This window comes from Nitratireductor sp. J20-h4, assembly GCF_056780505.1.
In genome coordinates, this window is sequence record NZ_CM165557.1 from 898,172 (window position 1) to 1,008,660 (window position 110,489).

General features: G+C 66.2%; 114 protein-coding genes and 1 pseudogene (1 of these 115 cut by a window edge). 74 read left to right on the forward strand and 41 right to left on the reverse strand.

Going from position 1 to position 110,489, the window contains the following annotated elements; all coding sequences use genetic code 11:
• The 3 genes in view from ACT2B0_RS04320 to betI are tightly spaced (each overlapping or abutting the next) and all read right to left on the reverse strand, a layout consistent with a single transcriptional unit that may run on beyond the window.
• A protein-coding gene (locus tag ACT2B0_RS04320) for a pyridoxal-phosphate dependent enzyme (RefSeq protein WP_473461846.1) crosses the window boundary here: on the reverse strand, positions 1-202 show its beginning. It extends 800 nt beyond the left edge of the window; only the first 202 of its 1,002 coding nucleotides appear in the window; it begins with the start codon at positions 200-202; its stop codon lies beyond the left edge, outside the window.
• Positions 202-1,728 (reverse strand): choline-sulfatase, encoded by a 1,527-nt coding sequence (gene betC / locus ACT2B0_RS04325; protein ID WP_473461847.1) that lies wholly within the window; start codon positions 1,726-1,728, stop codon positions 202-204. The genes ACT2B0_RS04320 and betC overlap by 1 nt, the downstream gene beginning before the upstream one ends.
• On the reverse strand, positions 1,725-2,318 hold the full coding sequence (gene betI / locus ACT2B0_RS04330; RefSeq protein ID WP_473461849.1) for a transcriptional regulator BetI: 594 nt from the start codon (positions 2,316-2,318) through the stop codon (positions 1,725-1,727). The genes betC and betI overlap by 4 nt, the downstream gene beginning before the upstream one ends.
• A 173-nt stretch (positions 2,319-2,491) precedes the next feature.
• On the opposite strand from betI, the gene ACT2B0_RS04335 reads away from it, so the two are divergent.
• The 4 genes from ACT2B0_RS04335 to ACT2B0_RS04350 all read left to right on the forward strand — a co-directional run bounded on the left by ACT2B0_RS04335 (position 2,492) and on the right by ACT2B0_RS04350 (position 5,841).
• Positions 2,492-3,658 (forward strand): acetyl-CoA acetyltransferase, encoded by a 1,167-nt coding sequence (locus ACT2B0_RS04335; RefSeq protein ID WP_473461852.1) that lies wholly within the window; start codon positions 2,492-2,494, stop codon positions 3,656-3,658.
• Complete coding sequence (locus ACT2B0_RS04340) at positions 3,655-4,401, forward strand: SDR family NAD(P)-dependent oxidoreductase (protein ID WP_473461856.1); 747 nt, start codon at positions 3,655-3,657, stop codon at positions 4,399-4,401. Before ACT2B0_RS04335 ends, ACT2B0_RS04340 begins: the two co-directional genes overlap by 4 nt.
• Positions 4,402-4,443: 42 nt before the next feature.
• Positions 4,444-4,899, forward strand: a complete 456-nt coding sequence (locus ACT2B0_RS04345) for a hypothetical protein (RefSeq protein ID WP_473461858.1) — start codon at positions 4,444-4,446, stop codon at positions 4,897-4,899.
• 165 nt (positions 4,900-5,064) lie between these two features.
• Positions 5,065-5,841, forward strand: coding sequence for a type III pantothenate kinase (locus ACT2B0_RS04350; RefSeq protein WP_473461861.1), 777 nt, complete (start codon positions 5,065-5,067; stop codon positions 5,839-5,841).
• Here ACT2B0_RS04350 and ACT2B0_RS04355 read toward each other — a convergent pair.
• A complete protein-coding gene (locus ACT2B0_RS04355; protein ID WP_473461863.1) occupies positions 5,811-6,557 on the reverse strand; it encodes a DUF3750 domain-containing protein in 747 nt (248 codons plus the stop codon). The two genes, ACT2B0_RS04350 and ACT2B0_RS04355, sit on opposite strands and share 31 nt — an antisense overlap.
• 77 nt (positions 6,558-6,634) lie before the next feature.
• On the opposite strand from ACT2B0_RS04355, the gene ACT2B0_RS04360 reads away from it, so the two are divergent.
• Positions 6,635-7,639 (forward strand): asparaginase, encoded by a 1,005-nt coding sequence (locus tag ACT2B0_RS04360; protein ID WP_473461866.1) that lies wholly within the window; start codon positions 6,635-6,637, stop codon positions 7,637-7,639.
• Positions 7,640-7,660: 21 nt separating this feature from the next.
• On the opposite strand, the gene ACT2B0_RS04365 is transcribed toward ACT2B0_RS04360, so the two are convergent.
• The 5 genes from ACT2B0_RS04365 to ACT2B0_RS04385 form a co-directional block, all read right to left on the reverse strand.
• Positions 7,661-9,031: a TIGR03808 family TAT-translocated repetitive protein gene (locus ACT2B0_RS04365; protein WP_348289863.1), complete on the reverse strand. Its 1,371-nt coding sequence runs from the start codon at positions 9,029-9,031 to the stop codon at positions 7,661-7,663.
• Positions 9,032-9,130: 99 nt separating this feature from the next.
• Complete coding sequence (locus ACT2B0_RS04370; RefSeq protein ID WP_348289860.1) at positions 9,131-9,511, reverse strand: type II toxin-antitoxin system death-on-curing family toxin; 381 nt, start codon at positions 9,509-9,511, stop codon at positions 9,131-9,133.
• Positions 9,508-9,738 carry an AbrB/MazE/SpoVT family DNA-binding domain-containing protein gene (locus ACT2B0_RS04375; RefSeq protein WP_156715445.1) on the reverse strand — a complete coding sequence of 77 codons (231 nt, stop codon included), beginning with the start codon at positions 9,736-9,738 and terminating at the stop codon, positions 9,508-9,510. The genes ACT2B0_RS04370 and ACT2B0_RS04375 overlap by 4 nt, the downstream gene beginning before the upstream one ends.
• Before the next feature lie 78 nt (positions 9,739-9,816).
• Positions 9,817-11,940 carry a methylmalonyl-CoA mutase gene (gene scpA, locus ACT2B0_RS04380; RefSeq protein WP_473461868.1) on the reverse strand — a complete coding sequence of 708 codons (2,124 nt, stop codon included), beginning with the start codon at positions 11,938-11,940 and terminating at the stop codon, positions 9,817-9,819.
• Positions 11,937-13,376, reverse strand: a complete 1,440-nt coding sequence (locus ACT2B0_RS04385) for a methylmalonyl-CoA mutase family protein (protein WP_473461871.1) — start codon at positions 13,374-13,376, stop codon at positions 11,937-11,939. Before ACT2B0_RS04385 ends, scpA begins: the two co-directional genes overlap by 4 nt.
• Positions 13,377-13,718: 342 nt before the next feature.
• On the opposite strand from ACT2B0_RS04385, the gene ACT2B0_RS04390 reads away from it, so the two are divergent.
• A complete protein-coding gene (locus ACT2B0_RS04390) occupies positions 13,719-15,308 on the forward strand; it encodes a helicase HerA-like C-terminal domain-containing protein (protein WP_348289851.1) in 1,590 nt (529 codons plus the stop codon).
• 18 nt (positions 15,309-15,326) lie between these two features.
• Here the strand turns inward: ACT2B0_RS04390 and ACT2B0_RS04395 are convergent, their stop codons facing one another.
• Both ACT2B0_RS04395 and ACT2B0_RS04400 read right to left on the reverse strand, forming a co-directional pair.
• On the reverse strand, positions 15,327-16,061 hold the full coding sequence (locus tag ACT2B0_RS04395) for a L,D-transpeptidase (protein ID WP_473461873.1): 735 nt from the start codon (positions 16,059-16,061) through the stop codon (positions 15,327-15,329).
• Between the two features lie 167 nt (positions 16,062-16,228).
• Positions 16,229-16,891, reverse strand: coding sequence for a haloacid dehalogenase type II (locus ACT2B0_RS04400; protein WP_473461876.1), 663 nt, complete (start codon positions 16,889-16,891; stop codon positions 16,229-16,231).
• A gap of 174 nt (positions 16,892-17,065) precedes the next feature.
• Here ACT2B0_RS04400 and ACT2B0_RS04405 point away from each other — a divergent pair, with 174 nt between their 5' ends.
• The 4 genes from ACT2B0_RS04405 to ACT2B0_RS04420 all read left to right on the forward strand — a co-directional run bounded on the left by ACT2B0_RS04405 (position 17,066) and on the right by ACT2B0_RS04420 (position 20,237).
• Positions 17,066-17,941 (forward strand): branched-chain amino acid aminotransferase, encoded by an 876-nt coding sequence (locus tag ACT2B0_RS04405; RefSeq protein ID WP_473461878.1) that lies wholly within the window; start codon positions 17,066-17,068, stop codon positions 17,939-17,941.
• A gap of 105 nt (positions 17,942-18,046) precedes the next feature.
• On the forward strand, positions 18,047-18,649 hold the full coding sequence (locus tag ACT2B0_RS04410; protein ID WP_473461879.1) for a superoxide dismutase: 603 nt from the start codon (positions 18,047-18,049) through the stop codon (positions 18,647-18,649).
• A gap of 194 nt (positions 18,650-18,843) precedes the next feature.
• Complete coding sequence (locus tag ACT2B0_RS04415) at positions 18,844-19,281, forward strand: c-type cytochrome (RefSeq protein ID WP_473461882.1); 438 nt, start codon at positions 18,844-18,846, stop codon at positions 19,279-19,281.
• A 14-nt stretch (positions 19,282-19,295) separates the two neighbouring features.
• A complete protein-coding gene (locus tag ACT2B0_RS04420) occupies positions 19,296-20,237 on the forward strand; it encodes a cytochrome c (RefSeq protein WP_473461885.1) in 942 nt (313 codons plus the stop codon).
• Between the two features lie 110 nt (positions 20,238-20,347).
• On the opposite strand, the gene ACT2B0_RS04425 is transcribed toward ACT2B0_RS04420, so the two are convergent.
• On the reverse strand, positions 20,348-20,668 hold the full coding sequence (locus tag ACT2B0_RS04425) for a hypothetical protein (protein ID WP_348289831.1): 321 nt from the start codon (positions 20,666-20,668) through the stop codon (positions 20,348-20,350).
• 114 nt (positions 20,669-20,782) lie between these two features.
• Positions 20,783-22,897 (reverse strand): S9 family peptidase, encoded by a 2,115-nt coding sequence (locus ACT2B0_RS04430; protein ID WP_473461887.1) that lies wholly within the window; start codon positions 22,895-22,897, stop codon positions 20,783-20,785.
• Positions 22,898-23,031: 134 nt separating this feature from the next.
• On the opposite strand from ACT2B0_RS04430, the gene ACT2B0_RS04435 reads away from it, so the two are divergent.
• The 11 genes from ACT2B0_RS04435 to ACT2B0_RS04485 all read left to right on the forward strand — a co-directional run bounded on the left by ACT2B0_RS04435 (position 23,032) and on the right by ACT2B0_RS04485 (position 32,233).
• Positions 23,032-23,400, forward strand: coding sequence for an SH3 domain-containing protein (locus ACT2B0_RS04435; RefSeq protein WP_473461889.1), 369 nt, complete (start codon positions 23,032-23,034; stop codon positions 23,398-23,400).
• Between the two features lie 318 nt (positions 23,401-23,718).
• Positions 23,719-26,064 (forward strand): putative monovalent cation/H+ antiporter subunit A, encoded by a 2,346-nt coding sequence (locus ACT2B0_RS04440; protein WP_473461894.1) that lies wholly within the window; start codon positions 23,719-23,721, stop codon positions 26,062-26,064.
• 1 nt (position 26,065) lies between these two features.
• A complete protein-coding gene (locus tag ACT2B0_RS04445) occupies positions 26,066-26,485 on the forward strand; it encodes a Na+/H+ antiporter subunit B (protein WP_106571068.1) in 420 nt (139 codons plus the stop codon).
• A complete protein-coding gene (locus ACT2B0_RS04450) occupies positions 26,485-26,862 on the forward strand; it encodes a Na+/H+ antiporter subunit C (RefSeq protein ID WP_348289819.1) in 378 nt (125 codons plus the stop codon). Before ACT2B0_RS04445 ends, ACT2B0_RS04450 begins: the two co-directional genes overlap by 1 nt.
• A 5-nt stretch (positions 26,863-26,867) precedes the next feature.
• Positions 26,868-28,439, forward strand: a complete 1,572-nt coding sequence (locus ACT2B0_RS04455) for a Na+/H+ antiporter subunit D (protein WP_473461896.1) — start codon at positions 26,868-26,870, stop codon at positions 28,437-28,439.
• Positions 28,436-28,909 carry a Na+/H+ antiporter subunit E gene (locus ACT2B0_RS04460; protein WP_106571065.1) on the forward strand — a complete coding sequence of 158 codons (474 nt, stop codon included), beginning with the start codon at positions 28,436-28,438 and terminating at the stop codon, positions 28,907-28,909. Before ACT2B0_RS04455 ends, ACT2B0_RS04460 begins: the two co-directional genes overlap by 4 nt.
• On the forward strand, positions 28,906-29,232 hold the full coding sequence (locus tag ACT2B0_RS04465; RefSeq protein WP_348289813.1) for a cation:proton antiporter: 327 nt from the start codon (positions 28,906-28,908) through the stop codon (positions 29,230-29,232). Before ACT2B0_RS04460 ends, ACT2B0_RS04465 begins: the two co-directional genes overlap by 4 nt.
• Positions 29,229-29,588 (forward strand): monovalent cation/H(+) antiporter subunit G, encoded by a 360-nt coding sequence (gene mnhG, locus ACT2B0_RS04470; protein WP_348289810.1) that lies wholly within the window; start codon positions 29,229-29,231, stop codon positions 29,586-29,588. Before ACT2B0_RS04465 ends, mnhG begins: the two co-directional genes overlap by 4 nt.
• 416 nt (positions 29,589-30,004) lie before the next feature.
• Positions 30,005-30,427, forward strand: coding sequence for a Ros/MucR family transcriptional regulator (locus ACT2B0_RS04475; RefSeq protein WP_348289807.1), 423 nt, complete (start codon positions 30,005-30,007; stop codon positions 30,425-30,427).
• A 560-nt stretch (positions 30,428-30,987) separates the two neighbouring features.
• Positions 30,988-31,413: a helix-turn-helix domain-containing protein gene (locus tag ACT2B0_RS04480; RefSeq protein ID WP_348289804.1), complete on the forward strand. Its 426-nt coding sequence runs from the start codon at positions 30,988-30,990 to the stop codon at positions 31,411-31,413.
• A gap of 1 nt (position 31,414) precedes the next feature.
• Positions 31,415-32,233, forward strand: a complete 819-nt coding sequence (locus ACT2B0_RS04485) for a DUF6456 domain-containing protein (RefSeq protein ID WP_473461900.1) — start codon at positions 31,415-31,417, stop codon at positions 32,231-32,233.
• A 73-nt stretch (positions 32,234-32,306) separates the two neighbouring features.
• Here the strand turns inward: ACT2B0_RS04485 and ACT2B0_RS04490 are convergent, their stop codons facing one another.
• Positions 32,307-32,735 carry a SufE family protein gene (locus tag ACT2B0_RS04490; RefSeq protein WP_348289798.1) on the reverse strand — a complete coding sequence of 143 codons (429 nt, stop codon included), beginning with the start codon at positions 32,733-32,735 and terminating at the stop codon, positions 32,307-32,309.
• A 76-nt stretch (positions 32,736-32,811) separates the two neighbouring features.
• Positions 32,812-33,123 carry a DUF5330 domain-containing protein gene (locus ACT2B0_RS04495; protein WP_348289795.1) on the reverse strand — a complete coding sequence of 104 codons (312 nt, stop codon included), beginning with the start codon at positions 33,121-33,123 and terminating at the stop codon, positions 32,812-32,814.
• A 527-nt stretch (positions 33,124-33,650) separates the two neighbouring features.
• Here ACT2B0_RS04495 and ACT2B0_RS04500 point away from each other — a divergent pair.
• The 3 genes from ACT2B0_RS04500 (at position 33,651) to ACT2B0_RS04510 (ending at position 36,645) form a co-directional block, all read left to right on the forward strand.
• Positions 33,651-35,372, forward strand: coding sequence for a sensor histidine kinase (locus ACT2B0_RS04500; protein WP_473461903.1), 1,722 nt, complete (start codon positions 33,651-33,653; stop codon positions 35,370-35,372).
• Positions 35,347-36,141, forward strand: a complete 795-nt coding sequence (locus ACT2B0_RS04505; protein ID WP_473461905.1) for a peptidoglycan-binding domain-containing protein — start codon at positions 35,347-35,349, stop codon at positions 36,139-36,141. Before ACT2B0_RS04500 ends, ACT2B0_RS04505 begins: the two co-directional genes overlap by 26 nt.
• A gap of 159 nt (positions 36,142-36,300) precedes the next feature.
• Positions 36,301-36,645, forward strand: coding sequence for a DUF1491 family protein (locus tag ACT2B0_RS04510; RefSeq protein ID WP_348289786.1), 345 nt, complete (start codon positions 36,301-36,303; stop codon positions 36,643-36,645).
• Here ACT2B0_RS04510 and ACT2B0_RS04515 read toward each other — a convergent pair.
• The 5 genes from ACT2B0_RS04515 to ACT2B0_RS04535 form a co-directional block, all read right to left on the reverse strand.
• Entirely contained in the window at positions 36,635-37,594 is a 960-nt protein-coding gene (locus ACT2B0_RS04515; RefSeq protein WP_473461908.1) for a hypothetical protein, read from the reverse strand. The genes ACT2B0_RS04510 and ACT2B0_RS04515 overlap by 11 nt on opposite strands.
• Before the next feature lie 448 nt (positions 37,595-38,042).
• Positions 38,043-38,756 (reverse strand): DUF1013 domain-containing protein, encoded by a 714-nt coding sequence (locus ACT2B0_RS04520; protein ID WP_473461910.1) that lies wholly within the window; start codon positions 38,754-38,756, stop codon positions 38,043-38,045.
• A 170-nt stretch (positions 38,757-38,926) separates the two neighbouring features.
• Entirely contained in the window at positions 38,927-39,469 is a 543-nt protein-coding gene (locus tag ACT2B0_RS04525; RefSeq protein ID WP_473461913.1) for a DUF1254 domain-containing protein, read from the reverse strand.
• On the reverse strand, positions 39,462-40,043 hold the full coding sequence (locus ACT2B0_RS04530) for a DUF1214 domain-containing protein (protein ID WP_473461915.1): 582 nt from the start codon (positions 40,041-40,043) through the stop codon (positions 39,462-39,464). Before ACT2B0_RS04530 ends, ACT2B0_RS04525 begins: the two co-directional genes overlap by 8 nt.
• A gap of 82 nt (positions 40,044-40,125) precedes the next feature.
• Complete coding sequence (locus tag ACT2B0_RS04535) at positions 40,126-42,276, reverse strand: transglycosylase domain-containing protein (RefSeq protein ID WP_473461918.1); 2,151 nt, start codon at positions 42,274-42,276, stop codon at positions 40,126-40,128.
• A 338-nt stretch (positions 42,277-42,614) separates the two neighbouring features.
• Between ACT2B0_RS04535 and ACT2B0_RS04540 the strand changes: the two are divergent.
• The 40 genes and pseudogenes from ACT2B0_RS04540 to ACT2B0_RS04735 form a co-directional block, all read left to right on the forward strand.
• Positions 42,615-43,115, forward strand: a pseudogene (locus tag ACT2B0_RS04540) (transposase); the annotation flags it as partial.
• Positions 43,112-43,324: a hypothetical protein gene (locus tag ACT2B0_RS04545; protein ID WP_348289764.1), complete on the forward strand. Its 213-nt coding sequence runs from the start codon at positions 43,112-43,114 to the stop codon at positions 43,322-43,324. The pseudogene ACT2B0_RS04540 and the gene ACT2B0_RS04545, both read left to right, overlap by 4 nt.
• 208 nt (positions 43,325-43,532) lie before the next feature.
• Entirely contained in the window at positions 43,533-44,051 is a 519-nt protein-coding gene (locus ACT2B0_RS04550) for an MltR family transcriptional regulator (protein ID WP_348289761.1), read from the forward strand.
• 396 nt (positions 44,052-44,447) lie between these two features.
• Complete coding sequence (locus tag ACT2B0_RS04555) at positions 44,448-44,942, forward strand: hypothetical protein (RefSeq protein ID WP_348289758.1); 495 nt, start codon at positions 44,448-44,450, stop codon at positions 44,940-44,942.
• Positions 44,943-44,967: 25 nt separating this feature from the next.
• Complete coding sequence (locus tag ACT2B0_RS04560; RefSeq protein WP_343041041.1) at positions 44,968-46,185, forward strand: DNA-packaging protein; 1,218 nt, start codon at positions 44,968-44,970, stop codon at positions 46,183-46,185.
• 13 nt (positions 46,186-46,198) lie between these two features.
• Entirely contained in the window at positions 46,199-47,371 is a 1,173-nt protein-coding gene (locus tag ACT2B0_RS04565; protein WP_156715520.1) for a phage portal protein, read from the forward strand.
• A gap of 35 nt (positions 47,372-47,406) precedes the next feature.
• Positions 47,407-48,012: a hypothetical protein gene (locus ACT2B0_RS04570; RefSeq protein WP_473461925.1), complete on the forward strand. Its 606-nt coding sequence runs from the start codon at positions 47,407-47,409 to the stop codon at positions 48,010-48,012.
• Positions 48,009-48,383: a hypothetical protein gene (locus ACT2B0_RS04575; RefSeq protein ID WP_473461927.1), complete on the forward strand. Its 375-nt coding sequence runs from the start codon at positions 48,009-48,011 to the stop codon at positions 48,381-48,383. Before ACT2B0_RS04570 ends, ACT2B0_RS04575 begins: the two co-directional genes overlap by 4 nt.
• Before the next feature lie 144 nt (positions 48,384-48,527).
• Positions 48,528-48,893 carry a hypothetical protein gene (locus tag ACT2B0_RS04580; RefSeq protein ID WP_473461930.1) on the forward strand — a complete coding sequence of 122 codons (366 nt, stop codon included), beginning with the start codon at positions 48,528-48,530 and terminating at the stop codon, positions 48,891-48,893.
• A 257-nt stretch (positions 48,894-49,150) separates the two neighbouring features.
• The gene (locus tag ACT2B0_RS04585) at positions 49,151-49,333 is read left to right on the forward strand and encodes a hypothetical protein (RefSeq protein WP_348289744.1); all 183 of its coding nucleotides are present in this window, start codon (positions 49,151-49,153) and stop codon (positions 49,331-49,333) included.
• 113 nt (positions 49,334-49,446) lie between these two features.
• A complete protein-coding gene (locus ACT2B0_RS04590; RefSeq protein WP_473461933.1) occupies positions 49,447-49,797 on the forward strand; it encodes a DUF6107 family protein in 351 nt (116 codons plus the stop codon).
• On the forward strand, positions 49,787-50,377 hold the full coding sequence (locus ACT2B0_RS04595; protein ID WP_473461935.1) for an HK97 family phage prohead protease: 591 nt from the start codon (positions 49,787-49,789) through the stop codon (positions 50,375-50,377). Before ACT2B0_RS04590 ends, ACT2B0_RS04595 begins: the two co-directional genes overlap by 11 nt.
• On the forward strand, positions 50,374-51,633 hold the full coding sequence (locus tag ACT2B0_RS04600; RefSeq protein WP_473461937.1) for a phage major capsid protein: 1,260 nt from the start codon (positions 50,374-50,376) through the stop codon (positions 51,631-51,633). The genes ACT2B0_RS04595 and ACT2B0_RS04600 overlap by 4 nt, the downstream gene beginning before the upstream one ends.
• Before the next feature lie 105 nt (positions 51,634-51,738).
• Entirely contained in the window at positions 51,739-52,311 is a 573-nt protein-coding gene (locus tag ACT2B0_RS04605; RefSeq protein WP_348289733.1) for a head-tail connector protein, read from the forward strand.
• On the forward strand, positions 52,308-52,643 hold the full coding sequence (locus tag ACT2B0_RS04610) for a phage head closure protein (RefSeq protein ID WP_473461939.1): 336 nt from the start codon (positions 52,308-52,310) through the stop codon (positions 52,641-52,643). Before ACT2B0_RS04605 ends, ACT2B0_RS04610 begins: the two co-directional genes overlap by 4 nt.
• The gene (locus ACT2B0_RS04615) at positions 52,640-52,834 is read left to right on the forward strand and encodes a hypothetical protein (protein ID WP_348289727.1); all 195 of its coding nucleotides are present in this window, start codon (positions 52,640-52,642) and stop codon (positions 52,832-52,834) included. The genes ACT2B0_RS04610 and ACT2B0_RS04615 overlap by 4 nt, the downstream gene beginning before the upstream one ends.
• Positions 52,815-53,225 carry a DUF3168 domain-containing protein gene (locus ACT2B0_RS04620; RefSeq protein ID WP_348289724.1) on the forward strand — a complete coding sequence of 137 codons (411 nt, stop codon included), beginning with the start codon at positions 52,815-52,817 and terminating at the stop codon, positions 53,223-53,225. Before ACT2B0_RS04615 ends, ACT2B0_RS04620 begins: the two co-directional genes overlap by 20 nt.
• Positions 53,226-53,274: 49 nt before the next feature.
• Positions 53,275-53,688: a phage major tail protein, TP901-1 family gene (locus ACT2B0_RS04625; RefSeq protein ID WP_473461941.1), complete on the forward strand. Its 414-nt coding sequence runs from the start codon at positions 53,275-53,277 to the stop codon at positions 53,686-53,688.
• On the forward strand, positions 53,685-54,047 hold the full coding sequence (locus ACT2B0_RS04630; protein WP_473465781.1) for a gene transfer agent family protein: 363 nt from the start codon (positions 53,685-53,687) through the stop codon (positions 54,045-54,047). The genes ACT2B0_RS04625 and ACT2B0_RS04630 overlap by 4 nt, the downstream gene beginning before the upstream one ends.
• A 23-nt stretch (positions 54,048-54,070) precedes the next feature.
• Complete coding sequence (locus ACT2B0_RS04635) at positions 54,071-54,271, forward strand: rcc01693 family protein (RefSeq protein ID WP_473465783.1); 201 nt, start codon at positions 54,071-54,073, stop codon at positions 54,269-54,271.
• Positions 54,264-54,839: a phage tail tape measure protein gene (locus ACT2B0_RS04640; RefSeq protein ID WP_473461943.1), complete on the forward strand. Its 576-nt coding sequence runs from the start codon at positions 54,264-54,266 to the stop codon at positions 54,837-54,839. Before ACT2B0_RS04635 ends, ACT2B0_RS04640 begins: the two co-directional genes overlap by 8 nt.
• Before the next feature lie 36 nt (positions 54,840-54,875).
• Complete coding sequence (locus ACT2B0_RS04645; RefSeq protein ID WP_473461946.1) at positions 54,876-55,526, forward strand: phage distal tail protein, Rcc01695 family; 651 nt, start codon at positions 54,876-54,878, stop codon at positions 55,524-55,526.
• Positions 55,523-56,413: a DUF2163 domain-containing protein gene (locus ACT2B0_RS04650; protein WP_348289706.1), complete on the forward strand. Its 891-nt coding sequence runs from the start codon at positions 55,523-55,525 to the stop codon at positions 56,411-56,413. Before ACT2B0_RS04645 ends, ACT2B0_RS04650 begins: the two co-directional genes overlap by 4 nt.
• Complete coding sequence (locus tag ACT2B0_RS04655; RefSeq protein WP_473461948.1) at positions 56,410-56,865, forward strand: NlpC/P60 family protein; 456 nt, start codon at positions 56,410-56,412, stop codon at positions 56,863-56,865. The genes ACT2B0_RS04650 and ACT2B0_RS04655 overlap by 4 nt, the downstream gene beginning before the upstream one ends.
• Positions 56,866-56,874: 9 nt before the next feature.
• The gene (locus ACT2B0_RS04660; protein ID WP_473461951.1) at positions 56,875-60,780 is read left to right on the forward strand and encodes a baseplate multidomain protein megatron; all 3,906 of its coding nucleotides are present in this window, start codon (positions 56,875-56,877) and stop codon (positions 60,778-60,780) included.
• A gap of 59 nt (positions 60,781-60,839) precedes the next feature.
• Positions 60,840-61,046, forward strand: coding sequence for a hypothetical protein (locus ACT2B0_RS04665; RefSeq protein ID WP_473461954.1), 207 nt, complete (start codon positions 60,840-60,842; stop codon positions 61,044-61,046).
• Positions 61,047-61,181: 135 nt separating this feature from the next.
• Entirely contained in the window at positions 61,182-61,478 is a 297-nt protein-coding gene (locus ACT2B0_RS04670) for a hypothetical protein (protein ID WP_348289694.1), read from the forward strand.
• A 78-nt stretch (positions 61,479-61,556) separates the two neighbouring features.
• Positions 61,557-62,222 (forward strand): response regulator transcription factor, encoded by a 666-nt coding sequence (locus tag ACT2B0_RS04675; protein WP_348289691.1) that lies wholly within the window; start codon positions 61,557-61,559, stop codon positions 62,220-62,222.
• A 43-nt stretch (positions 62,223-62,265) separates the two neighbouring features.
• Complete coding sequence (locus ACT2B0_RS04680; RefSeq protein WP_473461956.1) at positions 62,266-63,633, forward strand: ATP-binding protein; 1,368 nt, start codon at positions 62,266-62,268, stop codon at positions 63,631-63,633.
• A gap of 113 nt (positions 63,634-63,746) precedes the next feature.
• Positions 63,747-64,154: a hypothetical protein gene (locus tag ACT2B0_RS04685; protein ID WP_473461957.1), complete on the forward strand. Its 408-nt coding sequence runs from the start codon at positions 63,747-63,749 to the stop codon at positions 64,152-64,154.
• Positions 64,155-64,239: 85 nt separating this feature from the next.
• Positions 64,240-65,367, forward strand: coding sequence for a c-type cytochrome biogenesis protein CcmI (ccmI, locus tag ACT2B0_RS04690; RefSeq protein ID WP_473465785.1), 1,128 nt, complete (start codon positions 64,240-64,242; stop codon positions 65,365-65,367).
• Between the two features lie 2 nt (positions 65,368-65,369).
• Positions 65,370-65,810, forward strand: a complete 441-nt coding sequence (gene ccmE / locus ACT2B0_RS04695) for a cytochrome c maturation protein CcmE (RefSeq protein ID WP_348289682.1) — start codon at positions 65,370-65,372, stop codon at positions 65,808-65,810.
• 7 nt (positions 65,811-65,817) lie between these two features.
• On the forward strand, positions 65,818-67,800 hold the full coding sequence (locus tag ACT2B0_RS04700; protein ID WP_473465787.1) for a heme lyase CcmF/NrfE family subunit: 1,983 nt from the start codon (positions 65,818-65,820) through the stop codon (positions 67,798-67,800).
• A complete protein-coding gene (locus ACT2B0_RS04705; RefSeq protein ID WP_348289676.1) occupies positions 67,797-68,276 on the forward strand; it encodes a cytochrome c-type biogenesis protein in 480 nt (159 codons plus the stop codon). Before ACT2B0_RS04700 ends, ACT2B0_RS04705 begins: the two co-directional genes overlap by 4 nt.
• A 37-nt stretch (positions 68,277-68,313) precedes the next feature.
• The gene (locus ACT2B0_RS04710; RefSeq protein WP_473461961.1) at positions 68,314-69,549 is read left to right on the forward strand and encodes a bifunctional alpha/beta hydrolase/OsmC family protein; all 1,236 of its coding nucleotides are present in this window, start codon (positions 68,314-68,316) and stop codon (positions 69,547-69,549) included.
• Positions 69,550-69,704: 155 nt separating this feature from the next.
• Positions 69,705-71,234, forward strand: coding sequence for a Do family serine endopeptidase (locus ACT2B0_RS04715; protein WP_348289671.1), 1,530 nt, complete (start codon positions 69,705-69,707; stop codon positions 71,232-71,234).
• Positions 71,235-71,357: 123 nt separating this feature from the next.
• Positions 71,358-72,032 (forward strand): response regulator transcription factor, encoded by a 675-nt coding sequence (locus tag ACT2B0_RS04720; protein WP_348289668.1) that lies wholly within the window; start codon positions 71,358-71,360, stop codon positions 72,030-72,032.
• Entirely contained in the window at positions 72,032-73,468 is a 1,437-nt protein-coding gene (locus tag ACT2B0_RS04725) for a sensor histidine kinase (RefSeq protein ID WP_473461964.1), read from the forward strand. Before ACT2B0_RS04720 ends, ACT2B0_RS04725 begins: the two co-directional genes overlap by 1 nt.
• Positions 73,465-76,434 carry a bifunctional [glutamine synthetase] adenylyltransferase/[glutamine synthetase]-adenylyl-L-tyrosine phosphorylase gene (locus ACT2B0_RS04730; protein WP_473461967.1) on the forward strand — a complete coding sequence of 990 codons (2,970 nt, stop codon included), beginning with the start codon at positions 73,465-73,467 and terminating at the stop codon, positions 76,432-76,434. Before ACT2B0_RS04725 ends, ACT2B0_RS04730 begins: the two co-directional genes overlap by 4 nt.
• A gap of 61 nt (positions 76,435-76,495) precedes the next feature.
• Positions 76,496-76,963: an EF-hand domain-containing protein gene (locus ACT2B0_RS04735; RefSeq protein WP_473461969.1), complete on the forward strand. Its 468-nt coding sequence runs from the start codon at positions 76,496-76,498 to the stop codon at positions 76,961-76,963.
• Between the two features lie 68 nt (positions 76,964-77,031).
• On the opposite strand, the gene ACT2B0_RS04740 is transcribed toward ACT2B0_RS04735, so the two are convergent.
• A complete protein-coding gene (locus ACT2B0_RS04740) occupies positions 77,032-79,356 on the reverse strand; it encodes a PAS domain-containing sensor histidine kinase (protein WP_348289658.1) in 2,325 nt (774 codons plus the stop codon).
• Positions 79,357-79,505: 149 nt separating this feature from the next.
• A complete protein-coding gene (gene pepN, locus ACT2B0_RS04745) occupies positions 79,506-82,154 on the reverse strand; it encodes an aminopeptidase N (protein ID WP_473461971.1) in 2,649 nt (882 codons plus the stop codon).
• 161 nt (positions 82,155-82,315) lie between these two features.
• On the opposite strand from pepN, the gene ACT2B0_RS04750 reads away from it, so the two are divergent.
• Positions 82,316-84,625, forward strand: a complete 2,310-nt coding sequence (locus ACT2B0_RS04750) for a xanthine dehydrogenase family protein molybdopterin-binding subunit (protein ID WP_473461973.1) — start codon at positions 82,316-82,318, stop codon at positions 84,623-84,625.
• Complete coding sequence (locus ACT2B0_RS04755; RefSeq protein WP_348289650.1) at positions 84,622-85,572, forward strand: DMT family transporter; 951 nt, start codon at positions 84,622-84,624, stop codon at positions 85,570-85,572. The genes ACT2B0_RS04750 and ACT2B0_RS04755 overlap by 4 nt, the downstream gene beginning before the upstream one ends.
• Before the next feature lie 5 nt (positions 85,573-85,577).
• On the opposite strand, the gene ACT2B0_RS04760 is transcribed toward ACT2B0_RS04755, so the two are convergent.
• On the reverse strand, positions 85,578-86,402 hold the full coding sequence (locus ACT2B0_RS04760; RefSeq protein ID WP_473461977.1) for a helix-turn-helix domain-containing protein: 825 nt from the start codon (positions 86,400-86,402) through the stop codon (positions 85,578-85,580).
• Positions 86,403-86,550: 148 nt separating this feature from the next.
• On the opposite strand from ACT2B0_RS04760, the gene ACT2B0_RS04765 reads away from it, so the two are divergent.
• On the forward strand, positions 86,551-86,949 hold the full coding sequence (locus tag ACT2B0_RS04765; RefSeq protein ID WP_473461979.1) for a hypothetical protein: 399 nt from the start codon (positions 86,551-86,553) through the stop codon (positions 86,947-86,949).
• Positions 86,950-86,990: 41 nt separating this feature from the next.
• On the forward strand, positions 86,991-87,422 hold the full coding sequence (locus ACT2B0_RS04770; protein WP_473461982.1) for a PaaI family thioesterase: 432 nt from the start codon (positions 86,991-86,993) through the stop codon (positions 87,420-87,422).
• A 15-nt stretch (positions 87,423-87,437) separates the two neighbouring features.
• Here the strand turns inward: ACT2B0_RS04770 and ACT2B0_RS04775 are convergent, their stop codons facing one another.
• The 3 genes from ACT2B0_RS04775 to ACT2B0_RS04785 all read right to left on the reverse strand — a co-directional run bounded on the left by ACT2B0_RS04775 (position 87,438) and on the right by ACT2B0_RS04785 (position 89,464).
• Entirely contained in the window at positions 87,438-87,905 is a 468-nt protein-coding gene (locus ACT2B0_RS04775) for an MAPEG family protein (protein WP_473461983.1), read from the reverse strand.
• A gap of 41 nt (positions 87,906-87,946) precedes the next feature.
• Positions 87,947-88,801, reverse strand: coding sequence for a uracil-DNA glycosylase (locus ACT2B0_RS04780; RefSeq protein WP_473461985.1), 855 nt, complete (start codon positions 88,799-88,801; stop codon positions 87,947-87,949).
• A gap of 69 nt (positions 88,802-88,870) precedes the next feature.
• Positions 88,871-89,464: a hypothetical protein gene (locus ACT2B0_RS04785; protein WP_473461987.1), complete on the reverse strand. Its 594-nt coding sequence runs from the start codon at positions 89,462-89,464 to the stop codon at positions 88,871-88,873.
• Positions 89,465-89,719: 255 nt separating this feature from the next.
• On the opposite strand from ACT2B0_RS04785, the gene ACT2B0_RS04790 reads away from it, so the two are divergent.
• Positions 89,720-91,402 carry an electron transfer flavoprotein-ubiquinone oxidoreductase gene (locus ACT2B0_RS04790; RefSeq protein ID WP_473461988.1) on the forward strand — a complete coding sequence of 561 codons (1,683 nt, stop codon included), beginning with the start codon at positions 89,720-89,722 and terminating at the stop codon, positions 91,400-91,402.
• 24 nt (positions 91,403-91,426) lie between these two features.
• On the opposite strand, the gene ACT2B0_RS04795 is transcribed toward ACT2B0_RS04790, so the two are convergent.
• From ACT2B0_RS04795 to ACT2B0_RS04815, 5 genes are all read right to left on the reverse strand, one after another.
• Positions 91,427-92,470 carry an endonuclease/exonuclease/phosphatase family protein gene (locus ACT2B0_RS04795; protein ID WP_481658454.1) on the reverse strand — a complete coding sequence of 348 codons (1,044 nt, stop codon included), beginning with the start codon at positions 92,468-92,470 and terminating at the stop codon, positions 91,427-91,429.
• Between the two features lie 48 nt (positions 92,471-92,518).
• Positions 92,519-94,021: an AMP nucleosidase gene (locus ACT2B0_RS04800; RefSeq protein WP_348289082.1), complete on the reverse strand. Its 1,503-nt coding sequence runs from the start codon at positions 94,019-94,021 to the stop codon at positions 92,519-92,521.
• Between the two features lie 59 nt (positions 94,022-94,080).
• On the reverse strand, positions 94,081-94,278 hold the full coding sequence (locus ACT2B0_RS04805; protein WP_348289079.1) for a hypothetical protein: 198 nt from the start codon (positions 94,276-94,278) through the stop codon (positions 94,081-94,083).
• A gap of 49 nt (positions 94,279-94,327) precedes the next feature.
• Positions 94,328-94,495 carry a hypothetical protein gene (locus tag ACT2B0_RS04810; RefSeq protein WP_164749965.1) on the reverse strand — a complete coding sequence of 56 codons (168 nt, stop codon included), beginning with the start codon at positions 94,493-94,495 and terminating at the stop codon, positions 94,328-94,330.
• 232 nt (positions 94,496-94,727) lie between these two features.
• On the reverse strand, positions 94,728-95,072 hold the full coding sequence (locus ACT2B0_RS04815; RefSeq protein WP_473461994.1) for a DUF2147 domain-containing protein: 345 nt from the start codon (positions 95,070-95,072) through the stop codon (positions 94,728-94,730).
• A gap of 398 nt (positions 95,073-95,470) precedes the next feature.
• Here ACT2B0_RS04815 and ACT2B0_RS04820 point away from each other — a divergent pair, with 398 nt between their 5' ends.
• Positions 95,471-95,737 (forward strand): SEL1-like repeat protein, encoded by a 267-nt coding sequence (locus tag ACT2B0_RS04820; RefSeq protein WP_348289072.1) that lies wholly within the window; start codon positions 95,471-95,473, stop codon positions 95,735-95,737.
• Positions 95,738-95,854: 117 nt separating this feature from the next.
• On the opposite strand, the gene sugE is transcribed toward ACT2B0_RS04820, so the two are convergent.
• Entirely contained in the window at positions 95,855-96,175 is a 321-nt protein-coding gene (sugE, locus tag ACT2B0_RS04825) for a quaternary ammonium compound efflux SMR transporter SugE (protein WP_473461996.1), read from the reverse strand.
• 43 nt (positions 96,176-96,218) lie between these two features.
• The gene (locus ACT2B0_RS04830; RefSeq protein WP_473461999.1) at positions 96,219-98,174 is read right to left on the reverse strand and encodes an ATP-binding protein; all 1,956 of its coding nucleotides are present in this window, start codon (positions 98,172-98,174) and stop codon (positions 96,219-96,221) included.
• 159 nt (positions 98,175-98,333) lie between these two features.
• Between ACT2B0_RS04830 and ACT2B0_RS04835 the strand changes: the two genes are divergently transcribed.
• On the forward strand, positions 98,334-98,930 hold the full coding sequence (locus tag ACT2B0_RS04835) for a DUF922 domain-containing Zn-dependent protease (RefSeq protein ID WP_348289066.1): 597 nt from the start codon (positions 98,334-98,336) through the stop codon (positions 98,928-98,930).
• Between the two features lie 205 nt (positions 98,931-99,135).
• Positions 99,136-100,194 (forward strand): calcium:cation antiporter, encoded by a 1,059-nt coding sequence (locus tag ACT2B0_RS04840; RefSeq protein ID WP_473465790.1) that lies wholly within the window; start codon positions 99,136-99,138, stop codon positions 100,192-100,194.
• Positions 100,195-100,290: 96 nt separating this feature from the next.
• On the opposite strand, the gene ACT2B0_RS04845 is transcribed toward ACT2B0_RS04840, so the two are convergent.
• Genes ACT2B0_RS04845 through ACT2B0_RS04855 form a run of 3 tightly spaced genes read right to left on the reverse strand, consistent with a single transcriptional unit; the run spans position 100,291 to position 102,388 of the window.
• Complete coding sequence (locus tag ACT2B0_RS04845; protein ID WP_348289060.1) at positions 100,291-101,181, reverse strand: HNH endonuclease; 891 nt, start codon at positions 101,179-101,181, stop codon at positions 100,291-100,293.
• A gap of 54 nt (positions 101,182-101,235) precedes the next feature.
• Positions 101,236-101,697, reverse strand: a complete 462-nt coding sequence (locus ACT2B0_RS04850) for a DUF2019 domain-containing protein (RefSeq protein WP_348289057.1) — start codon at positions 101,695-101,697, stop codon at positions 101,236-101,238.
• A complete protein-coding gene (locus ACT2B0_RS04855) occupies positions 101,678-102,388 on the reverse strand; it encodes a hypothetical protein (RefSeq protein WP_348289054.1) in 711 nt (236 codons plus the stop codon). Before ACT2B0_RS04855 ends, ACT2B0_RS04850 begins: the two co-directional genes overlap by 20 nt.
• Positions 102,389-102,745: 357 nt before the next feature.
• Between ACT2B0_RS04855 and ACT2B0_RS04860 the strand changes: the two genes are divergently transcribed.
• Positions 102,746-103,210 carry a P-loop nucleotide/nucleoside kinase family protein gene (locus tag ACT2B0_RS04860; RefSeq protein WP_473465791.1) on the forward strand — a complete coding sequence of 155 codons (465 nt, stop codon included), beginning with the start codon at positions 102,746-102,748 and terminating at the stop codon, positions 103,208-103,210.
• A gap of 44 nt (positions 103,211-103,254) precedes the next feature.
• Here the strand turns inward: ACT2B0_RS04860 and ACT2B0_RS04865 are convergent, their stop codons facing one another.
• Both ACT2B0_RS04865 and ACT2B0_RS04870 read right to left on the reverse strand, forming a co-directional pair.
• The gene (locus tag ACT2B0_RS04865; protein WP_473462003.1) at positions 103,255-103,608 is read right to left on the reverse strand and encodes a DUF2200 domain-containing protein; all 354 of its coding nucleotides are present in this window, start codon (positions 103,606-103,608) and stop codon (positions 103,255-103,257) included.
• 103 nt (positions 103,609-103,711) lie between these two features.
• Positions 103,712-104,383, reverse strand: coding sequence for a spermidine synthase (locus tag ACT2B0_RS04870; protein WP_473462005.1), 672 nt, complete (start codon positions 104,381-104,383; stop codon positions 103,712-103,714).
• A 269-nt stretch (positions 104,384-104,652) separates the two neighbouring features.
• Here ACT2B0_RS04870 and ACT2B0_RS04875 point away from each other — a divergent pair, with 269 nt between their 5' ends.
• Complete coding sequence (locus ACT2B0_RS04875; protein WP_473462007.1) at positions 104,653-105,906, forward strand: MFS transporter; 1,254 nt, start codon at positions 104,653-104,655, stop codon at positions 105,904-105,906.
• Between the two features lie 250 nt (positions 105,907-106,156).
• On the opposite strand, the gene ACT2B0_RS04880 is transcribed toward ACT2B0_RS04875, so the two are convergent.
• From ACT2B0_RS04880 to ACT2B0_RS04890, 3 genes are all read right to left on the reverse strand, one after another.
• Entirely contained in the window at positions 106,157-107,707 is a 1,551-nt protein-coding gene (locus ACT2B0_RS04880; protein WP_473462021.1) for an SIR2 family protein, read from the reverse strand.
• Between the two features lie 180 nt (positions 107,708-107,887).
• Positions 107,888-109,495, reverse strand: coding sequence for a carboxyl transferase domain-containing protein (locus ACT2B0_RS04885; RefSeq protein WP_481658455.1), 1,608 nt, complete (start codon positions 109,493-109,495; stop codon positions 107,888-107,890).
• Between the two features lie 128 nt (positions 109,496-109,623).
• The gene (locus ACT2B0_RS04890) at positions 109,624-110,343 is read right to left on the reverse strand and encodes a flavodoxin family protein (RefSeq protein WP_348289028.1); all 720 of its coding nucleotides are present in this window, start codon (positions 110,341-110,343) and stop codon (positions 109,624-109,626) included.
• Positions 110,344-110,489: the final 146 nt, after the last annotated feature.

The following is a 110,489-nucleotide window of genomic DNA, read 5'->3' on the forward strand; positions in this document are numbered from 1 at the left end:
GCCGTGTCAGCCGCCAATAGGCGCCGCGCACCTTGAAGGAGCCTGCCCATTGCAGCGATTCCGGCTTGACGAAGACGCGCGCAGCACCGCTTTCCTTGGCCAGAAAGGCCGATTCCAGCAACGGCGTCACCTGCGTCGCCTGCCGGGTGAGCGCGTAGGCGCGACGAAGATGATCGAGATTGGGGATTTGCGGGGCCGTCATCATTCGCCTCTTGGAAAGCGTTTTTCGTCTTCCAGCACGTTCAGGTCCATGTGGTTGCGCATGTAGCGCTCCGAGGCCTGGCGCAGCGGCTGGAAATCCCACGGGTAATAGGCGCCGTTGCGCAGCGCTGGATAGACCACCCAGCGCCGGGCCTGGCTTTCGCGCACCGCCGCGTCGAAATGGTCCATGTCCCAGCGCGCTCGCACCATGTCCATGAAGCGCGCGACCGTCTCGGCATGGCCGGGCCGTTCGGCAAGATTGACGGTCTCAAGCGGATCTGCGTCGAGGTCGAAGAGCTGCGGCGGGTCGAGTTCGCAATGGACGAACTTGAAGCGGCCCTGGCGAATCGCGACCAGCGGCGCATGGGAACCCTCGGCCGCGTATTCCATCAGCACCGGCGCGCTCCGCGTTCCGCCGGCAAGAAGCGGCGCCAGCGACTGGCCGTCGGTCCATTTCACGATGGCGTTCATGTCGACGCCGGCGAGTTCGCACAGGCTGGGCAGGATGTCGAGATTGGAGACCGGAGCCGCGATGAGCCCCGCTTCGATGCCTGGGCCGGCGATCATCAAGGGCACGCGCGCCGACCCCTCGAAGAACGACATCTTGAACCACAGTCCGCGCTCGCCGAGCATGTCGCCGTGGTCGGAGCAGAACACGATCACGGTGTCGTCGAGCATGCGCGTGCGCGCAAGCGTGTCGATCAGTTCGCCGACCTTGTCGTCGAGGTAGGAAATATTGGCGAAATAGCCGCGCCGCGCGCGGCGTACATGGTCGGGCCGGATGTCGAAGGCGGCGTAGTCGCTGGCGTGGTAGAGCCGCCTCGAATGCGGGTCCTGATCTTCTTCGGCGATGCGGGCGACCGTCGGCTCCAGCGCCGGGCAGTCCTCGTAAAGATCCCAGTAGCGCCGGCGCGCGACATAGGGATCGTGCGGATGGGTGAAGGAGACGGTCAGGCACCAGGGACGCCGATCTTCGTCCTGGGAGGCGCGGGCATGGTCGTAGAGCCGCTGCACGGAGTGGAAGCAGACCTCGTCGTCATATTCCATCTGGTTGGAAATCTCGGCCACGCCCGCGCCGGTGACCGAGCCCAGATTGTGATACCACCAGTCGATGCGTTCGCCGGGTTTGCGATAGTCCGGCGTCCAGCCGAAATCGGCCGGATAGATGTCGGTCGTCAGCCGTTCCTCGAAGCCGTGAAGCTGGTCCGGACCGACGAAATGCATCTTGCCCGACAGGCAGGTGTGATAGCCGGCGGCGCGCAGATGGTGGGCGTAGGTGGGGATCGAGGAGGCGAATTCGGCGGCGTTGTCGTAGACCCCGGTGCGCGAGGGCAATTGTCCGCTCATGAAGGCGGCCCGGCCTGGGGCGCACAGCGGTGAGGCGGTGTAGCTATTGCGAAAGCGGGCCGAGCGCGCGGCCAGCGCCTTGAGATGCGGGGCATGCAGAAAGTCGGCCGGGCCGTCGGGAAACAGCGTCCCGTTGAGCTGGTCGACCATGATGATCAAAATGTTGGGGCGCGCCGTCATGACGTCCTCGCTTCCGCCGCGAGCATGGTTTCGACATAGTCCTCCACCAGTGCGACCGCGCTTCCGGGGTCGGGCGGCCCGTCCTTGAGCGCGCGGCGGATGTAAAGCCCGTCGATCAGCGCGGCGATGCCTTCGGCGACCCGCTCCGCGCGCAGGGCAGGCATCAAAGGCCGCAAGCCGCTCATCAGGTTGGAATGAAGCCGGCGGGCATAGACCCTCAACAGCCGCCGCATGGCCGGCGAGCGCTGCGCCTCGACGTAGAACGCCAGCCAGGCGGCAACGGTCTCGGGCCGGAACTGGGTCGACGAAAAACTGACCGTCACCATCGCCGAAACCCGCGCCCGCGGCAGGGCCGCGGCCCGCAGCGCGGCGCACCCGTCGCGGCCGAGCTCCGACAGGAGGTGGCGCATGGTGGCTTCGAGGAGATCGTCCTTGGCGCCGAAATAATGATGGGCGAGCGCGGAGGAAACGCCGGCGATGCCGGCGATTTCCGCCATGGTGACATCGAGCGAGCCGCGCGCGCCGATCGCCGCTATCGCGGCCTCGATCAACGCCTTGCGCCGCACCGGCTCCATTCCGACTTTCGGCATGGTCGTCTCCCTTGAGAGCTGTATATTTTTAATTGACTGGTCAATCAATAAAAAATCCGCCCGGCTGTGCGGAGCGGACTTTACTGCGCGGCAAAATACGTTCAGACTTGAACAATCAATTGCCGCGCACGGCATTTCCGCTACAGTGCGCGATCGTCAAATTGGAGGCTCGCATGACCGCATCGATCGTCGGATGGGCGCATTCGCCCTTTGGCAAACTGGAAGACGAAACGCTGGAAGGGTTGATCACCAAGGTGGCGGCCGAGGCGATCGAGCATGCCGGTATCGGCCCCGAGGATGTCGACGAGATCGTGCTCGGCCATTTCAACGCCGGCTTTTCCCCGCAGGATTTCACCGCCAGCCTGGTGCTTCAGGCCGACGACCGGCTGCGTTTCAAGCCGGCGACCCGGGTCGAGAACGCCTGTGCGACCGGCTCGGCCGCCGTGCGTCAGGGCCTGCGCGCCATCGACGCCAAGGCGGCGCGCATCGTTTTGGTGGTCGGCGCCGAGCAGATGACCAAGACGCCCGGCCCGGAGATCGGCAAGAACCTTCTAAAGGCCTCCTACCTGCCCGAGGACGGCGACACGCCGGCTGGTTTTGCCGGCGTGTTCGGCAAGATCGCCAGCGCCTATTTCCAGCGCTACGGCGACCAGTCCGACGCGCTCGCCATGATCGCGGCCAAGAACCACAAGAACGGCGTCGACAATCCCTACGCCCAGATGCGCAAGGATTTCGGCTACGAATTCTGCCGCACCGAGAGCGAGAAGAACCCGTATGTGGCCGGACCGCTGAAGCGGACCGACTGCTCGCTGGTCTCGGACGGCGCGGCCGCGATCGTGCTCGCCGAGACCCAGACCGCGCTGTCGATGCGCCGGGCGGTCGCCTTCCGCGCCAACGAGCACGTGCAGGATTTTCTGCCGATGTCGAAACGCGACATCCTCGCCTTCGAGGGCTGCAAGGAAGGCTGGAGCCGGGCGCTGGCCAGGTCGCGGCTGACGCTCGACGATTTGTCCTTCGTGGAAACGCATGACTGCTTCACCATCGCCGAGTTGATCGAATACGAGGCGATGGGGCTCGCCAAGCCGGGCGAGGGCGCGCGGATCGCGCTCGACGGCGTGACCGCCAAGGACGGCCGGCTGCCGGTCAACCCGTCCGGCGGGCTGAAGGCCAAGGGGCATCCGATCGGCGCGACCGGCGTGTCGATGCACGCGCTGACCGCTATGCAGCTTACCGGCGAGGCCGGCGGCATCCAGGTTCCAGACGCCCGTATCGGCGGCATCTTCAATATGGGCGGCGCGGCGGTCGCCAATTACGTGTCGATCCTCGAACGGATCAAATGAGGCACGCGGCGGTCGTCACCGGCGGCGCCTCCGGCATCGGCCTGGCGGTTGCCGGGCGGCTGCTGGAGGACGGCTGGCCGGTCGCGATCGTCGACGCCAGCCGCGACGCGCTCGCCGATGCCGAGGACGCGCTCGCCGACGAGGGCGCGCTGTTCCTGGAAGCCGACATCACCGACGAGGACGAGGTCGCGGGTGCCTTCGGCGTCGTCGTCGAGCGCCTCGGTCCGATCGGCGGTCTGGTCAATTCGGCCGGCATCGCCCGCGACATCCCGGCGCTCGAGACGAGCGCGGAACTGATGCGTCACGTTCTCGACGTCAATCTCGTCGGTTCCTTCATCTGCTGCAAGGCAGCCGTCGAACGCCGCTCCGAGACGCTGGCGATCGTCAATATCGCCTCGGTGTCGGGCCTGCGCGCCAATGCGGGCCGGGTCGCCTACGGCGCGTCGAAGGCCGGGGTGAAGATGATGTCGGAGGTCATGGCGGTCGAACTCGGCGGCCAGGGGATCCGCGTCAACTGCGTCGCGCCGGGCCCGATCGACACGCCGATGGTCGCGCGGCTGCACGAGGACCGCCAGCGCGCCGGCTGGCTGGCGCGTGTGCCGGAAGGCCGCTACGGCGAGGCCGACGAGGTGGCCGCCGCAATCGCCTTCCTGCTTTCGCCGGAGGCAAGCTACATCACCGGCCAGACGCTCGCCGTGGATGGCGGTTTTCTCGCCGCTGGCCTGTTGCCATTGCAAGGCTGATCTCTGCCAATCGGGCCTGTGTCATCAACGGAGATCATCGATATGAACAGACTGGTCACGGCCTTCTTGATCGGCTTCGCCGCGATTGGAACCGCAAACGCCGCCGAGGACGAGGCCGTCGCGCTCGCCCAGGCGTTCTGCGGCCTGGCCGAGCTCGACCAGGGCATGGGACGCATGTATCTCCTGTCGTCCGGTCTGACCGAAAAGGTAACCGCCGCTCTGGTCGCCGGCGCGCAGGGCGAAACCGCGTTCGGCGCGGGCGTGCCCTGGGCGAGCGGCGACGCCGCCGCGAACATCTGTACCGCAGGGGCGGTCGCTACCGAGGGCGGCGTCACGCTCGTCGACGTCATCTATGGCCAAGGCGATGCCGGCTGGACGGACCAACTCGTGCTGGTTGCGGGCGAGGGCGGCGCGCTCGTCGTCGACGACATTCGCTACGGCAAGCCCGGCGAAGCCGCGACGCTCGGCGAAGCCGCATCGGCTCTCCTGACCGATTAGGCCGAAATCCCAGCAACGCGACACTATTTTCGGGAAAGATCATGCTTTAACAGAATGACGGGCCATGGCGCCGGGTCGATCAGATGACGCCGTGGTCCCGATCAGATGTCCGGGCGCCGTTTGAGGGGAAAGCGGCGCCGGGCGGCGAGGCGAGGGAACGACCACATGCTGCTTGCGATCGAGCAGGGCAACACCAACAGCCTGTTTGCCGTGCATGACGGCGAAACCTGGATCGCCCAATGGCGTTCCGCCACCGAACCCAACCGGACCGCGGACGAGTACGCGGTCTGGCTGCACCAATTGCTGTCCATGAGCGGGCTTGATCTGGGCCTGCTCGACGCCTGCATCATCTCCAGCGTGGTGCCGCAATCGATCTTCAACCTGCGCAATCTGTCGCGCCGCTATCTGGGCGCCGAGCCGCTGGTGATCGGCGAGAACGCCGAGCTCGGCATTCCGATCCGCGTCGCCAAGCCGGCCGAGGTCGGCGCCGACCGGGTGGTCAACGCGCTCGGCGCCCACATCGCCTATCCCGGGCCGCTGATCGTGGTCGATAGCGGCACGGCGACGACTATCGACGTGGTGGCGGCCGATGGCGGCTTCGAGGGCGGCGCGATCGCGCCCGGCATTCACCTGTCGGTCGAGGCGCTGCACTCGGCCGCCGCCAAGCTGCCGCGGGTCGCGCTGAAGAAGCCGCAACGCGTGATCGGCAACGACACCGTCAGCGCCATGCAATCGGGCGTGTTCTGGGGTTATATCGGCCTGATCGAGGGCATGATCGCGCGCATCCAGGCCGAGCGCGGCGAGCACATGACGGTGGTTGCGACCGGCGGTATCGCGGCGCTGTTTTACGACGCCACCGCCGCCATTCACCATTTCGATCCCGACGTCACCATTCGCGGACTTCTGGAAATCTATCGGCGCAACAAGTCCAGCCGGCCATAGGCCGGGATTTTCAGGGCCGGCCGCGCGATATCGACGCCCGCGACCAGGCCGAGAAGGTGGAGTTCGAAACCGTGGCGGCGACCGATTGCCAGGCCGAAGAGCCCGCCGAGCGTGACATGCAGGTCGCGACGGTCCGGCGACAGGCTGACCGAGGCGAGGCCCGGCGCGTAGTCGCGCCCGACCGCGTTGGCGGGAAGCGCGACGTCGAGCCGCGGCACCTGGCGCAGCACATGGGCCACGAAGCTGTTGGAGTTCGGCCCCGGCCAGATCCGGTAGTCGCCGCGGCCGGCGAAGGGATAGGCCGCTATCGCCGCCTCCACGACCGGCAGCAGGGATGCCGCCGCCTCGCCGGTGATCGCCTGCACGATCCGCGGCGGGTTCGAATACCAGTAGCCGTCGGCGACGAAACCGTTGCGGCGCACGGGCAGGCCCCAGCCGACCTTGTCGTAGCGGTCGTAGTGTCGCTGGCCCGGCCTTTTCAGCACGATCCAGCTATGGGCCGAAAACGCCCCCTTGAAGCCGCCGGTGCGCGCGGCGAGCACGTAGATCGCGGCGTCGCTGCTTTCCGGGGCCGGCAGGAGGCCGCTGCTGCTCCAGTCCGCCGAACGCCAGGATGCCGGCCGGTCGACGAGCGACCACCACAAGGCGGTCACAACCGTCGGCGGGGCGAACAGCATCACGACGCTCAAAACAACCGGCCTGAGGAATGCGCCCATGGATTTTCCTTTGCCTCGGCGAGTGTGAAAGCATAGGTCGATAGGGACAAGCAGGGCAGTGAATTTCCGGTGAGGCGATGACAAATCCCGTTCTGGTCGAAGTGATGCGCGGTGCGCTGGTGGAAAGCCGCCATCGCGGGGCGGTGGCGGTGATCGATGCCGACGGGCGCACGATGTTCGAGATCGGCGATGTCGACCGGCCGGTTTTTCCGCGCTCGGCGATCAAGGCGATCCAGGCCCTGCCGCTGGTCGAAAGCGGCGCCGCCGACGCCTGCGGTTTCGACGACCGCGACCTGGCGCTTGCCTGTGCCTCCCATTCCGGCGAGGCCGCCCACGCCGAACGCGCCGCCGCGATGCTGGCCAGGGCCGGCCTCGATGCGGACGCGCTCGAATGCGGCAGCCATTGGCCGCTCGGCGAACAGGCCACGCTCGACCTTGCCCGCGCCGGCCAGACGCCGAGCGCGCTGCACAACAACTGCTCCGGCAAACATGCCGGCTTCCTGTGCGTTTGCTGCCACGGCGGCACCGCGCATCGCGGCTATTCGGGCTACGACCATCCCATGCAGCGGGAGCTGCGTGCGGTGATGGAGCAGGTCACCGGCGCCGTGCACGACCGCGCCAATGCCGCCGTCGACGGCTGTTCGATCCCCACGCACGCCGTGCCGCTGCGCGCACTGGCGTTTGGCTTTGCGCGCATGGCGACCGGCGCGGGACTGGCGCCGCAGCGTGCTGAGGCCGCAAAGCGGCTGCTCGGCGCCTGCATGGCAGAGCCGTTTTTCATGTCGGGCAGCGCGCGGATGGACGAAAGGCTGATGGCGGCCGCGGCGGGCCGGATCTTTTGCAAGACCGGCGCCGAAGGGGTCTATTGCGCCGCCATTCCCGAGCTCGGCCTCGGCGTCGCGCTGAAATGCGACGACGGCGCGACCCGCGCCTCCGAAACCATGCTGGCCGCGATCCTGGCGAAACTGCTTGCCGCCGGCGACCCGCTGGCGGCCACCTTGCGCGATATGGCCCGCCCGCCGGTCGTCAGCCGACGCGGCATCAGGGTCGGCGAAATCCGGGCGACCGAGGCGCTTGGCTGAGGCTGCCGCGACGACACGGCCTCAACTCGCGTGATTGCGCTCGACGGTGAGGTGGGCAAAGCCGGCATTGCCGACCCGCGCCAGATCCTTGGTCACGGCTTCGGCCCAGCGATGGCCGCGGATGGCGCCGTTGCGCGCACCGGAGATGATATTGTCGGAAATCACCGCCGCGCCGGCGCCCTCGACCACGGAGACGGCAATACCGGTGCCGGCGTCGCGGATGACGTTGCCGCTCGCCGTGACGTTGCGCAGATAAGGTCCCCAGCCGAGATGGAGGCCGAACAGCGGCGCGTTTTCCACCACGTTGCCGGTGACGGCGGTGTCGGCCTCGGCGGTGATGCCGACCCCGAAACCGGGTGAATCGGCCGGATAGGGGCCGGTCTGCGACAGGTTGCGCACCAGATTGGCCGCGCAGACGGCCAGACGACCGCCCTCGTTGAAATTGACGATCGAGATGCCGTTGGCCGCGCCGTCGACGATATTCGACGAAATCGCCGCGCCCTCGAAGGCGAATTCGGAATAGATCGCGGTTTCGCCCGAACGCAGGCAGCTATTGCCGGTGATCTGGATGTTGTTGCCGCCATTGGCCCGGATGGCGGAAAAGGCGCAGTCGGCGATCCGGTTGCCGGATACCATGACGCCGCCCGCGCGATAGACGTTGATGCCGTTGCCGAACGGCCCGGTGCCGCCATTGCGCGCCGCGATGCGCTCGACGCGGTTGCCCGACACGATGGTGGCGTCCTCGCCCGCCTGCCAGCGATGCACCAGAATGCCGCCATTGCCGCAATCGGCGACCGTGTTGCCGGTGATCGCGAGGCCGCCGGCCTGGACACTGTAGATCCCGGCGTCGGCGGCGCCCGAGATCTGGCTGCGCTCGATGCGGCCGGCGACGTTTTCCAGCGCCAGCGCGTGCTTGCCGCTGCCCAGAATGCTGCAATTGTCGATGACGAGATGGCGCGCGCCGCGCACCGTCACGAGACCGTCGACATGATCGCCCAGCCAGCGATTGGCGCCGTCGATCAGCAGGCCGGAGATTTCCAGATGGTCGGCCGCCTCGGCCAGGAACAGATGGCCGTTGCCGCCGTAAAGGATGCGCGAGGCGCCCGGCACGCCGGTCAGGCGCAGCTTGCGCGGCAGGACCAGGTTGGAAACCACGTAGTCGCCGGGCGGCAGATAGACCGGCGCGTCGCGCTCGGCCGCCTTGTCGAGCACCCGGGCAAAGGCCTCGCTCTGGTCGTCGTAAAGCCCGGGCTGTACGCCGAGTTCGCTCGCGTCGAGCGTGCCGCGGATCGAGGCCGTCTCAATACCGGACAGGGCAGCGCCCTGCGCGGCGCCGGCGGCGAGCCCGCCGGCGCCGGCCAGCCCGGCCAGGAACGCGCGTCTGTTCAGCATTGGCACAGCTCCAAGGTTCGTCACCCTGGCGGAGCAAGTGCCATGCCAGCCCGATGCGGCGCGGGCGCTGGCGGTGCCTGGCGGTGACGGGTGGACGCTTCAGGTTTGTTCGGTGTGGTCGCGCATGAACGCCGCGGCGCCGGCCTCGTCGATCTCGCCGGCGGCAACCATAAGGACAAATTGGGTCAGGCTGGCGTCGTCGGTCTCCAGGCTCCAGCCATTGAAGACGAGGAAAAGGTCGGTCGCGGCCAGCGCCGCTCGTTTATTTCCGTCCACAAACGGACGGTTCTTCACAATGCCGAAGAGGTACGCTGCTGCCAGGTCGAATATGTCCGGTTCGCCATAGATTGCCTTCTGGGGCGGTCTCGCCAAAGCGGATTCGAGCATTCCGACATCGCGAATGCCTGGCGCTCCGCCGTGCAAGCGAAGCTGTTCAGCATGCATGGCCTCAACGAATTCCCGCGTGTGGAATTCCGTCATTTCGCGAGCGCGCGGTACGTGACCTCGTATTTTCGCATGCGTTCACGCGCGATCTTCATCTTGCGCTCGAACTCGTCGGCCGAATCCTCGACGCGTCGCATGCGTAGCTCGTCCCCTTCCTTGAAGACGACAACACTATCCCCAGCCTTGAGATTGAGGCTTTTCAAAAGTTCTTTCGGCAGGATCACGCCTTCGGAATTGCCGATCTTGCGGATGACGGTGTTCATGGTCGCGGCCTTGCCGTTGCAACGCTCATTATAACAGCGCGAGGCATGTGTTGCAACGCGCGTTGAAACGAGGTTGCGTTACCGCGCCAGAAGCGTGTCGATGAGGTCCTCGGCGGCTTCGGGGATCACCGTGCCGGGCGGGAAGATCGCCGTCGCGCCGGCCTTCAACACGGCGTCGAAATCGTCCGGCGGGATGACGCCGCCGGCGACGATCATGATGTCGTCGCGGCCGAGCCTGGCGAGCGCCTGCGACAGTTCCGGCACCAGCGTGAGGTGGCCGGCTGCCAGCGAGGAGGCGCCGACGATCTGCACGTCGTGCTCGGCGGCCAGCTTGGCGATCTCCTCGGGGGTCTGGAACATCGCGCCGACGATGACATCGAACCCCAGGTCGGCGAACGCGGTCGCGATCACCTTCTGGCCGCGATCATGGCCGTCCTGTCCCATCTTGGCGACCAGCAGGCGCGGCGCCGCGCCGGTCTTTTCGCGGAAGGCCTCGACCTTCTCGTGAACCCGCTCCACCACCGGGTCCTCGCCGATCTCCTTGCGGTAGACGCCGCTGATCGTCTGGATGGTGGCCACGTGCCGGCCGAACACTTTTTCGAGCGCCAGCGAGATCTCGCCGACCGTGGCCTTGGCGCGGGCGGCCTTGACGGCGAAGTCGAGCAGGTTGCCGCCAGCGCGCGCGGCGTCGGTGAGGGCGGTGAGCGCGCTTTCCACCGCGGCCACGTCGCGGGTGCCCTTGAGTTCCTGCAATTTGGCAAGCTGGCGGGCGCGGACCTGGGCGTTGTCGACCTTCAGCACGTCGACTTCCATGTCTTCGGCCGGTTTGAAGGCGTTCACGCCGATCAGCGCCTGGCGGCCGGAATCGATCCGTGCCTGGGTGCGGGCCGCGGCTTCCTCGATGCGCATTTTCGGCACGCCCTTTTCGATCGCCGCCGCCATGCCGCCGAGGCTTTCGACCTCCTCGATATGGGTGAGCGCGCGCGCCACCAGATCGTGCGTCAACCGTTCCACGAAAGCCGAGCCGCCCCAGGGGTCGATGATGCGGGTGGTGCCGGACTCTGCCTGCAGGATGATCTGCGTGTTGCGGGCAATACGCGCGGAATGGTCGGTCGGCAGCGCCAGCGCCTCGTCGAAGGCGTTGGTGTGCAGCGACTGCGTGCCGCCCTGCGTGGCCGCCATCGCCTCGATCATGGTGCGCACGATGTTGTTGTAGGGATCCTGGGCAGTCAGCGACCAGCCGGAGGTCTGGGTATGGGCGCGCAGCGCCAGCGATTTCTGGTTGTTCGGCGCAAAATTCTTCTGCACCAGGCTCGCCCATAACAGTCTGCCGGCGCGCTGCTTGGCGACCTCCATGAAGAAATTCATGCCGGCGTTCCAGAAGAAGGACAGCCGCGGGGCGAATTTGTCGATGTCGAGGCCGGCCGCCACGCCTGCGCGGGCATACTCGATGCCGTCGGCGATCGTATAGGCGAGCTCCAGGTCGACCGTCGCGCCGGCTTCCTGGATGTGATAGCCTGAAATCGAGATCGAGTTGAATTTCGGCATCCGCTGCGCGGTGTAGGAAAAAATGTCCGAAATGATCCGCATCGAGGGTTTGGGCGGATAGATATAGGTGTTGCGGACCATGAACTCCTTGAGGATGTCGTTCTGAATGGTCCCGGCCAGGTCCTTTTCGGCCACGCCCTGTTCCTCGGCCGCGACGATGTAGAGCGCCATGATCGGCAAGACGGCGCCGTTCATGGTCATCGACACCGTCATCTCATCGAGCGGGATGCCGTCGAAGAGCTGGCGCATGTCGAGGATCGAATCGATCGCAACGCCGGCCATGCCGACATCGCCGGCCACCCGCGGGTGGTCGCTGTCATAACCGCGATGGGTCGCAAGGTCGAAGGCGATCGAAAGCCCCTTCTGGCCGCTGGCGAGGTTGCGCCGGTAAAACGCGTTCGATTCCTCGGCCGTGGAAAACCCGGCATATTGGCGGATCGTCCAGGGCCGCTGGACATACATGGTCGGATAGGGGCCGCGGACGAAGGGCGGGGCGCCGGGAAACGTGTCGAGATGGGCGAGGCCGGCGAGATCGTTCTCGCCGTAAAAGGTCTTGATGGCGATCCCTTCCGGCGTTTCGCGCACCGCCGCGCCGTCCGGCGCGGCAAGGCTCGCCGGCTTCTGCCAGCCGATCGTCGAAAAATCCGGGATCATGCGTCTTCTCCGACCTGCTCGTCGAGGCGCTGCGGCGAAAGCCTCTCGCAAAACGTCGTCCCGTCCGTTGGCGCGGGGCGGCTTTCGGCGGCAAGCGTGGCGACCGGGCGCTCCTCGGCGAGCGGATAGAGCGTGGTGCCGACGATCGCGCGCCGGCCCTCGCGCAGCGCCGCCCGGCGCTTTGCCGCGGCCGTCTTCACCCTGGCCTGGAAGGCCCCGGCAGCGAGGCTCTTGAGCGCGCCGCCTTCCTGCTCGATCTGCTGGAACTCCGCCCAGGCCGCTTCGCACAGCGCTTCGGTCAGGTGGGCGATGCCGCCCGAGCCGGCCGAGGGATCGGCGACGAAACCGATGCCGGCCTCCTGGGCGAGCACGAGCTGGGTGTTGCGCGCCGCCCGGCGCGCGAAACCGTCGGGCAGGCCATGGGTGAGCGTGTGCGGCAGCACCGAAATCGAATCCGCCCCGCCGGCGGCGGCGGCGAAGACGGCGATCGTGGCGCGCAGGATGTTGGTTTCGGGGTCGCGCGCCGTCATCATCCGCCACGACGTCTCGGCGTGGATGGAGGCCGGCGACGGCTCGATGCCGCAGACCTCCTGCGCGCGCTGCCACAGGCGGCGCAGTGCGCGCATCTTGGCGATGGTCGCGAACTGGTCCTGGTCGGCCGCGACGGCGAAGCCGACATGCGGCGCGGCGTAGATCAGAGGCTGGCGCGCCTTTTCGAACATGCGCAGATGCGACACGGCCGAGGCGAGCATAATGCCCAGTTCCTGCGCGGCGCTGGCGCCGCCATTGTGGCTGACGCGACCGTCGGCTTCCAGGAGCACGCCCGGCAGGCCGAGCGCAAAGAAATGGGCCAGCGATTGCGGCATCGACGCCTCGAGCGCCTCGATCGACATGCGCAGGCGCCCGGTGCCGGCGAAGATCGCGGCCGGATCGATCCCGAAGGACAGATGCAGACGCGTCGGGTCGGCGCGCTTGGCTGTCAGCGAGGCGACCAGCCAGTCGATCGAGGAGCGGCTCATCGGATGGGTGTCGATCCGCAGCGCAAGCCGGCTGAGCGGCACCCCGTCGAGCGCCTTTTCGAAGGCCGCGTCAGTACACGGCAGACCGTAACCATAGGCGTTGGGCGCCCCCTCGAACACGATCGCCAGCCCGGTCGCTCCGCTTTCCACATCCGCCATCGCCTGGCGGTTGGCGCGCACCGGGTCAGGGTCGTCGACACGCTGGACGACACGCCAGGGCGCGGCGGGGTCGACACGCGAGATCGGCTGGGGGCGGGGCGAGCGCGGGTACAGCGGATCGACGCGGATGCCATCATCGGTAAAGGAGACCAATGTTTCGTCGAAATCGGCGCCCTTGAGCGCCTTTTCGGCGATCACTCTCCATCCGGCGGCGTCGATGTCGGCAAACGTCATTCCGCTGATTAGTTTATGCTCCATGGCGTTCCGGCTCGATCCTTCCGTTCTCCTCCCGACAGACTAAAGGCCCCGGACTTGGCCGGCAATGACGCCGATCGCCTCGCGCGAATATTGGCGCGCCTGCAAGGCGGGTGCTCCCTCCTTCGGCTCACGTCATGTCAGTGCCGGCGCCGCGGTTCGGTCTGCCAGCGCTTTCCGATACAGTCGGTCGAGCCGGCGGGCAACCGGGATTTTGGCAAAAGTGCGAACGGCCGTTCTTGCGGCGTGGCGCGCGGCGGCGTTGTCGGCCGGCGCCGGGCTGTTTATAGGAAGACAAAGCGGCCGGCGCCCGGGCCCGTCGCGGGATTGCCGGAGACAAGACGCATGGCGCAGGACGACAGCCTTTTCATAGGGGCCAGCCGAAAGCCCGACGACAGCTATCAGGCGGCCGAGCGGCTGTTGCTGAAATACGCCAATCGTCACGGTCTGGTTACCGGCGCGACGGGTACCGGCAAGACGGTGACCTTGCAGATCCTGGCCGAAGCGTTTTCCAATGCCGGCGTTCCGGTGTTCTGCGCCGACGTCAAGGGCGACCTGTCGGGCATTGCCGCGATGGGGGAGGCAAAGGATTTCCTGAGCAAGCGCGCCGAAACGATCAGGCTCGATCCGTATGAGTTCCAGGAGTTCCCGGTGATTTTCTGGGATCTGTTCGGCGAGAAGGGTCATCCCATCCGCGCCACCGTGTCGGAGATGGGACCGCTGTTGCTGTCGCGCCTGATGAACCTGACCGATGCGCAGGAAGGCGTGATCAACATCGCCTTCCGTATCGCCGACGAGGAAGGCCTGCTGCTGCTCGACATGAAGGATCTGCAGGCAATGCTGGTCAATATCGCCGAGCGGGCTGACGAGATCAGCAAGGTCTACGGCAATGTCAGCAAGGCCTCGGTCGGGGCCATCCAGCGCTCGCTGCTGGTCCTCGAACAGCAGGGGGGCGCGCATTTCTTCGGCGAGCCGGCCTTGCGCATCGAGGATCTGATGCGCACGACCCGCGACGGGCGTGGCGCCATCAGCGTTCTGGCCGCCGACCGGCTGATGATGAATCCCCGCCTTTATGCGACCTTCCTGCTGTGGCTGTTGTCGGAACTGTTCGAGGTGCTGCCCGAGATCGGCGATCCCGACCGGCCGCGCCTGGTGTTCTTTTTCGACGAGGCGCATCTTCTGTTCGACGAGGCGCCGAAAATCCTGCTCGACCGGGTCGAGCAGGTGGTGCGGCTCATCCGCTCGAAAGGTGTCGGCGTCTATTTCGTGACGCAGAATCCGCTCGACGTGCCCGAGACGGTGCTGTCGCAGCTCGGCAATCGCATCCAGCACGCCCTGCGCGCCTATACGCCCCGGGAGCAGAAGGCGGTCAAGACGGCGGCCGAGACCTTCCGGCCCAACCCCGATTTCGACTGCGCCACCGCGATCACCCAGCTTGGCGTCGGCGAGGCCCTGGTCTCCACGCTGGAGGCCAAGGGGGTGCCGTCGATGGTGCAGCGCACGCTGATCCGTCCGCCTGCGTCGAGGCTGGGGCCGATCTCCGAAGCGGAACGCGAGAAAATCAGCGCGATCAGCCCTGTCGCCGGCCAGTACGATACGCCGGTCGACCGTGAATCGGCCTTTGAGATTTTGCAGAAACGGGCCGCCGAAGCCGCCCAGGCCGAGGAGGAGGCGACGCGCCGCGAAGAGGAGGAGGACGGCCGCGAGGCCAAGCGCACGCGCTGGACCCTGCCGGATTTCGGCGAAGGCGACGCCGACCGGCGCACGCGCACGACCACGCGCAAAACCACGCGGCGTGCACCCACGCGCCGCCGCAGCTCCAATCGTCAAAGCGTGACCGAAGCCGCCATCAAGTCGGTGGCGCGTTCGGTCGGCACGTCGCTCGGCCGCGCCCTGGTGCGCGGCATTCTGGGCAGTCTCAAACGGGGGCGCTGAGGCTTTGGCGGTAACCGGTCAGGAAACCGCCGCCGAAACGCCCGACGTGACCAGGATCGGCGTGCGGTTGGGCACGCGGTCGTAAAGGTCCATCACGTCCTGGTTGAGCATGCGCACGCAGCCAGACGAAACCGACTTGCCGATCGTCCACCATTCCGGCGAGCCGTGGACCCGGTAAAGCGTGTCGACGCCGTCCTGGAAGATGTAAAGCGCGCGCGCGCCGAGCGGGTTCATCAGCCCCGGCTCCATGCCGCCATTGCGGACGCTGTATTTTTCCAGTTCCGGCTTGCGCGCGATCATCTCGTCCGGCGGGGTCCATGTCGGCCATTTGCGCTTCCACTGGATGACGGCGCGGCCCGACCACTCGAAGCCCGCGCGGCCAAGACCGACGCCGTAGCGCAGCGCCTGGCCGTTCTCGCGCACCAGATAAAGGAAGTGAGCCGAGGTATCGACCACAACGGTGCCGGGGCGCTCGCCTGTCGGATCGGGAACCAGCCGGCGCAGATAACGGCGGTCCATCTTGTCGATCGGCACCGCGGGCACGTCGAAGCCGCCATCGGCTACCGGCGCGTACATGGTGGCGTAATTGCCGAAGGCCGAGCCCGGTCCGGCATCGTCCTTCGGCTTGTCTGCCGGGGGAATGCCGCTCGTGGTCGTGCACGACGCCAATGCCAGCGACGCCGCGCCGGCCGCCGCGCCGGAAAGAAGCGAGCGCCGTGTTATGGACGCGGACTTTTGGTATGGGCCGGACATGCTACCTCGCAAAGAAAGCCACTAGAAACGATTCAACGTCCGGCACGCCGAACATTTCCTCCCGCCGGGCCGATATGCCTGATCGAATGCGGCCGTGGGGTGAAAAAACAAAGGCAGCCTTGTGGCGACGGTTCGACTGTTGCGTCTTTGCAACAGGCGGCGAGGGGTCAACGGGTCTCCACCAGCCCGTTCAACGACGGCAGGATCAGCGCCGGCGGATAGTCGCGATATTCGTCCGGCTGGCCGGCGCGATTGATCCACACGGTGCGGAAGCCGAACTTGGTGGCGCCGGCGATGTCCCACCGGTTGGAGGATTGGAACGAGACGGCTTGCGGGTAGAGCCGCCAGGCGGTGGTCGCCATGTCGTAAACGGCCGGATCGGTCTTGAAGCGCGCGACGTCGTCGACGGAGAAAATGTCGTCCAGAACCAGGTCGAGCGCGGCGGATTTCACCGCCGCCTCCAGCATGGCGCGCGATCCGTTCGACAGGATCGCCACTCTAGCCCCGTCGGCCTTGAGCGCCTTCAGGACCGCCGGCACTTCCGGGTAGCAATCCAGGTGCCAGTAGGCGTCGAGCAGGTCCTGGCGCAGCGCACTGTCGGCCGAGGGCACGCGCTCGAAGGCATGGTCGAGTGCTTGTTCGGTCAGTTGCCAGAAATCGACGAAGGCGCCCATCATGGTGCGGACCCAGGAATATTCGAGCTGTTTTGCGCGCCAGATTTCCGACAGCAACCGACCGTCCGGCCCGATCGCCTCGGCATGGCGGCGCACAGCGGCGTGGACGTCGAACAGCGTTCCGTAGGCGTCGAAGATGAAGGCGGAATGGCGCATTGTGGTCGGGTCCCGGTTGGAAAGACTTGATCCGATGGTCCGTATCGGGTCAAGGGTGGTTGGCGCAATCACACTGTCGACACAGGCAATTGACGCCGCGCCATGAACCACTATCCAATTGACGCCGCGCCATGAACCACTATCCATAGGTCAGCAACAAAGGACGTTCCAATCATGGCAGTTGATACGACCGCGCAGTCGCTGACCTTGACCTATCTCGACGGTGACTGGCACGAAGGCAATATCCCCATCATCGGTCCGCGCAGCCATGCCATGTGGCTCGGCACGACCGTGTTTGACGGCGCGCGCTGGTTCGAGGGCGTGGCGCCGGATCTCGACAGGCATTGCGAGCGGATCAACGCCTCGGCGATCGCGCTCGGGCTGAAACCGACAGTCTCGCCGGAGGAGATTTTTGGCCTGACGATGGACGGGCTGAAAAAATTCGACGGCAACACCGCCGTCTATATCCGGCCGATGTACTGGGCCGAGCACGGCGGTTATATGGGCGTTCCGGCCGAACCCGACTCGACCCGCTTCTGCCTGTGCCTGTACGAGGCGCCGATGATCTCGCCGTCCGGCTTTTCGGTGACGGTGTCGCCGTTCCGCCGCCCGACCCTGGAGACGATGCCGACAAACGCCAAGGCCGGGTGCCTTTACCCCAATAATGGCCGCGCCATCCTCGAGGCCAAGTCGCGCGGTTTCGACAACGCGCTGGTGCTCGACATGCTGGGCAATGTCGCTGAAACCGGCACGTCGAACATTTTTCTCGTCAAGGATGGCGAGGTGTTCACGCCGATCGCCAACGGGACCTTCCTGTCCGGCATCACCCGCGCGCGCGCCATCGCGCTGCTCGACGCCGCCGGGCTGCGGGTGAACGAAAAGACGCTGAGCGTCGGCGATTTCCTCGATGCCGATGAAATTTTTTCCACCGGCAACCATTCCAAGGTGGTGCCCGTTATCCAGATCGAGGACCGGCGCCTGCAACCCGGCCCGGTCGCCGAACGCGTGCGCGCACTCTACTGGGAGTGGGCGCATTCGATAACCGTCTAGGGGCCGCCCCCGACGATACAAGGTTGGGCCGGGCCCGTTGCGCAAGCCGGGCGGGAGGCTTAACTGAACGTATCAACCCGTTCGTGTTTAAGAAGGAGATTGACGATGGCTTTTGAATTGCCGGACCTGCCCTATGATTATGAGGCGCTGCAGCCCTATATGTCGCGCGAGACGCTCGAATATCACCACGACAAGCATCACAAGGCCTATGTCGACAACGGCAACAAGCTGGCCGCCGAGGCCGGCATGGACGGGCTGTCGCTGGAGGAAATCGTCAAGCAGTCGCACGGCAAGAACCCGGGCCTGTTCAACAATGCCGGCCAGCACTACAACCACATCCATTTCTGGAAATGGATGAAGGGCGGCGGCGGCGGCAAGAGCCTGCCGGGCAAGCTGCAGGCGGCCGTCGACAGCGATCTGGGCGGTTACGACAAGTTCCGCGCCGATTTCATCAATGCCGGCACCACCCAGTTCGGTTCGGGCTGGGCCTGGCTTGCGATGAAGAACGGCAAGCTGGAAATCATGAAGACGCCGAACGGCGAAAACCCGCTGGTGCACGGCGCGGTGCCGATCCTTGGCGTCGACGTGTGGGAACACTCCTATTACATCGACTACCGCAACGCGCGGCCGAAATATCTCGAAGCCTTCGTCGATAATCTCATCAACTGGGATTATGTGCTCGAATGCTACGAAAAGGCGGCTGGCTGAACAGGCCGACGCAGACGCATTTGTCTCGCATGCAACGGATCCCGGTTCAGGCCGGGGTCCGTTTTTGTTGACAGTCTGTCGACAGGTGCAATGCTCGCTTTCACACAAGCGTGATGACGCGTGAACCGTTTCTCGGCCATTATCACGCTGTAACGCCTTTGATTTCTTCCCCTGAACACCCTGGAGGATGGTTGATGAAGAGAGTGTTTTTGGCAGGCGCGTTGCTTGCGGTGACGGCGTCGCTGTCGTTCGCCGGCGCCGTCGAGGATCGCCAGGCGGTGATGAAGTCGATGGGCAAGGCGCTCGGACCCCTGGCGGCGATCGCCAAGGGTGAAAACGCCTTCGACGCCGGCGTGGTCGAGCAAAACCTGACGGCCCTGAACGAGGCCGCCCAGAAACTCGATGTCGCCGTCCTGTTTCCCGAAGGCAGCACGGCGGGCGAAACCGCTGCCCTGCCGGCGATCTGGGAGAACATGGCCGATTTCCAGGAGCGCGCCGACAAGCTGAAGGCCGACGTCGCCGACGTGGCGTCGTCCATGCCCGCCGACCAGGCCGGCGTGCAGGCCGCGCTCGGCAGGATCGGCCAGAATTGCGGCGGCTGCCACGAAAACTACCGCATGAAGAAGAACTGACCAGGCCGATCCGCTTGTCAAAATCCACCCTCGGCAGGCTCGCCCTTGTCCTCGTCGTGCTCGGCGTGGCGGGCGGGCTTGTCCTTTTTTACCTGTCGGGACCAAACCGGCTGCCGCGGGAAGCCGTCGCGGCGCTGCCCGAGGGCGACGCCGCGCGCGGCGAGCGCATGTTCTGGGCCGCCGGCTGCACGTCCTGTCACGCGCGGCCGGGGGCAAAGGGCGATGCGATCCTGGAACTGGCCGGCGGGCTGGAACTCAAAACACCGTTCGGCACGTTCGTCGCGCCGAACATCTCGACCCACGAACAAGACGGTATCGGCGGCTGGTCGGCAGGCGACTTCGCCAACGCCATGCTGCGCGGCGTGGCGCCCGACGGAAGCCATTATTACCCGGCCTTTCCCTATGCCTCCTATGCACGCATGCGCCCGGCCGACATCGTCGACCTCTATGCCTTCATGCGCACGCTGCCGGCTGTGGCGGGTGTAGCACTGGGCCACAAGCTCGCATTTCCCTTCACCATCCGTCGCGGGCTGGGGCTCTGGAAACAGCTTTATCTCGACCCGGAACCGGTGATCGCGCTTGGTCCCGACGCCGACGAAAAGACGCGTGCGGGGCGCTATCTCGTCGAGGGGCCGGGCCATTGCAGCGAATGCCATACGCCGCGCGGCTTCACCGGCGGCTTGAAGACGGAGGCATGGCTGGCCGGCGCCGTCGCGGCCGAGGGCGACGGCATCGTGCCCAACATCACGCCCGGCGAGGGCGGCCTGTCGTGGTCGGCGGGCGATATCGCCTATTATCTGGAATCTGGCTTCACGCCCGATTTCGACACTGTCGGCGGGGCCATGGTCGCGGTCCAGAAGAACATGGCGCGGCTGCCGGCCGAGGACCGCGAGGCGATCGCGGCCTATCTCAAGGCGGTGCCGCCGCGCCCGAACGGTTATCCCGTCCGTAACTGAACGCCCGGCCGCGCGACAAACCCGCGCCGCGCGGGATCATCGCCCCAGGCCACCCTGCGGTGGTGCGAAGCGCGGATATGGACGAATTGCGGAGGCGTGCGGCGGGCATTCTATCGTGGCTTGCAATAGGCCGACTTCTCGCCCGCGCTGTGGTCGGAGCGGATGGCGTAAAGCCACGCCTCGCAACGCGCCTTGCTGGCAAAGCAACCCGCCTCGAAGATCATCTGGTCGCGGAACATGCCCTTTTGGCCGATGCCGCGAAAACTGCCGAAATAGGGATCATCGGGATGCTGACTGCATATGTTGGGCATCTCGCGCGGCCGCTCGCCGGGCCGCTCGACGATCTCTCCGGCAAAAACCGGAAGCGCGAGGGCCGACAAAAGCAGGGAACCGGCCAGACAGAATAGTGCGGTAGGCGCGTTGCGGGTCATGGAGAGCTCCTTCGCAAACGTTTGCTATGCCCCTTCCTGCAAAACAGAGCCTATTTGCGTCTGCGGTGCAACTGCCGCGCCTGGAGCCGTTGCTCTCAAGAAGACCGATTCATCTCAAGTTGAACGACCGTCGGCAAGGCCGACCACTTTCAGCGCGAAGGCGTAGGCAAAGGCGATCTCCTCCAGCCGCGAGAACCGCCCGGACGCCCCGGCGTGGCCGGCGTCCATGTTGATGCGCAACAGCACCGGATTGTCTCCGGCCTTGCGCTCGCGCAGGCGCGCCACCCATTTCGCCGGTTCCCAATAGGTCACGCGCGGATCGGTGAGCCCGGCCAGCGCCAGGATCGGCGGATAGGTCTTGGCCTCGACATTGTCGTAGGGCGAGTAGGCGGCGATCGTGCGGTAGTCGTCGGCCGATGTGATCGGGTTGCCCCATTCCGGCCATTCGGGCGGGGTCAGCGGCAGCGTGTCGTCAAGCATGGTCTCCAAAACGTCGACGAACGGCACCTCGGCGATGATGCCGCCGAACAGCTCCGGCGCCATGTTGGTGACCGCGCCCATCAGCATGCCGCCGGCCGAGCCGCCCTGCGCGACGATGCGGCCCGGCGCGGTATAGTTTTCGGCGGTGAGATAGCGCGCCGCGGCGACGAAATCCTCGAACGTGTTGGTCTTCCGGTCGCGCTTGCCGTCCTCGTACCAGGCATAACCCTTGTCCTTGCCGCCGCGCACATGGGCGATCGCATAGACGAAGCCGCGGTCGACCAGCGACAGGCAGTTGGTGTTGAAGGAGGCCGGGATCGCGATCCCGTAGGAGCCATAGCCGTAGAGCAGGCAGGGCGCGCTGCCGTCGAGCGGCGTGTCGCGGCGATAAAGCAGCGAGACGGGCACCAGCGTGCCGTCATGCGAGGGCGCCATCAGCCGCCGTGTCACGTAATCGTCCGGGTTGTGGCCGGACGGGACTTCCTGGGTCTTACGCAGCACCCGTTCGCGCGTGCGCATATTGTAGTCGAAGACCTGCGAGGGCGTGGTCATCGACGAATAGGCGAACCGGATCGTGTCGGTGTCGTATTCGAGCGATCCGACGAGACCGAGCGAATAGGCTTCCTCCTCGAACGCCACCACATGCTCCTCGCCGCTTTCGCGTTCGTGCACGACCAGCCGCGGCAGGCCGTCCTTGCGCTCCAGCCGCACGAGGAAATCGCGGAACGCCATGATCGACAGGATCAGCCGGCCCGGCTCGTGTGCGACGAGTTCCCGCCAATTGGCCTGCGAGGGATCGGAGACCGGCGCCGTCATCACCTTGAAGTCCTTGGCGCCGCCAATATTGGTGAGCACGAAGAAGATGTCGCCGCCTTCCTCGAGATCGTACTGCACGCCGGTTTCGCGGGGACGCACGCATTTTGGCGCGGCCGTTGGATCGGCCGCCGGCAGGACATGATATTCCGATGTCTCGTGGTCGTGGATGGCGACGAACACCCAGTCCTGGGCGCGCGTGCCGCCGACATTCATGAAGAAGCCCGGATCGGTTTCCTCATAGATGAGACGGTCGCTCGCCGTATCGGTTCCCAGGCGGTGGAAAAGCACTTTCGACGGGCGGTGGTTCTCGTCGAGCCGGGTGTAAAAAAAACCGTCATTGCCGGCCGCCCAGACACCGCTGCCGCCGGTATCGGCGACCCGGTCGTCAAGATCGGCGCCCGTTTCGAGGTCGCGCACTTTGAGATCGTAGAATTCCGACCCCTTGTCGTCATAGCCCCACAGCAGCCGGGCATGGTCGGGCGAATGGTCGGCGCTGCCGAGGCGGAAATAGGGTTTGCCCCCCGCCTCGGCGTCGCCGTCGAGCAGCATGTCGTGTGCCCCGCCGTCGCGCGGCGTGCGAAAGAAGCGCGGCTGCTGGCCGCCGGTCCTGAAGGACGTGCCGTAGGCATAGGGGCCGTCCGGCATTGGAACCGAGGAATCGTCCTCCTTGATCCGGCCGCGCATCTCCGCAAACAGCGTCTTCTGCAGCGCTTCCGTGTCGCCCATCATCGCTGCCTGATAGGCGTTCTCGGTGTCCAGATGGGCGCGGATGTCGGCCGCCAGCGCCGACGGGTCGCGAAAGACCTGCTGCCAGTTCTGCGCCCGCAGCCAGGCATAATCGTCGACGCGGGTAATGCCGTGATGGCTGGTTTCGACGGGGCGTCGTTCGGCCGTCGGAGCCGGAATATCCGGAAATTTTTCGGTTTTCGCCATGGAACCTTCTCGAAACGCGGAGTGGGTGGGCGTGTCTTGAACACGACATGAACGGGCCGATCAGCCGGTATTCAACCCAGCTATGGCATTCCCGCCCGGTAATCAAATGAACACACAGCAAACCGGAGGGAATGATGATAACGCGCAAATGCCTTGCCGCCGCCCTTGTCGCGACGACCGTGCTCGGCGCCCAGGCCGTCGAAGCCGGAGCCTCGGCCTTTTACGGCTGGCAGGTCGCCAACGTACCGTGGGGCGACACGCTCAACGTGCGCAAATATCCGGCCAGCCATTCCCAGAAACAGGCGGCCTATCCAAACGGCACGCCGTTGCAGATGACCGGGCGCTGCACCAAGGGGCTTTCGCTCGACGCCATCGCCGGCCTGTCGGCCTGGCAGCAATCGCAGGCGGTGCGCTATCGCTGGTGCGAGGTCTGGCATGACCCCAAACAGACCGGCGACTGGACGGTCGGCTGGGTCTACGGGCGCTATATCAGCCCCTATTGAAGCCGACGGTCGCGGTTTTGCGCGCACCAGGGGACGCCGGCGCCAATTTTTGCGTTGCGCCCGCGGCCCTGGCGGCATTGCCGCTCATGCGCCCGTTCGCCGTGCGTGGCCCGGGGTTTTCCACAGCCCGCTGTCCCGGTTTTGAACCGTGGCGGGCGTTCGCATCGTTTTTGCGCCGTTCGCAAGCTGGCGCCGGAATTTCCCGTGCGCGAGGCGCGGCGAGGCGCCGCATTCGCTTGCCCGGCGAGGGGGGAGCCGCTATGTCACGACACAATAGCATCACCGGCGCGGCGGCTCGCGCGAAAACAGGACTTTTGAATGGCGAGCGGATCGCAATCGCTGACCTTCTTCGCGCTAGTCTTGCCGTTTCTTGCCGCGTTGGCCGCGCCGTTCCTGACACGGGTGTTGAAACACAACGCCGCCTGGGTGCTGGCGATCGCGCCAGCCTTCATCTTTGTCCATTTCGCCGGGCTGCTCGACACGATCGGCGACGGGGCCACCGTGTCGGGTGGCTACTCCTGGATCCCCAGCCTCGACATTCGCTTTTCCTGGTTCCTTGACGGCCTGTCGCTGACCTTCGCCCTGCTGATCTCGGGCATCGGCACGCTGATCGTGCTGTATTCGGGCGGTTATCTGAAGGGCCATCCCCAGCTCGGCCGGTTCTTTTCCTTCATCCTCCTGTTCATGGGCGCGATGCAGGGGCTGGTCGTGTCCGACTCGTTCCTCACCCTGTTCGTGTTCTGGGAACTGACCTCGATCACCTCCTTCCTGCTGATCGGCTTCGATCACAGGCGCGAGGCCTCGCGCCGGGCCGCCATCCAGGCGCTGGTGGTGACCGGGCTCGGCGGGCTGTCGCTTCTGGCCGGCCTGCTGGTGGTGTGGATCGCGACCGGCGAAACCGAGCTTTCCGGACTGCTGGCCGCCGGCGACACGATGCGCCACAGCGCCTTGTATCTGGTGGCGCTGGTGCTGGTTCTGGGCGGCGCGTTTACCAAATCGGCGCAGTTTCCGTTTCATTTCTGGCTGCCCAACGCGATGGAGGCGCCGACCCCGGTGTCGGCCTATCTCCATTCCGCGACCATGGTGAAGGCCGGCGTCTATCTCGTCATGCGGCTCAACCCGGCCTTCGGCGGCACGGATGCCTGGGAAACCGTGCTGCCGGTGTTCGGCGGCACGACGCTGATCGTCGGCACGCTGCTGGCGATCCGCCAGACCGACCTGAAGCTGATGCTCGCCTACACGACGGTTGCCTCGCTCGGCATACTGGTCATGCTGACCGGGCTCGGTTCCGACAAGGCCGTCGAGGGCGCGGTGCTCTATCTTGTCGCTCACTCCCTGTTCAAGGGCACGCTGTTCATGGTTGCCGGTGCGATCGACCATGAAAGCGGCACCCGCGACATCACCAAGCTGGGCGGCCTGCGCCGCGCGATGCCGATCACCTTCGCAGCCGCGCTTCTGGCCGCGCTGTCGATGGGCGGGCTGCCGCCCTTTTTCGGCTTCCTGGCCAAGGAGGAGATCTACGCCGCATTGCAGTTCCAGGACGGCTGGCACGGCCTGTTCACGCTGGTCGCCATTTTCGGCAACGCGCTGATGCTGGTGATCGGGTTCGCGGTGGCGCTGAAGCCGTTCCTGGGCCCGCGCGTGGCGACGCCGAAAGAGGCCCATGAAGGGCCGCCCCTGCTATGGCTCGGGCCGCTGACGCTGGCACTCGTCGGGCTGGTCTCGGCGCTGTTATCCGAAAGCGCGCACCATTTCGTGTCGAGCCCGATGGCGAGCGCGGTGGCGGGCAATGACATCGCGGTCCACATTTCCGTCATCCCCTATATCAGCGTGCCGCTGGCGCTTTCGGTGCTGACCGTCATTTTGGGCATCGTCATCTACTGGTTCCTCGACCGGGCACGCGCGGCGATGGCGGCGCTGCTCGCCGCGATCGGCTGGGGACCGGACCGCGGGTTCGACCAGGTAATCCGCGGTCTGCTGCGGATGTCGTTCGCCGTGACGCGGATCATCCAGAGCGGCCGGATGGAAGTCTACATGACCGTTACCTTCATCGCGATCGCGCTGGCCCTGTGGGCGCCGATGACTGTGTTCGGCGAGTTGCCGGCAATGCCCGAGATGCCGAACCTGCCGTTTTACGAATGGACGGTGATCGCGATCGCCGTCATCGGCCTCGGCGCGGTGGTCTACGCGCGGGACCGGCTGACGGCGATCGTGTCGCTCGGCATCCAGGGCTTCGCGGTGGCGCTCTTGTTCATGCTTTTGGGCGCGCCCGATCTGTCGTTTACGCAATTCATGGTCGAAACACTGTCGGTCGTCATCCTTGCCCTGGCGATGACGCGACTGCGCCTGCATCCAAGCGACCATCGGCCGACCAACGAAAAACTGGTCGACATCGCCGTGGCGGGGGCGTGCGGCGCCGGCTTCGGGTTGCTGATCCTGAAGGTGACCCAGATGCCGTTCGACGACAGCCTGTCGGCGTTCTTCAAGACCTATTCCTATGTGATCGCGCACGGGCGCAATGTGGTGAACGTCATCCTGGTCGATTTCCGCGGCCTCGACACGCTCGGCGAAATCGCCGTCGTCATGATCGCCGGTCTGGCGATCCTGGCCCTGATCCGCGTGCGGGTGCCCAAACCGGCCGCCGGCGGCAAGCAAGGCGGCTGACATGAGAACCGTCATCTTCCGCACCAGCGCGCCTTATCTGACCAGCCTGATGGTGCTGTTTTCGGTGTTCGTGCTGCTGCGCGGCCACAACGAGCCCGGCGGCGGCTTCATCGGCGGCCTGATCGCCGCCTCCGCCTTTGCCATTTACGGTATCGCATGCGGGGTGTCGCCGGTGCGCAGGGCGCTTTATTTCCACCCGATGGCGCTCTCCGGTTTCGGCCTGTTCCTGGCGGCGCTGTCGGGCTTCGCGTCGCTGTTTTTCGGGGTGCCGTTCCTGACCGGCCTGTGGACGTCGCCCGAAATCCTGGGTGTGACCGTCGATCTGTCGACGGTGCTATTCTTCGATATCGGGGTCTATTTCGTCGTCGTCGGCTCGGTCACCTCGATCGCGCTTGCGCTCGAAGAACGGGAGCGGCTGTGATGGAAACCGCGTTGTCGGGGCTGGTCGGGCTGTTTTATGCCGTTGCGATCTATTTGATGCTGTCCAAGCACACGATCCGGATGATCCTGGGCATCGTGATCCTGGGCAACGCCGTCAACATGACCATCTTCGCCGCCGGGCGGGTGTTGCGCGAGGTGCCGCCGATCATCCCGGCCGGCTTCGACACGCCGCCCGAATCGGTCGCCAACCCGCTGCCGCAGGCGCTCGTCCTGACGGCGATCGTGATTTCGTTTTCGTTTTTCGCCTTCCTGTTGGTTCTGGCCTATCGCGCCTACCAGGAACTCGGCACCGACGACACCGATGAGATGCGCGTGGCCGAACCCGATGGCGAGGCTCCGCCGCCGATGGGATACTGACCGAGATGGCCGTAAGCAGCGAAAACACCGTCGATCTCGGCGCGGCGATGGTGACCGCGCCGACGGCGCTCGCCGACTGGGTGGTGATCCTGCCGGTCGCGCTGCCGATCCTGGGTGGCGCGATCCTGCTGATGGTGCGCCATCAGGTCCGCCTCCACGCCTGGATGGCGGTCGTCGTGGCGGTCGCGACCCTGGCCGCGACGACCGCACTGCTTGGCCGGGTCATCGCCGAGGGCGCGCTGGTGATGACGATGGGGCGCTGGCTGCCGCCTTTCGGCATCAGTTTCAACGCCGACGCGCTTGGCGCGACCTTCGCGCTCACCGCCACCTTCGTCACGCTCCTGGGGGCGCTGTTTGCGATCCGCGACATCGACGCGACCGGCCGCCGCTACGGTTTCTACCCGTTCCTGCTGTTGATGCTGGCCGGCGTCAACGGGTCCTTTCTGACCGGCGATCTGTTCAATCTCTATGTCTGGTTCGAGGTCTTCGTCATCTCGTCGTTCGGACTTCTGGTGCTCGGCTCCGAACAGCGCCAGATCGACGGCGCGAGCAAATACGCCGTGCTCAATCTCGTCGCAACGACCGTGTTTCTGATCGCCACCGGCGCGCTCTACGGCACGCTCGGCACGCTAAACATGGCCGATATCGCCAACAAGATCGGGGCCGTGCGCGAGACAGGCCCGCTGATGACGATCGCCACCTTGCTGTTGTTGGCCTTCGGCATGAAGGCGGCCGCCTTTCCGCTCAATTTCTGGCTGCCGGCCTCCTATCATACGCCGCGCATCGTCACCTCGGCGCTGTTCGGCGGCCTTTTGACCAAGGTCGGCATCTATGCGTTGCTGCGCTCGATGATGGTGCTGTTCCCGCTCGAGCGGGTGGTCTTGTCGGAGCTGATCGCCTGGGTTGCCGGCGCGACGATGGTGCTGGGTATCATGGGGGCGCTGGCGCAGTCGGATCTACGCCGCATCGTCGGTTTCGTCGTGGTGTCGGGCATCGGTGTGATGCTGGCCGGCCTGGCGCTCGGCAGTCCGCTCGGACTTGCCGGCACGGTGCTCTACGCGGTCCATTCCATCCTGATCATGACGGCGCTCTATCTTCTGGTCGGCCTGATGTACGAGGCCGGCGGCAGCTATTCGCTGCACGATATCGCCGGTCTTTACCGGGCGCATCCGTTGTTGGCGGCGATCGCGTTCGCGCTGGTGCTGGCGGCGGCGGGCCTGCCGCCTTTGTCGGGCCTGTGGCCCAAGGTCGTGCTGGTGAAGGCATCGCTGGATGCGGGCATGTGGTGGCTTGCGATCGCCATCCTGGTGAGCGGGATCCTGACGACGATCGCGCTCGCACGGGTGTTTGCGCTGGCCTTCTGGCGCGACCGGCCGGACGCAGGCCAGGCGGCCGGCGACGGCACGGCGGCGCAACTCGGCGGCGGATATGCCATATTGGCTGGATTGCTGGTGCCGGCACTATGGATCGGCGTTTATCCCGAGCCGGTCTTACAACTCGCGCAACTCGCCGCGGCCGGGTTGACCGACCCGTCCGCCTATCTGGAGGCCGTCTTTCCGCTGGGACCCGGCTCATGATCCTCTATCTGAACCATATCCTGCTTGCCCTGGCCTGGATGGCGATCACCGGCTCGGCCAGTTTTTCGAATTTCCTGCTCGGCTTCGCGTTCGGGGCGGCGGCGCTCTATCTCATCCGCGAGCAGGTCGGATCGCTGGGCTATTTCGCGCGCGCGCGCCGCGTCGTCGCGCTCGCACTCCTGTTCGCCTACGAACTCGTCCTGTCGGCCTGGCGCGTTGCGGTCCTGGTGCTGCAGCCCAGGATGGACCTGAAGCCCGGCATCTTCGCCTATCCGCTCAAGGTCGACCGCGATTTCGAGATCACGCTTTTGGCCAATCTGATCACGCTGACGCCGGGAACGCTGTCGGTCGACGTATCGGAGGACCGCCGTTTTCTTTATGTGCACGCGATCGATTGTTCCGATCCGGACCAGACCCGGTTCGACATCGCTACCGGTTTCGAGCGCAAAATCCTGGAGGCGTTCCGGTGAGTGGCGGCGAATCTTTTCTGGCTCTGGCCGAGAACGTCGCGCTTGGCCTGCTGAGCCTGTCCTTTCTGGTCACGGTGTTTCGCGTGATGCGCGGCCCGACGCTGCCCGACCGCATCATCGCGCTCGACATGCTGGTGTCGGTGGCGATCGGCTTCATCGCCGTGATCGGCATCAAGACCGGCATCACGCTTTATGTCGATGTGGCGATCGCGCTTGGCCTTGTCGGCTTCCTGGCCACCGTCGCCTTCGCGCGTTTCGTAATGAGCCGCCGTGCCGGCGAGGAGGGCGAGACGCCACCGCCAAGGAGCGAGGCAAAGCCATGATGGCCGAATTCTACAATTACCTGGTGGGCGTTCTGATCGTGATCGGTGCGGCCTTCGCGCTGGTCGCGGCGATCGGGCTGGTGCGCCTGCCTGATTTCTACAGTCGCACGCACGCCGCGTCGAAAGCCGGTACGCTGGGTGCCTGCGTGGTTCTGATCGCGCTCAGCATCTATACCGATGATGCGTCGGTGACCACGCGCGCGCTCGCCGGGGTGGTGTTCTTCCTTCTGACCGCACCGATCTCGGCTCACCTTCTGGCCAGGGCCGCCTATATTGCCGGTTACAAGCTGTGGCATGGGTCCGTGCACGACGACATGGCGCGGCAGGACAAGACCGCGCCCGCCACTATCGACTGACGCAGGCGCCCGGCCCGAACGTTTACGGTCGCGACGGGAGGACGTTTCAGACAAGCGGCGACGCCACAGCTTTGCGCCACAGTTCTGTGTCGATCACGGCTTCGTATCCGCTGCTGGCGCTATGTCGATCCCGACGAAATCCCGTTATGGTCCGCAAACTCTACTTTGAAACTGCTATGCGTCGTAAAAAGCGCGTAAAAGTTGCAAATGATAAATTAAGGATATGAAATTTAAGGAGTGCGTTCGATGTATTTCTTCCAAAATAGTCCGAGCTTTTCCTTGAATTATATGGAGAAGAGGTTATTTACGGTGTGAGTGCAACGTCATTAGTCGTGACGTTCGCGCGCAGTTGGTGAGCGGCGCCGAAGAACGCTGCGTGACCGCCGAGTATCTTGAAAACGGGGCATTAGACAATTATGGAAACTTCCGAGACGGCCGTGGCAAACAACGACAACCTGATCGAACTGACGGCTGACGTGGTTGCCGCCTATGTCAGCAACAATCCGGTACCGGCGGCCGAATTGCCAAACCTGATCGCCGACATTCACGCTGCCCTGGGGCGCGTCGGCGTTGCGATGGAGGTCGCGCCGGCGGAAAAGCCGAAGCCTGCGGTCAATCCGAAAAAGTCGATCCACGACGACTACATCATCTGTCTCGAGGACGGCAAGAAGTTCAAATCGCTCAAGCGCCATCTGATGACGCATTACGGCCTGACGCCCGACCAGTACCGCGAGAAATGGGGTCTGGATGCGACCTATCCGATGGTTGCGCCGAGCTACGCTGCGGCACGCTCCGCGCTTGCCAAGAAGATGGGACTTGGCCGCAAGAGCAAGAGCTGAGTTCGCGTTCGGTCCCACGAACCATCGTGCGGCGCCTTCGGGCGCCGTTTTCGTTTGCGCCCGCGCCGGGCGCGGCAGCCGGTCCCAACAAATCGTGGGCCTGCTTCAGCGCGATATGCCGGTTGAGATCGTAGCTCCAGTGGCGCCTCTCGCCCCTGAGTCTTTCGCGCTCGATCAGCCGCTTGAGCCGTAGACGCAGCAGGCGTTTGTGCGCCGGCGGCGCCGCCACGGCGGCTTCCAGATCGATACCGCAGGCGGCAAACAACGCGACGCGGTTGGCGGCCATACGCGCCTGCTCGGCTTTCCTGCCGCCGAAGGCCCGTGCCTCTTCGAACATGCGTTGCATACGAATCTCCCGTCCCGACATGCGTTGGAAGTCTTGCCGGCCCGGAGAGGGTGGGGAGAAAATCGCCAGAAATGTTCAGGCATTGCGAAAAAAAATCAAAGAAAATCAATTTTTTAACGGGATTCTACCCTGGCGTGTGTTTCCTGTTTGTTCACAGGTTGTCGGTGGGTCGATATAAGAAGATATTCCTATTTCAAAAAGGGAAACATGTCTCGTGATCGCCAACCGTGCCTTTGACGCAGCCCCTGAAGCGGACCGCTCGGGCCAAGCCCGGCCCGGCCGACCGGCCCGCGGGCAACATCACTCCTCCAAAGACCCGATTGAGCGCAAGATCGAGATCTGCGAATGCATGATCGACATCGCGGCGGCGATTTTCGCGGTCAGCAGCAAGGAACTGCGCCGCCCCGGTCGCACCGCGCTGGCGGTGGCGCGCGTGCGTCAGATTTCGATGTATGTCGCCCATGTCGTCATGGGCCTGTCGATGAGCGAGGTCGGTCGCGGGTTCGGACGCGACCGCACCACGGTCCTTCACGCCTGCCATCTGATCGAGGACATGCGCGACGACGAGGAATTTGACGCCATCGTGGCCATGGCCGAGCGCGTTGCCCGGGCGGCGCTGCGCTATCGGGACGGTGCCTGAGATGGCCGACGACACGCGAAAGCCCGTATTGCGCATCCTGCGCTTCCTGGCCTGCAACACCGCACGCCTGGAGGATTGCGCGAAGGAGGGCCGCAAGAGGCTGACCGGCGCGACACGGGGAACGATCAGTGTCGAGACCAAGGCGCTTGAGGCCGGGTTGCGGGCCGGGCTGGCGCGCGAATGCGACGGTTTTCTGGGACTGACCGCTGCGGGCCGGGCAAGTCTGGCGCGGATGCAAGCACCGCCCGATCCGTTCCGCGCCCAGCATGGCCAAACCATCGAGACCGAGATCGACGTCGACGGCGCGCCGCACAGGGTCAGCCGCAATCTGGCCGAATCGCCCCTGTCGCAACTGGCCCGACGCCGCGCGCGCGACGGCACCGCCTTCTTGAGCGAGGCCGAGTTCGAAGCCGGCGAGCGCTTGCGTTCGGACTATGACAGGGCGCGACTGACACCGCGCATCAGCGCCAACTGGGATGCCGCCATTGCCTCACGCCGCCGCGGCGAGAGCGGCGGTCTTGCCGAACTGACCGAAGCCGCGCTGGCGGCGCGCCAACGCGTCGAGGCGGCCATGGACGCCGTCGGTCCGGAACTCTCCGGGATCCTGATCGACGTCTGCTGTTTTCTGAAAGGGATAGGACAGGTCGAAGCGGAGCGGCAATGGCCGGCGCGTTCGGCAAAAATCGTGCTCAAGACGGCGCTGGCGGCCCTGGCCCGTCACTATAGGCCGGGCTCTTCGCAGGGCCGACGACGTCGCAGTCATCATTGGGGCGCGCGGGACTTCCGGCCGTCCCTGCGCTCGCCTACTCCTGGAAAATGACAGCCGAACCAGGAGCCGGCCCTTGATAACCGGGGGCGCCGGTCGCACCGGGGCCGGCACGGCGGGGGCGGGGTCAGGCCTGTTCGCGCAACGCGGTTTCGGCGTCCTTGCGCATCCGCAAGACCATGGCGCGCAGGCCGTTGGCCCGCTGCGGCGTCAGGTGTTCGTCGAGCCCGAGCTGCCGCAGCACCGGTTCTGCGTCAGTCGCGGCGATCTCGCTGGCCTTCCTGCCCGAATAGAGCGCCAGCATGATCGCCACCAGTCCGCGGACGATATGGGCGTCCGAATCGCCGGTGAATCGCATGACGGGGTCGTCACCCGGTTCGCGGGCCGTCGTCAGCCAGACCTGGCTGACGCAGCCGCGCACCTTGTTGTCGTCGGTCTTGTGCGCGTCGGGGAAGGGCGGCAGGTCGCGACCGAGATCGATCACATAGCGGTAGCGGTCCTCCCAGTCGTCGAGGAAGGAGAAGTCGTCGAGTATGGTTTGCAGGTCGGATGTCATGGTTCGTGCAGCCTTTGCCCCCGCATATAGGGGCTCGCGCCGCGTCCGTCACTCGGTGATTGCCGGTTATGCCGAATCAGTTCGCCGTCGGAACGGTTCCCGTGGTCAACTCGGGGTCGGCCTGCCCGAACTGATCGTCCAGCAACTCGTAGGCGATGCGCGCGCTCTCGCGCGCCCGCACGCCGATCGTCTGGACGGCCGCGCGGCCGGTCTCGCACACGTCGGGCTGGCGCTCGCACATCGACGACACGTCGCTGATGGCGGCGCGCGCGGCAAACACCGCCTCGAGCGGATCGACCGTGGCGTCGGGATCGGCGCCCTCCGGCGAGATCGGCAGCAGAAGCAGGACAAGCGAAAACCAGAATGCCGTCTTGATCAGGAAACCCATTATTTCTTCCCTATCGACAAAGCCGGGCTTTGCATCTGCGTGGCCAGGCTTTTCCCTTCACGCGTCGTCATGCCACAAGCCCGCGAAAGGACGCTTGCCGCAAATGCAGGCTTTTTTGTCGAATTTGATGCAAATGCGCGCAAACGGGTTTTTATGAGAATTTGCCGCGTTTCCCACCGGTTTCGGAAAGGTAATGTTAGCAACCCAAGGCACTGATTTTCATAGTTTTCCCTGGAGCGTTCCAGAGATGGAGGCCACAGCGGAGGCAAAAGCCGGCCCGGCGGCGCGCATACCAAGCGTTTACCATCCGCCGATGTTCTGCCGGCCGCGCCCCGTTAAGATCGGAATTTTGGGGAAGCGTCGCCCGGTGACCGCCGGCCCTTATTCATTCCTTAAAGGGTGAATGAGAGGTTCGGGGAAAACGGCGATCCGCTAGGCGGACAAGTGGCGAGTACGTGTTTTTGGGTAGCGTCCATAAGAATATTGGAGGATGGCAGAACCGGCTTTCGCAGGCGTGCGGAGGACTGGTGCATCCAGGCGTGGCCGAGCCCGGCGAGCGCGCGCGTCAGCGCCGCTTGCTGGCGGCGTCGCTGACCGGCCCGTTTCTGGCCGCAGCCGCCTTCGCCCAGGTCCTGACGGTTCCGCTCGGCGTTTCGGCGGCACTTGCCGCGATCTGTCTCGTGTTCGTGGTGGGATGGTCCGCCGCCGTGATCGTGGCGCAGACGGGCTCGCGGCGCATCGCCGGGCCGCTTGCTCTGGGGGCGGCGGTGCTTGCCTGCGCCGTGATCCTTTATTTCGCCGGCGGAATCGCGTCGCCGCTGTTTCTGGCCTGGCTGCCTCTGATCGTGGAAACCGAAAATGTCGGGCGCGACCGCCGCTTCCTGCTGGCCGGAGCAATCGCGGCCGGCACGGCGGTTCTGCTGGCGAGCATGGCCGGATTTCTGATGCCCGACCTGCCGGCGGCCGGCGCGTCGGCCGGCCACTGGCTGCTGCCCGTCATCTATGCCGCCATGTGGTTCGCGCGCAGGAGCGGCGAACGCGGTTCCATGCGCAGCGAGACCGACGCGCCGGACGAGGACGGGATCGACGGGCTGCTCGACGCCGTGACGCTGCGCTTTGCCGGCAATGGCGAACTGTCCGACGTTTCGGCGCAGGCGCGCCTGCTGTTGCGCCTGGAGCCGGAGTTTTTGCTCGGCACGGGACTGTTCGACCGGGTCCATGTCTCCGACCGGGTTCACTATCTCAACGCGCTGGCCGACATGCGCGAAGGCGCCGACCGTCGTTCGCTCGAGTTGCGAGTGCGCCTGCCACGCCTGAACGAGGGTGATGTCGGGGCCGTTTACGGTCCGTTCCGGCTGGAACTTGCCGGGGCGGCGGTAGCCGGTGGGTTCGTCGGTTTCCTGCGCGCCAATGACGACATGGTCCGGCTGCGCGAGGAGCTGGAGACGGCGGTTGCGCGCGCCGAGGCCGACCGGTCGCGGTTCCTGTCCACCGTCAGTCACGAATTGCGGACGCCGCTCAATGCGATCATCGGGTTTTCCGACATGCTCCTGCAGGATCTGGCGGGTCCGCTCGCCAATGAGCGCCAGCGCGATTATGTCGGGCTTGTGCAGGAATCGGGCCAGCATCTGCTTTCCGTGGTGAACTCGATCCTCGATCTCGCCAAGATCCAGGCTGGAACCTATACGCCCGCCACCGAGCGTTTCGTGGTCGACAAGATCGTCGCGACCGCGCGCTCGATCGTATCGTGCCAGGCCAGAGCCAAGCAGGTGCGCGTCGACGTCGCCGGCGACCAACCGCTCGGCGAGGTTTTGGCCGACAAGCGCGCCCTGCAGCAGATCCTGATCAACCTGCTTGCCAACGCGGTCAAGTTCACGCCCGAAGGCGGCACCGTGACGGTCGGCGGATCGCGTGACGACGGCCGGCTCGAATTATGGGTCAGCGATACCGGCATCGGCATGGCCGAAGGCGAACTCCACCAGATCGGCAGACCGTTCTTCCAGGTCGTGAACGACTACACCCGCCAATATGAGGGGACCGGGCTCGGATTGGCGCTGGTGAAGGGGCTGGTTGAGCGCAATGGCGGCACAATGACGATCGAAAGCGCGCCGGGCGAGGGCACGACGGTCACGATCGCGGTGCCCGAAGGTGGCCCCGCTGCACGCGACTCCGCGCCGCATGTGGTGAAAATCGAGACGGAAAGACAATCGAGAGACGCATCCGATGACCCGCTCCGCAAATTCGCGTAGACAAAGCCCGGTCCTGACCGAGACGCTTGGCGGCCTCGCGACCGTCATCGGCGCCACGGTTGTCCGCAATCCGATCCTTGTCGGTGGCGTGACGGCGTTTGTCGTGGCGTTGGGGTATGTGTCCGCCAACGCGCTTTGGTACCAGCCCTACCAGCATCCCAGGCCGCTCATGCAGACGCGCATCATGGTCAAGACCCAGGCGCCTGCCCCCAGCCAGGCGCCGCGCGAGGAGCCGGTCGTTGCGGTGCTGCCGCCGAGCCCGGACGTAACCGCCTCGGTGTCGCCGCCGGCCGTCGGCGACCCGGTGGTGCGCAAGGTGCAGGCGACGCTGGCGCGGCTGGACCTCTACGACGGCGACGTCGACGGACTTTCGGGGCCGCTCACCAAACAGGCGATCGCCGCTTACCAAAAGACGATCGGGATCGAGGTCGACGGCGAGATCAGCGATGCGCTGCTGCGGCAGATCGAGGGCCCGCTGGCCGACCAGAAGATCGCTGCCTTGCCCGCGCCGGCGCCGCGTCCGCAACCGCGCCAGGCAGCCTCGGCCGAAGACGGACCGGCGCCAGGACGCCTCGGCGATGCCGATATCGTCAAGATTCAGGCGGGGCTGCGGGCTTTCGGCCATGACGGGATCGATCTCGACGGGATCGTCGGCGAGCAGACGAGCAGCGCGATCCGCGAGTTCCAGTCGCTGTTCGGTCTTCCCGTCACCGGCCAGCCCGACGCGCAGTTGCTTGCCAAGATGACCGAAATCGGGCTTACGAACTAGAGTCGTGCTGCTTTTCACGGAATTGCAGCTCGGCTCCAACCCATATCTTAACACGTTTCCGAACGTCGAACCGGCTTCCACTTTGCCTGGAAACATTCCAGGCCTACCATTTGCGCGGCCGCCGGCCGGACACGGCCCTGCGGCAGGCGAGGTTTGCACGTGCGCGTCACATCCGATCTTTTCGTATCGTCGCTGATCAGGCGGGCCTTCGCGGCTGGCGGTTTTGCCGCCATCGTGCATCGCGGCGCCACGGAGGCCGGCGCGATCTTTGTCGTCGAGCGGGGCCGCAACGGCGCGGTGAGCCTGTTCGCGCCCGCGCCGCAAACCGGCTATGGCGACGGCCGGCCGGCCGACAGGCTGTTCGTTTCGCTGCCGGAGATCGCCGACGACGACGCGCTGACCAGGAAGCTGGAACGCGAGTTGAAGTTCGATCCGGACGCCTGGGTCGTGGAACTCGAGCTTTCGACGCCGGTGAGCGAGATGCTCGACCTTCTTACGCCCTGAGCGCGGCCGTCACTCCGGCATCGTTTTCGGCCGGCGGAAGGGCGGCACTGTCGGAGCGGCCGGCGCCGTCGCGCCAGTCGCTGTCCACGCGGGCGCGCGCGGCCTCGCGGCTGATCGATCGGAATTTTTCCAGGAACAGACGGATATTCCTGCGCTGCGGGAAGCGCCACGGCGAGGCCGCGCAGGCAAGCAGGAAGGCCTGTTCCTCACTAAGGTCGAGCGAGCGCAGGGCGACGAGCAGATCGTCGTAGGTGCGCGCCCGGGCGATCATGCGGGCCGTGTCATAGGGCAGCGACACGGTCTCGGCCAGCGCGCGGAAAAACGGCTCGCGATTTTCGGCCAGGGCGGCGGCCCTCAGCTTGCGGAAACGCTCGTCATCATGCGCCTCGTCGACCTGGCTGTCCGGCGACAAAGCCCCGGTAGCGGCGTTTTCGTTGTCGGACATGGTCTGCAGCAGCCGGTGGCGGGCGAGGTCGGCCAGGCCGCGGCTTGCCGGCACCGGTGTCTGCGCGACCTGTTCGGGCGGTCGGGCGGCCGTCGTCTCGAGCAGCCTGGAGACCTGGACGATCGTGGGGTGGACGCGAGGTCGTCGCTTGATGACGCGCGCATGGGTGAGGCCGTGTCGGGCAATCAGGCCGAGCAGGGCTGCATCGCCGAGCAGCGGCGAGCGGATGAGCAGGGGCGCGGCGATGTCGGCGCTCTGCTCGCACAGCCGTGCCAGAAGGGCAGGCGGGGTATACCGCGATTCCGACAGAACGGCGGCCACGTAGCGCAGCGTCTCGGCCGGAACCTTGTCGAACAGCGGCGCGGCGAGCTGGTCGAGCTGGTGGATCTCGCGCCGGCTGGGACGTGTCAGCGACGCGAAGGCCGAGACCGCCGCCCGCAACAACCGCTCGGCCTTGCCGGCCTGGTCGCGGTCTACAATTCGCCTGAAGTCCGCTGTACTCACTGGTTACGCTCTACGCCTTGACGACCGGTTACGCTGTCGGCGCGAGGCTGGAGATCCGCCCGCGCGCGGAAGCCAGCACGCTACAATCAATGTGTTAGCAAGCTGTTAACCCTATGGCGGGCACAGTTGGCACGACAGCGTCGTAAGCGTGCCAATCGTATCCCATGCACCGGAACGCACAGCCATGACGAACATCATCGAATTCCATGCCCACGCCGCGAGGCGCAAACCGGCCTGTCGTCAACGAACCGGCAGCGCGGCGATCATCGTTTTTCCCGGCGTTCGTTACGAACGGCAGGACGAGGCGTCGGCAAAACGGGGAACGGTCGACACGAGAAAGCCGTCGCGCCGTCCGCCGGTCTCCGGCCGCTCCTGAGCGACCCGGCCGACACGGGGAAGCGCTGTTTGCGTCGCCGCCCCCGGCGTGTCTTTTCCGTCGAAGCCGGGTCTAACGGTTCTGGTCTTCGCCGTCCTCGTCCGGATCGGCGGATTTGAGCGACGACAGCTTGGCGAAAACGGCCTCGGCGTCGAGTTCCTTTTCGCTCTCCTCCTCGGCGGGCGCCCCACCCTCGCCGAAGGGCAGGGTTTCGGTCGCCGATGCCGGCAAAAGCGTCTCGTCGGCCCCCTGCTGCTGCGGGGCGCCGCGCGAGGCGCGCTGAACCTCGAGGTCGAGGTCGATCTGCGAACACAGGCCGAGCGTCACCGGATCCATCGGCTGCAGATTGGCCGAGTTCCAGTGCGTTCGGTTGCGGATCTGCTCGATGGTCGACTTGGTCGTGCCGACGAGCCGCGAGACTTGGGCGTCCTTCAATTCAGGATGGTTGCGCACCAGCCACAAAATCGCGTTGGGACGGTCCTGCCGCTTCGAAAGCGGCGTGTAGCGCGGACCGCGGCGCTTCTTTTCGGGAATGCGTACCTTGGGTTCGGACAGTTTGGGCCGGTAGTTCGGGTCGCTCTCGGCCCGGGCGATCTCGTCGCGCGTCAACTGCCCGGTGGTGATGGGGTCCATGCCCTTGATGCCCTGCGCGGACTCGCCGTCGGCGATCGCCCTCACCTCGAGCGGGTGCAGGTGACAGAAAAAGGCGATCTGGTCGAACGACATCGCCGTGTTGTCCACCAGCCAGACCGCGGTCGCTTTGGGCATGAGAAGCTGATTGGCCATGATACAATCGTCCTTTCTTCGCCCGCGTCCCTCACGCGGGCGGTGGTTTTAGCCACCAGAATGGGAAATCGAGCACGCTATATCGCGTCTTGCGACGGTGCGCAACGTGCCTGGGTGTCGATGTCGTCGTCTCGCCGATCAAATTTTTCCGGGCCGGTGGGGACGCGTTTTCATATCGGCTCGCAGCGCGCGGTGTCGAAGAAACCGTCGACCAACGGCGCGAAGCTGGCATCGGGCCGGAAAACCCGCACCACGACAATGCCGATATCCTCCTCGACCTGGACGATGACCGCGCCTTCCAGGTTTTCGGGCAGGTCCTTGCGCAAGTCGATCATCTGGTCGGGGGAGACGACGACCAGGTCCAAAAGTCCGTTGGAGGCGGTGCGGTCGTTCAGGCTGTAGATGTTGTGTCCCCAGCGATTATAGACCGAGACCGACCAGAACAACGGCTTTTCGGGCGCCAGCACACGCACGCCGCTCTCGGAGATATCGAATCGGCAGGCGCCGGCGGCCATGAACGGATCGGGCGCGCGCGCGCCGCGCGTTGCCGATGCGGTTTCCGGCAGTCTGACGAAGCTGTTGGGCGCGCCGGCCTGCTCCAGCCGCGACCACGCGTCGCGCTCGGCATAGGCCGGCAACAGAAGCAGGATCGCGATGTGCACGATCGCAGCGCCGATCAGGCCGGACAGGGTCACATAGACAAGCCTAAGCATCGCAGCCGGTCCGGTAGATGGCGGGCAGGGCAATGTCGCGGGCGTCGGCGCCGTTGGCAACCGGCGTGTCGTAGAGCGTGAGCACCATCACCATGTCGCCGGTTCCCGTCACGGCGAGCCAGTTGCCGGGTTCGGGCGTGCGGCCGACCGCGATGTCGAAGGAATTGTCGGCCCGGCGCAGGACCTGGCGCGAGTGCAGCCCGGCGGCGGGCGGCCGCGGCCGCGGCGCGGCGCGACCGGTCCGGTCGGTGGCATAAAGGGTCCAGAAGCGCGCGACCGGCACGCCGCCCTCGAGGCGGTAGCGGCATTGCCGGCGCAGCGCCTGTCCGGACGAATCGCGCTCGGCCAGGAAATAAAGCCCCTCGGCCCGTCCCAGCGGCAGTTCGCCGTCGCGCGCGATCCGCGCCCGGCCGTACGGATCGACCTGCGGCGTGCCGGATTCGGGATAGGCGGTCCAGGCCCCGACCGTGAGCGTGTCGAGCCCGTCAATCGCGTTGAGCGCGAACCAGACCGAGGCGCCGCCGCCGCCGACCGCGATCGCGACCACCAGCGCGACGTAAAACGGAATGCGCATCACGCGGGCCCTGCCGCCGGCATCTGCGGCCCGCGCGCGCCGGAACAGGACAAAAAACGCATCAACGGCACGGCCCGGATACTCAAAGCGCCGACGAGGTGTCGCGTTCGCTAGCGACGCGGATCGGCGCGGCCTCGCGGAAAAGCCGCGTCATCTCCCGCAACAGCCGGGTGGTCGCCGCCGACATTACCGGCGGTCGGCTGTCGGCCTCGCCATCGGTGTCGCCGCCGGCGCCGGCATCGGCGACCTTGGGTGCGTCCTTGCCGTCAAGGAACGGTTTGTCGATGCCGGGAATCGGCTTCAGCTCGATATTCTGGTGGACATAGGTCATCAGCCGCTTCCAGGTCATCGCCGGCAGCGAGCCGCCCGTCATGTTGCGGGTGGCGGTCGACTCGTCGTTGCCGAACCAGACCGCGGCGGTGTAATTGCCGGTGAAGCCGACATACCAGGCGTCCTTGTAGGCCTGTGTGGTGCCGGTCTTGCCGGCGCTGCGGATGCCGTCGAGCGCGGAGCGCCGCGCCGTGCCGATCTCCGGCACCTGGACCATGACGGAGTTCATGTAGCTGACCGACTGCTCGCTCAACACCCGCTTCGGCTCCGGCGCGTCGCGGCGCCAGTCGTAAACGACCTCGCCGGAATGGGTCAGAAGCTGGGTGATGCCGTGGCGCCGGCCGGCGAGGCCGCCATTGGCGAAGACGTGAAACCCGGTCGCCTGGTCGAGCACGGTCAGCCCCGAGGTGCCGAGCACCATGGTCTTGTCGGAAAACACCGGCGATTCGATGCCCATCGCCTCGGCCATCTCCTTGATCGGCTTGATGCCGAGATGTTCCTTGGCCAGGCGCACCGGCACGGTGTTGATCGACTTGATCAGCGCCGTGGAGAGCGGAATGTTGCCGCGATAGCCGCGCGAATAGTTTTTCGGCGACCAGCGTCCCCAGGTGATCGGCGCGTCGCGCACGATCGTGTCGGGCGTAAACCCATGTTCCATCGCGGTCGCATAGACATAGGGCTTGAAGGAGGAGCCGACCTGGCGCAGCGCGCGGGTGGCGCGGTTGAACTGGCTGGTGCCGTAATCGCGCCCGCCGACAATGGCGCGCACCGCGCCGCCGTCGTCGATGACGACGATCGCGCCCTGCTTGACGCCGTAATCCTTGCCGTATTGGCGCAGATGATATTCCAGCGCCTCCTCGGCCGCCGACTGGATGTTCATGTCGAGCGTGGTGCGCGCGACCAGCGAGTGGGTCGGCAGCCGCGCCGCCAGCTCCTTGACCTCCTCGAACACCCAGTCGAGGAAATAGTCGGGATGCTGCTGGCTGTCGCGGTCGACGACATTGGCCGGGTCGCGCCGGGCCGCAATCACCTGGCCCTCGGTCATGAAGCCGGCCTGGACGATGTTGGTCAGCACCTCGTTGGCCCGGGCGCGCGCGGCCGGCAGGTTGATGTGCGGCGCGTAGCGCGCCGGGGCCTTGAACAGGCCGGCCAGCATCGCCGCCTCGGCGAGGTCGACGTCCTTGATGCCCTTGTCGAAATAGAAGTCGGCCGCGGCCGTGATGCCGAACGTGCCGCCGCCCATATAGGCGCGGTCGAGATAGAGCTGAAGGATCTCCTTCTTGGTCAGGTTCATCTCCAGCCACACCGACAGGAAGGCTTCCTTGACCTTGCGCTCGATGGTGCGCTCGCTCGACAGGAACAGGTTCTTGGCCAGTTGCTGGGAAATGGTGGAGCCGCCCTGGACGACGGAATTGGCGCGCATGTTTTCCGTCATCGCCCTGACGAGGCCGAAGAAATCGATGCCGTAATGGTCGAAGAAGCGCCGGTCCTCGGTCGCCAGCACCGCCTTGATGACGTGGTCGGGGATCTCGTCGACCGGCACGGAATCGCGCTGGATGATGCCGCGCTGGCCGATCTCGTTGCCGTAGCGGTCGAGCACGGTGACGGCGTAGTCGGCCTGGGCGCGCCAGTTGCCGGCGGTCTCCTCGAAGGCGGGCATGGCCAGCGCCAGGAGCACGACCGAGCCGGCCGCGCCGAGCGTGACGCTCTCGCTCAGCGCCTCCACCACGCCGCGGCGCCAGCCATAGACGCGGAACCGGCGGAAGAAGATGGTGATCGTTTCCCAGATCTCGCCGGCCTTGAACCCGGCCTCATAGAGGCTGGAATCGATCCAGGCGTCGATCTCGAGCAGTTTCGAGGTTCGCGGGGCGCGCGTCTTTTTTTGTTCGAATGGGTTGTCCATCAACCGCTTGTCCGTAAGCCATCGGGCAGGCAAGCTGCGTTCCCATACGGGCGAATTTCAGGCGGCCCACCACTTCCGCTGCGGCATCTTTGCACCAAAGCGGCCGGCGCATACAAGGAAAAACCGGCCGCAGACCTTTGCAACTTCGCGTCATCGTAAAGAGGATGGGAAAATATTCCGGAGCGCCGGGCGATGGTCCGGCGGGGAACGAACGTCCGTTTGCGAGGCGGGGCGGCAGGGCGGCGACGTCACGCGCGGTATGGCTCCGCGCCGACCGGCACGGCGGCGACGCGCAACTGCGGCGCTGGCTGGCGGAGGTGGATTGCCGGGAGAGCCGCCGCGCCGGTCGAGCCCGGCGCTCCTGTCCTACCTTCCACGTCAACACCGCCACCACGGCATCCGTTCGCGAAGCGCTGGTGCGCAAAGTGTCTCACGATACCACGCTCTATGCCGACGAATCCAGCCTCTGCGCCGCTTCCGGCAAGGAATATGTCGGCCACCGCACGGTGAAGCACACCGCGAGGGAATATGCCCGCCGCGCAGGCGATGTTGTCGTGCACACCAACACGATTGAAAACGTTTTCTGCATCTTCAAGCGCGGCATGACCGGTGTCTATCAGCATTGCGGCGAAGCTCACCTGCATCGCTACCTTGCCGAGTTCGATTTCAGGCATAACCGCCGCGCTGTGCCAAAAAACAGCGACGTTGAGCGCACCAATGAACTGCTCGCCATGATCGACGGCAAGCGCCTCACCTATCGGCGGATTGGTGAGGCCGGTCATGCCGAAGCAGAAGGCGTTAGCTTTCCTCCGTTGCAAAGGCGGAGGAAGGGCAAATGACAGACGAAAAGCCAGTCGTGGAAATCAAGGTGACCGGCATAGATTTCGTTGCCATAGAGCCGCACGGACAAGGAAGCCTAATAGTTCTATTCACAACGGGCGGAACGCATGAATTAGCATTGCGCATATCGCCGCAAATCGTTTCGGTGCTGGAAGAACGCCTCGATAAAGCGCGGCAGAGACAGGCAGATCGTCGTCCAGTCCAATAAACCCTTGCTGTATCGACATTGCCTTGCAAGCAGCACGGCTTGGGAATTTCTGCAAAATGTGTAAGCCCGCATCGCATTGTGGGCTTCTCTTTTTTCGTCTTGGGTTTCCCCTTTTCCAATTATTCTTTAGGCTTCGGAGGCGTGCAGAGCGCAGCGTAATGCGTTGTCACGACGCTCTTCAACTTTTTTGTTTTCACCGGAAGACGACATGGCTGCCGGATCTCTCTTTGAACTTGGAAAACAAGCTTCGGTCTCGACCCTATCAGAGAGCCTGACTCATCTAAACCGACGCGGTCACGCCGCCACAGCAATGATGACCACGACACGCCTAGAAAATTGGCTCAAGGAGGCCATCGTAAGGCTTTTCACCAACAGCCCACGACGCCTTCAAGACAAGCTCTTCGAATTCAAAGGCCCATTAGGGACATTTAGCGCAAAAATCGATATGGCCTATGCGGTTGGCGCAATCTCACAAGACGCCCATCGCACGCTCCATATCTTGCGGGACATTCGCAATGCGTTCGCGCACGCAACCGATGAAATGGACTTTGAAGACGGCGCTATGGACAAGCATTTTGCGAAGCTGGCTGAGGCAGGCACACGTGAACTCGCCTTTTTAGAAGCAGCAGTCTCGGTGATCCAGAGTATCAAAGAAAAGATGGAGCCAATCTTTCTTGCTGACGCGCTACAGAAATATGCGCAAAAATCGCGTGAAAAATCGCGATGAATGCGTCCTTGTAACTTAGCCCCATTTGGGGTCAAACTTTGATAGCTCGCGAACGCCATAGTCGATCATCTCCGGCGTTACGTCGATTTCCTTCTCATCGTCTTTCTTGTCTTCCGTCACAGGAAAATTCTCCCCGCGACATCGGTGGCCGGCCTGCCACGTCGCCGTACTTTCCCGTATCGCTCACTTTTCTCACGTATATAATTAGGAAAAAAATCCTTGACATCGTGACAGGGCTTTGGTAGGGTTTGGTTATCGTCGGACAGTTGCGCCGGATTGGCCGGAGGCGCGGGAGTGTTGCGAGACATCGCCAATGTCCGCGACAGGCGAAATCCTGGACGACGACGTTCCAGACGACGAAAAACCCAAACACAAGAAAACGATCGGGATCGGTTGATGGTGCTGGCTGCGGCGGAGCGCTGGGCGGCGGCGCGGCGCGTTTTCGAGGACGGTAAAGCGGGGTTTGCCACGATCGCGCAGCTGACCGGCTGCGGCGAGGCCAGCCTGGCCCGCCGCGTCCGGCGCGAGGGCTGGCGGGCGCCGCAGCAGACCGAGATCACGCCGGACCATCTGGCGCGGCTGCGGCGCGAGCTGGCGCGCTGGATCGGCCGTATCGAGACACTCGGCGCCGCGCTCGAGGCCGGGGAGGGCGGGGTCGACAAGGCCGATCTCGACGCCGCGCTGGCGGCGTTTCGCGCCCTGGAGAAGGCCGAGGACATGGCCCGCGCCCAGATGACGGAAGACACCATAGACAATGACGCCGAAAAGGCCGCCGTCCTGGAGAAGATCAACCAGCGCATCGTCGCGCTCGCCCACGAATTCGCCGCCGAGATCGTCGACGGAGGCGGCGGCGGCGGCGCGAGCGGCGGGGTGGACGCCGAGCCAGGATGAGGCCTGGACGATCCGCCGCGAATGGGTGGTTTTTGCCCGCGCGCGGCAATATCCGCTGCTGTGGCCGCCCGGACGCTCCTGGCTGGTGCTGGGCGGGCGCGGGGCGGGCAAGACGCGTCTGGGAGCGGAATGGGTCGACGCGCTGGTGCGCGGCCTGCCGCCCTTCGCCCACCGCAAATACGGCCGGCTGGCGCTGATCGGCGAGACGCTGGCCGACGTGCGCGAGGTGATGATCGACGGGCTGTCGGGGATCGCCGCCCGCGCCCGGCAGGCGCGGCCGCGCTACGAGCCCTCGCGGCGGCGGCTGGTGTGGCCGGGCGGGGCGACGGCGCAGATCTTTTCCTCGGAGGATCCCGAAAGCCTGCGCGGGCCGCAATTCGACGCCGCCTGGTGCGACGAGGCCGGCAAATGGCGCCATGCCGAGGCCTGTTTCGACATGCTGCAGTTCGGCCTGCGGGTCGGGCCGGCGCCGAAACAGCTGATCACCACCACGCCGCGGCCGATCCCGCTGCTGCGCCGGCTGCTGGCCGACCCGGCGGTGACGGTGACGCGCATGAAGACGGCCGACAACCAGGCCAATCTGGCGGCCGGCTTCGTCGACAGGCTGCGGACCCGCTACGGCGGCACGCGGCTCGGCCGCCAGGAACTCGACGGCGAGATGATCGCCGACCGCGAGGACGCGTTGTGGTCGCGGCAGATGGTGGAGGCGGCGTTTCGCCCCGGCACCGCGGCCCTGGCGCGCATCGTGGTGGCGGTCGACCCGCCGGCGAGCGCGCGCCGCACCTCGGACGCCTGCGGCATCGTGGTGGCCGGTGCGACGGCCGACGGCGAGGCGGTGGTGATCGCGGATGCGACGCTGCGCCGGGCAAGGCCGCATGACTGGGCAAGCCGCGTTGCCGCGCTCTATCACCGCCACCGGGCCGACCGGGTGGTGGTCGAGGTCAACCAGGGCGGCGACATGGTCGAGGCGGTTATCCGCAATGTCGACGCCGCCGTGGCGGTCAAGCCGGTCAGGGCGAGCCGCGGCAAGTGGCTGCGCGCCGAGCCGGTGGCCGCGCTCTACGAGCAGGGGCGGGTGCGCCACGCCGCGCGCTTTCCCGAGCTGGAGGACGAAATGTGCGATTTCGGCCCGGACGGGCTTGCCGGCGGCCGCTCGCCCGACCGGCTCGACGCGCTGGTGTGGGCGCTGAGCGAACTGCTGCTGGCCGCGCGCGGCAATCCGCGCATCCGCGACATCCGATAGACGGGACAAGGCGATGAGAGTGAACTGGCCGTGGGCGAGGCGCCCGCGGCACGGGCAGGCCCGTGTCGAAAACAAGCAGGCCGCACCGTCCGGCTTTCTGGCGCTGCACATGCAAGGCCAGGCGCGCTGGACGCGGCGCGACTATGGCGCGCTCGCCCGCGAGGGCTTCATGCGCAACCCGGTCGTGCATCGCTGCGTGCGGCTGATCGCCGAGGCCGCCGCCGCGGTGCCGTTCGTGCTTTACGAGGGCGAGGCCGAGCACGGGGACCACCCGTTGCTCGATCTTCTGGAGGCGCCCAATCCGCGCCAGGCCGGCGGCGCCTTCATGGAAGCGCTCTACGGGCATCTGTTGCTGTCGGGCAGCGCCTATGTCGAGCTGATCGGCGGCGGCACGCAAACGCGCGAACTGCATTTGCTGCGGCCCGACAGGGTGGCGGTGGCGACCGACGAGGCCGGCTGGCCGGTGGCGCTCGACTATCGCGGCGGCGGCGCCAAGCGGCGCATCGCGCTCGGCCGGCCGGGCGAGGGGGCGGCGCAGTTTCGCCTGTTTCACCCGCTCGACGACCATTACGGCTTTCCGCCGCTGGAGGCGGCGCTGATGGCGCTCGACATCCACAACGCGGCCGGGTGCTGGAACAAGGCGCTGCTCGACAATTCGGCCCGTCCCTCGGGGGCGTTGATCTATGCGCCCAAGGACGGGACCAACCTGACGGAGGAGCAGTTCGAGCGGCTGAAGGCGGAGCTCGAGGACGGGTATGGCGGCGCCAGCCGGGCCGGGCGGCCGCTGCTTCTGGAAGGCGGGCTCGACTGGAAGGCGATGGGACTGTCGCCCAAGGACATGGATTTTCTGGAGGCCCGCAACGGGGCCGCGCGCGACATCGCGCTCGCCTTCGGGGTGCCGCCGATGCTGCTGGGCATTCCCGGCGACAACACCTATGCCAATTACGCCGAGGCCAACCGCGCCCTGTATCGCCTGACGATCCTGCCGCTGGTCGGCCGCATCGCCAGGGACCTGTCGGCTTTTCTGGGCGGGACGGGGACGGGCCTGCGGCTGTGGTACGACGCCGACCGTATCGAGGGCCTGGCGAGCGAGCGCGAGGCGCTGTGGCGGCGCGTCGACGCGGCGAGCTTCCTCGGCGACGACGAAAAGCGCGAGGCGGTCGGCTATCCGCCGAGGGGGGGCTAGCGGCCAAGGCCGGGTTTCGCCCCGACCAGCCGCGCGTGCCGAAGGGCAATCCCGATGGCGTCCAGTGGACCGACGAGGGTAGCGGTGCGCGGGTGATGCCGGTTCAGGCCAGGCCGCCTGGCGGTCGCGGCGGCCCGCGCCGTGTCGGGGGACGCTGGCGAAACGTGCCGCCGGCGCAGGCGACGCAGCTGGCAATCAGCAAGAGCCGCATGCGTGCGGCCGTGCAGCGTGTACGGGAACTCGACCCGACATGGAAACCGCGTCCGAGCGCGTACGAGACGGTGGAGGGTGAGATTGCCGCCAACCGGGCGGCGACGCGCGAGGCCGAAGCCAGGCTGCTGGAACTGCAGCGCATGGGGATCGGACCGGGTCCATACGCCAAGGAATCGCTGCCGGCGCGCAGCCCCGGACGAAACTGGACAGCGGAGGAAATTCGCGAGATCAATCGCATCGGACGCAACTATGGCTGCCACACGTGCGGCACGAAGGATCCGGGGACACCGAGCGGGAATTTTTTCCTCGACCATCAGTTGTCGAGTGCGCTTAATCCACCTGGAAGGCCGCAGCGAATTTTTCCACACTGCATAGCGTGCAGCGGCAGGCAAGGTGCTTGGGTCACGAACTACCGGAGAAGGCGATGACGATCGACGAAAAGACCATGCGCGTGCCACTCCCCAATGGGCTGCTTTACATCGTCGATACCGAGCTGTTCGACCCACCGTCGGTGGACGGAGTTGCAAAGGTCTGGCGGACCGAAAGTTGCATCGTCCTTTCCTGTCAGGGCGACATGGATGGGCCGACAGAAATTCGTATCAACCCGACCAAAGCCCCGGGTCCAGAGCTGTCGCGTCTTGCAGCCTTCGACCAAGCCATTCCCAGTCGCCGGCTGGTTCTCATGATCGTGCCCGGTGATGTGATTCATGAGATGCCGCTCGACCGTCGTGAGGCACATATCGAGGTCTGGACGACTGGCCGTCAGGGAACACCGGTGGTCTGGCTGAGGATTGAGTAGGCGCGGATTGCGACGAGACGCTGAGTGCGATCCGAGCCGCTGCCTGGAACCCGCTTGGAAGGCCGCAGCGACTGTTCCCGCATTGCATGTCCTGCAGTGGACGGCAGGGAAACTGGATACGACGCAACAGGTGAACCCGATTCGATGACCAAGTCACTGAAGATTGCACCTCCGAACTCGCTCTTCTTCCTCAGCGACCTACGTGGGGGACAAGTACCCGACTTCGAGCCGGGCAAACTCGTACTCGCCACCGATAGCGTGGTTTCGATACGCTGTTTGGCGAATGTCGACGGTAAGACCAAGATTAGTCTCGGCGCGCGAGCGGAGGTTGCCTCCGCTGCAATCGTTGTTTTTTCAGGTAGCCTGAAGACGCCCAGCAGGAGGCTGGTTGTTTCGACGGTTGAAGAAGATGCGGTGCTTCGCGAGGACGTGTCTGGGACAGTCACGAAGGTCGTAATTTCGGCCAATCGCGAGACGGAACCCGACGAAATTGTCGTTGCGTGGGAGTAACGCCTGAAAGGTTGTCTGAAACGTTGATGGGCTGTCCGGCTGTTACCCGAATTCGATGCCCAGGCGGAGACCGCTCGTGCAGGTAACGAAACGCTCACTGCAAGACGGACTGGTCTTCGTTTCGGACATCGATGGCGGCGAATCCGTCTGGCCGGTGACCGGAGCGAGCGTGGAGGCGACGGCTTCATGCGTCAACGCGCGTTGCCGTCACGAAGTCGACGTCGAGGCCGAGCTGACCCTGGGGGGCGTCGGACGAAGTGGCGACCGAAGAGGAGCCTGCCTTTGACGGGTTCATCGAAACGCCCAACAAACAATTGATGACTTCCGACGTGCTTGCCGAGCCGGTGCTGACGGCGGAGGTGCCAGGTCGGACAATGCTGGTCCGAATCTGGCTCAACCATCCCGAGTCGGCCGACAAGCTTGTTGTCGGCTGGGGCTGAGCCAGCATCTCTAATGACAGCACACGAGCACCCGGCGAACCTCGACCGGGGACGATCGAGTGCTGCCAGGCCCGGCATCGGGCCGTCGCGATCTAGCAAAATCGGAGAAGGACTTGACCGACGTACCGGATGCCGCCTGGCAATGGGCGGCCAAGGGCGCGGGCGCGGTGGCGGGGTCTGCCGTCTCGCTCGCCTACATGTTGCCGCGAACCCGGCGCGAGGCGGCGATCCGCTTCGCCGTCGGGGTGGCCTGCGGCCTGGTGTTCGGCACCGCCGCCGGACTCAAGATCGCCGACGAACTCGGTATCGCCGACGTGATCGGCACCGCCGAGACCATGCTGATGGGCGCGGGCGCCGCGAGCCTGTGCGCCTGGTGGGCGCTGGGGCTCGTCATGCGTCTCCTGCAGCGCTGGCCCGCGGGCGGGCGTGTGCCGGACGCGGGAGGGAAACGCGATGAACGTTGACACGGCGCGGACAAGGGACGCGGCCGGCTGGGCGCGCCCCGGCGCTGGCGCCGGCGAAGGCGGCCGTTTTCGCGGCTACGCCAGCCTGTTCGGCCGGCTCGACCAGGGCCGCGATCTGATCGAGCCGGGCGCGTTTGCGCGCGCGCTGGCTAAAAAGGGGCCGGGCGGCATCCGCATGCTGTTCCAGCACGATCCGGCCCAGCCGATCGGGCGCTGGCTCGCCCTGCGCGAGGACGCACGCGGCCTGTTCGTCGAAGGCGTGCTGTCGCCTGGTGTCGGGCGGGCGCGCGAGGTGCGCGCGCTGATTGCCGAAGGCGCCATCGACGGACTGTCGATCGGCTTTCGCACCGTGCGCGCGGCGCGCGACCCGCGCCGGCGCGTGCGCCGCATCCTGGAGGCCGATCTGTGGGAAATCTCGGTCGTCACCTTCCCGATGCTGGCAGGCGCCCGCGTCGAGGCGATCGGCCCCGACAGCGGGGCCGGCGCCGCGCCGCAGACCCCGCTGACGGCGCAGTCGGCCGATCTCGCCGGCATCATCCGCGCCGCAACATTCTTGATCGAAGGAAAGGAACCGCAATGACGCAAAAGAGCATCGCCGCTCCCGAACACAAGGCCGAAACCGGCGCATCGCAGGAGATCGCGCCGGCCTTTGACGAATTCATGCACGCCTTCGAGGCGTTCAAGCAGACCAATGACGAGCGTCTGGCCGCCGTCGAGGGCAAGGCGGCGGGCGACGTGCTGGTGGAGGAGCGGCTCGAACGCATTTCCGAGGCGCTCGACGACCAGCGCCGACGCCTCGACGGGCTGCTGATCGGCAAGGCGCGTCCGGCACTCGGCGGGGCCGGCTTCGCGGCCGGCGCGTCCGGCGAGCACAAGGACGCCTTCCATGCCTATATGCGCTCCGGCGACGACCGCGCCTTGCGGGCGCTCGACACCAAGGCGATGTCCTACGGCTCGGGACAGGACGGCGGTTATCTGGTGCCCGACGAGACGGAGGCGGCGATCGGCAAGCGGCTGGCCGCGCTGTCGCCGATCCGCGGTATCGCGTCGGTGCGGCAGGTATCGGGCGCGGTGCTGAAAAAGCCCTTCGCGCTGAGCGGGCCGGCGGTCGGCTGGGTCGGCGAGACGGCGGCACGGCCCGAGACGACCAGCGCGACCCTGGCTGAGCTGCAGTTTCCGACCATGGAGATCTACGCCATGCCGGCGGCGACCGCCTCGCTGCTCGACGACAGCGCGGTCGACCTCGACGACTGGATCACCGGCGAGATCGAGACCGCCTTTGCCGAGCAGGAAGGCGTGGCCTTCGTCGCCGGCGACGGCATCAACAAGCCGCGCGGCTTTCTCGACTACGACCAGGTCGGCGAAAGCGCCTGGGTGTGGGGCAAGCTCGGTTACGTGGCGACCGGGGTCGACGGCGCGCTGCCGGCGAGCGACGCCTCCGACGTGCTGATCGACACGATCTATGCGCTGAAGGCCGGCTACCGGCAGAATGCCGGCTGGGTGATGAACCGCAAGACCCAGGCCGCGATCCGCAAGCTCAAGGACGCCGACGGAAACTATCTGTGGCAACCCCCGGCGAGCCCCGGCAGCCGCGCCATGCTGATGGGCTTCCCGCTGGTCGAGGCCGAGGACATGCCCGATATCGCCAGCAACGCCGTCGCGATCGCCTTCGGCGATTTCGGCCGCGGCTACCTGGTGGTCGATCGTACCGGCGTGCGGGTGTTGCGCGATCCCTACTCGGCCAAGCCCTACGTGCTGTTTTACACCACCAAGCGGGTCGGCGGCGGCGTGCAGGACTTCGACGCCATCAAGCTGCTGAAATTCGGCGTGTCCTGATCTGCGATCCGCTTCGCCATGGCGTCCTGGCGCCATGGCTTACGGCTCCGACCAGCGCCGGGGCCGCTTCGTTTCCCAAAAAATCCCAATGACGAAGGATCTTCGATGGCGTTGTTTCGCACCGTCGCGCCGCCGGTCGAGCCACTGACCGTGGCCGAATGCCGGGCGTTTCTGCGCCTCGACCACACGGCCGAGGACGATCTGATCACCGGTCTGATCCGGGCGGCGCGCGAGGAGGTGGAGCGGCATGCCGGTCTTGCGCTGATCGACCAGGACTGGCGGCTGGTGCTCGACGGCTGGCCGCCAGGCGGGGTGGCGCATCTGCGCCGGCACCCGGTGCGCGAAGTCCTGTCCGTGACGATCTATGACGAAGAGGGCGCCGCGTCGCTTGCCGACCCGGCCGACTATCAGCTCGACGGGCTGTCGCGGCCGGCGCGGCTTTTCATGCGCGAGCCGGCAAGGCCGGGACTGGCGATGAACGGAATCGAAATCGATTTCCGCGCCGGGTTCGGCGCTTCGGGCGTCGATGTGCCCGATCTGCTGAAGCGGGCGATGACGCTGCTGGTGTCGCACTGGTACGAGTTCCGCGCCGCGTTCGGTGCACGCGACCAGCCGGTGTCGCTGCCCGACGGCTATCAGCGGCTGATGGCGGCCTATCGGCCGAAAGCGCTGCTGTGAGGCGCGCGCGCATCGATCCCGGCACGCTGCGACAGCGGCTGACGCTGGAGGCGGCCGAAACAGTCGTCGACGCGACGGGAGGTCATGTCGAAAACTGGAACGCGGTGGCGACGCTCTTTGCCCGGCTCGAGCCGGTCGCCGCATCGAGCCGCTTCGGTCCCGACCAGCGCATCGAGCGGGTGACGCACCACATCACCATCCGCCATCGCGACGACGTGGCGAGCGGCATGCGTTTTCGCGCCGGCGCGCGGCTGTTTTCGATCCGCCATCTGCACGATCCCGACGAGAGCGGCCGCTATCTCGTCTGCCAGAGCGAGGAGGAGGGACGATGAAACTTTCCATGCGCCTGACGCTGGACGGTCTGGTGCGCGCCCTCAGGAGCAGGGCGCATGCGCGCGCCGATGAACGGGCGCAGCAAGATTACGCCCGGCGGCTTCGGGCTGCGAGCGGGAAAAAGGCCGCAGGCGCGCCCGACACGCGCATGCCGCAGGCGGGAGGCGCGCATGGCGGCCGCAGCGATTGAACTGCAGGCGGCCGTTCATGCGGCGCTGAGCGCCGACGCCGCCCTGACGGCGCGATTGGGCGGCGCGCGCATCTACGATCACGCACCGGCCAACGTGCCGTTTCCCTATGTCACCTTCGGTCGCACCAGCGTTTACGACTGGAGCACCGGCACCGAGAACGGCACCGAGCAGCTTTTCAGCCTGCATGTGTGGTCGAAGGCGCGCGGCAAGGCCGAAGCGCTTGAGATCATGGAGCTGATCAAGCCGCGCCTGGCCGCGCAGCCGGTGCCGCTGGCGGAAGGCAGGCTGGTCCTGATGCGGCACGACTTCGCCGAGGTGCGCTACGACGACGACCTCGCCCTTTACCGGGGCGTAATGCGATTTCGCGCGCTGATCGAGGCGGCGGGCTGAGCGCCGGCGGCGCCACCACGAATTCTCACGAAACGAAAGGACCGCGTTCATGGCTGCGCAGAAGGGCAGGGACCTGTTGCTGAAGCTCGACATCGACGGGATGGGCGGATTTCTGACCGTCGCCGGTCTCAGGGCGCGGCGGCTGGCGTTCAACAGCGAGACGGTCGACATCACCGATTCCGACTCGGCCGGACGCTGGCGCGAACTGCTCGCCGGCTCGGGCGTGCAGCGCGCCTCGGTGAGTGGATCGGGCATCTTCAAGGACGCGCAGTCGGATGCGGAGATCCGCGCCCGCTTCTTTGCCGGCGCCACCGATGCATGGCAGGTCGTGGTGCCCGATTTCGGCACGGTGGAGGGCCCCTTCCAGATCACGGCGCTGGAATATGCCGGCAGTCACGATGCTGAAGTGACGTTCGAACTGGCGCTCGAATCGGCCGGCGCGGTCGGCTTTTCGGCAAGCTGATGATCATCAATCCGCAACGCGGCGAGATCGCCGCCGAGCTCGACGGCAGGCGTTACCGCTTGTGCCTGACGCTGGGCGCGCTGGCCGAACTGGAGGCCGGTTTCGAGGCGGGCGACCTGCAGACGCTCGTCAAGCGGATCGCGAGCGGCCGGCTTTCGGCCCGTGACCTGGCACGCATCGTCGGTGCGGGCCTGCGCGGCGGCGGCGCGTCGCTCACCGACGAGGAGGTGATGGCGATGGCGGTCGACGGCGGCGTGGCCGGCTTCGCCGAGATCGTGGCGCGGCTTCTTACCGCCACCTTCGCGGCGGCGGACGCCGTGCCGGCGGAGCCGCGCGACGGAGCCGCAGATACGACGTGACGACGGGCAAGCGGGCGGCAGCGATGGATTGGTCACGACTGATGGCGATCGGCTTTGGCGTATTGCGCCTTTCGCCGGCCGCGTTCTGGGCAATGACGCCGAAGGAACTGGCTAGCGCGAGCGGTCTGGCCTGGCATCGCGCCGGCGCCGCGCCGGACCGCGCGGTTCTCGAGGCGTTGATGGCTAGGTTTCCAGACCAGGGAGGCAGGGACCGACATGGATGATACCGCGCGGATCGACCTGGAATTCGACGCCGAGTCCGTACGCAAGGTCTTCGACGACCTCAAAAGCCTGTCGGACGATTTCGGCACGCGCCTGACGAACGCGTTCAAACGGGCCGCCTTCAGCGGCCGGGCGCTGGAGGACGTGTTGCGACGCCTCGCCCTCAGCCTGTCGGAGATGGCGCTCGGCAAGGCGCTGGCGCCGCTGCAGAACCTGATCGGTGCGGGCATGTCCGGCCTGTTCGACATGCTGCTGAAGGCCGTTCCGCACGCCAAGGGCGGGGTTCCGGGAAGACCGACCCGGTTCGCGACCGGCGGAGTGGTGTCGCAGCCGACCTATTTTCCGATGCGGGGCGGGCTCGGCCTGATGGGCGAGGCCGGCGCGGAGGCGATTCTGCCGCTCGCGCGCGGCGCCGACGGACGCCTGGGCGTGGCCGCCGGCGGGACGGCGCCGCCAGTCAACATCGTCTTCAACGTGACGACGCCGGACGCCGCCTCGTTCCGCAAATCCGAAGCCCAGATCACCGGCATGATCGCGCGCGCCGCCTCGCGCGGCGCCCGCTCGCTTTGATCGAACCGGGTCGACAGGCAAAACGGGGGAGGCGGCATGGCCGAACTTGACGCGTTTCACGAGGTGTTGTTTCCGAGCGCGGTGTCTTTCGGGGCGACCGGCGGGCCGGTGCGGCGCAACGAGATCGTGACGCTGACCTCCGGCCGGGAAAGGCGCAATGCCAGGTTCGCCGAGTCCAGGCGCAGCTACGATGCCGGCACCGGGCTGCGTTCGCTCGATGACGTCTATGCGGTATTGGCCTTTTTCGAGGCGCGGCGCGGATCGCTGCACGGTTTCCGCTTTCGCGATCCATTCGACCGCAAGTCCTGCGCGCCGCACGAAACGCCGTCCGCCCTCGACCAGACGATCGGAACCGGCGACGGCACGACCGCCGCCTATCAGCTGATCAAGATTTACGGTTCGGGACCGGACGCCTATCAGCGCCCGATCCGCAAGCCGGTCGAGGGCACCGTCAGCGTCGCGGTGGACGGCGCGGCTGGGGTGGCGGGCGTCGACTTCACGGTCGATGCCACCACCGGGCTGGTCGTATTCGAGCCCGCCTCGATCCCCCAGGCTGGCCTGTCGGTCACGGCCGGTTACGAATTCGACGTCCCGGTCCGCTTCGATAGCGAGGCGCTGGCCATCAGCCTTGCCGCTTTCAAGGCCGGCCAGATTCCGGCCATTCCCCTGATCGAGGTTCTGTCGTGAGCGGCTTTTCGCCCGAGCTTCTGGCGCATTTGCAACACGAAGTGACGACCGTGTGCCATGGCTGGCGCGTCGTGCGGGCCGACGCGACGGTTCTGGGGTTCACCGACCACGACCGTCCGCTGGTCGTCGACGGCACGCCGTGCGCGCCGGATTCGGGGTTTTCGGCCAGCGAAGCGCGCGAAAGCCTCGGACTGTCGGTCGACACGCTCGATATTGAAGGCGCGCTGTTTTCGGCCGATCTCGATGCCGGGGAAATCGCAGCCGGGCGTTTCGACGGGGCGACCGTCGAGACCTTTCTGGTCAACTGGCGCGCGCCCGACCAACACGCATTGCTGCGCAAGGCGGTGATCGGCAAGATCACGCTGGAGGACGGACGTTTTCGCGCCGAACTGGAAAGCCAGAAGCGCCATCTCGACCAGCCGCGCGGACGCTGGTTCCGCCGCGGCTGCGACGCGGAGCTGGGCGACGGGCGTTGCGGCGTAGCGCTCGACCAGCCCGCTTTTGCCGGCGAGGGGACAGTGAGCGCCGTCGTCACCGCCGACATGGTGGAGGTCGACGGCATCGAGACCTTCGAGCCCGGCTGGTTTTCCAACGGCACCCTGACCTGCCTCGACGGGCCGCTGGCGGGCGCCCGCCATCGCATTCTCGCGCATCGGCGCGGCAGCGCGGCCGACGAGGTGGTGATCTGGCGCGACACCGCGCCTTTGCCGCTTGCCGGCACGACGGTGGCGCTGCGCGCCGGCTGCGACAAGCGGTTTTCCACCTGCAAGGCGAAATTCGGCAATCATCTGAATTTCCGCGGCTTTCCGCATCTGCCGGGCAACGACGCCGCCTACGGGTACGCGACGCCGGACGAAACCTTCGACGGGAGCCCGCTGGTGCCATGAACGTGAAGCCGGCATCGAACGGGTCGGTTGGCGCGCGGGTCGTCGCCGAAGCGCTCGATTGGGTGGGAACCCCCTACCGTCATCAGGGATCGAAAAAGGGCGTCGGCTGCGACTGCCTGGGACTGGTGCGCGGCGTCTGGCGCGCCCTCTACGAAGACGAACCCGAGCCGGTCGAAGCCTACGCGCCCGACTGGGCGGAAGCGGGCGGACGCGACCGCCTGCTGGACGCCGCGCGCCGCCATTGTCGCGAACGTCCGCTGGCGGCAGCCTCGGCGGGCGACCTGGTGCTGTTTCGCTGGAAACCGGCGCTGCCGGCCAAACATGCCGGCATCCTGCTTGCGCCGGATCGTTTCGTGCACGCCTATCAGGGCCATGCGGTGACGGTCTCCGCGCTGGTGCCGCAATGGCGCCGCCGCATCGCCGGCGTGTTCTCGTTTCCCGAACCCGACTGAGGGCAAGTCTTGGCCACACTCCTGCTACAGGCCGCCGGCGCCTATCTCGGCGGTTTTCTCGGCGCGACCGGCGTCACCATCGGCACCGCCGCCGGCGCGCTCGCCGGCTATGCCCTGGACCGCTATGTGCTGGGCGGGACGCGCACGCGGGAAGGACCGCGGCTGAAAGGCGCGCAGCCGTTCTCGGCTGAGGATGGAACGCCCGTGCCCCGGCTTTACGGCACCGCGCGGCTGGGCGGCACGCTGATCTGGGCGACGCGGTTCGAAGAAACCCGCACCTCCGAGCGCCAGGGCGGCAAGGGCGGACCGCGCGTCAATACCTACACCTATTTCGCCAACGCGGCGTTCGCCCTGTGCGAGGGCGAGATCGCGACGATCCGCCGGGTCTGGGCCGACGGCCGCGAACTCGACCTGACAGCGGTGACGATGCGTCTTTATCGCGGCAGCGAGGATCAGCCGCCCGATCCGCTGATCGAGGCCAAGCAGGGCGCGGGCAACGCTCCGGCCTATCGCGGGATCGCCTATGTCGTGTTCGAACGCCTGCCGCTCGAGGCGTATGGCAACCGCCTGCCGCAGCTCCAGTTCGAAGTCATCCGCCCTGTCGGTCCCCTGTGCGGCCAGGTGCGCGCCGTCGCGCTGATCCCGGGATCGACCCAGTTCGGCTACGCGCCGGGCGAGGTCAGCCAGAGCGTCCAGGTGGGCGAGGCCGGTCTCGTCAACCGGCACGTGCTTTACGCCGCCAGCGATTTCGAGGCTTCGCTCGACGAGCTCGTCGCCACCTGTCCGAACCTGACAAACGTCGCCCTGGTGGCGACCTGGTTCGGCAATGATCTGAGGGCCGGACAATGCCGCATCCGTCCCGGCGTCACCGATCCGTCGGTCGCCGCCGCGTCGGTGCCTTGGGAAGCAGGCGGGCTCGGCCCGGCCGAGGCCGACATCGTCTCGCAGGACGCCGGCCGCGCCGCCTATGGCGGCACGCCGTCCGATCTGTCGGTGATCCAGGCGATCGGCGCCTTGAAGGCGCGCGGCCTGAAGGTCACGCTCTACCCCTTCATCATGATGGACGTGCCGGCCGGCAACACGCTGCCCGACCCTTATGGTGGCTCCGCCCAGGCGCGTTATCCATGGCGGGGCCGCATCACGTGCGATCCGGCGCCGGGCCGGCCTCAAAGCGCCGACAAAACCGCCTCCGCGCGCGGCCAGGCCGATCTGTTCATGGGCGCGGCGACGGCGGCCGACTTTTCGATTGAAGACGGAATGGCCCGGTATGCCGGCGATCCGCAGGACTGGGGCTATCGCCGTTTCGTGCTGCATTATGCGATGCTGGCGCAGGCGGCCGGCGGCGTCGACGCCTTCCTGATCGGCTCCGAACTGCGCGGCCTGACGACGCTGCGCGACCAAACCGGCGCTTTTCCGGCGGTCGAGGCGCTGTGCGACCTGGCGGCGCAGGTGCGTCTCGTCGTCGGCGCGCCGACCAAGATCAGCTACGGCGCGGACTGGAGCGAATATTTCGGCCACCAGCCGTCAGACGGCAGCGGCGACGTCTATTTCCATCTCGATCCGCTGTGGGCCCATCCGGCCATTGATGCAATCGGCATCGACAATTACCTGCCGCTGGCCGACTGGCGCGACGGCGACCATGCCGGAACCAGTCCCGATGGCGCGGCTGGCCCTTACGACGCCAAGGCGCTGCGGGCGGCGATCGCCGGGGGCGAGGGGTACGACTGGCATTATGTAAGCGAGGCGGCGCGCTTGATGCGCGAGCGCAGCGCCATCACCGACGGCGCCTACGGCAAGCCGTGGGTGTTCCGCCCCAAGGATATCGTTTCGTGGTGGTCGAACCCGCATCATGACCGCCCGGGCGGGGTGGAGGCGGCGACGCCGACGGCGTTCGTGCCCCGTTCGAAGCCGATCTGGTTCACCGAACTCGGTTGTCCGGCCTGCGACAAGGGGCCGAACCAGCCCAATGTGTTCGTCGATCCCAAATCCGCCGAAAGCGCGTTGCCGTATTTTTCGAATGGTGGCCGCTCGGACCTGGCCCAGCACCGTTTCCTGCGCGCCCATCTCGACCATTGGGACGAAGCGGTCGCCGGATTCGTTGAGACCGACAACCCGGTGTCGGGCGCCTATGGCGGGCGCATGGTCGACCGCGAGCGGATCTATCTGTGGGCCTGGGACGCCCGGCCATTTCCCGTCTTTCCGATGGCCAGGCATATCTGGGGCGACGGCGGCAACTGGCCGCTCGGTCATTGGCTGAACGGCCGTCTGGCCAATCCGACCGTCGCCGATCTCGTCAACGCGGTTCTGGCCGATCATGGCCTGCCGTTGGCCGACACGACCGATGCCGGCGGCACGCTGGTCGGCTATGTGGTCGCCCAGCCGTCGACGGCGCGCGCGGTGCTGGAGGAGCTGGCCGATATTTACGGTCTGGCGGTGATCGAAGAGGCCGGGGCGCTTGCCGTGCGTGACATCGAAACGGTGGCGGGCCCGGCGGTCGCGGTCACCGACCTCGTGTGGCGCGAGCCCGAACCGGCGATCGCGCACAGGCGCGCGCCGCCCCACGATCTGCCCGGCGAAGTGGTGCTCGCCTTTCGCGATCCGATGCGCGACTACCAGGCCGCGACCGCCCGCCATCTGCGTCCCGACGCCGGCGACAACCGCCAGGAGGCGCTGTCCTTTTCGGGAAGTCTGGAAGCGGGGCCGGCCCGGTCACTCGCGCTCGACTGGCTGCGCCGGCAGTGGCGCGCACGCGAGACGGTTACCTTTGCCGTGCCGGCGAGCGATCGCGCGATCGCAGCGGGTTCGCCGGTGAGCCTGGCGCAGGCCGGCGTCGGCGGCGAGTATCTGGTGACCGGGATCGAGGAGGGGCTGGTCCGCCAGGTCGAGGCACGGCGCATGGAACGCGTGCCGAAAACCCCCGATATTCCGGCAACCGAAGACAGCCCCGCCCGGCTTCCGGATCCGGTCGCGGCGCCGTTCGCCGTGTTCATGGACTTGCCGCTGACCAGCGCGTCGGACGAGCCCCACCGGCAATTTCAGCTTGCCGCCTGGTCGCGTCCGTGGCGTGCGCAGCGCGTCTTCGCCTCGCCCGAGGAGACCGGTTTCGACGAACGGGCCGACCTCGACAGACCGGCGGTGACCGGCACGCTTTTGTCCGACCTGGCCGCGGGCCCGGTCGGGCGCATCGACCGGGCAAACGCACTGCGCGTGCAGCTGCGCGGCGGCGCGCTTGCCAGCGTGTCGACCATCCAGATGCTGAACGGCGCCAACGCGGCCGCCATCAGGGCGGATAACGGCGTGTGGGAAGTCGTCCAGTACGAGACGGCCGTCGAGACGGCGGCGAATGTCTGGCAACTGGACGGATTGCTGCGCGGGCAACTCGGCACGGAAGATGCAATGGTTGCCGGCGCCTCTGCCGGCGCGCCGTTCGTGGTGCTCGACGCGGCCGTCAGGCCGGCGGGGCTGCGCGCGCGGGAGATCGGTCTGCCGCTTCACTGGCTGGTCGGTCCGGCCAGCGCCGATTTCGGCGGCCCGGCCTTCTCCACCGCGCATCTTGGCGGCGGCCTGCGCGCGGCCATGCCGCTGGCGCCTGTCCACATCGCCGCGCGGCTGCAGCCCGGCGGCGATGTGACGATAAGCTGGATACGCCGCGGCCGGATCGCCGCCGACAGCTGGGAGCCGGCCGAAATCCCGCTTGGCGAGGAGGCGGAGGCCTACCGCGTCGAAATCCGCCACCCTGAGGGCGCCCTCGTGCGCGCCGCCGATGTGACCGTGCCGTACTGGACCTATCCGGCTGCCGACATCCTGGCCGATTTCGCCGCTACGCCGGCCGAGGCCGACATCGTCGTCATGCAGAAAAAGGGTATCGCCGGCGCTCCCGGTCTGCAGGCCGTGCTGCGAACGGTGATCGGTTGAAGGTTTCTGGCACTTCCCGCCCCCGCCCCCCCCCAAAAAACCATGAAGGAGATATCCCCATGACCGCAACCAAACCCTGGTACATGTCGCGCACCGTCTGGGCGTCGCTGATCACGGTGCTGACGGGAACCGCCGGCCTGTTCGGTCTGCCGTTCGGCGAACTCGACAATGCCGCACTGACGGAGACCGTTTTGGAAACCATCACCGCGATCTCGGGGATTTTGGCCCTTTTTGGCCGATTGTCGGCGACCGCGAAAATCGGCTAGGGTTGCCGCAGTCCGCGACGGCGAGGCCGGTCCCGGCTGAACAGGGGGAGAAAACGTGACCGGATCAGGCGACAAGGCTGCTTCAAGCCGCGCACGTTCATTCCGCGTTCAGCCGATCCCGGCTAGAAGAGCGCCATGAACGGTTTTTGCCCCCATCTCAGGACTGCGGCCCTGGCGCTTGCCGTGGCGATGGCCAGCCCGGCTAACGCCACCGTGCTTGCGCAGGCTCCGAGCGTGCCGAGCTATGTCCATACGATCGCCGCCGACTGCACCGCCATCGGTCAGTCGGTGGCCTCCAGCGCCGGCGGCCAGCTTCGCAGGGCCGTATCCGTTGACCAGGGCGGGCGTACGGTGTGTGTCATCACCTATACAATTCCCAGCAAGGACGGCAAACCGCCGCGCCGCGTGCAAACGACCGTGAACGCGGGATAGAGGCCGACGAACCGCTTTTCCTCCCTGGGCGAAGCGCGTTAGATAGGTCGGGGTACAATCGATTACGTCGAGGATCTGATGCGCATACTCGTTGTCGAGGACGACAAGAACCTCAACCGACAGATCAGCGACGCGCTCGCGGAGGCGGGTTATGTCGTCGATAGCGCCTATGACGGCGAGGAAGGCCATTTCCTCGGCGATACCGAGCCTTATGACGCCGTCATTCTCGATATCGGCCTGCCCGAGATGGACGGCATCAGCGTCATCGAACAATGGCGCCGCGACGGCAAGAAGATGCCGGTCCTCATGCTGACGGCGCGCGACCGCTGGAGCGACAAGGTCGCCGGTATCGACGCCGGCGCCGACGATTACGTCGCCAAACCCTTCCATATCGAGGAAGTGCTGGCGCGGGTTCGCGCGCTGATCCGGCGGGCCGCCGGCCACGCCACCACCGAACTCGTGTGCGGTGGCCTCAGGCTCGATACCAAGACCTCGAAGGTGGACCTCGATGGCGCGCCGGTGAAGCTGACGTCGCACGAGTTCCGCCTGCTCGCCTATCTGATGCATCACATGGGCGAGGTGGTGTCGCGCACGGAACTGGTCGAACATCTCTACGATCAGGATTTCGATCGCGATTCCAACACGGTCGAGGTGTTCGTCGGCCGCCTGCGCAAGAAGATCGGCAACGATCTGATCGAGACCGTGCGCGGCATGGGCTACCGCATGCACGGGCCCGCCGCATGAGCGCGGCTCCGGTCGGGAGCGGACAGCGGGCCGGGCACGGAGGATGAGGTTCGGGCCGCGCTCGCTCTCCCTACGTGTCGTCACCTACTCCACCGTCTGGGCCATCGCCGCGCTCGTCGTTATCGCGACGCTGATTTCCGCGCTCTACCGCGATGCCGAGGAGCGCGGTTTCCGCGGGCTTCTGACGGCCCATCTCTACAGCGTCGTCACCGCCGTCAGCGTTGCCGAGGACGGCAGCCTGCGGGGTGCGCCGGAACTCTACGACCTGAAATTCACCCAACCCGAATCCGGTTGGTACTGGGCCGTCGAACCGGTGTCGCCGGGGCTTGGCGACGGCTTTCGCTCGCCTTCCATGACCCGCCCGATCCCGGCGCCGCCGGTGGCGGAAGTTCCCTTCGACAGCGAATTCCAGCGCCGCTACGAGACGACGGGTCCCGGCGGCGAGCGCATCGACGTTCTGGAAAACGATTTCATCCTCGACGCGCAAAACCGGATCGCCCGCTTCCGCGTGATGGGCAATCGCAGCGAACTCGAACAGCAGATCAGCCAGTTCGAGCGGCAGCTCTATACCTATCTCGCGGTTTTCGGCGCCGGAATGATTGCCATCAACGCGGTCGCGATCCTGTTCGGGCTGCGCCCGCTCGACCAGGTGCGCAACGCGCTCGCTCAAGTGCGAGAAGGCACGGCCAGAAAACTCGACGGACATTTCCCCTCCGAAATCGAACCGCTGGCCAACGAGACCAATGCGCTGATCGAAAACAACCGCCGTATTCTGGAACGCGCCCGCACCCAGGTCGGCAATCTCGCCCATTCGCTGAAGACGCCGGTTGCCGTGCTTCTCAACGAGGGGCGTTCGATGGGCGGACAAAAGGGCGATCTGATCGTCGAGCAGGCGGCCTCGATGCAGGAGCAGGTCGAGCACTACCTCAAGCGTGCGCGCATCGCCGCCCAGCGCGACAGCGTCGTTTTCCGCACGCCGACGCGCGATATCGTCGAGCGGCTGGTGCGGGTTTTTCGCAAGCTCAACCCGGCGGTGACCGTCGAGAGCCGCCTTCCGGCCGAGGAGATCGTGTTCGCCGGTGAGCGCGAGGACCTGGAAGAGATTCTGGGCAATCTCCTGGAAAATGCGGTGAAATGGGCCGAATCCCGCGTCCGCGTCTCGCTGACGGCGGGTGCGGACGACCGCCAGAGTTTCGAGATCTCGATCGAGGATGACGGGCCGGGCATTCCTCCGGACAAGGCCCGCGAGGCGCTCAAACGCGGCCGCCGCCTCGACGAGAGCAAGCCGGGCACCGGGCTTGGGCTCGCCATCGTTGCCGATCTCGTCGGCGAGTATGGCGGCACCATCGCGCTCGAGCGTGGCCAACTTGGCGGCCTGCGGGTCGCAATCGTGCTTCGCCAGGCCAGTTGACGGCAATATTGGCGACGCATAATTGAAGGCGCGCCAAATTTCGGTCAAAACTGACCGGTACGCGGAATCGATTGTCTTCGCCAATATCCGACAAGGGAATGCAGGCCGGCCCCATGAGACTGAATCTCTTGATTGCGCTCGCCTGCGGCTTGCTTTCGGGTTGCACGACCACCTCGCTCGGCCGGGTAACGCCCGGCCTGCTGTCGACTGCTTCGATCGAAAAGGCGATGGATGGCGGCCTGATCGGCGGGGAACTCGGCATGGGACTGAGTGCGCGCGATCGTCGGCTTGCGCTACAGGCCGAATACACCGCGCTCGAACACACGCCAGGCGGCAAGCCGGTGACCTGGAAAAGCGATGGCGGAGCATGGACGGGCGCGGTGACGGCGGCCCAGCCCTATCGGGTCGGCAGTCAGGATTGCCGGCAATACACGCATGCTGTGACCGGGACGGCCGGCATGCGCGAGGCGCGCGGCACCGCCTGCCGCAACGAGGACGGAAGCTGGACGCCGCTGACTTAGACAGGGCGCCTGATCGTCTCGGGAGCCAAATCGCCGCATGCCACGGCGATTGGCAGAACTGATCGGCGGGTCTATGTGATTGATGATGGTGTTCTGGCTTTTCCTCGCGTTGCTGACGATCGCCGCCTCGCTCGCGGTCCTGTTGCCGCTCGCCCGCCGGCCGCGAACCCATGTGCCGGCCGCCGCTCACGATCTTGAAGTTTACCGAGACCAGCTTGCCGAGATTGGCCGCGACAGACAACGCGGTCTGATCGGCGAGGCCGAGGCCGAGGAAGCACGCGCCGAGATCGGCCGCAGGATGATCAAGCTCGACGCCGCCGGCACTGCGGGCGGCCCGCGCGCTTCCCGGCTGGTGCCGGTCGTGACCGCCTGCGCGGTGCTCGGCGTTCCGCTGCTGAGCTGGGGCGTGTACGCCACGATCGGCTCGCCCGATCTGCCGGCCCAGCCGCTCGCCCAGCGCCTGGAAAAGGATCCCCGCGACAACACTCTCGACGAGTTGGTGGCGCGGGCCGAAAACCACATTCGCGCCAATCCCGAGGACGGTCGGGGCTGGAACGTTCTGGCGCCGATCTATCTGCGCATGAATCGTCCCGCCGATGCCGTCATCGCCTATCGCAATGCGATCCGGCTGCTTGGCAGCGACCCGGCCCGTGAAACCGGCCTCGGCGAGGCGCTTTTTGCCGAAGCCGGCGGCATCGTCACCAACGAGGCGGCGGATGCGTTCCGTCGCGCCGTCGCGGCGGGCGGAGACAACAATCCCAAGGCGCGGTTCTATCTTGCAACGGCGCTGGCCCAGGAGGGCCGGCTGGAGGACGCGGTGGCGGATCTGACGGCGCTGATGGGCGATTTGCCGCAAGCCTCGCCCTGGCGTGGCGTGGTCGGCGAGGCGCTGGCGCGCGCGCAGGCCGGGCTCGACGCCCCCGTTGCCGGTGGCCCGTCCCGGGACGATGTGGAGGCGGCGGCGCAGATGAACGCCGCGGATCGCACCGCCATGATCGAGACCATGGTCGCGAACCTGGATCAGCGCCTGCGCGATAATCCCGCCGACGCTGAGGGCTGGCGCCGGCTCGTGCGCTCCTACAGCGTGCTCGGCCGCAAGGGCGACGCACGTCAAGCCCTCGAACGCGGTCTCAAGGCCCTGGGGCCTGACAGCGAGGCCGGACAAAAATTGCGCGACTTTGCCGGAACCCTCGGCCTCGGCGCGGTGGAGTGAGCATGACACGCAAGCAAAAGAGACTGTCGATCATCGCCGGCGCGCTGGGATTCCTCGGCGCGGCGACGGCGCTGACCTTTTACGCACTCGGGCAAAAGACCTCCTATTTCTATATGCCCGCCGACATCGCGGAGGCTGCGGTGCCGCCCGGCCAGCGCGTACGCCTCGGCGGCCTGGTCGAGGACGGTTCGGTGGTGCGCGGCCAGGGCAGCCGCATCACCTTCGCCGTTTCCGATACCGAAAACCGGGTGCCGGTTGTTTATGTCGGCCTGCTGCCGGACCTTTTTCGCGAAGGGCAGGGCGTGGTCACCGAAGGCACGTTCGATGCCGGCGGCACATTCGTGGCCGACAGCGTTCTGGCCAAGCACGACGAAAACTACATGCCGAAGGAAGTCGCCGACAGCCTGAAGGAACAGGGCGTCTGGCAGCACGCCCAGGAGTAGCGCCATGATGATCGAGACCGGACATTTCGCCCTCGTGCTGGCATTCGCGCTGTCGCTGGTCCAGGTGGCGCTGCCGCTTCTGGGCGCACGCACCGGCGATGCCCGCTTGATGGCTGTCGGCCGGCCGGTCGCCATCACCTGTTTCGCGATGACGGGTCTGGCTTTCGCGGTGCTGGTCTCGGCCTACATGGTGTCGGATTTTTCCGTCGTCAACGTGTTCGAGAACTCGCATTCGCAAAAGCCGATGCTCTACAAGATCACCGGCACATGGGGCAATCACGAGGGCTCGATGCTGTTGTGGGTGCTGATCCTGACGCTGTTCGGCGCTCTCGTCGCCGCGTTCGGGCGCAATCTGCCCGCGACCCTGCAGGCCACCGTGCTGTCGGTCCAGGGCATGGTCGGCGTGGCGTTCTTTCTGTTTATTCTGATGACCTCGAACCCCTTCGCCCGGCTCAATCCGGCGCCGATCGAGGGGCGCGATCTCAACCCGATCCTGCAGGATGTCGGGCTCGCCATCCACCCGCCGCTGCTTTATCTGGGCTATGTCGGCTTTTCGGTCTGTTTTTCCTTCGCCGTCGCCGCGCTGATCGAGGGGCGTATCGACGCGGCCTGGGCGCGCTGGGTGCGGCCGTGGACGCTGGTCGCCTGGATCTTTCTGACCGGCGGTATCGCCATGGGCTCGTTCTGGGCCTATTACGAGCTCGGCTGGGGCGGTTTCTGGTTCTGGGACCCGGTCGAGAACGCCTCCTTCATGCCATGGCTGGCCGGCACGGCGCTGCTGCATTCGGCGATCGTGATGGAAAAACGCGGCGCGCTGAAGATCTGGACGCTGCTTCTGTCCATTCTCGCCTTTTCGCTGTCCTTGCTCGGCACTTTCCTGGTGCGATCGGGCGTGCTGACCTCCGTGCACGCCTTTGCCAGCGATCCGAGCCGCGGTGTTTTCATCCTGGCGATCCTGGTCTTTTTCATCGGCGGGGCGCTGGCGCTGTTTGCCTGGCGTTCGCAGTCGCTCGCCCCGGGCGGGCTTTTTCATCCGATTTCGCGCGAGGGCGCGCTGGTGCTCAACAATCTGTTTTTGAGCACGGCCACCGCGACGGTGCTGGTCGGAACGCTCTACCCGCTCGCCATCGAGGCCGTGACCGGCGACAAGATCTCGGTCGGCGAACCGTTCTTCAACTTGACCTTCGGCCCGGTCTTTGCCGTGCTTCTTGTTGCCGTGCCGTTCGGCCCGCTCATGGCGTGGAAGCGCGGCGACCTGTTTGCCGCGGCGCAGCGCCTGACGGTGGCGTTCGCGCTCGCCGCGCTCGCCGGCATTCTGGCGTTGCTGTTTCTCGATCGGAACGCGGCGCTGGCCGCGCTCGGCATCGGCCTTGCCTTCTGGCTGATCTTTGGCGCTTTGACCGACCTGGCCCTGCGGGCCGGCGTTGGCAAGGTGACGCCCAAGACGGCGCTGCGCCGGCTCGCCGGCCTGCCGCGCTCGGCCCACGGCACGGCGCTCGCCCATCTCGGTCTCGGCCTGTCGACGCTCGGCGTGGTCGCCGTCGTCACCCTGCAGACCGAGACGATCCTGACCATGAAGCCCGGCGAAACCGTCGACGTGGCCGGTTATACGCTGCGCTTCGAGGCGCTGAACCCGCATCGCGGACCGAACTACACCGAGGACCAGGGCGTGTTTCCCGTTTTCGACGCCGACGGCGACCGCATCGCCACCATCGTATCGTCAAAGCGGCTTTACACGGCGCGACGGATGCCGACCACGGAGGCCGGTATCGAGACGCTGGGCCTGAGCCAGCTCTACATCTCGCTCGGCGACGAAACCGACGATGGCGGCGTCGTGGTGCGCGTCTGGTGGAAACCGCTGGTGACGCTGATCTGGCTTGGCGCGCTGGTGATGATGATCGGCGGAACGCTGTCGCTGGCCGACCGGCGGCTGCGCGTCGGGGCGCCGGCGCGCCCCAAGAAGGCCGGCCAAGCCGCGGCGGCCACGTGAAGCCGGCCGCGCGCCATCTGGCTGCCGGGCTGTGCCTGCTGGCGTGGGCATGGGCGGTGCCCGGCCTGGCCGTCGAGCCGGACGAGGTGCTGGACGACCCGGCACTGGAGGAACGCGCGCGCGGTCTGTCGGCGAATCTGCGCTGCCTGGTGTGCCAGAACCAGTCGATCGACGATTCGAACGCCGAGCTTGCCAGGGACCTTCGGGTCCTGGTGCGCGAGCGTCTGGTTGCCGGCGACAGCGATGAGGAGGTGATCGACTTCGTGGTCGCGCGTTATGGTGAGTTCGTCCTGCTCAGGCCGCGCTTCAGCCTGCGCAACGCGGCCTTGTGGGCGACACCGGTGGTGCTGCTTGCCCTTGGCGGCGTTTTCCTTCTCGTCAGCGGCCGTGCAAGGCGGGCGGGGCCGCTTCCGCTGAGCGCGGAGGAGCAGAAAAAACTCGACGAAATCTTGCGAGAGCCGCGCGACACGAACTGAGGCGCCGCGGCGATCCGTCAGAACAAAGGGGATTGCCATGAAGGAAACGATCGTGCGCGTGGATTTCGAGGGCCATTCCGGCGCCAAGCTGTCGGCGCGCCTCGATACGCCCAACGGGCCGGTACGCGCTTATGCGCTGTTTGCCCATTGTTTCACCTGTTCCAAGGATCTGGTGGCGGTACGCCGCCTTGCCTCCGAACTGGCGCGCTCCGGCGTGGCGGTGCTGCGTTTCGACTTCACCGGGCTGGGCTCGTCGGAGGGCGAGTTCGCCTCGACCGATTTTTCCTCCAATGTCGCTGATATTCTGTCGGCGGCGGCCTTTCTGCGCGAGCGCTACGAGGCGCCGTCGCTGCTGATCGGCCATTCGCTCGGTGGCGCGGCGGTTCTGGCCGTGGCCAAGGATTTGCCCGAGGCCAAGGCCGTGGTCACCATCGGGGCGCCCGCCGACACCGGCCACGTGCTCAAGAATTTCGGTGCCAGCCTGTCGGAAATCGAGGCCAAGGGCGAAGCCGAGGTCACGCTGGCCGGTCGCAGCTTCCGCATCGGCAAGAAATTCGTCGACGACGTGCGCTCGACCCGTCTGACGGACGCGATCGCACGTATGAAAAAGCCCTTGCTCGTGCTCCATTCGCCTGTCGATGCCGTCGTCGGCATCGAAAATGCCACGACGATCTTCACCAGCGCCAAGCACCCCAAGAGCTTCGTGTCGCTCGACAAGGCCGACCATCTGCTGACCAATCCCGACGATGCCCAGTTCGCCGCCCAGGTGATCGTCGGCTGGGCCGGCCGCTATCTGCGCCGCGACACGCCCCAGGGCATGGAGAATGTCGAGCATGTGCGGGTGACGGAAACCGGCGCCGGCAAGTTCCAGAACGCCGTCCAGGCCGGCCGTCACCGCCTTTTCGCCGACGAGCCCGAAAGCGTCGGCGGCCTGGACACCGGTCCATCCCCCTATGATTTCCTGTCGATGGCGCTGGGCGCCTGCACGTCGATGACGCTGCGCATGTATGCCGATTTCAAGAAGCTCGATCTCGGCCCGGTCAGCGTCGACGTTTCCCACGCCAAGATCCATGCCCGCGACTGCGAGGAATGCAGCGACGAGGAGCGCTCCAACGGCGGCAAGATCGACCGCTTCGAACGGGTGATCACCGTCGATGGCGGGGTGCCCGAGGCGCTCGCCGGCAAGATCGAGGAGATCGCCAACAAATGTCCCGTCCACCGCACGCTGGAGGCGCGCGCCAAGGTCAGGACCGTCATCCGCACGGACGCATGACGGAGTAAGGACGAGGCGCGGTCGGCATGGGAGAGCCCGCCGACAACATTACCAAAATTTCATGCGCCGGAAATGGTGCCGTAATGTGCTGCCAACTACCTCTCGGGTCCGACATAGTTCATCGTGAACGTCGATCCGAAAGGAAACAGCAGATCATGACTTCACCGCAAACCACCGCATCCCGAACCAGCAAGCGGCTCCTGGCCGCCGTCGCCTCCGTCGCGGTCGCATCGGCGGTCGGCTTCACCGCCGTCGCCTCGGGCACCCAGCCCGTCCTGGCCGAGGCGGTCAGGGTCGACGCGCCCGCCGCCCCGGGTTTCGCCGATATTGTCGAGCGCGTGTCCCCGGCCGTCGTCAGCGTCCGCGTCAAGGCGAAGCTGCAGCCTGCGAACGATCGCGGCTCGGGCTCGTTTTTCGGCGGGCCGGGCTTCGACGACCTGCCGGACGGTCACCCGCTGAAGCGTTTCTTCCGCGAGTTCCGCGGCGATCGTTTCTTCGGACCGGGTCCGCGCGGCGGCCGCCCCGAAGGCCGCGGACGCGCCCGACCCGTTTCGCAGGGGTCCGGTTTCTTCATCAGCGAGGACGGCTATCTTGTCACGAACAACCATGTCGTCGACGGCGGTTCCGAATTCACCGTGATGATGGATGACGGCTCGGAAATCGACGCGACGCTGATTGGCACCGATCCGCGCACCGACCTGGCCGTGCTCAAGGTCGCCGAGGAGCGCAAGTTCACCTATGTCGCCTTTGCCGACGACGCCAAGGTGCGGGTCGGCGACTGGGTGGTGGCCGTCGGCAACCCGTTCGGCCTTGGCGGCACCGTGACCGCCGGCATCGTCTCGGCGCGCGGCCGCGACATCGGCGCGGGTCCCTATGACGACTTCATCCAGATCGACGCCGCGGTCAATCGCGGCAATTCCGGCGGCCCGGCCTTCAACCTGAACGGCGAGGTGGTCGGCATCAACACCGCCATCTTCTCGCCGTCGGGCGGCAATGTCGGCATCGCCTTCGCCATTCCCGCCTCGATCGCCAAAGAGGTGGTCAAGGAACTGATCGAGGACGGCACGGTCGAACGCGGCTGGCTCGGCGTCCAGATCCAGCCGGTGACCGACGACATCGCCGAATCGCTCGGCCTGGCCGAAAACGAGGGCGCGCTGGTGACCGAACCGCAATCGGACGGCCCCGCCTTTGCCGCCGGTATCAAGCCGGGCGACGTGATTGTCGAGGTCGACGGCACGGACGTTGCCTCGCCGCGCGAACTCGCCCGCCTGATCGGCGCCATGACGCCGGGCACCAAGACCGAGATCACGGTGTGGCGCAATGGCGAGACCCAGAAGATCGCGGTTGAACTGGCCGAGATGCCGGGCGTGGAAAAGCAGGCCGCCCTGCAGACCGACCAGCAATCCGAGGGCGACCTGCTGGAGAATTTCGGTCTGACGGTTACTGCCGCGGACAGCGGCGAGGGCGTGGTCGTGACCGCGGTCGAGCCGGGCAGCGCGGCCGCCGATCGCGGCATCCGCTCCGGCGATATCGTGGTGGCGGTGAATTCGGTGCCGGTCGACAGCGCCGGCGCCGTCGAAAAGGCGGTCGCGGAAGCCTCGCGCGCCGGACGCAAGGCGGTGCTGTTCCAGTTGCAGCGCGACGACACCAACCGCTTCGTCGCCCTGCCGGTCGCCCGCGGCTGATCGCGCATGACAGGCCGGGCGTTCGGGCTTTTGCCGGAATGCCCGCCCGCAATGGTCGACGGCACCGGGCCGCCTTGCCGCGGCCCGGTGCACGTTGCCTGACTTGTGTCGTATAAGGCCGCCATGAAGATTCTGCTGATCGAGGACGACCGCGAGGCGGCCGATTATCTTGAGCGCGCCTTGAACGAGGCCGGGCACACCGCGCACGTGGCCGGTGACGGCGAGACCGGCTTCACGCTCGCCGACGGCGGCGACTACGACGTGCTGATCGTCGACCGCATGCTGCCGCGCCGCGATGGGCTGTCGGTGGTGGCCGGTCTGAGAGCGCGGGGGCAACGCACGCCGGTCCTGATCCTGTCCGCGCTCGGCGAGGTCGACGACCGGGTGACGGGCCTGAAGGCGGGCGGCGACGATTATCTCACCAAGCCGTTCGCCATGTCGGAGCTTCTGGCCCGCATCGAGGTGCTCAACCGGCGCGCCGGCTCCGGCGACGTGGAGACCGTTTACCGGGCCGGCGACCTCGAACTCGACCGGCTGTCGCACACGGTGCGCCGCGCCGGCCGCGAGATTACACTGCAGCCGCGCGAGTTTCGGTTGCTCGAATATCTGATGCGTCACGCCGGCCAGGTGGTGACCCGCACGATGCTCCTGGAAAATGTCTGGGACTATCATTTCGATCCCCAGACCAATGTCATCGACGTGCACGTGTCGCGCCTGCGCGGCAAGATCGAGAAGGGTTTCGACAAGCCGCTCCTGCACACCGTGCGTGGCGCCGGCTACATGCTGAAGGCCGGCTGATGATGCGGCTGCCGGCCATCATGAAGACGACGGCCGCCCGGCTTTCCGCGCTCTACCTGCTCCTGTTCGGTGCCTGCGCGGTGCTCCTGGTCATCTACATGACCTCGATTTCCGTGCGCATCATCGCCGCGCAGAACCAGGAAACCATCCAGGAGGAGGCGCGCAATCTTGTGCGCGCCTACGAGCGCGGCGGCATTCCCCGGCTTGTGCGTGTCGTCGAACAGCGCGCGCGCCAGCCCGGCGCCAATCTCTATCTGATCGCGGATCCCAATGGCCGCATCCTGTCGGGCAATGTCGAAAGTCTTCAGCCGGGTGTGCTCGAACTGGAAGGCTGGACCCAGCGCCCCTTCGCCTACGAGCGCTATGGCGATACCGGACTTGGCCAGCGCGCGCCGGCGCCCGAGGCCGCGCGCGGAGGCTTGCCGCATACAGCCATGGCGCTGGTCATCCGCCTGCCCAACCGCATGATCCTGCTTGTCGGCCGCGACCTCGGCGAGCCGGAGCGTTTCCGCCGAGTGGTCCAGCGTGCGCTGATCCTGGCGCTCGCCTTCATGGGCATCGGCGCCTTTCTGATCTGGTTTTTCGTCGGCCGCGCCGCGCTGCGCCGCATCGATTCGATTTCCGCGGCGAGCCAGCGCATCATGGGCGGCGATCTTTCCGGCCGGCTTCCCGTCAGCGGGGCAGGGGACGAATTCGACCGGCTTTCCGCCAATCTCAACGCCATGCTGACGCGCATCTCGGCCCTCAACGAGGGGCTGAAGCAAGTGTCCGACAATATCGCCCACGACCTGAAGACGCCGCTGACCAGGCTGCGCCAGCGCGCCGAATCCGCCCTTGCCGGCTCCAAGGACGAGGCCGCGCTGCGCGAGGCGCTGGAGGCGGCGATCGCGGAATCCGACCAGCTGATCCGCACCTTCAACGCCATCTTGATGATTTCGCGGCTGGAGGCCGGCTATTCGGCCGAATCGACCGACAGGATCGATCTCGCCGGCATCATCGCCGACGTGGCCGAACTCTACGAGCCGGTCGCCGAGGAGCGCGGCGTCACTCTCGAAACGCGGATCGCCAAGCCGCAAACCGTGATGGCCAACCGCGAGCTCGTCGCCCAGGCCTTGTCAAACGTTGTCGACAACGCGATCAAGTACTGTGCGGGACACGCCGCGGCGCCGGCCGTGTCGATCGCGCTGGACAAGGCGGACGGGGAGGTGCGCATCGTGATCGCAGACAACGGGCCGGGCATTCCCGCCGAGGACCGTGAGCGCGCCACCGAGCGGTTCGTGCGGCTCGAGGCAAGCCGCACCCAGCCGGGCTCAGGCCTCGGGCTGAGCCTGGCCCGCGCGGTCATGACCTTTCATCGCGGGCGCCTCGAGCTTGCCGACGCTGGTCCCGGCCTGCAGGTCGCGATGGTCTTTCACGGCACGGGGGCGGCATCGTGAGCGCCGCTGCGAACGAACCGATCGACGGCCGCGCCTGGTTCGGCGCGCCGGCGCGCGCGATCAACGCACCGTCGGCCGAAGAGGCGGCCGAGCAGCTCGAAGCGCTCGGCGACTGCGCGCGCGAGGCCGATCTGCCGCGACTGGCCGCGCTTGCCGGCTCCGACACGCCGCTCGCCGCCTTTCTGGCTGGGGTCTTTGCCCTGTCGCCCTATCTGCGCGATGTCGCCCGGCGCGAGCCGGCGATCCTGGAGCGCCTGTTCGACCAGGCTGCGGATGCAAGGCTGGAGACCCTGTTCGGCGAGATCGACAACGTCGCGCGCGGCGACGGGGCGACCGAGGCCAGCCTGATGGCGGCATTGCGCCGGCTGAAGGCCGAGGCGCATTTCCTGATCGCGTTGTGCGACATAGCCGGCGCCTGCGACACCCGCGCCACCGTGATGCGGTTGAGCCGCCTGGCCGACGTGGCGATTGGCGCGGCGGTCCGCTTCCTGCTGCGCGAGGCGCACGACAAGGGCAAGCTCGCTTTGCCCGATCCGGACGATCCCGAAACCGGCTCGGGTTGGATCCTGCTTGGGATGGGCAAGCTCGGCGCGCACGAACTCAACTTCTCCTCCGACATCGATCTGATCGCCTTTTTCGATCCCGAGGCGCCGGCGATCGGCGACCCTTATGAGGCGACCGACCTGTTTTCGCGGCTGACCCGGCGGCTGGTGCGCATCCTGCAGGACCGCACCGAGCATGGTTACGTCTTCCGCACCGATCTGCGCCTGCGCCCCGATCCCGGCTCGACCCCGCTCGCCATCCCGGTCGAAGCCGCGCTCAACTATTACGAAAGCCGCGGGCAGAACTGGGAGCGCGCGGCCATGATCAAGGCGCGGCCGGTCGCCGGCGACCGCCAGGTGGGCGAGCGCGTGTTCAAGGAACTGACGCCCTATGTCTGGCGCAAATATATGGATTACGCCGCGATCGCCGACGTCCATTCGATCAAGCGCCAGATCCACGCCCACAAGGGCCATGGCGAGATCGCCGTGCGCGGCCACAACGTCAAGCTCGGCCGGGGCGGCATCCGCGAGATCGAGTTCTTCGTCCAGACCCAGCAACTGATCGCCGGCGGCCGGTTCCCCGAACTGCGCGGACGCGAGACCGTGGCGATGCTCGCCTGCCTGTCCGATCGCGGCTGGATATCGGGCGAGGCGCGCGACACGCTGTCGGCGCGCTACTGGTTCCTGCGCGACATCGAACATGCGCTGCAGATGATGACCGACGAACAGACCCACACACTGCCGGAAGACGACGACGGGCTCGAACGGGTGGCGCTGCTGCGCGGTTTCGCCTCCGCCGACGATTTCTCGAGCGCGTTTCGGGCCGCGCTCAAGGATGTCGAAGACCACTATGCCGCGCTGTTTGAAAGCGCGCCGCAGCTTTCCAGCGGCGTCGGCAATCTCGTCTTCACCGGCGACGTCGACGATCCCGGCACCCTGGAAACGCTGAGCAATCTGGGCTTCGAGCGGCCGAGCGACATTTGCCGCGTGATCCGCACCTGGCATTTCGGCCGCTACCGCGCCACCCAGTCGGCCGAGGCGCGCGAACGGCTTACCGAGCTGACGCCGGCGTTGCTGGAGGCCTTCGGCGCCACCAAGCGGGCCGACGAGGCGATCCTGCGCTTCGACGAGTTCATGCGCGGCCTGCCGGCCGGCATTCAGCTTTTCTCGCTGCTGCAGTCCAATCCCGGCCTGCTGCGGCTGCTTGCCACCATCATGGGCGCCGCGCCACGCCTGGCCGCCATCATCACCCGCCGTCCGCACGTCTTCGACGGCCTGCTCGATCCCGGCCTGTTGTCGGAACTGCCCAACAAGGCCTATCTCGCGGCCAGGCTCGAGGCTTTCCTGCACGGCGCCGTCGCCTACGAGGAGACGCTCGACCGGTTGCGCATTTTCGCAGCCGAACAGAAATTCCTGATCGGCATGCGGCTTTTGACCGGCGCGATCGACGCCACCCGTGCCGGCAAGGCGTTTTCCGATCTCGCCGATCTGACGATCGGGGCCGCGCTCGACGCGGTTTCGGCCGAGTTCGCGACCCGGCACGGCACGGTTTCCGGCGGCCGCGTCGCCATACTGGGCATGGGCAAGCTCGGCAGCCGCGAACTGACCGCTGGGTCGGACGTCGATCTGATCCTGCTTTACGACCATGACGAGAAGGCCGAGGAGTCCTCCGGCGCTAGGCCGCTCGCGCCGTCGCACTATTTCGCCCGCTTCACGCAACGGCTGATCGCCGCGGTCTCGGCGCCGACGGCCGAGGGCGTGCTCTACGAGCTCGATCTGCGCCTGCGGCCGTCCGGCAACAAGGGGCCGGTGGCCACTCATATCGACGCGTTCCGCAACTATCAGCGCAAGGACGCCTGGACCTGGGAGCGCATGGCGCTAACCCGCGCGCGCGTCGTGGCCGGCGATGCCGCATTCGGCGAAGCGGTCGCCGCAGAGGTCGAGACGCTGCTCGCGATGCCGAGCGAACGGCGCAAGGTGTTTGCGGACGCGCGCGAGATGCGCGCCCTGATCGAGGAGGAAAAGCCGCCGCGCGGCCTGTGGGACCTGAAACTCGTTCCCGGCGGTCTGATCGATCTCGAATTCATCGCCCAGACGGCCGTGCTGACCGGCGGGTTGGCCGGAGACGGTGCCCGCACGACCGCGACCGCTGACCTGCTCGCCCGCCTTGGACCGGAGTTCTGCGCGCCGCAAATGCGCGACGAACTGGTCGAGGCGTTCGCCCTGTTCATGGGGCTGACCCAGGTGGCGCGGCTTTGCCTGACCGGCGAGGTCGACCCGGACGACCTGCCGCCCGGGCTCGCCGATCTGATGCTGCGCAACACCGACCTGCCCAGCCTCAAAGTACTGGAAGCGCATATCGAAGAAACGTCTCGGCGCGTTCGCACCCATTTCGACGCGCTGTTTCGTGGGACGCATGGCTGATCGATGGGATGCCTGGCCATGCCCCGACAGCAACGGGGGCGACCACCGAAAGGAGAAAACGATGAAGACCAGAACCAATGCGGCGATGACTTTTCTGGCCCTGGCCGGGCTGCTCGGCGCCGCCACGGCTCAGGTCCAGGCCCAGGACGACGACATGCGCCAGGGCTGGAACGGCGGCCACGGCATGCGCCTGGAACAGGCTGACGCCGACCAGAGCGGCGACCTCACCTTCGAGGAATATGCCGCCACGATCGATGCCAGGCTGGCCAATGCCGATGCTGACGGCGACGGCCGGATGACGGTCGGCGAGATCGCCGACGAGATCGTGCGCATCCGCGCCGAACGCCAGGCGCGGCGCCTGATCCGGCGTTTCGACGTCGATGGCGACGGCGCCTTGACGGCCGACGAAATCGACAGCCGTCAACGCAAGATGTTCGCGCTTCTCGACCGCAACGACGACGGCGTCATCGACCGTTCGGAGATGCCCAGGCGCGGCAAGCACCACCATCGCCGGCACCGCCCGGAATAGTCAAAGCAAAATGCCCGGGTGCCCCCCTCGGCGCCCGGGCATTGCCGCGGCCCCCGCCGCCGGCGACATCACGCCGCCATCTTCAATTCCGCGACCGGTATGCGCACCGATACGATCGTGCCCCGGCCCTGGGTCGATTTGATCTTCAGAGACCCGCCATGCATCTCGGTCAGCGAGCGCGAGATCGCCAGGCCGAGCCCCGAGCCGCGATGGCTCTTGGAGAACTGGTTTTCGACCTGTTCGAAGGGACGCCCGAGCTTTTTCAGCGCGTCGCGCGGGATGCCGCAGCCATTGTCCTCGATCGACAGCACCAGTGCGCCGCCGGCCTTGCGCGCCCGCACGCTGATGCGCCCGCCCTGTCCGGTGAATTTCACCGCGTTCGACAACAGGTTGAGCGCGATCTGCTTGACGGCCCTGCGGTCGGCCTGGAGCGTGGTGGCCTGGGCGATATTGGTCTCGATCTCGATCGCCTTTTCCGACGCCTGGACCGAAATCACCCGTACCGCCTCCGCCATCAACGCGGCAAGCTCGATTTCCTCGCGCTGCAGCGAGAACTGCCCGGCCTCGATCTTGGACATGTCCAAGATGTCGTTGATGACGCCGAGCAGGTAGTTGCCGCTGGCGTGAATGTCGCGGGTATATTCTTCGTAGCGTTCCGAGCCGAGCGGTCCGAACAGGCTCGACTGCATCAGTTCCGAAAAGCCGATGATGGCGTTGAGCGGCGTGCGCAGCTCGTGCGACATGTTGGCCAGAAATTCCGATTTCGCCCGGTTGGCGGCCTCGGCGCGCTCGGTTTCGCGCATATATTTCCGGTTGAGGTCGACCAGTTCACGGGCGCGCTCTTCCTCCGCGCGCCGGGCCAGGCTCAGATCGTGGATCGTCGCCATCAGCCGGCGCTCGCTTTCCACCAGCTTCTCCTGGTGCAGCTTCAACTGCGTGATGTCGGCGCCGACCGACACCGTGCCGCCGTCCTTGGTGGGCAGTTGGTTGACCTGCAGCCAGCGCCCGTCGGCCAGTTGGCGTTCGAAGGTCGCGCCGCCGCCGCGGCCCTGCGGGCTCACCAGTTTGCGCTCGAAGGCGTAGCCGTTCATGCTCGCTTCGAGGTTGGCCCGCGACGTGCCCGACACAACCTGCGAGGCGGACAGGCCCATCTGCTCCTGGAACTTGGTGTTGCACATCACCAGCCGGTCGTTCAGGTCCCACAGCACGAAGGATTCGGATATGCTTTCGATCGCGGTGCGCAGCCGCATGTCGGCCTGTTCGGACTGGCGCGCCAGATTGTGCTGCTCGGTGACGTCGACGGCGATGCCGATCAGGTGGACTTCGGACGAATCGGGATCGATGACCTGGGCCCTGGCCCGCATCCACACCCAATGCCCCTTGGCGTGACGCATGCGGAAGATCTGGTCGATCTGGTCGATTTCGCGCGAGACGATGCGGTTGGCAAGCCCGAACAGATCGCCGTCGTCGGCGTGGATGATCCCGGCGACGTCGCCGAAGGACAGCATGTCCTCGCACGGCTCGTAGCCGAGCATGTCGTACATCGAGCGAGACCAGTACATCTTGCCGCGGCCCATGTCCCAGTCCCACAGCCCGCAGCGTCCGCGCACCAGTGCCAGGTCGATGCGCTGGTGCGCCTCGTTGTAGATGCGGTCGGCGGCCTGGGCGCGGGCGGCCTGGCTGAAATAGGCGTAGAGCACGACGATCAGCACGCCCGATGTGATCACGAACAAGGTGACGTTGAGCGACACGGCGCGGCGCCATTCGGCCAGCATCCTGTCGCGCGGCAACAGCGCGGCCGTGGCGCCGCGATTGTCGTCAAGCAGCCGGACGGTGGCCAGCCATGGTTCGCCCCCGATCGTCACCGCCATCACGCCGGCCCGCTCGCCGAACAGAAACAGCGGCTGTCCGGCCGAAATCAGCTCTTCCAGCGACTTGCCGGTCCATGACAGCAATTCGGGCGTCGCCGCCACCACCTGGAAGCGCCCGTCGGTAATCAGCAACGCGTGCTGGTTGCGCAGCGCCGCGAGCGGCGCCGAGCGCTCCAGGAAGACCTGGCTCACACCGTGCGGCTGCGGATCGTGGTGCGACGCCTCGATGGCACTGGCGATCTGCGCAGCGCCAAGGCCGAGCATCATGCGTGCGCTGCGCTCGATATCTTCGCGCCACGACATCAGCGAGGTCGCCCGCGCAGCCGCCACGATGACGAGAAAGACGATGATCAGGGTGGGGATCGAACGACGCAGATAGGGTTCGGCGGCGATCAGCCGTTCATAGGCGGGTGCCGCGATGATGCGCGCGTTACCCGAAAGCCCGCGCATCGGTCGACGGCGCCCCGTTCGCCGCACAAAAATATCCGCCTCGGGCGCGCCGCGCGCGTCCGCCTTCGCCATAGGCTTCTCGCCTCTCGATTTCCCCGAAAAGATCCGGCTACGCCGCACGCCCGAATCGCCATTAAAGAATCAAACGCGATTCGCCTTGTCCAGTGCCGGGAGGCGAAATTCGTAAAATTTTAAGGTTTTGCGGGCAGCCGTCCGCGTGCTCAGGCCAGCGTTCGCTCGACAATGTCGCGCAGATCCACCGACAGGCCGTCGGCCGAGACCATGCGCAGCAGCGCTTCGCGCGCCACCGCCTTGCGGTCCGGTTCCAGCGACCGCCAGGACCGCAGTGCCGTTGCCAGCCGGGCCGCGACCTGCGGGTTTTTGCGATCGACCGCAAGGACGATGTCGCCAAAGAAGCGGTAGCCTTCGCCGTCGGCGCGATGAAACCCGGTCTGGTTGGCGCTGGAAAAGGTTCCAACCAGGGCGCGCAGCCGATTGGGGTTGGCGATCGAGAACGCCGGGTGATCGACGAGCGCACGCACCGCCTCGAGGGTCTCGGGTCCGGGCGCCGCCGCCTGAATCTGGAACCATTTGTCGAGCACCAGCGGGTCGTTGCGATATCTGCGCTCGAACCCGGCCAGCGCCGCCGTCGTTTCCGCCGCGCCGGCGTGGCGGTTGACGAGCACCGCGAGCGCGGCCGCACGGTCGGTCATGTTGGTCGCCCCGGCATAGTGGCGTGCCGCCCGTGTCGCGTCGTGCGACCCCGCTGCCAGATAGTCGAGCAGCACGTTCTTCAGGGCCCTGCGTCCCGCGCTGTCGGCGTCGGGGCTGAACGGTCCGGTGTCCGACATCGCCGCGTGCAGCGTCTCGAAGCTGGCCCGGTGCGCTTTGGCGATCGCGCGCACCAGCAGGGTCCGCGCGGTCAGGATCGCGTCGGGGTCGATATTGCTGCCCATCTCGCGGGCAATGTCGGCTTCGCTCGGCAGGGTAAGCGCCAGCGCCCGGTAGGCCGGTTCCAGTGCGTCGTCCGCGGCGAAGTCGCCGCACAGCGCGACGAGGTCGTCGGGCATGGCGGCGTCGCGGCCGCCGCGAATATGGCGCGCGCCGCGGATCAGCGTATCGATCAGCAGGCCGTTGAGCGCCTGCCAGCGGCCATAGGGGTCGCCGTCGTGGCGTGCCAGGAACAGCCGGTCGGCGCGCTTTTCCTCGACCGACAGTGTCACCGGCGCGGAAAAGCCCCGATTGAGGGACAGCCGCGGCCGTTTCGCGATCCCCTGGAACCGCAGCCGGTGCTTGCGTTTGCGCAGGTGGATGACGCCGTCCCTGACGGTTGCGCCCTCGACATGCTCCCAGCCCATGTCCTTGCCGTCCGGACCGACCAGGCCGAAGGCCAGCGGAATATGCATGATGCGCTTGCGGCTTTCGCCCGGCGTTGGCGGAACCGACTGCTCGATCTCCAGCACCAGTTCCTTGTCGGCGGCCGAATAGCTGGCCTTGGCGGTCACGTTGGGCGTGCCGGCCTGCTGGTACCACAGGAAGAACTGCGACAGGTCCTGGCCGGAGGCGTCCTCGAACGCCTTGACGAAATCCTCAACCGTCGCCGCTTCGCCGTCATGACGCTCGAAATAGAGATCCATGCCTTGCCGGAACGCGTCCGCGCCGAGCACGGTGCGGATCATGCGCACCACTTCAGACCCTTTTTCGTAGACGGTCGCGGTGTAGAAATTGTTGATCTCGCGATAGCGGCGCGGGCGCACCGGATGGGCCAGCGGACCCTGATCCTCGGGAAACTGGTGTCCTTTCAGGAGCCGGACCTCGGCGATCCGCTTGACTGCGCGCGAGCGCTGGTCGGCGGAAAATTCGTGGTCGCGATAGACGGTCAGCCCCTCTTTCAGGCAAAGCTGGAACCAGTCGCGGCAGGTGATCCGGTTTCCGGTCCAGTTGTGAAAATATTCATGCGCGATGATCGCCTCGATATTGGCGAAGTCGGCGTCGGTGGCGGTGTCTTCGTCGGCAAGCACATATTTGTCGTTGAAGATGTTGAGCCCCTTGTTTTCCATCGCGCCCATGTTGAAGTCCGAGACGGCGACGATGTTGAACACGTCGAGATCGTATTCGCGTCCGAATGCCGTTTCGTCCCAGATCATCGAGCGTTTCAGCGCGTCCATGGCGTAGGCGGTACGGTCCTGTTTGCCGTGCTCGACACAGATGCCGAGTTCGACCGTCCGGCCCGAACGGGTAACGAAGCGGTCCTTCACCACGGCAAGGTCGCCGGCGACCAGCGCAAACAGGTAGGAGGGCTTGGGAAAAGGGTCGTGCCAGACGGCGAAATGCCGGCCATCGGGCAGGGCGCCGGTTTCGCCCGGATTGCCGTTGGACAGCAACAGTGGCGCCGACCGCCGATCCGCCTCGATGCGCACCGTGTAGACCGACAGGATGTCGGGCCGGTCGAGGAAATAGGTGATGCGGCGGAAACCTTCGGCCTCGCACTGGGTGCAATAGACGCCTTTGGAGCGGTAAAGCCCCATCAGCGCATCGTTGCTGGCCGGCGCAAGCCGGGTTGTGACGGTGAGCGTGAAGCTGCGGGCCGCAGGCAGCGCATGCAGGCTCAGCCGGTCGGGCGAAACCGTGTGGCCGTCCTCGGCGACCGGCTTGCCGTCGATCTCCAGCGAGACCAGTTCGAGCCCGTCGCCTTCCAGTACCAGGGGGGATTTTTCCGCCCGCGCCCCGGCGCGCCGTTCGATCGTCAGCGTGGCGATCACAATCGTCTGTTCGGGATCGAGCCGGAACGTCAGGTTGGTCGTCGGAATGAGATAGTCGGAAGGTTTATAGTCCTCGAGCTTGAAAACCTGACCGCTGTCCGAACGCATGCGCCGACCTTTCCCTGGGATGCGCCACGACCGTTGCCGGATTCGGCCGGACGTGGCACAACAAATTCGTTCATCTGCCCTTTACACGACACGGCGGCTCGACAAAACTGAGGCGTGGCTTATCCCGCCATCGTTCTCCAAATCAACGATCGGACTGTGACATGACGGTGTTGACGCCGAAATTCGGAATGGGCGCTTCGGTCCTGCGCGTCGAGGACGCCGCCTTCATCACTGGCAAGGGCCGGTATACCGACGACATCGCGCCCGAGGGCGCCTTGCATGGTTATGTGCTGCGCTCGCCGATGGCCAATGCCGGCTTCACCATGGGCGCAACGGACGCTGCCAAGGCCGCGCCCGGCGTGCACCTTGTGCTGACGGGCGCCGATGTCGCCCATCTCAACCCGCTGAAATCGCCGGCCATGCAGCGCCAGCCCGACGGCACGCGCGCGCCGACCCGCGATATTCCGATCCTATGTACGGACCAGGTGCGCTATGTCGGCGACGCGATCGCCTTCGTCGTCGCCGAAAGCCGGGCCCAGGCCCAGGACGCCGCCGAGCTGATCGATGTCACCTATGAGGACCGGCCGGCGATCGCCGCGACCGCCGGCGCCCTTAACGCCGACGCGCCGCTGGTGTGGCCCGAGGCGGGGTCCAACAAATCCTTCGAATATCTGCTCGGCGAGCGCGAAAAGGCCGACGCCGCCTTCGCCGCGGCAACGCGCTTTGCCCGCATTGCCTTCCACAACAACCGGCTGGTCTGCAACTATATGGAGCCGCGCGCCGCGATCGGCGAATGGCGCGCCGACGAGGACCGTTTCGTGCTGACCACCGGCTCGCAGGGCGTGCATTCCATGCGCCGCATCATCGCCGAGCAGGTGTTCGCCATGCCAGCGGAAAAGCTGCGGGTAGTGACGCCCGACGTTGGCGGCGGCTTCGGCCCCAAAACCTTCGTCTATCGCGAATATCCGCTGGTGCTGGAAGCGGCCAAGCGTCTCGGCCGCCCGGTCAAGTGGACCGGCGACCGCGCGGAGCATTTCATGACCGACGCGCAGGGGCGCGACAATCAGGTCGAGGCGGAAATGGCCATGGACGACGACGGCCGTTTCCTCGGCCTTCGGGTTGCCATCGTCGCCAATATGGGCGCCTACAATTCCCAGTACGGGCCGTTCATCCCGTTTGTCGGCGCCACCATGTCGACCGGCGTCTACGATATTCAGGCGCTCGACGTTTCGATCACCGGCGTGTTCACCAACACCTGCCCGGTCGACGCCTATCGCGGCGCCGGACGGCCGGAAGCCGCCTTCTTGTTGGAAAAGCTGGTCGACGAGTGCGCGCGCGAGATGGGACTGGCGCCTGACGAGATCAGGCGCCGCAACTTCATCCGCCCGGAGCAGTTTCCCTATCGCACCCAGACCGGGCGTCTTTACGATGTCGGCGAGTTCGAGGGCCATATGAACCAGGCGCTGGAGCGGGCCGACTGGACCGGCTTTTCCGAGCGCGCGGCCCATTCGCGCGCCCGCGGCCGGCTGCGCGGCATCGGCATGGCGACCTATATCGAAGCCTGCGCCTTTGCCGGCTCCGAGCCCGCCCATGTCGAGTTGAACGGCGACGGCACGGTGACGCTCAGGATCGGCACCCAGTCGAACGGGCAGGGTCACGCCACCGCCTATGCGCAGTTCGTGTCGGAAAAGCTCGATCTGCCGATCGACCGCATCACGGTGCATCAGGGCGACACCGACGCGCTTGCCGCCGGCGGCGGCACCGGGGGGTCGCGCTCGATCCCGCTTGGCGGGGTGTCGGCCGCGCGCGCCGGCGAGGATCTTGCCGGCAAGATCCGCAAGATCGCCGCCGACGAGCTCGAGGCGGCCGCCGCCGACATCGAACTCGTCGATGGCACGGCGCGTATCGTCGGCACCGACCGGTCGATGGATTTCGCCGCGATCGCCAAGGCGGCCAGCAAGCCCGAGGATCTGAAGGGCATGGGCGAATTCGTTCAGGACGAGGCCACCTATCCGAACGGCACCCATATCTGCGAACTCGAAATCGAGCCGCAGACCGGCGACGTCGAAATCCTGGCCTACACCATCGTTGACGATTTTGGCGCCACGGTGAACCCGATCCTGCTCGCCGGCCAGGTCCATGGCGGCGTGGTCCAGGGCGCGGGCCAGGCCCTGGTCGAAGACACCGTCTATGCCGAGGACGGCCAGCTCATTACCGCGAGCTTCATGGACTACGCGATGCCGCGCGCCGACGACGTGCCGTCCTTTTCCTTCGAGACCCGCAACGTGCCGTCGACCACCAACGCGCTCGGCATCAAGGGGGCGGGCGAGGCCGGCACGATCGGCGCCACGCCGGCCGTGATGAACGCCGTCACCGATGCGCTCTATCGCGGATACGGCATTCGCCACATCGACATGCCGGCGACGCCATCGCGGATCTGGCGGGCGATCAGGGACGCTGCCACGGCGTGAGCCCGCCGCCGGACGACGACGACCGAAGACCGCTCACCGGGATCGCGCTCAAGGTCGCCGCGGTCTGCGCCTTCGTCGCCATGTCGACCTTCATCAAGGCGTCGGGCGAGGTGCCGCCCGGCCAGATCGTGTTCTTCCGCTCGCTGTTCGCCGTCATCCCGGTGGTGGCGGTGATGGCCTTCCGCCGGGAACTCGCCGTCGCCTTCCGCACCAGCCGGCCGCTGAGCCATGTCGCGCGCGGCGTCGTCGGCGTCGTCGCCATGGGGCTCGGATTTTTCGCCTTGACGCGACTGCCGCTGCCGGAATGGATCGCCATCAATTATGCCCAGCCGCTGATCGTGGTCATGCTGAGCGCGCTGGTCTTTGGCGAAACGGTGCGCATCTTCCGTTGGAGCGCGGTCGTGGTCGGGCTGATCGGGGTTACCATCATCTCCTGGCCCAAGCTGACGCTGTTGTCGTCGGGCGCCGAACTCGGCCGCGGCGAGGCGCTGGGGGTTCTGGCCGCCCTTGTCGGCGCGGCGGTCTCGGCGGTCGCCATGCTGCTGGTTCGCCGGCTGGTCAAGACGGAGAGGTCGCCGACGATCGTGTTCTGGTTTTCCGTCACCGCCACCGTCGCCGGGCTGCTGACGCTGCCGTTCGGCTGGGCGGCGCTGGCCCCGCTGCAGGCGGTGCTGCTGGTCATGGCGGGACTGTGCGGCGGCATCGGCCAGATCCTGATGACGGAAAGCTATCGCCATGCCGACATGTCGACCATCGCCCCGTTCGAATACACCTCCATGCTGCTCGGCATCGCCATCGGCTATACCGTGTTCGGCGACGTTCCCACAATTCACGTCATCATCGGCGGAACGATCGTCGTCGGGGCGGGCCTGTTCATCATCTGGCGCGAGCACCGGCTCGGCCTCGAACGCGGCGCTGCCCGCCGGGTGACCCCGCCGCAGGGCTGAGTACGTCAAGAGGCCGGGCCGTTCGTCCACTCGGCGGCAAGCGCGCGCAGGATTTCGCCGGAGCACGCATCGGCGGGAAAAAACGATTCGATCGCCAGTTCCGACAACGATACGTCGAGCGGCGTGCCGAAGACGGTGATCGTCGAAATCAGCGACAGCACCTTTTCGCCGATCTTAAGCCTCAGCGGTACCGCCACCAGCGGACCGTCCGGCTGATGCCGTCTCGGCCGTTCGCGCGCGGGCGCCGGATAGCCGCGCAGTTCGTGTTCCAGCGTCGCCAGCCCGGCATCGGCCACGGTTTCGTTGAGGCGGCGCAGGCGTTCCAGAAGGTGGTCACGCCATTCGACGAGATTGACGATCCGCGGCGCGAGCCCGTCTGGATGCAGGCTGAGCCGCAGCACGTTGACGGGTGGCTCCAAGAGAGCGGGATCGGCAACGGCCTGTAGAAACGGCGCAATCGCCCGGTTGGCCTTGACCAGGTTCCAGTGGCGATCGACGGCGATCGCGGGGGACGGTTCATGACCTTTCAGCACCTGCTCGACGGCGGCCATTGCCTGGCCGAGCGAGGGATCGTCGAGCGGCCGCTCGGTGAAACCCGGCGCATAGCCGGCGGCCAGCAAGATGCGGTTGCGCGCGCGCAGCGGCACCTCCAGCCGCTCGGCCAGATGCAGCACCATGTCGCGCGAGGGCGTGGCGCGACCGCTTTCCACGAAACTCAGATGGCGCTGCGATATCTCGGCCTCGAGCGCGAGGTCGAGCTGGCTCATCCGCCTGCGGGTGCGCCATTCGCGGATTAGGCCGCCGGCGGTGGAGGAGGGGTTCGTGCTCATAAATGATTGATAACCGAGCCCGGCGCGCATTCCCATTACCTTGCGGGTAATCGCCAGCGTCGCGATCCGGCGTCATGGTTCGCTCCAGTCGGACGCAACCGCCACCGTAGGCCGCGACGCCGACCAAGACGGATCGAGGAGATTTACCATGACTGCCACCGTCACGCCCTTCCTGCGCAATGCGCTTTATCTGGACGCTGTCGTCAGCGGCGCGGCCGCCGTGTTGATGGCGGGCGGCGCGGGGCCGCTGTCGCCGTTGCTCGGCCTGCCGCAGCCTTTGCTGTTATGGGCCGGACTGGTGCTGTTTCCATTCGTCGCCATGCTGGTTTTTGCGGCCCGCAGGGAGCGGATCGCACGCCTTCTCATGATCGACATCGTCGCCCTCAACGCGCTGTGGGTCGCGGCGAGCTTCGGCATGCTGGTCGCCGGACTGGTCGAACCCAACCTGCTCGGCATCACCTTCGTTGTCGCCCAGGCGCTCGCCGTTGCCGGTTTCGCCGGGCTGCAGGCGGTGGCTCTGCGCGCGGCCGCGGCGCAAGGCGCCTGATAGCGGCCCGGTGTCCAGGCGTGGATCGGAGGGAAAAGCCGATGGTGCACCACGATGCGCGACGCTGGATCGACCACGTGCTCGCCGGCTCGCCGGTCGCACGCGGGATCGGTCTGCGGTTCACGACGATCGAGCCGGACCGGATCGTCGCCACGCTTCCCTTCGGACCCGACCGGGTAACCCTCGACGATCTTGTCCATGGCGGCGTCATCGCCACGCTGATCGACATTGCCGGCGCGGCCGCGTCCGCGTCGGGGATCGGCGACGGTGTTGCCGGCGGCGCCACCGCGACCATGAGCATCGCCTATCTCGCGCCGGCGCGCGGTTGCGACCTCACGGCCGAGGCGGTCGTGATTCAGCGCGGGCGCATGCAGACCGTGACCGATGTCTCGGTGCGCGACCCGCGCGGGCGGGCGATTGCCAAGGGCATTGTCACAAGTCGCCTCTTCTTGCGCAAGAAAGCTGCGGGCTGAGAGGCTCGGCCTGTATCAGAACCCGACGGCGGCCAGCAGGACGCTGCCGCTCATGAACACGATGATCAGCGATCCGGGCGTCCACAGGGCCGCGCGGATGTCGTGGATCTGGCCGGTGGCATAGGCGGCGAAATGTAGGAGCCGTGTGACGACATAGCCGTAGAACAGGACCTGCGCCAGCCAGAGCGGCGGCATTGTCAACGTGTAGAGAAAGCCGGCGGCGAGGAAGAACGGCACGTTTTCCAGATCGTTCATCTGGATGCGCCGGATACGCTCGACGCGTTCGTTGGGCCGGAGTTGCCCGGGATCGGGCCGGGGGTTGAGCCGGGTCGGCTTGAGATCTTCCGGCGCGCGCAGCCCGGCATTTTCCTGCATCATGCGCGCGACCGTCAGCCACGACATCGCCACGACCTTCAGGATCATCAGGCTTGCCGCGATCGCATAGGCGGCAAGGACGGGCTCAGACAGCGACAGGGATTGCATTTTTTCCTCCGGATGCGCGGCCGCACCGGGACGGCTGGCCGTCAGGCGCCGTCCTCAAGCTCCCGCAATTTCAGCTTCAGGGCCAGAAAATCCCGCCATGCCAGGCGCTTGTGGGCCGGATTGCGCAAGAGATAGGCCGGATGCAGCGTCGGCATCGCCGGGATCTCGCGTCCCGAGGCGGTCGTGTGGCTGCGCCATGTGCCGCGCATGCGCAAGATGCCTTCCTGGGTGCGCAGCAGCGCCTTGGCCGACGGGCCGCCGAGCGTGACGAGCACTTTCGGCGCGGCGAGTTCGATCTGGCGTTCGATGAACGGCCGGCAGATCTCCGTCTCCAGCGGCGTCGGCGTGCGGTTGCCGGGCGGGCGCCAGGGGATCACGTTGGCGATATAGGCCTTGCCGCGGTCGAGGCCGATCGCGGCCAGCATGCGGTCGAGCAGCTTGCCCGAGCGCCCCACGAAAGGCAGGCCCTGAATATCCTCGTCGCGTCCCGGCGCCTCGCCGACAAACATCACCTCGGCGGCCGGGTCGCCGTCGGAAAAGGCCAGGTTCTTGGCGGTGAATCTCAGGTTGCAGCCGTCGAAATCGGCCAGCAGCGCCCGCAGCTCCTCCAGCGAGCCGGCGTTGCGCGCAAGCTCGCGGGCCCGTTCGGCCTGGCGCTCGTCGGGGATGGCCGCCGCCATGTCCGGGCTGGCCGGCGGGCGCGGCGCCGCCGGGTCCGAGCGCGCGGGCGCCGCCGGCCGCGAGGGCGCCGGCGCGTTGCGGTCCCTGCCGGCGGTTTCGGCCGGCTGCGCGTGCGCCGTCCGTTTCGGGGCCAGGCGGTTGACGGGCGCGTCCTCCAGCGCCTCGTCGGCGCCGCTGTCGGCATAAAAGAAAAGCAGTTCGCGCAGGTCGCTCACGCCGTCACCTTGTTCTTGGTCTTTGATCAGTAGAGCTTTCGCGCCGCGATGAAAACGGCCTGCATTGTCTCATGACAGGGGGATGCGTGGATCCTGGACCAGAAAGAAGGTCAGTTTCGGGGTAAAATCCGAAATCAGGAAGCCGAAATCGGTCTGTTTGCCGGGATCGACGGTGCCTTCTGTGAAAAGCAGCCGGTCATAGGGTTCGAAATCGCGCTGGTGGCGGGAAAAACCGCCGGAAAACACGCCTTCCTGCCCGACCTGGCGCTGGTTGAAGGACAGGCCGTCGCCAAACACGCTCGGCTGGCCGAGCGTTTCTTGAAGCTCGAACTCGAATTCGTGCCAGGCAAGTCCGCTGGCGTTGCGCGCCACCACGACCAGTCTGAGAAACCCGTTGGCGAACTTGCCGTCGAAACTGTAGAGCCGGATCGGCGCTTCGGCCCGGATCACCAGCGTCACCGGGCTGGCCGAATAGAACTCCTGCGTCAGCACGACCGGGTCGTCGCGTGTGCCGACGCCGCTGGCCGACAGGATCGTGAAGCCGCCCAGCTCGTCGGAAAAGGAATAGGCGCCGGCGCGCCAGCGTTTGCCGTCTTCCGCCGCGGCGGGCAACGCCAGGGCGGTCAGCCACAAGAGGGCGGCAAGCCGACGAACCAGTCGCATGGCCGCGCGCCGTTCGCGTGCCGTTTCCATCGCGAAAGTATGCCCGACTTTGCGGCCCGGACAAGGCGGGGTCGCAGTCTGGGTATTTTTTTGACGTTTACGTTAAGGTAATTAAATAGACGCGCAAAACAGCGGCGCTGTGTCGCCATCACGGTTTCTTTCGTTCGCGCCGCCGCTAAGGTATGGCGGAGCGAGCTTTTTTGTGACAGGCGATGGCCGGATGATGGTGCTACGGGCGCCGATTTGGAGGAGTGAATGAGCGAAGCCGAACGCGAAAGCATGGAATTCGACGTGGTGATCGTCGGCGCGGGGCCGGCGGGACTGTCCGCGGCGATCCGTTTGAAGCAGCTCAATGCCGACCTGTCCGTGGTCGTGCTCGAAAAGGGCGCCGAGGTGGGCGCGCATATTCTCTCCGGCGCCGTGGTCGATCCGGTCGGCATCGACAAGCTGTTGCCGGACTGGCGCGATGATGCCGAAAACCCCTTCAAGACGCCGGTGACCGACGATCAGTTTATGCTGCTGGGGCCGGCGGGGTCGCTCCGCATCCCCAATTTCCTGATGCCGCCGCTGATGAACAATCACGGCAACTACATCGTTTCGCTCGGCAATGTCTGCCGCTGGCTGGCCGGCCGCGCCGAGGCGCTCGGCGTGGAAATCTATCCCGGTTTCGCCGCCGCCGAGGTGCTTTATGACGATGCCGGCGCCGTCATCGGTGTCGCCACCGGCGACATGGGCGTCGAGCGCGATGGCAGCAAGGGCCCGAACTACGCGCCCGGCATGGCGCTGCTGGGCAAATACACGCTGATCGGCGAAGGCGTGCGCGGCTCGCTCGCCAAGCAGCTGATCGCCAAGTTCGACCTCGATCGCGACAGCGAGCCGCAGAAATTCGGCATCGGCCTCAAGGAGCTCTGGCAGGTCAAGCCGGAACACCACAAGCCGGGCCTGGTCCAGCATTCCTTTGGCTGGCCGCTCGACAAGCAGACTGGCGGCGGCTCCTTCCTCTATCATCTGGAGGACAACCAGGTCGCGGTCGGTTTCGTCGTTCACCTGAATTACAAGAACCCCTATCTCTCGCCGTTCGCCGAGTTCCAGCGCTTCAAGACCCACCCCGCCATCCGCGACACGTTCGAGGGCGCCAAGCGCGTCTCCTACGGCGCCAGGGCGATCACCGAGGGCGGTTTCCAGTCCGTGCCCAGGCTGGTCTTCCCCGGCGGCGCGCTGATCGGCTGCTCGGCCGGCTTCGTCAATCTGCCGCGCATCAAGGGTTCTCACAACGCGGTGCTGTCGGGCACGATGGCGGCCGAAAGCGTGGCCGAGGCGCTGGCCGCCGGCCGCGCCGGCGACGCGCTTACCGGCTATGACGAGGCCTGGCGGGCGAGCGAGATCGGCCGCGATCTCAAGAAAGTGCGCAACGTCAAGCCGCTCTGGTCGCGCTTCGGGCTCTATCTCGGCGTCGGCCTCGGCGGATTCGACATGTGGCTGAACACGCTGTTCGGCTTTTCGCTGTTCGGTACGCTCAAGCACGGCAAGACCGATGCCGCGGCCCTCGAACCGGCCTCCGCGCATAAGAAGATCGACTATCCCAAGCCCGATGGCGTGCTGACCTTCGACCGTCTGTCTTCGGTGTTCCTGTCCAACACCAACCACGCCGAGGACCAGCCGGTCCACCTCCAGGTCAAGGACATGGAATTGCAGAAGGAGTCCGAGTTCGACAAATTCGCCGGGCCCTCGACGCGCTACTGCCCGGCCGGCGTCTATGAATGGGTCGACGCCGATGGCGAAACCGTCGCCGACAAGCCGGGGACTTCCGGCGCGCGCTTCGTCATCAACGCGCAGAACTGCGTGCACTGCAAGACCTGCGACATCAAGGACCCGAACCAGAACATCAACTGGGTGCCGCCGCAGGGCGGGGAGGGGCCGGTCTACCCGAACATGTGAGCCCGGCGGACCGGACAAACCGGTTCAGCGTATGCCGTCAGGGTTGGCCGCGAGCGCGATCGTTGCCGCCGGCGCGGAATCGGCCGGCGGATCGAGCACGAAATCCGCCACGACCGGCGCATGGTCGGAGCCCGCATCCGCGCCGTTTCGGGTTTGCACGAGCCGGACGCCTTGCCGGGTCATCAGATGATCGATCGGCAAGCCGAGCGCCGGCCTGAGCGCCTGCGGCAAGGCATGATATAACCAGGTGGCGCCGAGGCGTGGCGGCGTGTCGAAGCCGCCATCTGCCACGAACCGCCTGAAAAACGCGCTCCATGGCGTGGCGTTGAAATCGCCGGCCAGGATCGTCGGGCCGTCCAGAGCTGCGATCACCGGGGCGAGCCGGGCGGCCTCGGCAGCCTGCCGCGACGGCCACGGCCAGCCGAAATGCACCGCCGCCACCGTGACCGTCGTGCCGCCCAGATCGATGCCCGCATGTGCGAAGCGTCCGCCGGGTGCGCAGGCTTTTCCGGCACTGGCGGCAAACGGCCGCCGCGACAGGATCGCGACGCCGCCGACCCCCGCGCTTGCCGCGCAGACAAGCCGGTGCGGATAGGCGGCGGCGATCCGCTCAAGCGCCAGGCGCCATTGCGGCGAGACCTCGTTGAGGGTGACGATATCGGGTTGCGCACGGGCGATCAGCGACAGCACCCGGTTGGGTTCGGGGTGATCGAAACGCAGGTTCAGCTGCAAGAGCCGGTAGCGCGCCACATCCTGTTGCGCCACATCCGCCCCGGCGGCGGCCGGGCTGTGCCAGAACGGGCTCGCGAGCGTCGAGGCTACGGCCAGGCCGGCCATGATCACGGCGCCGACCCCGGCGGCGCGCAGACCGAGACCAAAGGCGGCCAGGCCCGCCAGACCCAGCAGTCCGGCGACATGGACCCGCAGATGCGCGAACGAATCGAATGCCGGGTGGAGGGACCCTCCAAAACCGACGGCAAGCGCCAGCGCCAGGGCCAGCATGGCCGCCATGCAAAGCCTCGAAAACAGGCTGCGGGCGCGGGGTTTCGTGTGCGTCGATCCGGTCATGCCTCGCCTTGAAGCCTGCAAGTGCGGCACGATCATGGTCGCGCCGCACTATTGGAAGGCGGTTTCCGAAAAGCTCCTGAGCTTGCGTGAATGCAACCGCTCGGGCGGCATTTCGGCGAGCTTTTCCAGCGCGCGGATGCCGATCGTCAGATGCTGGGCGACCTGGCGTTTGTAGAAGTCGGTCGCCATGCCCGGCAGCTTCAACTCGCCGTGCAGCGGTTTGTCCGAAACGCATAGCAGCGTGCCGTAGGGCACCCGGAAGCGGAACCCGTTGGCCGCGATGGTGGCCGATTCCATGTCGAGCGCGATCGCCCGCGACTGCGACAGCCGCTGCACCGGCCCGCGCTGGTCGCGCAGTTCCCAGTTGCGGTTGTCGATCGTGGCCACCGTGCCGGTGCGCATGATGCGCTTGAGCTCGTAGCCGGCGAGCCCGGTGACTTCCGCGACCGCCTCCTGCATGGCCACCTGCACTTCGGCCAGCGCCGGGATCGGCACCCACACCGGCAGATCGTCGTCCAGCACGTGGTCCTCGCGCACATAGGCATGCGCCAGCACGTAATCGCCGAGCGCCTGCGTGTTTCTCAGCCCCGCGCAATGGCCCAGCATCAGCCAGGCATGCGGCCGAAGCACCGCGATGTGGTCGGTGATGGTCTTGGCGTTGGACGGGCCGACGCCGATATTGACCATGGTGATGCCCGAATGGTCGGGCCGGGTGAGATGATAGGCCGGCATCTGCGGCAGCCGCGGCGCGGCCTGGCCGCTTCCCGGCGTGCTTTCACCGGCCGCGGTGACAAGATTGCCCGGTTCGACGAAGCTTGTGTAGCCTTCGCCGCCCCTGGCCATCAGCGTGCGCGCATGGGCGCAGAATTCGTCGATATAGAACTGATAGTTGGTGAACAGAACGAAGTTCTGGAAATGAGTCGCGCTGGTGGCGGTGTAGTGCGACAGCCGATGCAGCGAATAGTCGATCCGTTGGGCGGTGAACGGCGCGATCGGCATCGGTTCGCCCATGCCGAGTTCGTGTGTGCCGTTGACGATATGGTCGTCCGTGCCGTTGAGGTCGGGCACGTCGAACAGATCGCGCAGCGGCCGCTGAATGCTGTCGGCAACCGTCGCTTCGACATAGGCGCCTTCGCCGAACGCGAAATGCAGCGGAATCGGGGTTTCGGACTCGCACACGGTGATCGGCACGCCATGATTGCGGATAATCAGCCCCAGCTGATCGATCAGGTAGGTTTCGAACAGGTCCGGCCGTGTGATTGTCGTCGAATATTGGCCTGGCGAGGGCATGTGCCCGTAGGCGAGCCGCGTGTCGATCTGGTCGTAGCTCGACACGGTGACGCCGATCTCGGGGTAATAGGCGCGGTAGCGCCGGTCGACCGCCCCGCCGTCGGCGAGGCCGTTGAAGGATGTGCGCAAAAACGCGGTGTTGCGTTCATAAAGCGCCTTGAGCGCCCGCACCGCCGCCTTGGCGTCGGTGAAACTCTGGCGGATATAGGGTTCGGGTCGTTCGATCGTTTCGATCGGCTGTGGGTAGATTCGCTTTTCCATATCCCATTATAGAGAGACTCGGCGCGTTCGGGGAGGGGGGGCAACGACCTCGCGGCGGATTATCGCGCCCGCCGCAGACCCATGACGATCACCAGCCCGGCGCCGCTGGTCGCGCCGATGTCGCCGCCGACGAGGATCGCTTCGTTTCCGCCCTTCGCCGGCATGGCGAGAAGCGGCACGCACAAGGCCGCGGCGAGAACAGCGAAGCGGGCGGCGGCGGCGAGCACCGCCGGGATACGGGCGACTGGAGTGTTCACTGTGGGGGAGCTTTCCGGATTGGCGTTATGGCTTTTTGGACGCGCCGTCTCAGCGCGCCGGCGGCGTGCAGACCAGGCCCTGTTCGAACACACACGGGATGAACAGGCCGATTTCGAACGAACGCGCCGGGCGGCTGCCTTCGGCGACGAGGATCGAAAAGCCGAACCCGAAAATCAGGATGAGCAGCGAAACGATGGTGAGGCGGCGCGCGAGCATGTGTTTTCCCTTCTTGCGCCACCTTTTCCCATGACGGGCCTGAACCTGCCCTGAGAGCGCCGTTCATCGGCCGTTCATGTGGTCACGCGCGGGCGGGAAGAAGAAAGTCCGTGCGCCGCTGTCGCCCGTCTACAACGAAAAACCCCGCCGCGGAGCGACGGGGTTTGCCAAGTCTCATCCGGGGCCGGTTTCCGGCCGCCCGCTATGGCCGTGCCTTTGTTTCCGGCGCGGCCTACTGCTTGTTCCAGGCCTGCGACTGGCACAGCAGCCCGCCGAATACGCAGCCGCTCATCTTCATCGCGGACCCCGACAGCGACGCCTTGCCCGAATAGGTCTTGTCGTCGGCGGGGTCGGTGATCTTGCCCTTGTATTTGCCGTTGCCGGTCGCCTGCATCTTGCCGATCTGCTTGCCCTTGTGGGCTCCGGTCTTCAGCGTGATGCAGAAACTGCCGCCGCATTTGGAGATACCGGCGGTTTCGCCGGACTCCGTCGTCCAGTTGCCTTCGATCGGGTCGGCCAAGGCCGCTCCGGCCGAAAAAATGACGGCCGCAAGGCTGATCGCGAAAAGTCTCTTCATCCGTTTCCTCCCTGGTCGGGCTTCAGCCCCTCCGCTTACGCGAACGTCAACGTAAACCAGCTTGCGTCGCAGCGGAAGTCGTCACGCGTGGGAATTCGTGCCGATCTGGTGAGCGGGTTTTCGCGCCGTCCTCATGGGCCCATTCGTGGCCGTGGTTAGCCAAACCTTGCCGGCGCCCATCGGCATTTTAACGACAACGGCGCCGATTGCCCGGGAATCCGCTGGGTGTGATGCTTAACGAATCCCTCGGTTTACATCTTGTTTTCATTTCATTTTCTCCAAATTAAGCACTCCATTTAACGGCGGATTCAAGCCTCGCCGCCATTCTCGAAACCATCGAAACGGCGGCGCGACAACGTCAGACAGGCCGCCAGAACGAGATAACAGGGGACTGAAAAATGGCGCGATATGAGATGCTTGAAGCCGGTGTCGGCGATATCGGAAACACGGCCCAGGCCGACATTCTGTTCGAGCTCGGTATGATGTATGCGACGGGCCGCGATTGCGACGTCGACATGGTGGCGGCGCACAAATGGTTCAACATTGCCGCCATCAAGGGCTCGGAGCGCGCGGTCGCGCTGCGCGGCGAGATCGCCGCCTCCATGTCCAAGATGGAAATTGCCCGCGCGCTGCGCGAGGCGCGCGAATGGATGACCATGCATTGAGCCCGGCCCTCACGGCCGGGAGGCGGGCGGGGGCGAAAGCCGCCGGTTCCTCGCCAATTGCGAAAGCCGCGCTGGCCATCGACGGGCCGTCGCGGCTTTCGTGTTTTGGGCCGCGTCTCAGGTGGCAGAAAAGACTTTCAGGCCCAGAATGCCGGCCACGATCAGCGCGATGCAGGTAAGCCTGCCCGCCGTCGCCGGCTCGCCGAACAGCACGATGCCCAGGATTGCCGTGCCGACCGCCCCGATGCCGGTCCACACCGCGTAGGCCGTGCCCACCGGAAGGGTGCGCAAGGCCGCGCTCAACAGATAAAAGCTGATCGCCATCGCCGCCACCGTCAGCACGGACGGCACCAGACGGCTGAAGCCTTCGGTATATTTGAGCCCGATCGCCCAGCCGATCTCGAACAGACCGGCAAAAAACAACATCACCCAGGCCATCTGCGGTCCTTTCGATAAGCGAACCGTTCGCCGCGAAGGGCAATCAATCGGCGGCGAAGCGTACCAGTACCGTGCCGTCGGTGACCTGCGCGCCCTCGGTCACGATTTCGGCGATCGTGCCGTCCTGGCCGGCTGCGATGGTGTGTTCCATCTTCATCGCCTCCAGCACCAGCAGCGCCTGGCCTTTCGTGACCCGCTCGCCCTCGGCCGCGCGCGCCACCTTGACCAGCCCCGGCATCGGGGCGCGGATCGTGTCGGTTCCGGCGGCCTGTTCCTCGGCCTCGGCCACCGGGTCGGGGATTGAGAAACTGTGTCCGACCGCGCCCTCGAACACGGTCACGTGGCCGGGCCACAGCGCGACCGCTGCCGAACTGGCATGCAGCGCGTCGAACACGAATTCGTTCTTGGCGCCGAGCCCGACCGCGAAGGCGCCGCCTGGCCGGGCGGTGACGCTGGCCGTGATCTCCTCGCCGTCGCGGACAAGCCGCACGCGCCGGGCGATCGGGTTGAAATGCGCATAACCGGCAAGCGTGTCCCATGGATCGGCCGAGGTCGCGTCGTGCACCGCGCCGGAGGCGGCGAGCGCGGCGCGCGCCACGATCGCCGCGCCGGGCGGAGCGATCGCGGTCAGGGCCTCCTGCTTGCGCGCGATCATGCCGGTGTCGACGTCGCCGGCGGCAAAATCGGCGTCGCCGGCAAGCGCGGCCAAAAACGGGATGTTGACGGTCGAGCCCGCGACCTGGGTTTTTTCGAGTGCCGCGACCAGGCCGCCAAGTGCTGCCGCGCGGTCGGCGCCCTTGGTGATCAGCTTGGCGATCATCGGGTCGTAGAAGGGCGAGATCGCGTCCCCGGCCGCAACCCCGGTGTCGACGCGCACGCTCGTGTCGTCGCCGAGCCGGCGCGGAAACTCCAGATGGTGCAGGGTGCCGATCGCCGGCAGGAAATCGCGCGTGGCGTCCTCGGCATAGATCCGCGCTTCGAAGGCGTGGCCGTCGAGCCGGATGTCCTCCTGCGTCTTGGGCAGGGTCTCGCCGGCGGCGACGCGCAATTGCCACTCGACCAGGTCGACGCCGGTCACCATCTCGGTGACGGGATGCTCGACCTGCAGTCGCGTGTTCATCTCCATGAACCAGAACCGGTCCGGCCTGAGCCCGTCCGAGGCGTCGACGATGAACTCGATCGTGCCGGCGCCGCTATAGTCGATCGCCATCGCCGCCTTCACCGCCGCCGCGGTCATGGCCGCGCGCATCTCGGCGGTCATGCCCGGTGCGGGCGCCTCCTCGATCACCTTCTGGTGACGGCGCTGGGCCGAGCAGTCGCGTTCGTAAAGATGGACCGCATGGCCGTGATTGTCGCCGAACACCTGCACCTCGATATGGCGGGGTTTTTCGACATATTTTTCGATCAGCACCCGGGGATCGCCGAAGGCCGCCTTGGCCTCGCGCTGCGCGGCCGCCAGCGCCTCGGCGAAATCGGCCGGGTCGTCGACGCGGCGCATGCCCTTGCCGCCGCCGCCGGCGCGCGCCTTGATGAGCACCGGATAGCCGATCTCCTTGGCCTTGCCGGCCAGAAGCACCAGCGCCTGGCCGTCGCCGTGATAACCCGGCACGACCGGCACGCCGGCCTTTTCCATCAGCCGCTTGGCGGCGTCCTTCAGGCCCATGGCGCGGATCGAATCGGCCGACGGGCCGATGAACACCAGCCCGGCGGCGACCACCTGGTCGACGAAATCGGGATTTTCCGACAGGAAGCCGTAGCCGGGATGGATCGCCTCGGCGCCGGTCTCGCGCGCCGCCTCGATGATCCGGTCGCCGACCAGATAGCTTTCCGCCACCGGCGCGGGGCCGATCGCCACCGCCTCGTCGGCCATCGCCACATGCATGGAGCGCCGGTCGGCCTCGGAATAGACCGCGACCGTCTTGACGCCGAGGCGCCGCGCGGTGCGGATGACGCGACAGGCGATCTCGCCGCGATTGGCGATCAGGATCTTGGAAAACATTCATCCTCCACGAAAGGCGCCCAACGACCCGCCGGTTAAGCCATGTCCGGGCGGCCAAGTCCAGCCGGCGCCGGCGCGGGAAGCTTGCCAAATCGGGCCGTTTGTGAACAGTGCCTGTCACTGCACCCCGTCGAACCGAACGGCAAAGAGGATCATCGATTGCGGACCGGCCTGCGCGTTTTCTGTTTCCTTGCCGGTCTGCCGGTCTCGTTGCCGGCGGCGGCGGCTGACTGGAAACCGGTCGAGAAAATCGTGACCTACGCGATCTCGGGGCGAACCGGCATCGAGCTTTATCGCTCGATCGGCGAGAACGGCCCGAAGATCGGCGTCGGCCGCGCCATCGCCTATACCGATTTCGACCTGAAATGGTCGCGCAACTACGTGCCGGAGCGGGGCGGCTGCACGCTTGCCGCCGCGCGGCCTCATCTTATCATCACCTATCGGCTGCCGAAACCGAAGGGCACGCTGCCGCCCGACACGCGTCCGCGCTGGAAGCGCTTCATCGACGGGATCGAAAAACACGAGCGCGTGCATGGCGCGCTGATCGTGGAATTGGTCGAAAAGATCGAGGCGGTCTCGGTCGGGCTGCGGACCGAAAACGATCCCAAATGCCGGAAGATCCGCGTCGAGCTGACCGAAAAACTGGCCGCGCTGTCGCAGGAACAGCGCCGCAAGAGCCGTGAGTTCGACCGGGTCGAAATGAGCCAGGGCGGCAACGTCCAGCAACTGGTGCTGGCGCTGGTCAATGGCGGATGAGGTCGTCCCGGCGTCCGATTGTCTTAACCCTCTGGACAGCTTCAACCGGTAAGGCGTGATCCTGCGGGATGGATGCCGGTCGCGGCCGGGCGGTGCTGCGGCGGACAAGGCGGGCGACCATTGAAGGGCGGAGGGTGATACCATGAACGGCGCAACCGATCCGGAGCCGCAGCATGCAGCCTCTTACGGCGCCGCCTGGCGGCCGATGCTGGCCCCGCTCGCCGCGGTCGTGCTGATCGCGCTCGAACAGCTCCACATTGTCGAGGAGACATCGGTGCCCTTCCTGGCGCTCGCCGGTACCGTGCTGGTCGCGACGGTGTTTTCGGCCGTGCATTTCGCCGAAATCATCTCCGCGCGCGTCGGCGAGCCGTTCGGGTCGATCGTGCTGGCCGGCGCGGTCACCGTCATCGAGGTGGCGCTGATCGTGTCGATGATGCTGGCGCCGTCGGAGGGCGACGTCACCGTCGCGCGCGACACCGTGTTCGCCACAGTCATGCTGGTGCTGAACGGCGTGGTCGGCCTGTGTCTGTTGACCGGCGGCCTGCGCCACCGCGAGCAGTCCTTCCAGAGCCACGGCGCGGTCGCCGCCTTTTCCGTGGTCGGCGTGTTGGCGACACTGACCCTGATCCTGCCGAATTTCACCCTGGCCGTCGAAGGCCCTTATTATTCAACCGTCCAGCTCGCCTTCGTTACCGTGGTGTCGCTGGTGCTTTACGGCACGTTTTTGTTCGTTCAGACCGTGCGTCATCGCGGTGATTTCCTCGACATCTCCACCCCGGGCGAGGCCGCCGGCCACGCCGTGCCCTCGAACGGCAAGACCGCGCTCGGCGCGGCGTTTCTGGCTTTGTCGCTGGCCGCCGTCATCATGCTGGCCGAGGCGCTGGCGCCGGCGGTCGAAAAGGGCGTTACGGCGATCGGCTTCGCCGAGGCCTTTGTCGGGGTGGTGATCGCCGCCATCGTCTTGCTGCCCGAAGGCATGACGGCGGTGCGCGCGGCCGCCCTCAACCGTCTGCAGACCAGCCTCAACGTGTCGACCGGTTCGGCGATCGCCAGCGTCGGCCTGTCGATCCCGGCGATCGCGATCGCCTCCTTCCTGCTCGGCAAGCCGCTCACGCTCGGGCTCGAGGGCGAACATGTCGTGCTTCTGGCGCTGACCCTGTTTTCCGGCACGCTGACGCTGGCGACCGGCCGCACCACCATCCTGCAGGGCGTGGTGCATCTGGTGATCTTCGCCTGCTTCGTGCTGCTGGCCGCCGCGCCGTAGCGGCGGCGAAGGCGGGCCGTCGAAAGGCCGCGATCGCGAGGGCTGGCGAGCGGCGGTCGGCCGCGCGGATCATCGGCGCGTTCCCCGCCGTGCCGCTTACGCCTTGAAGCAGTGCTCGCGGTGCCAGGCGAGAAATCGCGGATGCGGGCGTTGCAGGCCGCGATCGGGAACGAGGGCACGCCCGCTGCGGTTGATCATCGCCCGCACGCTGTCCTGGTCGTTGACCTGCCGCGACACCAGGATGCCGAAATCGTCGGCAAGCGAAATCAGGCCGCGATCGAACATCCAGTGGGCGGTGCCCGAAAGCGCTATGCCATTGCGCAGACTGTCCGGCCCATTTGCCTCCACCGGGCGGATATGGGCGGCCTCGACCTCGGCGCGCCCGCGCCCGTTGATCAGCTTCAGGCCGGTGACGGCGCAGCGCTCGCCATAGGCACGAAGCACGACGCGGCGGAAGACGCGGTCGCGCACGATCCGCGACGTCAGTTGTATCACGCGCTCGCGCTCGTGCTCGAACGGCACCTGCTCCTCGTCGATCTCGTAGCGGGCCGCCTCGCCGACCCGCGGCAAAACCGCGTCCTCGTCACCCAGTCCGGCGGCAAGGATACGGTGAAAATCGACCGGTGCGAGCGGGCGCACGGCAGCCTGGGCACGGCCGGAAATCCTGCCGGCCTCGTTCAGAAGGCCACGCTCGATGACGCCGTCAGGACCGCTGAACGGCACCGGATCGGCAAAATCGAGATAGCTGCCTGGCTCGATGATCGCGAGATACATGCCGGGCACTGCTGGATCAGCGATCACCTCTTGAACTTTTGCCACCGCAAAATAGCCGCGCGTGGCAGGGACCTTGGTCGGCTCCAGATAGACGATCCAGCCGCCGACGCAGGCTTCCACACGGCTGAGATACATCGGCGGGAACTGGTAGCGCTCCGATGGGCTGTCGTCGTAGATCGAATCGGAGCGATGAATGAAGACGCCGAAGGACATGAAGCCTTCGTAGCGCGATATTCGCGTGCCGACTATCTCCCGCTAGGCGGCAGCCTAGCGATCGAAATGCGGCCGGTAGGGCCAGTCGATGCCGTAGGCCTTGAGCGGCTCGATGAGATGGTTCGGATTGAAGCTGCGAATGCCGAAATGGCGGTAGAGCAATTCTTTCGCGGTCAGGCGGACGTCACCGCTCTCGGCGGGGGAGTAGGCGGGTTTGAGGTCCTCGGTGTAAAGCCGCCCCAGAACCGGGATTGCCTTGTTCGGAGCCCAGCCGAGCACCTTTGCCGCCGCCGACAGGCGAACGAAGGCCGAGGCATGCTGAAGCAGGGCCTCCAGCGCGTCGCGGCCCTCGGGCTCTCTCAGCACCAGTTCTTTCAGGATGGGGACCGTCTTGTCGTAGAGCCGGTTTGCGGCCGGCGTGTCCTCGCGGCGGATCGCGAGCCGCCGCTGCTCCTCGTATTCGACCAGGGCGGCCACGAGCGCGTCAGTCGGCTTGTCAGAGATTGTCCGGGTCATAGCCAAGTTCTTCCGCTGCCTCTCTGATCAAGTCGATGCCGTGATTGTATTGGTCGCGAAACGAGAACCGACTTACGTAGAAGCGGCGAACGATATCGTTCGTGGCCGACGACTTGCGGCTCATCTTGCCATTGATGTGGCGGTGCAGGTCAACCGGCAGGTTGATGATGTTGTCCGTGCTGTGAATGAGTTCAGGCGAAAAAAGCACCTCCAGTCTTTTCTCGACGATGTGATGCCATTCACGGCCGGGACCTGCGGGTCCGAGGTAATTGCGCAGTTCGCGCTCGTTCCGGAACCGCAGCACCGGCTGGCCCGGCCGTTGCCGCGACATGGGGTCGATCCTGCGTGTTTCCGTATCGAATTCCTCCTCGTCGGGAAACTTCGACTTCTCGCCCCATTGTTTCGGCAGCCGGCGGAGCGTCGGCCCGACGCGGCGAGCGATCTCGCGGAAGAGGCGCACGGCCTTCGGGCCCAGGCGCATCAGGACGGGCAGGATCGATGCAGCGCCGGTGGCGAGATAAGCGATCCACTGCCCACCCCCGGGCGTTCCTGCCAGCGCTCGCGGCTGGAGGTGCCAGTTTGGGTTTGCTTTGATGACCGATCGCATCCCGCTGCCGGCGCGGCGCACGCGTTCCGCGGCGAGATTCCAAATGAGCCGGTTGTATTTCACTGTGAGGTCGGGTCCGCGCATTCCATGTCCTCGGCTCACTGCGGGAAGGACACCGGCGGGCCGGCAGGCGTGGATAAGTTTGGTGTCGTAGGCGTCGGTCGGGACCGTTCAGGCATGGATCCTCGGGTCAGGCCCGAGGATGGCGACCAAAGTCGGGACGGACATCGCGGGCGCTGGGCGCGATATCAGCCGGCTCGGGCTTTGGGATGACGACCGCGACCGGGTCGGGCGCGGCGACAGCCGCAAGGGACGAGTGCAGCCAGCCGTATTCGAAGCGGAGTGCCATCACCACGCTTGACGCCCGGCCCAAAAATTTCTGTGATCCGCGCCGGCCCGCTCACCAGAACGGAAAAGCAATTGTCTCGTCCCAAGCTCCTGATGATCTGCGGCAAGATCGCCTCCGGCAAGTCGACGCTGGCGGCGAGGCTGGCGCAGGCGCCGGACACCGTGCTGGTCAGCGAGGATTTCTGGCTGGCGCGGCTCTATCCGGGCGAGATCGCGACAATCGAAGACTATGCGCGCTGCACGCGGCGGCTGCGCGAGGCCATGGCGCCGCTGGCCGCCGACCTGCTGCGCTCGGTCTCAGTGGTGCTCGACTTCCAGGCCAACACGCCTGCCTCGCGCGCCTGGATGCGCGCCATCTTCGAAAAGGCCGGTGCGGCGCACGAGTTGCATTATCTCAGGGCAAGCGACGCCGTGTGCAAGGCGAGGCTCGGCGCCCGCAACGCGAGGGGCGAGCACGAATACCGGGTGAGCGAGGCCGAATTCGACCTTTTTACCAGCCACTTCGTCGAGCCATCGGCGGAAGAGGGGTTTTCGATCGTCCTGCATGATCAGGGATAGGGGCGAGCGGCGCGCCCGGGGGCGGCGAATGCGGCGCGGGCGCGTCAGGTCGTCCGCAAGATCTTCTCCATCGCCTTGCCCTTGGCGAGTTCGTCGACCAGCTTGTCGAGGATGCGGATCTCGCGCATCGTCGTCTCCTCGACCTCTTCCACGCGCACGCCGCAGATCACGCCGGTGACCTTGTCGCGGGCCGGATTGGGTTTCGGCGCCTCGGCGAAGAAGGTCTCGAAATCGGTCTTTGCCGCGAGCACGGCGTCGAGCTCGGCGGCGCCGTAGCCGGTCAGCCAGGCGATAATCTCGTCGACCTCCTGCTTCGTGCGCCCCTTCTTCTCGGCCTTGGCGACATAGTGCGGATAGACGCTGGCGAAACTCGTCGTGTAGATGCGGTGCCTGGCCATCAGGGCTCCCCGGTGATCGTGGTGCGTGGCGCGGCGGAGCCTGGGACGGGCGGCCGCCAAATGCAAGGCCGGCGCGCCTCGTGGTGCGCGGATGGTGCGGCGGTCAGGCCTTACTTGCCAGCCAGATGACGTGGCGGGCGCCGCGTCTGGTGGTGCCGGCGCGCACGGAAATTTCTTCTACCGCCAGGCCGGTGTCGCGCAGGCGGCGGGTGAAGCCGCGATCGGGCCCGGCCGACCACACCGACAAGACGCCGCCCGGCGCCAGTGCGTTGTGGGCCGCGGCCAGGCCGCTGGCGCTGTAGAGCGCATCGTTGCCGGCCCGGCTCAGCCCTTCGGGGCCGTTGTCGACGTCGAGCAGGATGGCGTCCCACCTGGACCGCTGCGCCCGGATGACGGCGCCGACATCGGCCTCCACGATTGACACGCGCGGGTCGGTCAGGCTGTCGCCGTGCAGCGCGGCGAGCGGGCCGCGCGCCCAGGCAATCACCGCCGGCACCAGTTCGGCCACGGTGACGCGGGCTTTGGGCGGCAAAAGGGGCAGGGCGGCGCGCAGCGTGAAACCGAGGCCAAGGCCGCCGACAAGCAGCCGCGGGGCGGGCGAGGTCAGGCGCTCGATGCTCAGCCGGGCGAGCGCTTCCTCCGAGCCGCTCAGCCGGCTGTTCATCAATTCGTTGCTGCCCAGCATGACGGAGAATTCGCCGCCGCGCCGTTTCAGCCGCAGCGTCTCCCGGCCGCCGGGCACGGTCGCGGTGTCGAGCGTTTCCCACGGGATCATTGCGGCAACTCCAGCCGGGCCGGCAACGCCGCGCTCATGCCCCAAGGACCGCGAATCTGGATCGCGCCATGCCGGCGATGCGGTGGTTTGCCATCCGGACTCCGCTCCTGTTGCCGGCTGCTTCTAGCGGCGTGGCCGGCAGGCCGCAACGTCGTGGCGAAATTCGTCGCGGGCGCTAGCTGAAATGCGGCATGCACGGGACGTTTTCATGGGATTGCGCCGGGCGGACAGGGGTTAAGCCTCAAAGACCGATCCAATGGACCCTCGGCATGCTGCGTGAGATCAGACCGCTCGGCGCTCTCCTGCTTGGAACCTTCCTGATGATGGTGGGGACCGGCCTCGGCAATGTGGTCGTGCCGTTGCGGGCGGCTGCCGAGGGCTGGTCGCAGACGACCATTGCCTGGATCGGCACCTGCTATGCCCTGGCCTTCACCGCGGGATGCCTGCTCACGCCGCTTTTCGTGCGCCGGGTCGGCCATATCAGGGTGTTCGCGGTGCTGCAGACGACGCTCGCCGCCTCGATGCTGCTGCACGCCATGGTGACCGACCCGGTGGCCTGGGCGGTGTTTCGCGCCATGGGCGGGCTGACGCTGGTCGGCGGCTATATGGTAGTGGAGAGCTGGCTGAACGAGCGGGTCGCCAATACCAATCGCGGCGCAGTGTTCGCTGCCTACATGATCGTGTCGATGTCGGGCGTCGCCGCGGGCCAGTTCATCCTGCCGCTCGGCGACGTTAAATCGGCGAACCTGTTCATGATCGCCGCGCTGGCCTTTGGCGCCGCACTGATCCCGGTGGCGCTGTCTGTCGCGCCCGCGCCGCAGCCGCTGGCCGAGGTCAGGATCAACGCGCTGGGGCTGTTCAGAAAGTCGCCGGCGGCCGTCGTCGGCTCGCTGCTGGCCGGCGTGATCTTCGGCAACTGGATGTATTTCGGGCCCCTTTACGGGCGCGCGGTCGGGCTCTCTTCGACCGGCATTGCCGCGATGCTGACCGCCGCCATGGTCGGCGGCATGCTGTTCCAGGTGCCGTTCGGCAAGTTGTCCGACCGGGTCGACCGCCGCTACGTGATGGCGCTGGCCGGCGCCATCGGCGTCGCCATCTCGGTCGCCATGGTGGTGCTGGCGCCGACGCGGCCGGTCAGCATCATCCTGGGCACGTTTGCCCTGGGTTCGGTGCTCTTCACCATCTACGCGCTCAATGTCGCCCATGCCAACGACCAGGCGAGTTCGGACGAGTTCGTGCAGGTTTCGGGCGGGCTGCTGATCGTCTACGGGATCGGCACCATGGTCGGACCGCAGCTTGGCGGGCGCCTGATGGATGGCTTCGGCCCGAACGGTTTTTTTATGGCGATCGGGGGCGTCTATACGGTTTACGGCCTCTACGCCCTGTGGCGCTCATGGCGCGTGGAATCGCTGCCGCCCGAACTGCGCAGCGATTTCCGGGTGGTGCCGGCGCTGCCGGCGGCGACGCCGGAAACGCTCGCCACCATGGATGCGCGCACCGAGGAGGAGGCGGCTGAAGCGTGACCGAGAAGTGCCAACGCGACTTCAACCGGCGGGGCTTACTGCCACTCCATCCACTCGGACATCCGAAGTAGGTTCGTTAGGTACAGATCAAGGTAAGATTCGCTACCGAGGGCGAAGCCTGCCTTGATAATCGCTTTACGCCGTTCGGTTGATTTCAGATCGTGTTCAATTGTCCGGAGGCCTTCGTCCCGCCATCCAAGTCGCCCTGTCGGCATTCGCACTTTCGCATCGTGCCGCGAAAGCTGTTCATTCAGCGCCTGTTCGCTGGTGTCTTCAAGGAAGGCGAGGCCACCCAGCGCTTCGAACCAGTCGAACAGCAGCTGATCATCGGCCACAATACCCAAGAAAGATTCGCCCCATTCAGAGAAAACATCATATAAATGGTCGCTGAGAGGGGTTTTTTTCTAGATTCTTTCGTAGTAAAGCCGTCTATATTGTTCCATACATCATTGTTGTAACCCTTCCAATCCCAGAGGAATAAGCTATTCACCATCCGCTTGGGGTCGCGGTGCTCCCGTGAGATATGGAGGGAAAAGAGGTCGTGCAACTGCTTCCATCGCTCTGATCGAATGAGGCCGAGCCCATAGGCCGTCATCAGTAGAACTGCAGGATATGTCCGCAAGCCCAGCCAAATTGTCAGACCGCTTCCTTCTTTATTTGCCTTCGCGACTACCGCCCGAATGGCTTCCGCTACCATCGCGAACTCGGACCCATCACCCCACCGACCGAGCAGTCCAAAGGATTTGGCAAGCGCCTCTGATGCAGCCTCATAGCGTGCGACGCGGCGACAAAATTCTTCAGGAGACCAAGTACCTTGAGGCGACAGTTCTGGCACATCTACACGCTCAAAAAGCTTGGTAAGCTCCTGAGTCAGCGTTTCGTCGAGGCGAACCCGAAATTCCGGCTTTGCGACATACCTCTTCACAGATCCGATCAACAAATCGACGGTCAACGGGCTTTGCTTCCGGGTCTCCGCCAGCGTTGTGACGCGTTCGTTCAAAGCATTGAAGAAGCTGTCCGCGTCTGCAACGGACATGGCGATGGCCTTGCGCTGCGCGATGATGGCTTCAGCCCCGCCGCCGGGTTTCCCGCGCATCGCCCAGAATGTCGGATAGCGGCGGTTCGGGGCTCTCAACATCGCTGCCCGCAATGCATGATCCCAGTCACCTGACCAGCCACAAACGACGAGCCCGTGGTCGTCAAAAATTCTATTGAGCAGTTCATCGTATTGGGCAGAATACGCGCTCAACTCCTCATCGGTATTGAGGATGCGCGCGTCCTTGTAGTCGCCATGTAACTTCAGGACGTAACAAGTGCTGTGGATGATCGGCTCGGCTCCGGAAAGGGCGTCGACGGATGATACAACCGTTGGCTCCACTCCGGTTTCACGCAACGCGTTTTCAAGCAAACGGTCGAAGTTGGTGGTCACAATTACCCTAACGTAGCCATCGCGTACCAGACTGGCTATCGCGCGATGAGCAACCGTGGGGAGCTTTTTTCCCTCGGCTCGATCGTCGTCGTCCGGTTCAATGTAGGAATGCAGAATGGACCTGCGTTCTGCCGGCGTATTGGCCAGTTCCGCCAGCAGCGCCGAATATTCTGGCTCACCACCAATCTCGTTGCGGTACCAATCAGCCCAGTCCGGTTGGTCTTCAACACCTTTCGCAGTCGCAACACGTCTGACCAAGTCGAGGGTGATTTCCCAGCCGGTCGGAATGTTGGCCGCACGCGAAAGACCAGAGCCGAGAAGCAAAGCGTAGACGCCTTTATTCTCGAACATGGAAAAGGCAAGCTGGGTCACAGGATCACCTGAGAGAAGGCTCATTTAGTATGCGCGCACTCCGTTCATTCGGATTTAGAAGATCGTGAAGCGGCAGACAAGACTATTGAGAATCATGAAACAACTTAACGGTAAAGCACCCACTTAGATATTAGGATGAGAGGTACAAGTAAAGGCAAACCAGCTTGGAATGCTCACTCCCTACATCCTGAAGACGCCGAACTTCGTCTCCGCCATCTCCGCGTTGAGCGCGGCCGACAGGCTGAGCGCCAGCACCTCCCGCGTCCTGGCCGGATCGATGATGCCGTCGTCCCAGAGCCTCGCCGACGAATAAAGCGGGTGGCCTTCCTTTTCGTATTTTTCCAGGATCGGCTTCTTGAATTCCGCCTCGTCCTCGTCCGACCATTCACCGCCCTTGCGCTCGATGCCCTCGCGCTTGACCATCGACAGGACGGTGGCGGCCTGCTCGCCGCCCATCACCGAAATGCGCGCGTTCGGCCACATCCACAAGAAGCGTGGCGAGTAGGCGCGCCCGCACATGCCGTAATTGCCGGCGCCGAACGAGCCGCCGATAATCACGGTCACTTTCGGCACGCGCGCCGTGGCCACCGCCGTCACCAGCTTGGCGCCGTCGCGGGCGATGCCGCCGGCCTCGTATTTCTTGCCGACCATGAAGCCGGTGATGTTTTGCAAAAACACCAGCGGAATGTCGCGCTGGCAGCACAATTCGATGAAATGCGCGCCCTTGAGGGCGGATTCCGAAAACAACACGCCATTATTGGCGATGATGCCGACCGGCAGGCCGTGGATGCGGGCAAAGCCGGTCACCAGCGTCGTGCCGTAATTCTGCTTGAACTCGTCCAGTTCGGAACCGTCGACGATGCGCGCGATCACCTCGCGCACGTCGTAGGGCTGCCGCGTGTCGGCCGGCACCACGCCGTAGATTTCGTCGGCCGCAAAAAGCGGTGCGACCGGGGCGCGGGTCTCCAGCCGGGCGGGTTTTTGCCGGTTCAGATTGGCCACGATGCGGCGCACCAGGCCGAGCGCGTGCTCGTCGTCGATGGCGTAGTGGTCGGCCACGCCCGACTGGCGCGTATGCACCTCCGCTCCGCCCAGTTCCTCGGCGGTGACGTCCTCGCCGGTCGCCGCCTTGACCAGCGGCGGGCCGCCGAGAAAGATCGTCGCCTGGTTGCGCACCATGATCGATTCGTCCGACATCGCCGGCACATAGGCTCCGCCCGCCGTGCACGAGCCCATCACGCAGGCGATCTGCGGGATGCCGGCGGCCGACATGTTGGCCTGGTTGAAGAAGATGCGGCCGAAATGCTCGCGGTCCGGGAAGACCTCGTCCTGATTGGGCAGGTTGGCCCCGCCCGAATCGACCAGATAGATGCAGGGCAGGTTGTTTTCGCGCGCGATCTCCTGCGCCCGCAGATGCTTTTTCACCGTCAGCGGATAATAGGTGCCGCCCTTCACCGTGGCGTCGTTGACCACCACCATCACCTCGCGGCCCGACACACGGCCGATGCCGGCGATCATGCCGGCCGACGCGATGTCGCCCGAATACATCGCATGCGCGGCGAACTGGCCGATTTCCAGGAACGGCGAGCCGGCGTCGAGCAGCTGCGCCAGCCGCTCGCGCGGCAGAAGCTTGCCGCGCGCGGTGTGGCGCTCGCGCGCCGCTTGCGGACCGCCGCGCTCGACTTCGGCCGCCATGGTTGCGATCTCGGCCACCAGCGCCTTCATGCGCTTGGCATTGTCGCGGAAACTTTCGGCGGCGGGTGAAATCTGGGAGGAAAGCGTGGCCATGATGATCCTTGCACTGTCCGGTCGGGGGCGGAGCCCCGGCATGACCTATCGATAGGCGGGCAGGCGGAGCCTGTCCAGCATTGCGGCCGCGACCGCGCGGCGCGGCCGCCGCCAGGGACGTCCGGTCTTCAGGAGGCGGCCGAGTTGCCGTGCGCGGGCAGGCCGCCGGCCTGTTTGAGCAGGCGCGCGACATGCATCAGGTTCCACGTCATGAAGGTCAGGTTGCGGCGGGTGAAATCATTGTCGAAACCGGCGCGGCTGCCGTCGTCGAGCGTGTCGCCGTAGGACGGCCCCGGCCCGGCCTCGCCGATCCAGCCGCAATCGGCCTGCGGCGGGATCGTGTAGCCGACATGCTGCATGGCGTAGAGGCAGCTCATCGACACATGCTTGATGCCGTCCTCGTTGCCGGTCACCATGCAGCCGCCGGTCTTGCCGTAGAAAACATACTGGCCCTTGTCGTTGCGCTGGGCGGAATGGGCGTAGAGCCGCTCGATCACCACCCGGCACAGCGAGGATTCCTCGCCGAGCCAGATCGGCGTGCCGAGCACCAGAATGTCGGCGTCGCGTATCTCGGGCCAGAAAATCTCCGGCCAGTCGTCGTGGCTTGCCCCATGCTCGCGCATGTCGGGCTGGACGCCGAAGGCGAGGCGATGGTCGGCCGCGCGTAGGTTCGTCACGGCGACGCCGTTCTGCCGCATGATCGCGAACGCGTCGTCCATCAGCGTCTGCGTGTGCGAGGCGCCCTGATGCGATGCCTTGAGCGAGCAGTTGATGAACACGGCTTTCAAGCCGGAAAAGTCGAAATCGTGGCCGCGATTGAGCTCTTCTTGGGTGTCGCTGAGCGTCATGGTTCGTCTCCCGTTGCTATGCTGTCGTGCTTGGCCAACGCGGGGCGGATGGCGCGGTTCCGGCTGACCATAGCAGCCCGGCGCGGCCCGAAAAGGCCCGAGGCACCGCTCCGGCGCCGTTATTCTTGCCCGAAACCGCCATATCT

Bases quoted from the DNA above. Each gene is read 5' to 3' on its own strand.
- betC (WP_473461847.1), bottom strand. From the start codon at position 1,728: ATGACGGCGCGCCCCAACATTTTGATCATCATGGTCGACCAGCTCAAC.
- betI (WP_473461849.1), bottom strand. From the start codon at position 2,318: ATGCCGAAAGTCGGAATGGAGCCGGTGCGGCGCAAGGCGTTGATCGAG.
- ACT2B0_RS04335 (WP_473461852.1), top strand. From the start codon at position 2,492: ATGACCGCATCGATCGTCGGATGGGCGCATTCGCCCTTTGGCAAACTG.
- ACT2B0_RS04340 (WP_473461856.1), top strand. From the start codon at position 3,655: ATGAGGCACGCGGCGGTCGTCACCGGCGGCGCCTCCGGCATCGGCCTG.
- ACT2B0_RS04345 (WP_473461858.1), top strand. From the start codon at position 4,444: ATGAACAGACTGGTCACGGCCTTCTTGATCGGCTTCGCCGCGATTGGA.
- ACT2B0_RS04350 (WP_473461861.1), top strand. From the start codon at position 5,065: ATGCTGCTTGCGATCGAGCAGGGCAACACCAACAGCCTGTTTGCCGTG.
- ACT2B0_RS04355 (WP_473461863.1), bottom strand. From the start codon at position 6,557: ATGGGCGCATTCCTCAGGCCGGTTGTTTTGAGCGTCGTGATGCTGTTC.
- ACT2B0_RS04360 (WP_473461866.1), top strand. From the start codon at position 6,635: ATGACAAATCCCGTTCTGGTCGAAGTGATGCGCGGTGCGCTGGTGGAA.
- ACT2B0_RS04365 (WP_348289863.1), bottom strand. From the start codon at position 9,031: ATGCTGAACAGACGCGCGTTCCTGGCCGGGCTGGCCGGCGCCGGCGGG.
- ACT2B0_RS04370 (WP_348289860.1), bottom strand. From the start codon at position 9,511: ATGACGGAATTCCACACGCGGGAATTCGTTGAGGCCATGCATGCTGAA.
- ACT2B0_RS04375 (WP_156715445.1), bottom strand. From the start codon at position 9,738: ATGAACACCGTCATCCGCAAGATCGGCAATTCCGAAGGCGTGATCCTG.
- scpA (WP_473461868.1), bottom strand. From the start codon at position 11,940: ATGATCCCGGATTTTTCGACGATCGGCTGGCAGAAGCCGGCGAGCCTT.
- ACT2B0_RS04385 (WP_473461871.1), bottom strand. From the start codon at position 13,376: ATGGAGCATAAACTAATCAGCGGAATGACGTTTGCCGACATCGACGCC.
- ACT2B0_RS04390 (WP_348289851.1), top strand. From the start codon at position 13,719: ATGGCGCAGGACGACAGCCTTTTCATAGGGGCCAGCCGAAAGCCCGAC.
- ACT2B0_RS04395 (WP_473461873.1), bottom strand. From the start codon at position 16,061: ATGTCCGGCCCATACCAAAAGTCCGCGTCCATAACACGGCGCTCGCTT.
- ACT2B0_RS04400 (WP_473461876.1), bottom strand. From the start codon at position 16,891: ATGCGCCATTCCGCCTTCATCTTCGACGCCTACGGAACGCTGTTCGAC.
- ACT2B0_RS04405 (WP_473461878.1), top strand. From the start codon at position 17,066: ATGGCAGTTGATACGACCGCGCAGTCGCTGACCTTGACCTATCTCGAC.
- ACT2B0_RS04410 (WP_473461879.1), top strand. From the start codon at position 18,047: ATGGCTTTTGAATTGCCGGACCTGCCCTATGATTATGAGGCGCTGCAG.
- ACT2B0_RS04415 (WP_473461882.1), top strand. From the start codon at position 18,844: ATGAAGAGAGTGTTTTTGGCAGGCGCGTTGCTTGCGGTGACGGCGTCG.
- ACT2B0_RS04425 (WP_348289831.1), bottom strand. From the start codon at position 20,668: ATGACCCGCAACGCGCCTACCGCACTATTCTGTCTGGCCGGTTCCCTG.
- ACT2B0_RS04430 (WP_473461887.1), bottom strand. From the start codon at position 22,897: ATGGCGAAAACCGAAAAATTTCCGGATATTCCGGCTCCGACGGCCGAA.
- ACT2B0_RS04435 (WP_473461889.1), top strand. From the start codon at position 23,032: ATGATAACGCGCAAATGCCTTGCCGCCGCCCTTGTCGCGACGACCGTG.
- ACT2B0_RS04440 (WP_473461894.1), top strand. From the start codon at position 23,719: ATGGCGAGCGGATCGCAATCGCTGACCTTCTTCGCGCTAGTCTTGCCG.
- ACT2B0_RS04445 (WP_106571068.1), top strand. From the start codon at position 26,066: ATGAGAACCGTCATCTTCCGCACCAGCGCGCCTTATCTGACCAGCCTG.
- ACT2B0_RS04450 (WP_348289819.1), top strand. From the start codon at position 26,485: ATGGAAACCGCGTTGTCGGGGCTGGTCGGGCTGTTTTATGCCGTTGCG.
- ACT2B0_RS04455 (WP_473461896.1), top strand. From the start codon at position 26,868: ATGGCCGTAAGCAGCGAAAACACCGTCGATCTCGGCGCGGCGATGGTG.
- ACT2B0_RS04460 (WP_106571065.1), top strand. From the start codon at position 28,436: ATGATCCTCTATCTGAACCATATCCTGCTTGCCCTGGCCTGGATGGCG.
- mnhG (WP_348289810.1), top strand. From the start codon at position 29,229: ATGATGGCCGAATTCTACAATTACCTGGTGGGCGTTCTGATCGTGATC.
- ACT2B0_RS04475 (WP_348289807.1), top strand. From the start codon at position 30,005: ATGGAAACTTCCGAGACGGCCGTGGCAAACAACGACAACCTGATCGAA.
- ACT2B0_RS04485 (WP_473461900.1), top strand. From the start codon at position 31,415: ATGGCCGACGACACGCGAAAGCCCGTATTGCGCATCCTGCGCTTCCTG.
- ACT2B0_RS04490 (WP_348289798.1), bottom strand. From the start codon at position 32,735: ATGACATCCGACCTGCAAACCATACTCGACGACTTCTCCTTCCTCGAC.
- ACT2B0_RS04495 (WP_348289795.1), bottom strand. From the start codon at position 33,123: ATGGGTTTCCTGATCAAGACGGCATTCTGGTTTTCGCTTGTCCTGCTT.
- ACT2B0_RS04505 (WP_473461905.1), top strand. From the start codon at position 35,347: ATGACCCGCTCCGCAAATTCGCGTAGACAAAGCCCGGTCCTGACCGAG.
- ACT2B0_RS04520 (WP_473461910.1), bottom strand. From the start codon at position 38,756: ATGGCCAATCAGCTTCTCATGCCCAAAGCGACCGCGGTCTGGCTGGTG.
- ACT2B0_RS04525 (WP_473461913.1), bottom strand. From the start codon at position 39,469: ATGCTTAGGCTTGTCTATGTGACCCTGTCCGGCCTGATCGGCGCTGCG.
- ACT2B0_RS04530 (WP_473461915.1), bottom strand. From the start codon at position 40,043: ATGCGCATTCCGTTTTACGTCGCGCTGGTGGTCGCGATCGCGGTCGGC.
- ACT2B0_RS04535 (WP_473461918.1), bottom strand. From the start codon at position 42,276: ATGGACAACCCATTCGAACAAAAAAAGACGCGCGCCCCGCGAACCTCG.
- ACT2B0_RS04545 (WP_348289764.1), top strand. From the start codon at position 43,112: ATGACAGACGAAAAGCCAGTCGTGGAAATCAAGGTGACCGGCATAGAT.
- ACT2B0_RS04550 (WP_348289761.1), top strand. From the start codon at position 43,533: ATGGCTGCCGGATCTCTCTTTGAACTTGGAAAACAAGCTTCGGTCTCG.
- ACT2B0_RS04555 (WP_348289758.1), top strand. From the start codon at position 44,448: ATGGTGCTGGCTGCGGCGGAGCGCTGGGCGGCGGCGCGGCGCGTTTTC.
- ACT2B0_RS04565 (WP_156715520.1), top strand. From the start codon at position 46,199: ATGAGAGTGAACTGGCCGTGGGCGAGGCGCCCGCGGCACGGGCAGGCC.
- ACT2B0_RS04575 (WP_473461927.1), top strand. From the start codon at position 48,009: ATGACGATCGACGAAAAGACCATGCGCGTGCCACTCCCCAATGGGCTG.
- ACT2B0_RS04580 (WP_473461930.1), top strand. From the start codon at position 48,528: ATGACCAAGTCACTGAAGATTGCACCTCCGAACTCGCTCTTCTTCCTC.
- ACT2B0_RS04595 (WP_473461935.1), top strand. From the start codon at position 49,787: ATGAACGTTGACACGGCGCGGACAAGGGACGCGGCCGGCTGGGCGCGC.
- ACT2B0_RS04600 (WP_473461937.1), top strand. From the start codon at position 50,374: ATGACGCAAAAGAGCATCGCCGCTCCCGAACACAAGGCCGAAACCGGC.
- ACT2B0_RS04605 (WP_348289733.1), top strand. From the start codon at position 51,739: ATGGCGTTGTTTCGCACCGTCGCGCCGCCGGTCGAGCCACTGACCGTG.
- ACT2B0_RS04615 (WP_348289727.1), top strand. From the start codon at position 52,640: ATGAAACTTTCCATGCGCCTGACGCTGGACGGTCTGGTGCGCGCCCTC.
- ACT2B0_RS04620 (WP_348289724.1), top strand. From the start codon at position 52,815: ATGGCGGCCGCAGCGATTGAACTGCAGGCGGCCGTTCATGCGGCGCTG.
- ACT2B0_RS04625 (WP_473461941.1), top strand. From the start codon at position 53,275: ATGGCTGCGCAGAAGGGCAGGGACCTGTTGCTGAAGCTCGACATCGAC.
- ACT2B0_RS04635 (WP_473465783.1), top strand. From the start codon at position 54,071: ATGGATTGGTCACGACTGATGGCGATCGGCTTTGGCGTATTGCGCCTT.
- ACT2B0_RS04640 (WP_473461943.1), top strand. From the start codon at position 54,264: ATGGATGATACCGCGCGGATCGACCTGGAATTCGACGCCGAGTCCGTA.
- ACT2B0_RS04645 (WP_473461946.1), top strand. From the start codon at position 54,876: ATGGCCGAACTTGACGCGTTTCACGAGGTGTTGTTTCCGAGCGCGGTG.
- ACT2B0_RS04655 (WP_473461948.1), top strand. From the start codon at position 56,410: ATGAACGTGAAGCCGGCATCGAACGGGTCGGTTGGCGCGCGGGTCGTC.
- ACT2B0_RS04665 (WP_473461954.1), top strand. From the start codon at position 60,840: ATGACCGCAACCAAACCCTGGTACATGTCGCGCACCGTCTGGGCGTCG.
- ACT2B0_RS04670 (WP_348289694.1), top strand. From the start codon at position 61,182: ATGAACGGTTTTTGCCCCCATCTCAGGACTGCGGCCCTGGCGCTTGCC.
- ACT2B0_RS04675 (WP_348289691.1), top strand. From the start codon at position 61,557: ATGCGCATACTCGTTGTCGAGGACGACAAGAACCTCAACCGACAGATC.
- ACT2B0_RS04680 (WP_473461956.1), top strand. From the start codon at position 62,266: ATGAGGTTCGGGCCGCGCTCGCTCTCCCTACGTGTCGTCACCTACTCC.
- ACT2B0_RS04685 (WP_473461957.1), top strand. From the start codon at position 63,747: ATGAGACTGAATCTCTTGATTGCGCTCGCCTGCGGCTTGCTTTCGGGT.
- ccmI (WP_473465785.1), top strand. From the start codon at position 64,240: ATGGTGTTCTGGCTTTTCCTCGCGTTGCTGACGATCGCCGCCTCGCTC.
- ccmE (WP_348289682.1), top strand. From the start codon at position 65,370: ATGACACGCAAGCAAAAGAGACTGTCGATCATCGCCGGCGCGCTGGGA.
- ACT2B0_RS04700 (WP_473465787.1), top strand. From the start codon at position 65,818: ATGATCGAGACCGGACATTTCGCCCTCGTGCTGGCATTCGCGCTGTCG.
- ACT2B0_RS04710 (WP_473461961.1), top strand. From the start codon at position 68,314: ATGAAGGAAACGATCGTGCGCGTGGATTTCGAGGGCCATTCCGGCGCC.
- ACT2B0_RS04715 (WP_348289671.1), top strand. From the start codon at position 69,705: ATGACTTCACCGCAAACCACCGCATCCCGAACCAGCAAGCGGCTCCTG.
- ACT2B0_RS04720 (WP_348289668.1), top strand. From the start codon at position 71,358: ATGAAGATTCTGCTGATCGAGGACGACCGCGAGGCGGCCGATTATCTT.
- ACT2B0_RS04725 (WP_473461964.1), top strand. From the start codon at position 72,032: ATGATGCGGCTGCCGGCCATCATGAAGACGACGGCCGCCCGGCTTTCC.
- ACT2B0_RS04735 (WP_473461969.1), top strand. From the start codon at position 76,496: ATGAAGACCAGAACCAATGCGGCGATGACTTTTCTGGCCCTGGCCGGG.
- ACT2B0_RS04740 (WP_348289658.1), bottom strand. From the start codon at position 79,356: ATGGCGAAGGCGGACGCGCGCGGCGCGCCCGAGGCGGATATTTTTGTG.
- pepN (WP_473461971.1), bottom strand. From the start codon at position 82,154: ATGCGTTCGGACAGCGGTCAGGTTTTCAAGCTCGAGGACTATAAACCT.
- ACT2B0_RS04750 (WP_473461973.1), top strand. From the start codon at position 82,316: ATGACGGTGTTGACGCCGAAATTCGGAATGGGCGCTTCGGTCCTGCGC.
- ACT2B0_RS04760 (WP_473461977.1), bottom strand. From the start codon at position 86,402: ATGAGCACGAACCCCTCCTCCACCGCCGGCGGCCTAATCCGCGAATGG.
- ACT2B0_RS04765 (WP_473461979.1), top strand. From the start codon at position 86,551: ATGACTGCCACCGTCACGCCCTTCCTGCGCAATGCGCTTTATCTGGAC.
- ACT2B0_RS04770 (WP_473461982.1), top strand. From the start codon at position 86,991: ATGGTGCACCACGATGCGCGACGCTGGATCGACCACGTGCTCGCCGGC.
- ACT2B0_RS04775 (WP_473461983.1), bottom strand. From the start codon at position 87,905: ATGCAATCCCTGTCGCTGTCTGAGCCCGTCCTTGCCGCCTATGCGATC.
- ACT2B0_RS04785 (WP_473461987.1), bottom strand. From the start codon at position 89,464: ATGCGACTGGTTCGTCGGCTTGCCGCCCTCTTGTGGCTGACCGCCCTG.
- ACT2B0_RS04790 (WP_473461988.1), top strand. From the start codon at position 89,720: ATGAGCGAAGCCGAACGCGAAAGCATGGAATTCGACGTGGTGATCGTC.
- ACT2B0_RS04795 (WP_481658454.1), bottom strand. From the start codon at position 92,470: ATGACCGGATCGACGCACACGAAACCCCGCGCCCGCAGCCTGTTTTCG.
- ACT2B0_RS04800 (WP_348289082.1), bottom strand. From the start codon at position 94,021: ATGGAAAAGCGAATCTACCCACAGCCGATCGAAACGATCGAACGACCC.
- ACT2B0_RS04810 (WP_164749965.1), bottom strand. From the start codon at position 94,495: ATGCTCGCGCGCCGCCTCACCATCGTTTCGCTGCTCATCCTGATTTTC.
- ACT2B0_RS04815 (WP_473461994.1), bottom strand. From the start codon at position 95,072: ATGAAGAGACTTTTCGCGATCAGCCTTGCGGCCGTCATTTTTTCGGCC.
- ACT2B0_RS04820 (WP_348289072.1), top strand. From the start codon at position 95,471: ATGGCGCGATATGAGATGCTTGAAGCCGGTGTCGGCGATATCGGAAAC.
- sugE (WP_473461996.1), bottom strand. From the start codon at position 96,175: ATGGCCTGGGTGATGTTGTTTTTTGCCGGTCTGTTCGAGATCGGCTGG.
- ACT2B0_RS04830 (WP_473461999.1), bottom strand. From the start codon at position 98,174: ATGTTTTCCAAGATCCTGATCGCCAATCGCGGCGAGATCGCCTGTCGC.
- ACT2B0_RS04840 (WP_473465790.1), top strand. From the start codon at position 99,136: ATGCTGGCCCCGCTCGCCGCGGTCGTGCTGATCGCGCTCGAACAGCTC.
- ACT2B0_RS04845 (WP_348289060.1), bottom strand. From the start codon at position 101,181: ATGTCCTTCGGCGTCTTCATTCATCGCTCCGATTCGATCTACGACGAC.
- ACT2B0_RS04850 (WP_348289057.1), bottom strand. From the start codon at position 101,697: ATGACCCGGACAATCTCTGACAAGCCGACTGACGCGCTCGTGGCCGCC.
- ACT2B0_RS04855 (WP_348289054.1), bottom strand. From the start codon at position 102,388: ATGCGCGGACCCGACCTCACAGTGAAATACAACCGGCTCATTTGGAAT.
- ACT2B0_RS04860 (WP_473465791.1), top strand. From the start codon at position 102,746: ATGATCTGCGGCAAGATCGCCTCCGGCAAGTCGACGCTGGCGGCGAGG.
- ACT2B0_RS04865 (WP_473462003.1), bottom strand. From the start codon at position 103,608: ATGGCCAGGCACCGCATCTACACGACGAGTTTCGCCAGCGTCTATCCG.
- ACT2B0_RS04870 (WP_473462005.1), bottom strand. From the start codon at position 104,383: ATGATCCCGTGGGAAACGCTCGACACCGCGACCGTGCCCGGCGGCCGG.
- ACT2B0_RS04875 (WP_473462007.1), top strand. From the start codon at position 104,653: ATGCTGCGTGAGATCAGACCGCTCGGCGCTCTCCTGCTTGGAACCTTC.
- ACT2B0_RS04885 (WP_481658455.1), bottom strand. From the start codon at position 109,495: ATGGCCACGCTTTCCTCCCAGATTTCACCCGCCGCCGAAAGTTTCCGC.
- ACT2B0_RS04890 (WP_348289028.1), bottom strand. From the start codon at position 110,343: ATGACGCTCAGCGACACCCAAGAAGAGCTCAATCGCGGCCACGATTTC.